Annotated in this window: 98 protein-coding genes, 1 tRNA gene and 1 pseudogene (2 of these 100 only partly in view); 42 read left to right on the top strand and 58 right to left on the bottom strand. The window is 43.5% G+C overall.

The window, feature by feature from the left end; all coding sequences use genetic code 11:
• Both F6K64_RS02400 and F6K64_RS02395 read left to right on the top strand, forming a co-directional pair.
• On the top strand, positions 1-188 hold the 3' portion of the coding sequence (locus tag F6K64_RS02400; RefSeq protein ID WP_008188904.1) for a hypothetical protein. The gene continues 553 nt to the left of window position 1, outside the view; 188 of the gene's 741 nt are visible here — the last part of the coding sequence; its start codon lies beyond the left edge, outside the window; the stop codon is at positions 186-188.
• Positions 181-1167, top strand: a complete 987-nt coding sequence (locus F6K64_RS02395) for a pentapeptide repeat-containing protein (RefSeq protein ID WP_008188905.1) — start codon at positions 181-183, stop codon at positions 1165-1167. The genes F6K64_RS02400 and F6K64_RS02395 overlap by 8 nt, the downstream gene beginning before the upstream one ends.
• Positions 1168-1484: 317 nt before the next feature.
• On the opposite strand, the gene F6K64_RS02390 is transcribed toward F6K64_RS02395, so the two are convergent.
• Both F6K64_RS02390 and F6K64_RS02385 read right to left on the bottom strand, forming a co-directional pair.
• Positions 1485-1955 carry a P-loop NTPase family protein gene (locus F6K64_RS02390; RefSeq protein ID WP_008188906.1) on the bottom strand — a complete coding sequence of 157 codons (471 nt, stop codon included), beginning with the start codon at positions 1953-1955 and terminating at the stop codon, positions 1485-1487.
• 128 nt (positions 1956-2083) lie between these two features.
• The gene (locus tag F6K64_RS02385) at positions 2084-4207 is read right to left on the bottom strand and encodes a serine/threonine protein kinase (protein WP_008188907.1); all 2124 of its coding nucleotides are present in this window, start codon (positions 4205-4207) and stop codon (positions 2084-2086) included.
• A gap of 266 nt (positions 4208-4473) precedes the next feature.
• On the opposite strand from F6K64_RS02385, the gene F6K64_RS02380 reads away from it, so the two are divergent.
• A complete protein-coding gene (locus tag F6K64_RS02380) occupies positions 4474-4797 on the top strand; it encodes a (2Fe-2S) ferredoxin domain-containing protein (RefSeq protein WP_083373839.1) in 324 nt (107 codons plus the stop codon).
• A gap of 97 nt (positions 4798-4894) precedes the next feature.
• Here F6K64_RS02380 and F6K64_RS02375 read toward each other — a convergent pair whose 3' ends face one another.
• Positions 4895-5569: a response regulator transcription factor gene (locus tag F6K64_RS02375; protein WP_008188917.1), complete on the bottom strand. Its 675-nt coding sequence runs from the start codon at positions 5567-5569 to the stop codon at positions 4895-4897.
• 141 nt (positions 5570-5710) lie between these two features.
• On the opposite strand from F6K64_RS02375, the gene F6K64_RS02370 reads away from it, so the two are divergent.
• The 4 genes from F6K64_RS02370 to F6K64_RS02355 all read left to right on the top strand — a co-directional run bounded on the left by F6K64_RS02370 (position 5711) and on the right by F6K64_RS02355 (position 8740).
• The gene (locus F6K64_RS02370) at positions 5711-6553 is read left to right on the top strand and encodes a M48 family metallopeptidase (RefSeq protein WP_287264748.1); all 843 of its coding nucleotides are present in this window, start codon (positions 5711-5713) and stop codon (positions 6551-6553) included.
• Positions 6554-6637: 84 nt separating this feature from the next.
• On the top strand, positions 6638-7525 hold the full coding sequence (locus tag F6K64_RS02365) for a class I SAM-dependent methyltransferase (RefSeq protein ID WP_008188920.1): 888 nt from the start codon (positions 6638-6640) through the stop codon (positions 7523-7525).
• Between the two features lie 340 nt (positions 7526-7865).
• Positions 7866-8591: an HAD family hydrolase gene (locus F6K64_RS02360; RefSeq protein ID WP_287264747.1), complete on the top strand. Its 726-nt coding sequence runs from the start codon at positions 7866-7868 to the stop codon at positions 8589-8591.
• 76 nt (positions 8592-8667) lie between these two features.
• Positions 8668-8740: transfer RNA gene (locus F6K64_RS02355), tRNA-Ala, on the top strand.
• A 192-nt stretch (positions 8741-8932) separates the two neighbouring features.
• Here the strand turns inward: F6K64_RS02355 and F6K64_RS02350 are convergent.
• The 3 genes from F6K64_RS02350 to F6K64_RS02340 form a co-directional block, all read right to left on the bottom strand.
• Positions 8933-9937 (bottom strand): DUF4351 domain-containing protein, encoded by a 1005-nt coding sequence (locus F6K64_RS02350; RefSeq protein WP_287264745.1) that lies wholly within the window; start codon positions 9935-9937, stop codon positions 8933-8935.
• A 188-nt stretch (positions 9938-10125) separates the two neighbouring features.
• Positions 10126-11121, bottom strand: coding sequence for an AraC family transcriptional regulator (locus F6K64_RS02345; protein WP_202799268.1), 996 nt, complete (start codon positions 11119-11121; stop codon positions 10126-10128).
• Between the two features lie 264 nt (positions 11122-11385).
• Positions 11386-11514, bottom strand: a complete 129-nt coding sequence (locus F6K64_RS02340; RefSeq protein ID WP_287249646.1) for a hypothetical protein — start codon at positions 11512-11514, stop codon at positions 11386-11388.
• A 190-nt stretch (positions 11515-11704) separates the two neighbouring features.
• On the opposite strand from F6K64_RS02340, the gene F6K64_RS02335 reads away from it, so the two are divergent.
• Positions 11705-12196 (top strand): cupin domain-containing protein, encoded by a 492-nt coding sequence (locus F6K64_RS02335; protein WP_202799269.1) that lies wholly within the window; start codon positions 11705-11707, stop codon positions 12194-12196.
• A 277-nt stretch (positions 12197-12473) separates the two neighbouring features.
• Positions 12474-13355 carry a MarC family protein gene (locus F6K64_RS02330; RefSeq protein WP_287264742.1) on the top strand — a complete coding sequence of 294 codons (882 nt, stop codon included), beginning with the start codon at positions 12474-12476 and terminating at the stop codon, positions 13353-13355.
• Between the two features lie 267 nt (positions 13356-13622).
• Here the strand turns inward: F6K64_RS02330 and F6K64_RS02325 are convergent, their stop codons facing one another.
• Positions 13623-14654, bottom strand: a complete 1032-nt coding sequence (locus tag F6K64_RS02325) for a pentapeptide repeat-containing protein (protein WP_287264740.1) — start codon at positions 14652-14654, stop codon at positions 13623-13625.
• A gap of 30 nt (positions 14655-14684) precedes the next feature.
• Positions 14685-14891 (bottom strand): hypothetical protein, encoded by a 207-nt coding sequence (locus F6K64_RS02320; RefSeq protein ID WP_131827127.1) that lies wholly within the window; start codon positions 14889-14891, stop codon positions 14685-14687.
• An 851-nt stretch (positions 14892-15742) separates the two neighbouring features.
• Between F6K64_RS02320 and F6K64_RS02315 the strand changes: the two genes are divergently transcribed.
• On the top strand, positions 15743-17002 hold the full coding sequence (locus F6K64_RS02315; protein ID WP_071105440.1) for a serine/threonine protein kinase: 1260 nt from the start codon (positions 15743-15745) through the stop codon (positions 17000-17002).
• Between the two features lie 16 nt (positions 17003-17018).
• Here the strand turns inward: F6K64_RS02315 and F6K64_RS02310 are convergent, their stop codons facing one another.
• Together F6K64_RS02310 and F6K64_RS02305 are read right to left on the bottom strand one after the other, a co-directional pair.
• On the bottom strand, positions 17019-17414 hold the full coding sequence (locus F6K64_RS02310) for a hypothetical protein (protein WP_287249644.1): 396 nt from the start codon (positions 17412-17414) through the stop codon (positions 17019-17021).
• Between the two features lie 366 nt (positions 17415-17780).
• Positions 17781-18167 carry a hypothetical protein gene (locus F6K64_RS02305; RefSeq protein WP_008188938.1) on the bottom strand — a complete coding sequence of 129 codons (387 nt, stop codon included), beginning with the start codon at positions 18165-18167 and terminating at the stop codon, positions 17781-17783.
• 167 nt (positions 18168-18334) lie between these two features.
• Between F6K64_RS02305 and F6K64_RS02300 the strand changes: the two genes are divergently transcribed.
• On the top strand, positions 18335-18553 hold the full coding sequence (locus tag F6K64_RS02300) for a helix-turn-helix domain-containing protein (RefSeq protein ID WP_143727636.1): 219 nt from the start codon (positions 18335-18337) through the stop codon (positions 18551-18553).
• Positions 18554-18635: 82 nt separating this feature from the next.
• On the opposite strand, the gene F6K64_RS02295 is transcribed toward F6K64_RS02300, so the two are convergent.
• The 5 genes from F6K64_RS02295 to F6K64_RS02275 all read right to left on the bottom strand — a co-directional run bounded on the left by F6K64_RS02295 (position 18636) and on the right by F6K64_RS02275 (position 24874).
• Complete coding sequence (locus tag F6K64_RS02295; RefSeq protein WP_008188940.1) at positions 18636-19598, bottom strand: hypothetical protein; 963 nt, start codon at positions 19596-19598, stop codon at positions 18636-18638.
• Positions 19599-20384: 786 nt separating this feature from the next.
• The gene (locus tag F6K64_RS02290) at positions 20385-21518 is read right to left on the bottom strand and encodes a pentapeptide repeat-containing protein (protein WP_008188941.1); all 1134 of its coding nucleotides are present in this window, start codon (positions 21516-21518) and stop codon (positions 20385-20387) included.
• Positions 21519-22395: 877 nt separating this feature from the next.
• A complete protein-coding gene (locus F6K64_RS02285) occupies positions 22396-22650 on the bottom strand; it encodes a hypothetical protein (RefSeq protein WP_008185466.1) in 255 nt (84 codons plus the stop codon).
• Positions 22651-22888: 238 nt separating this feature from the next.
• Entirely contained in the window at positions 22889-23554 is a 666-nt protein-coding gene (locus tag F6K64_RS02280; RefSeq protein WP_008185468.1) for a class I SAM-dependent methyltransferase, read from the bottom strand.
• A 342-nt stretch (positions 23555-23896) separates the two neighbouring features.
• Complete coding sequence (locus tag F6K64_RS02275; RefSeq protein WP_287264739.1) at positions 23897-24874, bottom strand: NAD-dependent epimerase/dehydratase family protein; 978 nt, start codon at positions 24872-24874, stop codon at positions 23897-23899.
• Between the two features lie 626 nt (positions 24875-25500).
• Here F6K64_RS02275 and F6K64_RS02270 point away from each other — a divergent pair.
• Positions 25501-25782, top strand: a complete 282-nt coding sequence (locus tag F6K64_RS02270) for a tellurite resistance TerB family protein (RefSeq protein WP_008185472.1) — start codon at positions 25501-25503, stop codon at positions 25780-25782.
• 156 nt (positions 25783-25938) lie between these two features.
• On the opposite strand, the gene F6K64_RS02265 is transcribed toward F6K64_RS02270, so the two are convergent.
• Positions 25939-26133 carry a hypothetical protein gene (locus F6K64_RS02265; RefSeq protein ID WP_131827240.1) on the bottom strand — a complete coding sequence of 65 codons (195 nt, stop codon included), beginning with the start codon at positions 26131-26133 and terminating at the stop codon, positions 25939-25941.
• A gap of 141 nt (positions 26134-26274) precedes the next feature.
• Here F6K64_RS02265 and F6K64_RS02260 point away from each other — a divergent pair, with 141 nt between their 5' ends.
• From F6K64_RS02260 to F6K64_RS02250, 3 genes are all read left to right on the top strand, one after another.
• Positions 26275-27426: a linear amide C-N hydrolase gene (locus F6K64_RS02260; RefSeq protein WP_081431945.1), complete on the top strand. Its 1152-nt coding sequence runs from the start codon at positions 26275-26277 to the stop codon at positions 27424-27426.
• A gap of 110 nt (positions 27427-27536) precedes the next feature.
• Positions 27537-27767: a hypothetical protein gene (locus F6K64_RS02255; RefSeq protein ID WP_131827239.1), complete on the top strand. Its 231-nt coding sequence runs from the start codon at positions 27537-27539 to the stop codon at positions 27765-27767.
• Between the two features lie 345 nt (positions 27768-28112).
• The gene (locus F6K64_RS02250) at positions 28113-28379 is read left to right on the top strand and encodes a hypothetical protein (protein ID WP_008185476.1); all 267 of its coding nucleotides are present in this window, start codon (positions 28113-28115) and stop codon (positions 28377-28379) included.
• 30 nt (positions 28380-28409) lie between these two features.
• Here the strand turns inward: F6K64_RS02250 and F6K64_RS02245 are convergent, their stop codons facing one another.
• The 4 genes from F6K64_RS02245 to F6K64_RS02230 all read right to left on the bottom strand — a co-directional run bounded on the left by F6K64_RS02245 (position 28410) and on the right by F6K64_RS02230 (position 31490).
• Positions 28410-28817, bottom strand: coding sequence for a DNA adenine methylase (locus F6K64_RS02245; RefSeq protein ID WP_008185477.1), 408 nt, complete (start codon positions 28815-28817; stop codon positions 28410-28412).
• Between the two features lie 271 nt (positions 28818-29088).
• Positions 29089-29982 carry a metal ABC transporter permease gene (locus F6K64_RS02240; RefSeq protein ID WP_008185479.1) on the bottom strand — a complete coding sequence of 298 codons (894 nt, stop codon included), beginning with the start codon at positions 29980-29982 and terminating at the stop codon, positions 29089-29091.
• 132 nt (positions 29983-30114) lie between these two features.
• The gene (locus F6K64_RS02235) at positions 30115-30597 is read right to left on the bottom strand and encodes a DUF2656 domain-containing protein (protein ID WP_008185480.1); all 483 of its coding nucleotides are present in this window, start codon (positions 30595-30597) and stop codon (positions 30115-30117) included.
• 173 nt (positions 30598-30770) lie between these two features.
• Complete coding sequence (locus tag F6K64_RS02230; protein ID WP_008185482.1) at positions 30771-31490, bottom strand: metal ABC transporter ATP-binding protein; 720 nt, start codon at positions 31488-31490, stop codon at positions 30771-30773.
• Positions 31491-31614: 124 nt separating this feature from the next.
• Between F6K64_RS02230 and F6K64_RS02225 the strand changes: the two genes are divergently transcribed.
• Positions 31615-32697 carry a metal ABC transporter solute-binding protein, Zn/Mn family gene (locus F6K64_RS02225; protein ID WP_008185484.1) on the top strand — a complete coding sequence of 361 codons (1083 nt, stop codon included), beginning with the start codon at positions 31615-31617 and terminating at the stop codon, positions 32695-32697.
• A 250-nt stretch (positions 32698-32947) separates the two neighbouring features.
• Here the strand turns inward: F6K64_RS02225 and F6K64_RS02220 are convergent, their stop codons facing one another.
• From F6K64_RS02220 to F6K64_RS02190, 7 genes are all read right to left on the bottom strand, one after another.
• Positions 32948-33481: a hypothetical protein gene (locus F6K64_RS02220; RefSeq protein WP_008185486.1), complete on the bottom strand. Its 534-nt coding sequence runs from the start codon at positions 33479-33481 to the stop codon at positions 32948-32950.
• Between the two features lie 8 nt (positions 33482-33489).
• Positions 33490-34254: an MBL fold metallo-hydrolase gene (locus tag F6K64_RS02215; RefSeq protein WP_008185488.1), complete on the bottom strand. Its 765-nt coding sequence runs from the start codon at positions 34252-34254 to the stop codon at positions 33490-33492.
• Positions 34238-35173, bottom strand: coding sequence for a hypothetical protein (locus tag F6K64_RS02210; RefSeq protein WP_008185491.1), 936 nt, complete (start codon positions 35171-35173; stop codon positions 34238-34240). The genes F6K64_RS02215 and F6K64_RS02210 overlap by 17 nt, the downstream gene beginning before the upstream one ends.
• Before the next feature lie 377 nt (positions 35174-35550).
• On the bottom strand, positions 35551-36327 hold the full coding sequence (locus tag F6K64_RS02205; protein WP_008185493.1) for a hypothetical protein: 777 nt from the start codon (positions 36325-36327) through the stop codon (positions 35551-35553).
• Between the two features lie 591 nt (positions 36328-36918).
• Positions 36919-37629 (bottom strand): PHP domain-containing protein, encoded by a 711-nt coding sequence (locus tag F6K64_RS02200; RefSeq protein WP_008185495.1) that lies wholly within the window; start codon positions 37627-37629, stop codon positions 36919-36921.
• 382 nt (positions 37630-38011) lie between these two features.
• The gene (locus F6K64_RS02195; RefSeq protein WP_008185497.1) at positions 38012-39220 is read right to left on the bottom strand and encodes a HetZ-related protein; all 1209 of its coding nucleotides are present in this window, start codon (positions 39218-39220) and stop codon (positions 38012-38014) included.
• Positions 39221-39720: 500 nt separating this feature from the next.
• On the bottom strand, positions 39721-40362 hold the full coding sequence (locus F6K64_RS02190; protein WP_008185499.1) for an L-threonylcarbamoyladenylate synthase: 642 nt from the start codon (positions 40360-40362) through the stop codon (positions 39721-39723).
• Between the two features lie 282 nt (positions 40363-40644).
• Here F6K64_RS02190 and larC point away from each other — a divergent pair, with 282 nt between their 5' ends.
• On the top strand, positions 40645-42084 hold the full coding sequence (gene larC, locus F6K64_RS02185; RefSeq protein ID WP_008185500.1) for a nickel pincer cofactor biosynthesis protein LarC: 1440 nt from the start codon (positions 40645-40647) through the stop codon (positions 42082-42084).
• Here larC and F6K64_RS02180 read toward each other — a convergent pair.
• Positions 42025-42210 carry a hypothetical protein gene (locus F6K64_RS02180; RefSeq protein WP_131827238.1) on the bottom strand — a complete coding sequence of 62 codons (186 nt, stop codon included), beginning with the start codon at positions 42208-42210 and terminating at the stop codon, positions 42025-42027. The two genes, larC and F6K64_RS02180, sit on opposite strands and share 60 nt — an antisense overlap.
• Entirely contained in the window at positions 42210-43184 is a 975-nt protein-coding gene (locus F6K64_RS02175) for a M48 family metallopeptidase (protein ID WP_008185504.1), read from the bottom strand. The genes F6K64_RS02180 and F6K64_RS02175 overlap by 1 nt, the downstream gene beginning before the upstream one ends.
• A 210-nt stretch (positions 43185-43394) precedes the next feature.
• Here F6K64_RS02175 and F6K64_RS02170 point away from each other — a divergent pair, with 210 nt between their 5' ends.
• Entirely contained in the window at positions 43395-43850 is a 456-nt protein-coding gene (locus F6K64_RS02170; protein ID WP_008185506.1) for a helix-turn-helix domain-containing protein, read from the top strand.
• A 97-nt stretch (positions 43851-43947) separates the two neighbouring features.
• Positions 43948-45690 (top strand): serine/threonine protein kinase, encoded by a 1743-nt coding sequence (locus F6K64_RS02165; RefSeq protein WP_008185508.1) that lies wholly within the window; start codon positions 43948-43950, stop codon positions 45688-45690.
• On the opposite strand, the gene F6K64_RS02160 is transcribed toward F6K64_RS02165, so the two are convergent.
• Positions 45687-45845 (bottom strand): hypothetical protein, encoded by a 159-nt coding sequence (locus F6K64_RS02160; protein ID WP_154659822.1) that lies wholly within the window; start codon positions 45843-45845, stop codon positions 45687-45689. The two genes, F6K64_RS02165 and F6K64_RS02160, sit on opposite strands and share 4 nt — an antisense overlap.
• A 180-nt stretch (positions 45846-46025) precedes the next feature.
• Between F6K64_RS02160 and F6K64_RS02155 the strand changes: the two genes are divergently transcribed.
• Complete coding sequence (locus tag F6K64_RS02155; protein WP_008185511.1) at positions 46026-46616, top strand: DUF2808 domain-containing protein; 591 nt, start codon at positions 46026-46028, stop codon at positions 46614-46616.
• A 297-nt stretch (positions 46617-46913) separates the two neighbouring features.
• On the opposite strand, the gene F6K64_RS02150 is transcribed toward F6K64_RS02155, so the two are convergent.
• Complete coding sequence (locus F6K64_RS02150; RefSeq protein ID WP_154659823.1) at positions 46914-47060, bottom strand: hypothetical protein; 147 nt, start codon at positions 47058-47060, stop codon at positions 46914-46916.
• 309 nt (positions 47061-47369) lie between these two features.
• Here F6K64_RS02150 and F6K64_RS02145 point away from each other — a divergent pair, with 309 nt between their 5' ends.
• Both F6K64_RS02145 and F6K64_RS02140 read left to right on the top strand, forming a co-directional pair.
• The gene (locus tag F6K64_RS02145) at positions 47370-48365 is read left to right on the top strand and encodes an RpnC/YadD family protein (RefSeq protein ID WP_008185513.1); all 996 of its coding nucleotides are present in this window, start codon (positions 47370-47372) and stop codon (positions 48363-48365) included.
• A gap of 254 nt (positions 48366-48619) precedes the next feature.
• On the top strand, positions 48620-48985 hold the full coding sequence (locus tag F6K64_RS02140) for a hypothetical protein (RefSeq protein WP_008185514.1): 366 nt from the start codon (positions 48620-48622) through the stop codon (positions 48983-48985).
• Here F6K64_RS02140 and F6K64_RS02135 read toward each other — a convergent pair.
• Positions 48967-53565 (bottom strand): HEAT repeat domain-containing protein, encoded by a 4599-nt coding sequence (locus tag F6K64_RS02135; protein WP_502708021.1) that lies wholly within the window; start codon positions 53563-53565, stop codon positions 48967-48969. The two genes, F6K64_RS02140 and F6K64_RS02135, sit on opposite strands and share 19 nt — an antisense overlap.
• A gap of 568 nt (positions 53566-54133) precedes the next feature.
• Between F6K64_RS02135 and F6K64_RS02130 the strand changes: the two genes are divergently transcribed.
• Both F6K64_RS02130 and F6K64_RS02125 read left to right on the top strand, forming a co-directional pair.
• Positions 54134-55309 (top strand): clostripain-related cysteine peptidase, encoded by a 1176-nt coding sequence (locus F6K64_RS02130; RefSeq protein WP_044493524.1) that lies wholly within the window; start codon positions 54134-54136, stop codon positions 55307-55309.
• A gap of 183 nt (positions 55310-55492) precedes the next feature.
• Positions 55493-55618 (top strand): hypothetical protein, encoded by a 126-nt coding sequence (locus tag F6K64_RS02125; protein ID WP_267872047.1) that lies wholly within the window; start codon positions 55493-55495, stop codon positions 55616-55618.
• Between the two features lie 103 nt (positions 55619-55721).
• Here the strand turns inward: F6K64_RS02125 and F6K64_RS02120 are convergent, their stop codons facing one another.
• From F6K64_RS02120 to F6K64_RS02095, 6 genes are all read right to left on the bottom strand, one after another.
• Positions 55722-56480 carry a phosphoadenylyl-sulfate reductase gene (locus F6K64_RS02120; protein ID WP_131827442.1) on the bottom strand — a complete coding sequence of 253 codons (759 nt, stop codon included), beginning with the start codon at positions 56478-56480 and terminating at the stop codon, positions 55722-55724.
• 174 nt (positions 56481-56654) lie between these two features.
• A complete protein-coding gene (locus F6K64_RS02115; protein ID WP_154659824.1) occupies positions 56655-56819 on the bottom strand; it encodes a hypothetical protein in 165 nt (54 codons plus the stop codon).
• Positions 56788-56982, bottom strand: coding sequence for a hypothetical protein (locus F6K64_RS02110; RefSeq protein ID WP_008185522.1), 195 nt, complete (start codon positions 56980-56982; stop codon positions 56788-56790). The genes F6K64_RS02115 and F6K64_RS02110 overlap by 32 nt, the downstream gene beginning before the upstream one ends.
• Positions 56983-57110: 128 nt before the next feature.
• Positions 57111-57356, bottom strand: coding sequence for a hypothetical protein (locus F6K64_RS02105; RefSeq protein ID WP_287252167.1), 246 nt, complete (start codon positions 57354-57356; stop codon positions 57111-57113).
• A 308-nt stretch (positions 57357-57664) separates the two neighbouring features.
• Entirely contained in the window at positions 57665-58144 is a 480-nt protein-coding gene (locus F6K64_RS02100) for a cupin domain-containing protein (protein WP_131827237.1), read from the bottom strand.
• A 632-nt stretch (positions 58145-58776) separates the two neighbouring features.
• Positions 58777-61047: a zinc metalloprotease HtpX gene (locus F6K64_RS02095; protein WP_008185526.1), complete on the bottom strand. Its 2271-nt coding sequence runs from the start codon at positions 61045-61047 to the stop codon at positions 58777-58779.
• An 851-nt stretch (positions 61048-61898) separates the two neighbouring features.
• Between F6K64_RS02095 and F6K64_RS02090 the strand changes: the two genes are divergently transcribed.
• From F6K64_RS02090 to F6K64_RS02080, 3 genes are all read left to right on the top strand, one after another.
• Entirely contained in the window at positions 61899-62996 is a 1098-nt protein-coding gene (locus tag F6K64_RS02090) for a hypothetical protein (RefSeq protein WP_008185528.1), read from the top strand.
• A 532-nt stretch (positions 62997-63528) separates the two neighbouring features.
• Positions 63529-63813 carry a hypothetical protein gene (locus F6K64_RS02085; protein ID WP_008185529.1) on the top strand — a complete coding sequence of 95 codons (285 nt, stop codon included), beginning with the start codon at positions 63529-63531 and terminating at the stop codon, positions 63811-63813.
• 42 nt (positions 63814-63855) lie between these two features.
• Complete coding sequence (locus tag F6K64_RS02080; RefSeq protein ID WP_008185531.1) at positions 63856-66006, top strand: ABC transporter substrate-binding protein; 2151 nt, start codon at positions 63856-63858, stop codon at positions 66004-66006.
• A gap of 11 nt (positions 66007-66017) precedes the next feature.
• On the opposite strand, the gene F6K64_RS02075 is transcribed toward F6K64_RS02080, so the two are convergent.
• The 4 genes from F6K64_RS02075 to F6K64_RS02060 all read right to left on the bottom strand — a co-directional run bounded on the left by F6K64_RS02075 (position 66018) and on the right by F6K64_RS02060 (position 69178).
• Positions 66018-66167, bottom strand: a complete 150-nt coding sequence (locus F6K64_RS02075) for a hypothetical protein (RefSeq protein WP_154659825.1) — start codon at positions 66165-66167, stop codon at positions 66018-66020.
• Positions 66168-66844: 677 nt separating this feature from the next.
• Positions 66845-67102, bottom strand: coding sequence for a pentapeptide repeat-containing protein (locus F6K64_RS02070; protein WP_287264735.1), 258 nt, complete (start codon positions 67100-67102; stop codon positions 66845-66847).
• Positions 67103-67216: 114 nt separating this feature from the next.
• Positions 67217-68215 carry a 7,8-didemethyl-8-hydroxy-5-deazariboflavin synthase subunit CofG gene (gene cofG / locus F6K64_RS02065; protein WP_008185535.1) on the bottom strand — a complete coding sequence of 333 codons (999 nt, stop codon included), beginning with the start codon at positions 68213-68215 and terminating at the stop codon, positions 67217-67219.
• A 285-nt stretch (positions 68216-68500) separates the two neighbouring features.
• Positions 68501-69178 carry a helix-turn-helix transcriptional regulator gene (locus F6K64_RS02060; RefSeq protein WP_008185536.1) on the bottom strand — a complete coding sequence of 226 codons (678 nt, stop codon included), beginning with the start codon at positions 69176-69178 and terminating at the stop codon, positions 68501-68503.
• A 1098-nt stretch (positions 69179-70276) separates the two neighbouring features.
• On the opposite strand from F6K64_RS02060, the gene psbA reads away from it, so the two are divergent.
• From psbA to F6K64_RS02045, 3 genes are all read left to right on the top strand, one after another.
• Positions 70277-71356: a photosystem II q(b) protein gene (gene psbA / locus F6K64_RS02055; RefSeq protein WP_008185538.1), complete on the top strand. Its 1080-nt coding sequence runs from the start codon at positions 70277-70279 to the stop codon at positions 71354-71356.
• Positions 71357-71705: 349 nt separating this feature from the next.
• Complete coding sequence (locus F6K64_RS02050) at positions 71706-71891, top strand: hypothetical protein (protein ID WP_008185541.1); 186 nt, start codon at positions 71706-71708, stop codon at positions 71889-71891.
• Between the two features lie 2 nt (positions 71892-71893).
• Positions 71894-72154, top strand: a complete 261-nt coding sequence (locus F6K64_RS02045; protein ID WP_287264734.1) for a hypothetical protein — start codon at positions 71894-71896, stop codon at positions 72152-72154.
• Positions 72155-72307: 153 nt separating this feature from the next.
• Here the strand turns inward: F6K64_RS02045 and F6K64_RS02040 are convergent, their stop codons facing one another.
• From F6K64_RS02040 to F6K64_RS02015, 6 genes are read right to left on the bottom strand one after another with little or no spacing between them, the layout of a single operon-like run.
• Positions 72308-72445, bottom strand: coding sequence for a hypothetical protein (locus F6K64_RS02040; protein ID WP_287264733.1), 138 nt, complete (start codon positions 72443-72445; stop codon positions 72308-72310).
• Entirely contained in the window at positions 72442-73377 is a 936-nt protein-coding gene (locus tag F6K64_RS02035; protein WP_287264732.1) for a formylglycine-generating enzyme family protein, read from the bottom strand. Before F6K64_RS02035 ends, F6K64_RS02040 begins: the two co-directional genes overlap by 4 nt.
• A 27-nt stretch (positions 73378-73404) precedes the next feature.
• A complete protein-coding gene (locus F6K64_RS02030; RefSeq protein WP_287264730.1) occupies positions 73405-76077 on the bottom strand; it encodes a formylglycine-generating enzyme family protein in 2673 nt (890 codons plus the stop codon).
• Positions 76078-76089: 12 nt separating this feature from the next.
• Positions 76090-77187 carry an AAA family ATPase gene (locus F6K64_RS02025; protein ID WP_287254783.1) on the bottom strand — a complete coding sequence of 366 codons (1098 nt, stop codon included), beginning with the start codon at positions 77185-77187 and terminating at the stop codon, positions 76090-76092.
• A 1-nt stretch (position 77188) separates the two neighbouring features.
• A complete protein-coding gene (locus tag F6K64_RS02020; RefSeq protein ID WP_287254785.1) occupies positions 77189-79123 on the bottom strand; it encodes a VMAP-C domain-containing protein in 1935 nt (644 codons plus the stop codon).
• 9 nt (positions 79124-79132) lie between these two features.
• On the bottom strand, positions 79133-79990 hold the full coding sequence (locus F6K64_RS02015; protein WP_287264728.1) for an alpha/beta hydrolase family protein: 858 nt from the start codon (positions 79988-79990) through the stop codon (positions 79133-79135).
• Positions 79991-80876: 886 nt separating this feature from the next.
• Here F6K64_RS02015 and F6K64_RS02010 point away from each other — a divergent pair.
• Complete coding sequence (locus F6K64_RS02010) at positions 80877-83786, top strand: glycerol-3-phosphate acyltransferase (protein WP_008185559.1); 2910 nt, start codon at positions 80877-80879, stop codon at positions 83784-83786.
• Positions 83787-83890: 104 nt separating this feature from the next.
• On the opposite strand, the gene recG is transcribed toward F6K64_RS02010, so the two are convergent.
• A complete protein-coding gene (gene recG / locus F6K64_RS02005) occupies positions 83891-86377 on the bottom strand; it encodes an ATP-dependent DNA helicase RecG (RefSeq protein ID WP_287264726.1) in 2487 nt (828 codons plus the stop codon).
• Between the two features lie 65 nt (positions 86378-86442).
• Positions 86443-87318 carry a hypothetical protein gene (locus tag F6K64_RS02000; protein ID WP_008185564.1) on the bottom strand — a complete coding sequence of 292 codons (876 nt, stop codon included), beginning with the start codon at positions 87316-87318 and terminating at the stop codon, positions 86443-86445.
• A 1627-nt stretch (positions 87319-88945) separates the two neighbouring features.
• On the opposite strand from F6K64_RS02000, the gene F6K64_RS01995 reads away from it, so the two are divergent.
• From F6K64_RS01995 to F6K64_RS01985, 3 genes are all read left to right on the top strand, one after another.
• Entirely contained in the window at positions 88946-90424 is a 1479-nt protein-coding gene (locus F6K64_RS01995; RefSeq protein WP_131827441.1) for an ammonium transporter, read from the top strand.
• 134 nt (positions 90425-90558) lie between these two features.
• Positions 90559-91428, top strand: a complete 870-nt coding sequence (locus F6K64_RS01990; RefSeq protein ID WP_287251195.1) for a GDSL-type esterase/lipase family protein — start codon at positions 90559-90561, stop codon at positions 91426-91428.
• Positions 91429-91596: 168 nt separating this feature from the next.
• The gene (locus F6K64_RS01985; protein ID WP_287251194.1) at positions 91597-92805 is read left to right on the top strand and encodes a 4-hydroxy-3-methylbut-2-enyl diphosphate reductase; all 1209 of its coding nucleotides are present in this window, start codon (positions 91597-91599) and stop codon (positions 92803-92805) included.
• A gap of 219 nt (positions 92806-93024) precedes the next feature.
• On the opposite strand, the gene F6K64_RS01980 is transcribed toward F6K64_RS01985, so the two are convergent.
• Complete coding sequence (locus F6K64_RS01980; protein ID WP_353813511.1) at positions 93025-94200, bottom strand: LptF/LptG family permease; 1176 nt, start codon at positions 94198-94200, stop codon at positions 93025-93027.
• Positions 94201-94745: 545 nt separating this feature from the next.
• Positions 94746-94958, bottom strand: coding sequence for a helix-turn-helix domain-containing protein (locus tag F6K64_RS01975; RefSeq protein WP_008185577.1), 213 nt, complete (start codon positions 94956-94958; stop codon positions 94746-94748).
• Between the two features lie 132 nt (positions 94959-95090).
• Between F6K64_RS01975 and F6K64_RS01970 the strand changes: the two genes are divergently transcribed.
• The gene (locus F6K64_RS01970; protein WP_008185579.1) at positions 95091-95285 is read left to right on the top strand and encodes a hypothetical protein; all 195 of its coding nucleotides are present in this window, start codon (positions 95091-95093) and stop codon (positions 95283-95285) included.
• Between the two features lie 312 nt (positions 95286-95597).
• Here F6K64_RS01970 and F6K64_RS01965 read toward each other — a convergent pair whose 3' ends face one another.
• Positions 95598-95726, bottom strand: a complete 129-nt coding sequence (locus F6K64_RS01965) for a hypothetical protein (RefSeq protein WP_267872040.1) — start codon at positions 95724-95726, stop codon at positions 95598-95600.
• 26 nt (positions 95727-95752) lie between these two features.
• Here F6K64_RS01965 and F6K64_RS01960 point away from each other — a divergent pair, with 26 nt between their 5' ends.
• Entirely contained in the window at positions 95753-97027 is a 1275-nt protein-coding gene (locus F6K64_RS01960) for a GmrSD restriction endonuclease domain-containing protein (protein WP_008184870.1), read from the top strand.
• A gap of 520 nt (positions 97028-97547) precedes the next feature.
• Here F6K64_RS01960 and F6K64_RS01955 read toward each other — a convergent pair.
• Positions 97548-98078: pseudogene (locus F6K64_RS01955) on the bottom strand (DUF790 family protein); the annotation flags it as partial.
• A gap of 84 nt (positions 98079-98162) precedes the next feature.
• A complete protein-coding gene (locus F6K64_RS01950) occupies positions 98163-100061 on the bottom strand; it encodes an aldose epimerase family protein (RefSeq protein ID WP_071986888.1) in 1899 nt (632 codons plus the stop codon).
• 669 nt (positions 100062-100730) lie between these two features.
• Here F6K64_RS01950 and F6K64_RS01945 point away from each other — a divergent pair.
• Positions 100731-102227 (top strand): TldD/PmbA family protein, encoded by a 1497-nt coding sequence (locus F6K64_RS01945; RefSeq protein WP_008184862.1) that lies wholly within the window; start codon positions 100731-100733, stop codon positions 102225-102227.
• A 555-nt stretch (positions 102228-102782) separates the two neighbouring features.
• Here F6K64_RS01945 and F6K64_RS01940 read toward each other — a convergent pair.
• Positions 102783-104423, bottom strand: a complete 1641-nt coding sequence (locus F6K64_RS01940) for an SWIM zinc finger family protein (RefSeq protein ID WP_008184860.1) — start codon at positions 104421-104423, stop codon at positions 102783-102785.
• Positions 104424-104540: 117 nt separating this feature from the next.
• Here F6K64_RS01940 and F6K64_RS01935 point away from each other — a divergent pair, with 117 nt between their 5' ends.
• The gene (locus F6K64_RS01935) at positions 104541-104708 is read left to right on the top strand and encodes a hypothetical protein (protein ID WP_154659804.1); all 168 of its coding nucleotides are present in this window, start codon (positions 104541-104543) and stop codon (positions 104706-104708) included.
• A gap of 7 nt (positions 104709-104715) precedes the next feature.
• Here the strand turns inward: F6K64_RS01935 and F6K64_RS01930 are convergent, their stop codons facing one another.
• Entirely contained in the window at positions 104716-107898 is a 3183-nt protein-coding gene (locus F6K64_RS01930; protein ID WP_008184858.1) for a WGR domain-containing protein, read from the bottom strand.
• 360 nt (positions 107899-108258) lie between these two features.
• Between F6K64_RS01930 and F6K64_RS01925 the strand changes: the two genes are divergently transcribed.
• From F6K64_RS01925 to F6K64_RS01915, 3 genes are all read left to right on the top strand, one after another.
• The gene (locus F6K64_RS01925) at positions 108259-110055 is read left to right on the top strand and encodes a serine/threonine protein kinase (RefSeq protein ID WP_008184856.1); all 1797 of its coding nucleotides are present in this window, start codon (positions 108259-108261) and stop codon (positions 110053-110055) included.
• Between the two features lie 615 nt (positions 110056-110670).
• Positions 110671-111657, top strand: coding sequence for a homoserine kinase (gene thrB, locus F6K64_RS01920; protein ID WP_008184855.1), 987 nt, complete (start codon positions 110671-110673; stop codon positions 111655-111657).
• Positions 111658-112044: 387 nt separating this feature from the next.
• The gene (locus F6K64_RS01915) at positions 112045-113658 is read left to right on the top strand and encodes an NAD(P)H-quinone oxidoreductase subunit 4 (protein WP_287264725.1); all 1614 of its coding nucleotides are present in this window, start codon (positions 112045-112047) and stop codon (positions 113656-113658) included.
• A gap of 305 nt (positions 113659-113963) precedes the next feature.
• Here F6K64_RS01915 and F6K64_RS01910 read toward each other — a convergent pair whose 3' ends face one another.
• Positions 113964-114716, bottom strand: coding sequence for a PAP/fibrillin family protein (locus F6K64_RS01910; protein WP_008184849.1), 753 nt, complete (start codon positions 114714-114716; stop codon positions 113964-113966).
• Between the two features lie 136 nt (positions 114717-114852).
• On the opposite strand from F6K64_RS01910, the gene F6K64_RS01905 reads away from it, so the two are divergent.
• Positions 114853-115343: the start of an aromatic ring-hydroxylating dioxygenase subunit alpha gene (locus F6K64_RS01905; RefSeq protein WP_287264723.1), read on the top strand. 946 nt of this gene lie beyond the right edge of the window; only the first 491 of its 1437 coding nucleotides appear in the window; it begins with the start codon at positions 114853-114855; the stop codon falls past the right edge of the window.

Here is a 115343-nt window from a genome sequence, read left to right as displayed (position 1 = left end):
AGCCGTGCTACATAGAAGCTACCTTTGAAGTTTTTAAACCAGATGTTCATGTGACTGGAGCTGAAGGGTTGTGGTCTCCCGAAATTAGTCGGGAAGAACGTGTAGTCTTAGATAGAAAGATTGCCTTACTGATTCTAGAGCACCAATTAAAACCTTATTTAAGTAAAGTGGTACTAAAGTATGACTAACGAACAATCTAAACCGGTGACTAACGAAAAATTCAACCAGGAGTTGGAAGAATTCATCAGAAGTGTTGAAGGCGCTAACACTACTAATTTTTCTCAACTGGCGGAGATAGCTGAACTAAATCTTTATGAAGACTTGGCTAGAGTTGACTTAAGCGGGGTTAACTTAGAAAACGTTAATCTGAATAATGCTGATTTAAGGGGAACGAATTTTAGGAATGCCAATCTAACTGGTGCTGATTTTAGGAATGCCAATCTAACCGGTGCTGACTTTAATGATGCTATTTTAGACAACGCTCAATTTGGTAATAATTCAGGGCTTACTGAGGATATTATATCTGCTCTCAAGGCTCAAGGGGCAATTTTTTTTGATGATTCTGAAGAATTCTTGCTTCCTACAGAAAAATTACATAATGTAGAAGCGCTCTGGAAGCAGGGTATCAAAAAAACTATTTTGATGATAGAGGAATTGAGTGATAAGGATGTAGAATGGATGATTGCTACAGGCAGCAAGAAAGAAATTATTGCTGATACTACGCTTATCGAAGAAGGGAAAGAGATTGATGCACTGTATATAGTGTTGGACGGACAGTTTACAGTTTCAGTTGGGGGCAGAGATATTGCTGAATTATCGGGAGGTGAAGTAGTAGGGGAAATGTCTTTTCTAAAACGAAGTTTACCTGCCGCTACTGTTACCGCTATAAATGACTCAGTAGTTTGGTCAATTTGTCGGCATAAGTTGCAGGAAAAGCTACAGCAAGATAAAGATTTTGCATCCCGTTTCTATAAAGCTACTTCTATTATTTTAGCTGATAGGTTACTCGGCCAATCTTATCAAAATCAATATTCCCAAATTCAGCCATTACCTAACTACTATTGCAGCCCTAAAAATCTTAATAATCAGGCTTATTTGAATCGTTATGATGCACAACAAAAATTATATTCTCTAATCAAAGGGATGTCGGACAAGTGCTTTAGTTAAACCCAACTATTTAGCACTTATCACATTTCTAAATTCGGTGAGGTACTTTTGTCCTAGGTGGCGCAGAAGTAGGGAGTAGGGAGTAGGGAGTAGGGAGTAGGGAGTAGGGATGGAGCGCTCCCCAGAAATTCTGGATTCTTATGATGACTTCAGCAATTCTGTCTACTGTCTACTCCTGAAAATAATTAGTTAAGACATAATTCGAGGGAGTGATAAAATCCTAAAAAGGGTGTTAGACAATCCTAGCATTAGAGAATGGGATTCGGCGTTCGCGCAGCGTGGCCTACGGCCACAGCCGAGGCTACGCGAACCCATGATTAATTTATTTCTATTTTATTGCCGCTAAAACTTTTGAATAGTCTATCATGGCAGCTAAAGGAATATTCATCATCACGTGAATAGTAGTCTTTAATCCAGGTTTGTAAAAATTCAAAATTCGCTTCTTGTTCTTTGGGAGTCTTATACTTATGGGGCTCCCATGGTCTGAGTCGATTGTTTTCTAGGCATTTTTTAACTCCAGGATTCAAAAATATCATCTCGGATGAATAGTTGGCGGCTGTTTCAATTAAACTACCGTAGCATCCTTCAATTATCCATCCAGGATTTTTTTGAATAAAGTCGATTAATAATCTCTCGCTTTCGGCATCTTCCCGTCTTACTCCTGGTAGATCGGGTATCCAAGTAATAGTATCTAGATCTAATATGGGTAAGCTTAACTCAACCTGCAATTTTAAGGCTAAGGTAGTTTTTCCCGCTCCAGAGTTGCCGAATATTAGTATCTTTCTCATGATAAATGAAATAGACAAAAGGTAAGCATATGCGCTACGGGCACGCTAAGGGAACAACCCTTAGCTATCAGCTATCAGGCGGGGAGCCTTGAGCACTAGAGTCTTGCTCAGGTAATTAGGATTGCTTTTTACTTTAAATCCGCTTCCCAAACACCAATGTAAATGCGATCGCTACCGTCTCGTTCAATCACACCCTGCAAGCGGTTATTATTACCACTGGAAAATTTATAGGTCTTAGACTCGCGCTGATATACATCTTTCAGCCCCTGTTTAATGTCAGTGGAGATGTTGTTACTGAGCAGCTTGTCTAAGGTCTGTGACATGATTTCTAGGTCAACGGATTGCGAAAAAGTAACTTCCGTTTGGCGCAGACGCCCAGAACTTCGATCAAACAAGTATCCTAGATCTACTTGATTGGGCACAACGTTTTTATAAAGGAAAGCGCGAGTCTTCCACATGCCGTTTGATTTTTTTGTGGGCTTGCCTAAAGCATATTCCACTGCTCTGCGCTGAGTTCCTGGGGGAAATTTGGGAATAGCCTTGAGCTGAGCAAGATTTTGGTTATTGGTATTGTTTTCTACGATGGGTGAAGGTTCGGTGATAGGTTTCCGTGTTGTTACTGGAACTGGTTTTACAGTAGTGTCTGGTTTGGATGGGGATGTTGGTGTTACCGGATCGGTTACCTTAGTTTCTGGTTTTGATATCGAGGGAGTAGTTACCGGATCAGTTACCTTAGTGTCTGGTTGTGATGGGTTTGATGGTGTGACCGGATCAGTTACGGCAGTTTCTGGTTGTGATGGGGATGATGGTGTGACCGGATCGGTTACGGTAGTCTCTGGTTGTGATGGGTTTGATGGTGTGACCGGATCGGTTACGGTAGTCTCTGGTTGTGATGGGTTTGATGGTGTGACCGGATCAGTTACGGTAGTCTCTGGTGTAGTTACTGGTGATGGATTATTGGTCTGGGACTGTGATGGGTATGATGGTGTTTCTGGTTTAGTTACTGGTGATTTGTCCTTGGTCTGGGACTGTGATGAAGATGAAATAGTCTCTGGTGATGGGTCTTTTGATGATACTTTTTTATCTTGCGATTCTTGAGAACTTGGCTTGTCTGGGTATGATGTTGATTTAGATTGATCATAGGATGGGACGGTCGTAGAGGGATTCAAGAACTTGTTGAATCCCGAACCAAATGCCACCACAATCAGTAATATACCGCCTCCGATTAAACCTCCCTTTAAAACTGCCTTGTAACTATCGTTTTGTTTTACAGTGACTGGTAATGGGCCTTTAATAGTGGACACTGAACCTTTATTGGCTGGTGGTGAGTCACCCGGGGAAATGGGGACTGTGGCTACCGTACCCTTGTTGGCTGTTGATGGGGCACCAGGAGAAATGGGGACTGTGGCTTCCGTAGGTGATGCAGGGTCAGATTGGAGAGCATCAAGCATTTGTCTGGCACTAATAAAGCGATCGCGTGGATGGAATCGAATCGCTTTGTCGAGCACTATTCCTAGGTTTGAATAAAGGGGTGGGGCATCTTGACGCCATAAAATCTCACCAGTCCTCTCATCTGTGTGGAATAGCTGTGGTATTTTACCCGTGAGCAACAAAATTGCTGTCAGCCCCAAACTGTATAGATCACTGCTATAGGTTGGGTGTCCTGCTGACTGTTCCGAAGACATATAGCCAGGAGTGCCAATTATAATTGATGCTGGGTGGGGGGTGCCAGAGTTGGTGACTACGGTACTCATTGCTTCTTTGACTGCACCAAAATCAATCAGAACTGGTACCCCATCTCGTTGGCGGATAATGATGTTATCTGGCTTAATGTCCCGATGAATGATACGGCGAGAGTGGACATACTCTAGAACCCTTAACAAACTAATTAGGAGTTCCCTAACTTCAATCTCAGTAAATTTTTTTCCCTGTCTAACCTGTGTTGTAAAGGTATTGCCTCGAATCCACTCTTGAACCAGGTAAAACTTTTCGGCTTCAGAGAAATAGGCATAAAGTCTCGGAATCTGGTCATGTCCTTCCCCTAAGGCTTCTAAAACAGCTGCTTCTCGTTGGAATCGCTCTTGGACGAGCTTGTAAGCTTTGGGATTATGGGCCAATGCCTTAAGTTGCTTAATCACACACCGCCGTCTTGAAGGCATATGGATATCTTCGGCGAGAAAGGTGTCACCGAACCCACCCGAACCTAGAGTCTCAAGGACACGGTAGCGATTGTTTAAGAGTTTTGGATTCATGACGGATTCAGGGACAATTCGGTTCGAAGTGTGGTCTTCATTCTAATGTTAAGCTGGTGTCCTATTCAATTGGATGGTTGAGCAATGAGTTATTGGTAATTATTCATTGCTCATTTGTCCATAACAGGAGACTGTGCTTCCTCAAAACCGACTCAGGACTGAAAACAGTTATTTGGCATTTTAGGGGGTGATTATATTAATCTATGCATAAAAGTCAATGATTATGATGAAATTAGTAATAATTCTTAATATTAACTGAACCCAACGTGGAAACAGATTTTACTCAACACAGTGCCAATACAGAAAAGCCTTGTGTTTTAGTGTGCCAACATAAGTCTTGTTTAGCAGCCGGTTCAGCTGAGGTGCTGGCTGCGTTCGAAGAAGCTGATCTTTCTGACTTTAGCGTGATTGGTACAACTTGCCAGGGACAGTGTAGTTCTGGTCCAACGGTGCGGATTGTTCCGGAGGAGACTTGGTATTGCCGAGTCAAACCACAAGATGTGCCGGTAATTGTGGAACAACATCTGCAAGGGGGTAAGTTAGTAAGGGCAAAACTTCATCCCCGCATCCATATGAGTTTTGGGTATTAGCTATTAGGTATAGCAGTTTTCAAGGGTTTTAGGGAGTCGGGAGTCGGGAGTCGGGAGTCGGGATGGACTGGCGCACTCAGGACTGATTCACTCAGGACTAATCTCGCAATACGTAGCCAACACCGCGCACGGTTTGGACTAGACGGCTTTCGTTGTTGGCTTCTAGCTTCAGGCGCAAGTAGCGAATGTAAACTTCTATGATATTAGAGTCACCCATAAAGTCATAACCCCAGACTCTTTCGAGGATTTGCTCTCGGGTAAGGACTTGTCGGGGATGGGCAAGGAGATATTCGAGTAGATCAAATTCTTTGACAGTCAGTTCAATTAATCGCTGACCTCGATAGACCTCACGGGTGCTATGGTTTAAACTTAAGTCGGCAAATTGCAGGATGTTGGGGTCTTCGGTTTGATTGCGTCGCAGATGAGCTCGGACCCTGGCTAATAATTCCTCTACGCTGAAGGGTTTGACTACGTAGTCATCAGCACCAGCATCTAAACCACTAACGCGATCGCTTACTTCATCTTTAGCGGTTAATAAGATAATCGGCACCTGATTACCAGTAGTGCGCAGGCGTCGGCAAATTTCTGGTCCTGATATGCCCGGTAGCATCCAGTCGAGTATTACTAAATCTGGATTAGATTCCCGCGCTGCTCCCAAACCAGCTAAGCCATCGTAGGCAACACTAACCTCATAACCTTCGTACTTCAGTTCCAGTTCAATGAACTGGGCTAGTTTGGTTTCATCTTCGACAACTAAAATATGGTGGGTCATAATAGCTTGATGGTGTCTAGGCCAAACAACTGTAAGTTTTCAGGACTAATACAGAAATAATAACGGCTCTAACAATTCATGATATCTTCCACAACAATAGTTTTATAGTATTTTGCTATGGATAAATTTGGGAGATAATCGGTGCGTAGACTAATCCTTCGTTTAGGAATTGCATTCATAGTAGGCTTGTTTGGGTTAATCAGCTACTTTACCAGTGTCTCTGAAAATCCAGTAACTGGGGAAAAGCAGCGCATCCAACTTTCCCCCCGTCAGGAAGTGGTGATTGGGTTACAAGCACGGGGACAAATGGCGGCTCAACACGGTGGTCTTTACCCAGATCAAGCCCTTCAAGGATATATTTCTCAGGTGGGAGAGGGGATTGTCAAAAAGTCGGCAGCCTCTGGTTCACCTTATCCCTTTGAGTTCTATTTGTTGAGTGACCCCCGCACTGTGAATGCCTTTGCTTTACCAGGGGGACAAATTTTTCTGACTCTAGCCATGCTCAGGCGACTCAATACAGAAGCGCAGCTGGCGGGGGTGTTGGGCCATGAGATTGGTCACGTAGTGGGACGACATGGTGCAGAACATCTGGCTAAGCAGAAACTTGGGGTAGCATTGGTTAATGCTGTTGGTATTGCTGCCAGTGATGATGCCCAAAGTGGTAGGCAAGCAGCACTACTTGCCCAAGCCATTAATCAAATGGTTAGCCTTAAGTATGGACGCGAGGATGAATTAGAAAGCGATCGCCTGGGTTTTCGGTTTATGACACAAGCGGGCTATAACCCTAGGGGAATCGTTGAACTGATGCAAGTCCTTAACTCAATTCGACAGGGTGGGCAACCACCGGAGTTTTTTAGTACTCACCCTAACCCTAGTAATCGGATTGAACAACTCCAGAGTCTGATTGCTAAAACTTACCCTAATGGTATTCCTCTTAATCTGCAAGAGGGTCGGGAGCGGTTTGCTCGGAATGTTAAGCGGTAACGGTAAGGAGTGTGGTGCTAGATTAAGCACCCTCAAGCTATACTGCTTTAGCAGTCGGTTTGACATCTCCTTAACTAAATTTTTATGGCAGTTAATCAAGACACACTTTGGGAGCGTTTCTTATCCCCGATCATCTTTAGCTTGATTGATCAAGAAAAGCTGCTACAGTTTAACGAAACTATGGATTGGGAAGCTGAGTGCGATCGCTTCCGTAACCCTGAGCTAATCTATCCTGACTATTACAGCACTCAGAATTTCCATGGTATTGAAGGGGGCTACTTGAATGGAAGTGCAGCCACAAGCTACGACCCAATTACCCAATATGCGTTGCCCCCTAATGAAACCTGGGTGCGTCAGGGGTTGATTGATAGTATAGTAGGGAAGCCACGACGAATTCTGGATTTGGGCTGCGGCACCGGTTCCACAACCTTGATGTTAAAGCAGAGGTTTCCTGATGCCCAGGTGATTGGTCTGGACTTGTCACCTTATATGCTGGTCATGGCTGACTACAAAGCTAACAAGGCTAATGTGGATATTCAGTGGCTTCATGGTATGGCTGAACAGACGGGTTTAGCTGATCAGTCTTTTGATCTAGTTACAGCATCACTGTTGTTTCACGAAACTCCACCTCAGGTAACTCAGTCGATTTTGCATGAATCCTTCCGACTGCTCCAAGGGGGAGGACAAGTTTTGATTCTAGACGGCAATCAGACTACGATCCGGGAGGCGAATTGGCTAACGGAAGTTTTTGAAGAACCCTATATCAAGGCTTACGCTAATGGTAGCGTTGATGCTTGGATGGGTGCAGCTAGTTTTGAAGCAGTGCGCACTACGCAATGGTGGTGGCTCCATCAAATAACTCAGGGTCTAAAACCTTTGCCAGTAGGTAAATCAGCTGTTTGGGAATCTCAATCTCAGGAGAGTTTTCCAGATGAAATTGCTTCACAAGGGGTGCCGGTTCCAGCGGTATAGTGCCTTTCTCAAGTAGTAAGCATTCACCGGTCAGCGCTCAGCGCTCAGCAGACTTAACTCAGATAAATTAATGGTTACCTGTTTTATTCAAAAGTCAAGTAGCGTCGCACAGGCTAGAAGCCTGTGAGGTAACGCATAAGCTGATAGCTGATACGCGACACGCTGATAGCTGACCTCAAGTAAGCACTTGGACACAATTAACGTTGACTGTTAAGATTAGTAAAGTTGACTGTTAATATCAGGGAATAGGCAAGGGGGAACGGGGAACAAAAAAGGGTTTATTAACGTTATTTTATTTATGTTTATCAACAAGATAAACATAATTTATCTCTAGGTACTTATGAGTTTGAAAGCAGTTCTGTTTGATTTTAACGGAGTAATAATCAATGATGAGCCGATTCACGAAAAACTAATTGAGGAAATTATTATTGGGGAAAATTTGCGTCCGGATTCCGAAGAGTTTCGACAGGTTTGTACAGGCAGAGGCGATCGCTCTTGTCTGCGAGAGTTACTTAAGCGTCGCGGTCGGGTGGTTACGGAGGATTACTTAAACCAGCTAATCACCCGCAAAGCTGCTGCCTATCAACGTCAGCTAGAAAGTATGGAAACCTTGCCCATTTATCCTGGTGTGGAGGATTTAATGGTTCAGATCCAGGGTGCTCAGATACCGATGGCTCTGGTGACTGGAGCACTGCGGAATGAGGCAGAAGTGGTGCTCCATCGCGCTGGTTTAGCTAACTATTTTAGTTTGATTGTTGCTGGTGATGATATTACTACTAGTAAACCAGAACCGGATGGCTATCTGCTAGCGGTAGAGCGGCTCAATCAAGCCTATGGTAACCTCAACTTGAAACCTGCAGAATGTCTAGTGATAGAAGATTCTTTGGCTGGAATTGAGGCGGCGAAGAGAGCTGGCATGCCAGTGGTAGGAGTGGCTAGTACCTATCCCCTTCATATGCTACAGCGTCACGCTAACTGGACTGTGGATTATTTGAATCAGCTGGAATTAGAACGAGTGCAGCAGGTCTCTTCTGGGGTATCACCTCAGCCAGTAGCAGAAATCTAGACCATACAAGGGCACAGGGATATTAGTCCCGGTGCTAGAATAAACATATAAATAAAAGTAATAAACCAAAGTACTAGGGGAATTGGCTCAGTTGGTAGAGCGCTGCGATCGCACCGCAGAGGTCAGGGGTTCGAATCCCCTATTCTCCATAGATAGCAGGTAAGCTATCAGCTATCAGTTTTCAGCCGTCAGCCGTCAGCCGTCAGCTTGGTGGCACAGGCTTAATGTTTGTGGCACAGGCTTTGACGCTGTGACATAACTCAGCATTATTCGAATGCTGACCTGTTTGATTCAAAAGCTGATAGCTGATCGCTGATAGCTGATAGCTGATAGCTTACATATTACCTATCCCTGAACTGGTTCAACCAATTGGTCAAATCCACTTCGGTTTCAAAATCCAACAAGGCTTCCCCTAAATCCTCAAACTGGGAAAAGGATAATTGCTCAATTTGATGCTGTAATTGGGGATTGAGCTGACCTAGGCGACGGTTAAGTAGACGGATAATTAAATTAAGCTCATTGCGCTTTCCTTGTTCTAATCCTTGTTCTAATCCTTGTTCTAATCCTTGTTCTAATCCTTGTTCTAATCCTTGTTCTAATCCTTGTTCTAATCCTTGTTCTAATCCTTGTTCTAATCCTTGTTTTAATCCTTGTTTTAATCCTTGTTCTAATCCTTGTTCTAATCCTTGTTCTAATCCTTGTTTTAATCCTTGACTAATAATGCGTTGATAAACCACCGACTCTTGCATCATATCCTCCCGAAAATAAGCTTGAATTAACTGCTCATCAAATTTCACCCCAGCCAACAGTTGCACGCAAGCAGACAGGTTACGCTGCTGTTGTCTATCTTCAATCATATCGATTTTGGCTGCTACCTGGGAGAGTAATGTTTCTGGGACTTCAGCTTGTGCTAACACTGCCAAGGGTAGTAACCCTGGCGTTGTCAGTAACGGTTGTGGATCACATTCCCAAATCCGAATCACTCGGTAGTGGAAGGATAGGTTCGGTTCGGTAAATTGATTCACAAATACTCCCGCTAATCGGGTTGGTTTCAGAAAAATTATTACCTGGTCAATCTTACAGCGATACTGGCGATACAACCTCACCCAATAATCCAGCATCCGCAGGGGTAAGGGAGGTTCAGATTGGGGTAGGGTTTGAAATTCTAGATGCAAAATCGCATCAGCAACCCGCACAAAAAACAAGGCATCTGCCCGAATTGGTTCTGTACTTAATTCGGTGTTGAGAATTTCTATATCTTCTGGTGGTTCCTGGTTCCACAACCAACGGGTAAAGGATTGGGGATATTGTTCCACCAAATATTTCAGGGTACTGTCATAACTCATAACACATAATAAAAACCGGAAGTTACAGGTTACAGGTTAGTTTAGATTACAGGTTAGTTTAGATTTAATTTCATGAAGGGTCAATTGGCTATAATAGTAGATTATGCTCGTCTATAGTAATCTTGCTCACTTAGGCAAGTGCGATCGCATAAGCCTCTGAGCCTCGTAAATATCTAAATCTAAAATACTTATCCAACATTCCGCCGGAACTCGGCAGGGGTGTGCCCGGTCCAACGCTTGAAGGCTCTGCGGAATGCACGATCTTCTGAGTAACCCAGCAAACAAGATATGGCTTCGATACTGAGTCTGGGGTCACTGAGGAACTGTTGTGCGTTTGCTTGACGAGTTTCGTCTAACAATTGCCGAACGGTGATACCATGGTCTTGGGTCAAGCGTTGTAAAGCACGAAGACTCATGTTCATCTTTCGTGCTAGAGCCTCTGCACCATATTCAGAACGTTCAGCATTGTGAGCGATCGCATCACGGACTCTAGATAGTTCCGGAGAATCACTAGAACCTGCTAACCGTTCTCGCACCAGGTCTAGATGGCTCTGGATATAACGAAATAGATCCGGATCAGGCTGTTTGGTGGGTAGGTCTAGGGCCCCTTGACGAAAGACAAAGGCATTGTGGGATTGTTGAAAGCATACTGGGGTACCAAAGAACTCCTCATAAACCTGGATTGGTCCGAAGGGCAGGTGATTAAAGTCCACGCGCACAAGGAGATCATCCGCTCCCAGAATTTCCCGCATATAGCGCAACCCCAAAGCTAGTCCCACTTCAGCCGCGCAACCCCCATCCTCGGCATCCATCGGATGATGCATTTGTAAAATTCCCTCTGAGGAGGACTCAATCAGGGCGATGTGCAGTTGATCCGATAGCACAGACCGATAGCGCACTAAGTTCTGCAACGCTTGTCTGAGATTTTCAGCATATCTAGCTCCATAGGCTAGTGTTCCAAAGTATGAGAAGGGAGTAGCACTGGCCATGTGGAGTGCGATCGCTTCTCCTGGGTAAGCCTTGGTCAGTAAGCGCCATACCGTTGGTACCAGGTGTTGAGACAGGTGGGCATCGGGATCGAGCAGATCGGTACGGGTTAGTCCTGTGGCGGCAGTGATCTGTTCCATGTCCACTCCCCGTGCCACTGCATAAGCTACGGTACTCGCCACCACGCTAGCTAGCATTTCGGGTTTGTGCAATCTGTCGCGAAATGTCCGTTTTGGTGCGCCCATTGTCCTTATCACACCTCTGTTAAAGATGGCAATTTGGTTATAGAAAGCTCTTAAGCATTCAGCTCTCAGCTCTCAGCCGTCAGCTTAAAACAAGCTATTCGACTGATCAGTTCAACGGACTCAAAGCCAAAGACTATAAATTCCTAGCTTGGGCGTTCCCGTAGCGTAGCCGAAAGGCCAGGGAACTGAGATTAAACGAATGCTTAGCTCTTTCATTCAAAAGCTGATAGTAGCACAGGCTTCGACGCTGGGAGTTAGCCCATTAGCTGTTCGCGTAGCGTGCGCGTAGCGCTTAAGCTGAATGCTTACTATTTCAAAACCATTATAGTGCCCCATGAGCTGCATTATTGGTTTGCCATTTTTAAGGCATTTGATGACAGGGTTGCACCTTTAAATTTAGTCAAGAAATTTTTCAGCAAAGCAAGATTAAAGGAGTAGAACAATGAGTGAATACAATGTAAACGATCGATTTGATGCCCAGGATCTCCTTAAGAAACCTGGTGAAGGAGAAAGGACAGCCACCGACATGATTATCATGGCCCGATCCAGAGACATGGGTGGTGATTTCTCAGTGATGCAGGGTGTGATCAATCCCGGTCACTTGCTGTCACCCCACAGCCATAAGTTTTGCGATCAACTGGTCTACGTGATCTCCAGTGAACTTGTGTTCGAGATTGGCGGTGCAGATGGACTAAGGTTCACAGCTCCTGCGGGAAGCTACGTCCAAAAACCACGAGGCATCGTCCATGCTTTCTGGAACTCCACGGATACACCGGCTCATTACATCGAGCTGTCAGGTCAGGAAACCTTTGAGGGGTTTGTTGACTCCTTGAAGGGGGGCGATCGCAAGGGTCTCGCGAACGCAGAGCGGGACTGGGGCATGGTTTTTGCTCTCGACGAAATTCCAAGGCTGATCAAGGATAACAACCTCACGGGCCTTGCTATGTCCGAGACTCCCGACTTACCCCATCTACCTAATCTTCCCGAACCAGTGGCAAAGCTGTTTAGCAATATGAAGTTGCGCTAGAAAATCTTGTAGGGTGGGCAAAAACTGTTTGGTTCTTTTCAGTTTTGTAGATAAAAGAACGTTGCCCACCCTACTTTAATGGCGTTGCTGAATCAAGGAATGAATACGCGATCATCTGGTTTTGGTCAAGCCCCCTAAATCCCCCAAGCGAGGGATTGCTCGCTTGGGGGACTTTGAAAGTCTTATTCCCCCCAAAATTGGGGGGCTAGGGGGGCAAAACCATACCCAGAATCAGCAACGCCATTTTTTTTACTTGTAAGAGTAGGGAGATAGGGAGATGGGTAGGTTGTTGAGAATTCTAGGGATAGCGATCGCATCGGCTTATTTTGCTTCGATGTTAGCACTTAACAGTGCCACAGCAACCATCCCTACACCGCCATCTCCCTCCCTTGCAACGGATTTTACTGGGCAAACAGCGATAATCTCAGCCCAAGCTATGGAATCATCAAGGGTTCAACCTGCTATACCGGTCAAGGCTGAGATTGATGCTAAAACTGAAGTGTTGTTTGAGCAACTTTTTGAGGGATTTGGGGCATTCAATATCCTGATTATCTTTTTACTTACCGTCGGTCCGCTCAAACTAATTGTACCCTTTGTCAAGCTGACAGCTAATGCTGATCCGGCCTTGCGTCGCCAGCTTGCTTTACGGGGGTTTGGCATATCCACCTTAGTTATTTTTGCGGTAGCACTACTTTGCCAAAATGTTCTGAAAGCCTGGCAAATCGATCTCTCAGCAATGCTAATCGCAACAGGTATTATCCTTTTTTTAGTGGCTCTGCGAACAGTATTATCCCAGTATAATCACCACCAAAATAACGAGCACTCGCCTGTAAATCCTTCTCTGAAATTAACGATTAATCCTTTAGTTTTTCCCAGTATTTTAACTCCCTATGGCATTGCTGTTGTGGTGACCATTAGCGCCATGTTCGGACGGATGGCAATTGCTCCCGGTTCTATGTTTTTGCTATTATTTGTGGTAATGGTACTAAACTTAGGAGTGATGTTGGTCGCCCATCCCCTTTTGAATCTCATCAAACCCGTCACTCTAAGAGTGCTTGGTTTTGTGTTTGGGGTGATGCAGGTGGCTCTGGGACTAGATATGATTTTGACGGGAGTGAAACTGGAAGCGATCGCACTGAAATTTCTTCTAGGGTTGTAACATAATCGGCGTTGCTGATTCTGAGTATGGTTTCGCCCCCCTAGCCCCCCAATTCTGGGGGGAAAAAAACTCTAAAAGTCCCTTCCGGTGCGCGCCTCCTAGGGCGAGTAAATCGCCCTTGGGTCGCACCGCAAAGTTGGGGGACCCACGGGGGCTTTAAGAAAACCAGATGATCGCGGATTCATTCCTTAATTCAGCAACCCCACATAATCGACCCATAATTACCCGATCTCACCACATACTTCCCATAAATTTCCCTATTCCCGATCACAGACCAAGCTGTTGTCGCAACGCATCGGGCATATTCTCGGCTTTGTCCAAACCTGTAGCATTTTTCCACTTCGTCTGTCGATTCCAAGAGATGCCTTCAAGGTTAGCACTAGTTAGATCTGCACCAGTCAAGTCCATACCATTAAGGTTTGCATCTGTGAGATCTGCACCACTGAGGTCCGCATGTTTGAGGTTTGTACCATTGAGCTTTGCATATCTGAAATCTGAACCAGTCAGGTTCGCACTAGTGAGGTCTGCACCAGTGAGATCCGCACCCATGAAGTTGGCACCACTGAGATCAGCATTCCTGAGATCAGCATTCCTGAGCTCAGTAATACTCAGGTTGGTTTTACTGAGGTTCGCTCTAATTAGCAATGCTTTACTAAGCTTGGCTGTATTAAGGTTAGCTCTCGCAAGATTGGCTTTAGTTAGATCAGCTCCCGTAAGATTAGCTCCAGTAAGTTCAGCGTCATTGAGACTAGCTTGATGGAGTATAGCATTCGCCAAGTCAATGTCAATCAAATCGGCATTTGGGGCATCCAGCCCCCTCATGGAAACACCATAGTTGTTCAAAACCTCAAGGGCTTTTACTCTGGCATGACTAGTAGCTACTCCTGCTCCTGCGGCATTATCGACAATTTGCCATGCCTCATAGATTATCCTTTTTCTGCGCTCTAGACCTTCAAGCATGTAAAGAGACGCTCCAAATAAAAGAGCGAAACCTTCAAGATTTTGCACTTTAGAGACGAACAATAGTTGCTTTACCAAACAAAACCCGTCTGAATCTTGAGGTGAGCAAACTTGTTCGGTTTCAGTTGTCTTTGGCTCCAATGACGTTTCAGTTGTTTTTGGTTCGAATAACGTTTTAGTTATTTTTTGCTCCAATACACTTAATCCCACTAGAAAGAAGTAAGCAATAATGAAGGAAAGCACTACACGAAGCCAGATATTGCTTAGATACTTTTCGCTTTTGGGAACCACTACACGAAGCCAGACATTCCTTAGACGCTTGTTTAATAAGCCAATCACCTGTATCCTTATTTACTAAAAGTCCTGATCTTATTTGCAGTATATAGCAGGTCTTAATTGAGAGAGGTAATTTCGTCCTAGGTTGCGCGGGAGTAGGGAGTAGGGAGTAGGTAACTTCGGAATAGCTATACAGCTTTGGCAAAAGGCATTGCCACCATGAGCAACTGCCGTGGTTTCCCATGAGCAACTTCCCGTTGAGATTGGTTTTAGCACTTTTGGCTTATTTGAATTGGTCAATACATGAGTGCGTATTGTTATAATATGCTATAAGCAAAATAGTATCCCCCCCTGCGCCCGCGCCCCATAATTTGGTGAAAGGGTATTGCAGCTGTTACCCCCTTATAGATTGGGGGATGGGTACCTTGGGTGGAATTTTGCAGGTGGCGCTCTAGCCATCAGAATGCCTGGGAATTTGTCCTGCTTAACAAGGGATAGCTCCTGAAGGGCATCGGGAGCAGGTCAAAGTTGGCTAAAAAATCAACTATATATAGAGTTTTTCGTTCTTATGAGGGACAATCAGTGTCTTGATGCAGTCGGCCAAAGGGTGAAACCCTCAGCATAGGGCTGCATCCCTACTCTGTGTTACGAAGTCTCTGCTCCGATTAACCCACCACAAAAGCACCTCAACCAATTGAGAAATGCTATAAGTGACATACTCCCAAGGCACCTGATGATTTAGAGATGATTTCAAGTTAACTTATTTTGTCCTAAGCTAAGCTGATCTAGCTGGAGCAGTATCTTAGACCCTAGGGTAATACCGAACAGCCACAAAAGATGGTTGTTATGGTCTAACTATTTATGTATTTCACTCAGGGCAAACGCATCTAAAATTATAGAAGCCTTACTCAGAAGCAATGCAGCGCTTTAATCAGGGGGTTTCCACCAGTCGCTACTGCATCAAGACAAAAATTTCAAAATTAATCAGCAAAAATTAATCAGCAAAACTACCTATCCTATGAATCTCATATCCAGTAGGCATTTCAAAATAAGATGCGTCTACCCTGCGTCCTACCCTAAAGTTAAAAAACGCTAATCATCCACCAAGCTATAAAATTAGCTAAAGCAATTAATTCAATTAAAATAACCCAATGATAAGCTTAGAACCAGGAGATTCTATTAAAGACGGCGACTATACCATCCAACGTGAATTAGGAAAGGGAGGCTTTGGAACGACTTACCAAGCTACTCGTCACTTACCCGATGGTCAGGAAGAGATTGTTGCCATAAAAATTGGAAGAGAAGAACTACCCGATAATCAACGAAGCGAAAGAGAAAAAAAATTTAAAGATGAAGCGCAGCGACTCAACCAATTTAACCATAACCATATTGTTAAATTCATAGAGTACTTCTATGAACCAACAATATATCGTCCTTGCATCGTGATGGACTATATCGAAGGAGAGAACCTACACAGACTCACTCAACCAGGGAATGGAATTCCAGAGGAACAAGCCATCAAATATATTCAGCAAGTTGCCGATGCCTTGACAGCAATGCATAAGGTTAAGTTGATTCATAGAGATGTCAAGCCTAGTAATATTATGGTAAGACATGGAACTGAAGAAGCAATACTGATTGATTTTGGGATCTCCCGGGAATTTGTTCCTGACCGGACAATAGAGCTAACGCGACAATGGTCGGAACGTTATGCTCCACCCGAGCAACAACTACGCCGCTTTAAAGCAGGCCCACCACTTGATATCTATGCCTTATCCGCCACCTTCTATTTCTTGTTAACCGGACGCCAACCAGTTAGTAGCAGAGACCGGGAACATGAATTAAAAAGATATAGAAAAGACCCTCAAAAACAAGATGTGGAAAACTTCGTCACCAACAAAAAATTGAGAATAGCAATTCTCAGAGGTATGGAACTAGATCAACAGCGAAGACCTCAGTCAATCTCAGATTGGCTAAAATTACTAGAGTCTCCAGCAATAATAAGTCTAACTGATAGGTTTAGACCTATTGTTGGATATATATTTAGTTTTAGTATTGAAGCTCAAGTTAAAGTTTTATTGACAATTTATAAACTTATAAAAGACAGAGATTTATACAGCTTAGAAAAAGCTATCAATCTATTTGAGCAAAATCAAAACAACTATCAAGGAAACAAAGAATTTGAAGAACTCTTTAGTGAAATAACTCGTAGATATGCTCAAGACGTATTAGCTCTAAGCGGAGAGCCAGGAGTTCGTAAGGGAATTGAAAAGTTGGAAGAAATTCAGCAAAGACTGGAGAATAACTTCGACATTGAAAACCTGCCGGAAGATGATATCATCGCTCAGGAATATAAAGATGTTAGTGCTCTTCTAGAGCAGATGATAAATTCCCGTAACGGTAACAATTAGGATTTTCATGTATTTTTTAAATAACAGCCAAAGCAATTATCCCCAATAAAGCCAAAGCTGATAAAATTGTAGAAACCCCTTTCTTATCCCTAGATAAATCTTCCTGTTCTTCAATAGGTTCCGTGATTGTTTCCCAGCACGCCTCTCTAATGGTCGCACTCCACTCACTGCCCATTTCTGAAAACCAAAACACATTAGGATCACCAATAAATGGGTGACGGTTAATGGTTTGCTCTTCACGGTTGACGGAAATTGGGTGACGGTTAATGGTTGAGCCTTGACGGTTAATGGTTGGCCTTTGATGATTGGTTAATGGGTGACGGTTATGGTAGTATTCGGACTGATATCGGTAAGTATCAACAATAATTGGTTTGGCCTGATCACCAGTAACGGTATTGTTTTTCTGTGACATTGATTAACACCCGATTCTAAAGGTTAACAAGGTAAGGATTCAGCTAAGGCACTACCTGCTGAATGCTGAGTGCTAATAGCTGATTTCTAAGTATCTATAGACTTATCGGGGTAATCACCAATAGTTATGCAGAAAATTTTCAAGACCAGTAAGCTGTCAGCTGTCAGTGGTCAGCGGTCAGCGGTCAGCGGTCAGTGGTCAGCTTATTTTATTCAAAAGCAGCTCAAGTAGGGTGGCACAGGCTTCCAGCCTGTGACCTAACCCATAAGCTAATAGCTGATCGCTATTAGCTTAGCTGAGAGCTGACAGCTGATAGCTGATAGCTGTTCGCGTAGCGTGCGCGTAGCGCATACGCTTACCCTAAACCTATCGCCTCAAATTAACATAGCGAGTCAGAATCCGAATGATCTCACCCTCGACAGGGGAAGGAATCGGCGGGGTCCACGCTATGACTTCGGCAAAGCGAAGCACGTGCAATTGGTTAATCACACTCTCAACACCTTTGGGTACACCACAGGCGAGGAGGCGGACTGGGGTTTTGCCCTGAGGGACATCATAGATCGGAGCTTTGATGAGCTCTGGAAGCGATGCAGCGCGGTCTTGGGGGTTTCCCCCATGAGCGACTGCATCAAGACAGGAACGTGGGTTTACCATGTATATATCACCTTGTTTCTTTGGTGGTGGAATAGCGATCGCACAGAGGTTGTCGAGCCATAGAGTGCGATCGCTTTGTGCTGGCGAGGGAATTGCCAATCACTGTAACTGCGTACTTTTATAGTATATCCTATCTTTGCCAGTTTGTCAACACTTTGAGTTTAAAAAAAAATTAGAGAAGTATTATTTTCAACAATTCATGCTGCGAGCGGTTACAATCAAACGTAACGAACGTTTAGTATGGTAAGAGGTTAAACACTGAAGTGGTGATTCACTGGAAATTGGCAGTAGTCATGGCTGAGCGCAACATCAGCAATAAAGACCTAGCTGAGATAATTGGAAAGCATCCTAACTCCGTTTCCAGGCTCAAACGGCATCGCCGTCTACCTAGAATTGACGAAGATATACTCAACTCTCTGTGCAAAGCACTCAAGTGCCAACCAGGGGACTTGATAGTCTATCAAGAGGATGAACAAGACCCCTAAAACGGGAAATTTACCGGTAATCGGAAATCGCAAATCGCAAATCGGTAACCGGTAATCGGTAATTTTCCCTGAGCCTTAGCCATCAGCGCGTTATGGATGGGCCCAAAATATAGGAGCCCCTAGCTGTCTGGTGAATCGTCTCTGCAATTTTTTTAGCCACCTTTTCACTAGTCCAGTAGCTGTCGTGAGCACTGCCACCATTGATTAATGCTAAAAATGTCGATTGTATCGGTTTAGCGACATTTTCTAATAATCCAGAACCGTAGGTAAGTACATCTTCAAGTTTGATCACTTTGTCATACTCATCTACTAATTTGGGTAACACTCCTTCTAGGGGCCAAGCAATGGGATCCCCCGGATGTACAAAGTTTTGCCAGGGTAACGCCACTCCTTGTTGAGTCAGACTTCCCAGTAATTCCTTTAGTTTGGAACTAATATCATGGGTACTCCCCTCTCTGGTGTTGCCAACAATATGGATCAGAGTAAATAGGGCAATCGGTGAACCCATGGTATGAACACTAGCCAGAGGAATAGCACTGTCTTGCTCCGATTCGATGCCCAAAATGCTTTTGCGAATCTCCTGAATACTCTGATGACCAGGTATACTTGGGTCATCCCATCGACTAGCAAACAACACATCAAATAGGATAATCGTTCCCCAACTGTGAGTAACTAGGTGCAAACGATCCTGATCTTGGTATCCTTCCAATCCCTGATAGGCTTGTTTACTCATCTGCTCAATAGCCAGAGAGCTAACATGTCTGCTGAGGTAGAGAGCCCCGTCTCCAACGAATTGTAAGATTTGCTTTTCACGGAAGTCTCTGAACCAGAATTCATTCCACACCTTCGATGCATTCAATGCTGCTACTAGTTCCTTCTCCTGCTCAATTACCACATTCCCCCAGTACAGAGGGATCTTTTTGAGTTGAACGGATGACTCAACATTATTTTGAATCAGATCGAAAAGCTTGTCAGCGTATTGGGGTGTTTCTCGATCTTGGCGAGTATTGACACCATGTATAAACAAAATGTAGTCAGTAGCCACGGATCACCCTCTCTTTTATGGAATTTTATAGATGATTCCATCAGTTTATGCGATCGCGTACCCTACCCGACCGCGATCATGGATTCCTGGTAGGGAGTAGAGAGTAGGGAGTAGAGAGTAGGGAGTAGAGAGTAGGGAGTAGGGAATATGGCATCAAAAATTCTCACAATTCGTAAGCATTCAGCTATCAGCGTGTCGCGTATCAGCTATCAGCTAATGCGCTACAGATGGTGCTACTTGAGGTGCTATCAGCCAAACGCGAGTGCGTGGCCATAGGCCAAGGCTTATGGCACCTCAAGTAGCGTGGCCATAGGCCAACGGCTGACAGCTAAATGCTTACCTTTCAATTCTGATTAATCTCGAACTATTAGGTGCGACCCGTGGCGAATTTAATTCTTAATGGGTCAAGGGCACCTTTAAATTCTTCTGTTCGCGTAGCGTGGCCATAGGGCAAAGAGGTTTATTTTAATTAAGCTGAACGCTGTTCGCGTAGCCCATATGCTTCCCCTCAGACTCATAATGGTAGTTCAATGGTAGTTTTCAACTTTTACTCTAATTATTTATTAGACCTCTTGCAAAAGTCTTTTTATGATAGTGTTTACGTCAATTATTGTCCACTATTCCCAGATCCGCTGTTCCTTCCGACTTCTGCCGCGAAGTCTATTTAGGCTGTGCTTATCTAAATGGAATTATTGTTCGATTATGTTTTTACAAATATAAGATGCACCAGATCTAATTTATGTCTTCTGTATCCTATAAAAAAAACGCAAATTTATTAGAATAATATTAAGCCCTAATCAGGTAGTATGGTAAAATAGTTTCGCTATCTATTTGTGCCAATTCAATCTGCTTTTTGGTCAGATTTTTAGCTCCTTGGAGGTTAGCCCCTCTTAAATCTGTACCGTGGAGATTAGCTCCTTCTAAATTTGCCTCTTGCAAGTTAGCTTGAATCAACGATGCCCGCTGTAAATTAGCATTCCAGAGGATTGCCTGTTCTAGCTTAGCGCTCCTGAGAAATGCCCCTTCTAGGTTAGCATCAGATAAGCAAGCGTCTGTCAAGTTAGCTTTGATCAAGTATGCTCCTTGGAGGTTAGCTTGATTACAGTCTGCCCCTTCTAGATTGGCTCCGATCACATATGTTCCTTTTAGATTAGCCTGATTAAGATCAGCTCCTTGTAGTTTGGATCCATTAAGGTATGCCTCTTGCAGGTTTGCTTCTGTTAAGTTTGCCCCGATCAGTGTGGCGTGACGTAAATCAATTTTATCATCTTCGAGCTCTTTTGAGCTGTCGCGCCTGCCAATAACCGTCAGGGCACCTTGAATATCAATAGGAAGTTTTTGGTCTTCTGTAATTGGAAGAGGACTGCATGAGTCATTGATTTGCTTTTGCATCTCTACATGAATCTTCCCAGGGGACTGATATCGCACAAATGTCGATAAAATTTCCATGATTTTCCAGTGGTCTTGGGCAGAAACCTTAGCAATTCGTTCTAGGGCATAAATTCCACCTAGCCGCAGGGCAATCTGATCAGAACTCAGCCACTCAAGGGCATTATTCAAGCATTGAATCATTTGCCTGTCTTCTGAACAGATAGCCTTTTTGTCACTTATACCAGTCTTTTCTAAATCGAATGAACGCTTGCTTAAGTAGTAAATTTTCAGCAAAATTACTAGTCCTATAGCCATTATTAAAACAGCTATATAAAAAACAATTCGGTCTTTTTCATCTACTTGATTCAGTAAAAAAAATAGTTTATTGAGTTGGGATTCTTCAAGAAATCCATCAAGGAAATTTATGGGAAATACCACAAACCAATATAACGAAGCAATCCCTAAGTATACTAATCCACTATAAATCAAAAAAACAACCATTTTGAACCGTAACGGGTGATTTTTTGCCTGGTTTACCTTGAGTTTCATGCCTTGTATTATCCTTAACTCAACTGGTAGACTTTATTAAATCACCATCTTGTGAATATTATGTGAATAAATCAAAAAATCTAACTAACGAGCTATTTCTATATACAGCGGATCTGGGAATCGGGAGTCGGGAGCGGTGCGACCCAAGGGCGATTTACTCGCCCTAGGAGGCGCGCACCGAGGGAATCGGGAGCGGTGCGACCCAAGGGCGATTTACTCGCCCTAGGAGGCGCGCACCGAGGGAATCGGTAAAAGCGGGAAATGGGGAGAATTATCCCGGGAATTATTGTGTATTTTGATACATATGGGTAGATTTTTTTCGGACATACTTATGTATTTTGATACATATTTTGATTAATTTATACGTAATAAACGTACCTACTCGCCCCTTTTTAAAAAACCTACCCTTGTAAGCATCTCCCCAGGGAGCAGGTCTTGCGTTGCTGAAACATTAGTACTATTTCCGTAAGCATTCAGCTATCAGCTATCAGCTATCAGCTATCAGCTATCAGCTATCAGCTATCAGCTATCAGCTATCAGCTATCAGCTATCAGCTATCAGCTATCAGCTATCAGCTATCATTTTTCAGCTATCAGCTATCATTTTTCAGCTATCAGCTATCATTTTTCAGCTATCAGCTATCATTTTTCAGCTATCAGCTATCAGCTATCAGCTATCAGCTATCAGCTATCAGCTATCAGCTATCAGCTATCAGCTATCAGCTATCAGCTATCAGCTATCAGCTATCAGCTATCAGCTATCAGCTATCAGCTATTGATAGAATAAGGGTAACATTTGCAACAGATAGGTCTTATTGACAATTTGAGACCTATCTTTTTCTATCACAGATCGTTACACTCTTGACGTATCAATCGTTTCAAGCCATATCGTCGCCCCCCCAGCCTAACTTACTATTAGGTAAAATATCTAACCATGGAAAAATAAGCCATAACATCATGATGGGTTGAATCAGTAAACGAAAATTGTTTAACACATTCTTCCATCCACCTTCATAATTCCATTGTTGATGATTAATCACCTGGATATCATCAGTATCTGTCACCTCATTGGCCACTTCTGCCGATTGATTTAAAGATAAAAAAGCTGGATAATTTAAACTAATCTCTGACAATATTCATCTATTATTGATACTGTTGCCTGGGTATCCCTGGCTAAATGTTTTAGGATTTGTTCCTCTACATCTATTGCTGTGCTTACCTTGTAGAGTTTCTTTTTTTTCTTTTTCTACTTATTATAACCGGAGAGTGACAGAAAAGGGTTAATCCTTGATTCTCAGGACTATCGCACTGTTTTATCAATATTGTTGATAATAATGCCTCCTGATTTATTCTTGCCCTTACCCTGGTTCTCTAAGGACGTTTCAGCGCTAGGGTTAAGCCGTCAGCGATCGGTACCAGACTAATAGTTACTCTTTGATCTTGTTGGATTTTCTGATTAAGAGCACGAATAGACTCGGTTCTATTATCTGTTATTTCCGGATCGGCTACCTTACCTAACCAGAGCACATTATCTATCAAAATTAGTCCACCTGGGCGAACTAATTCAATGCAACGCTCATAGTAGCTATCATAGTTAGCTTTATCAGCATCAATGAAGGCAAAATCAAATGTACCACCTTGAAAGTCTGCTAGTAAACGGTCTAGAGTTTCCAATGCTGGTGCAATGTGGAGATCAATTTTTTCAGCCACTCCTGCCATTTGCCAGTAGCGACGAGCGATCGCAGTATACTCTTCACTAGTATCGCAAGCAACTACTTTACCATCTGGTGGTAATGCTAATGCTACTACTAGAGAACTATACCCTGTAAATACTCCTATATCCAGAGTTTTCTTTGCCTCCATTAGCTGTATCAGTAGTGCCATAAACTGCCCCTGTTCTGGGGCAATCTGCATTACACCCATAGGATGTTGTGCGGTTTCTTGTCTGAGTTGAGTCAAAATTTCCGCTTCTCGTAAAGAAACTGAGTGAAAGTACTCATAAAGCTTACCGTGGAGTCCAAATGTTGTACTAGACATCAGGGATTACTCTCAAATTTTTCATACACTGCTTTAATTATTATTGTTGACATAAATTGGTCAGTTAGGAAATTTGGGAACCTAAGAATACACGTTTAAGTGTGTTGAGTCGCTTCAGGGGCGACATCAGCTCTCAAAATCTGACTATATAAAGCTTTGATGCCAATGAGCTCATACTCGATACAGTCGCCAATTGACCCTCCTTTCATTGTCATGAAGATCCGGACCCTTATAACTACGTCCAAGGTCTGCCCAAAACAGCATGTATTTTTTTATACCTTATGGGCTGAAATTATTAGCCAGTATCGATGTCAGATTGCATGTCGCCCCCCCAGCAAGGATTTACTCTTGACCATACTCATCTCTAATCATTATTAACCCATCTTTTAAAGAAATTTTAGGCTCCCATCCTAACACCTGTTTCATCTTATTATTACTAGCGCACTGATTGACAATCTCTGAATAGTTTACTCCTCCTTTAACCTCCACATATTTCACTCCTGGTTGGAAAATACTAATAATAATATCTATGATATCTCTTATCCTATACTCCTTACCACTACTAATATTAAAAATTTCACCGATAATATTGGAATTTGACTCTAATGAAGCTTTGGCTACCATGATAATACCTTCAATAGCATCTGATATATGAATAAAATCCCGTGTATATTCCTGACCATTATTGGTTAAACGTAATTCAGGAGGTAGACCGTTTTGCAATCTTTGTATAGTACGTGGTACTAGACGTGAACTCTTCCTATCTAACCCTCCATAAAGATTAGCAAAACGTAAAATATTTAACGGTACTTTATAAGTAAAGTAAAACGATTGCGCTAACAAATCTGCACAGACTTTAGAGGTTTCATAGATACTTTTTGCTAACAAAGGCTCGTCTTCAAAATAGGAGTTTATTTGAGTTGCATCTCGTCCATAAACCTTATCTGTTGTACTCAAAATTAGATGACATGGATAAATACTTTTTCGTATAGCTTCTAAGAGAATATAGACTGCACGTATGTTGTATTCACAGGTTACCAGAGGATTTTTAAAGCACCATCCTTCAACGGCAACACCTGCTAGATGGATTACTAAATCAATTTTGCTTGTTAATATTTTATGAACTACTGTATTCTCAAAATTTTCCAAAGAGCCGATGATAAAATCATCATAGAAATTGTGGCTGGGAGTGTTTACATCTGTTGCTATAAAATAAATAGAAGGATACTCTGTTTTAATTTTTTTACATAATTCCCCACCTACATATCCACTCGCTCCAGTTACGAGCCATACTTTATTGCTTAAGATATCTTTTAGCATTTATAAATATAGATCAACAACAACACAGATTAAAAACGTAATTGTTCAAGAATAATCTTCTGTGATGAGCTAAGAAAGCTGTAAGGGCTAGGAGTCAAACAAAGCTAAAAGCTTTTCAAAAGCGAAGGAATTTTGTAAATACCTCCAAGGATAGAAATAATTTTAAGTGATAATGATCATAAAAAACAGCAATAATTAAATATTGTCATTATCATTATATTATAGGACGCTCCTATTTGCCTCCGGCTTGAATATTGTTTTACTCTCTGGAGCAGACAGGGATGGGAGTTATTCACACCGAAGCATAAACCAAAGTCGAAAAAACAAGCGAGACCACGCTAAAAAGACTCAAGAGCCCATGGTCGAAGATGAAGTGAGCCTCCTTGGGAGGAGCTTAGCTAATGCTTCTGAGTTAGAAGCATCTTATATTAATCTCCCGTTTTGAGGTTTTTTTTGGGCTTAAGTATCCGAAACATTGAGGGATGATAATGATTGAGTCTGAGACGTGAGTCCGCCATCTATCGGAATCAGCGCTCCAGTCATAAATGATGCACCATCTTGGGAAAGAAAATAAACAACACTAGCTATGTCTTTCTGCCTGTTACCATAGCAATACCGAGTATGACATGGCAAAAGATTACCCGGCAGATGATGATCTACTTGAGGTTCTTGCCCAGGCCCCCACTCTAGACAAAAACGGTCGTCGTGCGATTATTTATGCGGCCATTAAGGCTTGTGCTGCTGATGCAGAATATCATCCGGATGAACAGGCATCAGTCCACAAAATGGCCCAATATCTTGGCATTGAAGAAGATGTCGTTAATCAGATTGAGGAAATTTGCATGTCCGAAGCTGAGATGCGAAAAAAACGGATTGCTGTAATGTTCCCTGAAGGCATCCCTTATTAGACTTGTTATTGTTAGTGGCTGCTCGCAGGATTGGCGATCGCAATCAAGCTTTGGGGATTAGGAGTACCTCAATTGAGAGTAATTATGTTGTTGAATTAGTTACATTTCAACAACATAATCGCCCTTATAGAATTAAGGAATTCCCAACCCCTTACCCTAGCGAATGGGTAGGGGAAAGGATCGCTTTTTCTCCAAAGCTAGTCTCGCGCTGCTGCCCTCAAAGCCGTTAGGCATCCCAGGTCGTAGGTACCGTTTGTCACTGGGAGTCAGAGCGGGGCGATCGCCCCGCTCTGACTCCCAGTCGCCAAGGTCACAGATGCTGATTATGGTAGCGCTTGCTCGTGAGTCCAAGTCCTTTGAGTTGCGAGGTTCTCAAGGCTGGGTTGGGATGGTGGCGCGATCACTAGTGGCGAGGTCTAGAGAAATTTGGCAGGATCTGATACATTTTATTACTGGTGCAATCTACATGCATAAACACAGGAGGAATAAGTTATGCACTTCATTGTGCGAACTCTCAAAGCATTATTGATCTGTGGGTTAATCATAAATCTGGTTTTTTTGAGTGATGCTCAAGCATGTTCACGGGTCCTTCATGCGTCTTATACAAAAGACGTCACACCGACCTATGCTGTCACTGGCCGCAGTATGGATTGGTATGAAGACATTAAATCCAATCTATGGATGTTTCCGGCTGGAATGGAGCGAGATGGGGTAGTAGGTAAGAATTCTGTTGAGTGGAAGTCAAAATATGGAAGTGTGATCGCTGCTGGCTTCGATACAGCTACTGCTGATGGGTTGAATGAAAAAGGCTTGATGGCAAATATGCTGTATCTTGGCGAAGCAGATTTCGGCGAGCGTGACACCTCCCGTGAGGGAATATCATGGTCAGCATATACTCAGTATATTTTGGACAATTTTGCAACGGTTCAGGAAGCGGTAAGTGCATTGGAGAACGATGAGTTACAAGTCGTTGCCTCACCGCTTCCTAGCGACAGCGGTCTCGCCCATCCCCCTACACTCCATTTTTCTCTTTCAGATCCACTGGGTGACTCGGCTATCTTTGAACACCTCGAAGGCAAGCTGGTTATTCACCATGGAAAGGAATTTGCGGTGATGACCAACTCTCCTATCTACGACGAGCAAATAGCACTCAATGGTTATTGGGAATCAGTAGGTGGCGATGCTATGCTACCTGGAACACGCCGAGCAGCTGACAGGTATGTACGAGCGAGCTATTACCTAAAGAATCTACCTACTCCTCAGTCCGACAGACAAACACTGGCCAATGTAATGTCGGTCATGCGCAATGTATCAGTTCCATTCGGAGCAAGTGATCCAGAACAACCCAATATTTCCACTACCATTTGGCGAACAGCAGCAAATCACCTTAGCAAAGTTTATTACTTTGAATCCACTTTATCCCCCAATATTATTTGGGTCGAGCTGACAGCAGATGACTTGAAAGAAGGAGCACCAGTCAAGAAGTTGGAACTCTCAGGAAACTATGATCTAGTCGGTAATGTTACTGGTGATTTTATTGAAGCAGAGGCATTCAAGTTTACTGGCCCCTGCGATGAGGGAATTCCAATTGAAGACCTTCCAGATTTCTGCCTTGTCCGGTATAGCAGTCGATGTAAAGCTTAAGACATATTTCTGCTTCCTGCTCCCTACTCCCTACTCCCTTTCAACCAAAATACTCTGTCCTAAACTATACTTCGGTTGCTATAAGCTCAGTAGTCCCATCCTAGGCTAGCTTGAGGTACGAAACCCAGCTAAGACAAGCCTTGGCGTGGCTAATTAACCTTCCCGAAGGAGTCGCCCCAGAGCATCGGCTACCCTTCGGGAAGGCTACGCCAACATCGTTTGGGTCAGGCTATCCCAGGCAAAAGCCAATCATGAGTTACCCTGTGTATATGGTGCAGTTACAAGAGGTGCGACCCGTGGCGAATTTAATTCGCCAACGGAAAGCGCACCTAAGGAGATAAATCGAGGTTCCTTAAGCTTGAGAAAAATGTCGCTTATATCAATAATGATAACTATTACATCAGTGATATTAGTAAAATTATTGGGATTATAGTGAAAATGCTTAAAGGAGAAGGGTAAGCATTTAGCAGTCAGCAGTCAGCAGTCAGCTTAAAATCAACCTCGTTCCCGGGTGTAGTAATTAGTAAGTCCAGTAGGATGGGTTAGTGATAGCGTAACCCATCATTAATTGACGGTTAGTCTGGTAAGCACAAAAGTGCTGGAGTTCTTGAGCTTGCTTGGTTTCCTAAGCATTTATCACAGCAAATGCTCTGGGGGGTGGAGGCGATTGCTCTTCGTGAAGATAGATGGAAAAAACCAATACCATGTTATTCCCCGTACTCGACCCAGCCAATAGTGATTGGGATTTCGCTGAAGTTTGGATTGACCCCATGCTATCCCCTCCCTACATCCTGCTGTTACTGGGTAATTCATCAGGTAGTTGTTGTGTGTACGATCCTGCTGAGAATTACAAGGTTGTGTTTAGTGGAGCAACCTATGATGAAACCCAAACTTGGCTGTTAGAAGATGAATACGAGCCAATGGAAGGGCGACTTTCAGCATCGGAGTTATAAAGATTCCTGGTCATTCCAAATTCGCGGGTTTCACGATTCGAGCTTGGATCGTAAGCCCCTCGTCAAGCTCACAATAGCTTGCTTAGCACTCTGTGGAGTTAGATGAAAGTTGACAATAGTTTCAGCTAGCCATTCGGCACCACCACCTAAAATCACCTGCCACACAGCAGCAACCCCTTCATCTTTTTCTACCATAGTCACTCTACCTACTAAATTCTCGAAAGCAGCAGTAAGACTGACTATACCTCCACCAGCAAAAGGTTCAAAAAGTTCCTTGTCTGTACCACCTTTATTATACAACCATTGGCGAATTTGGGGTATTAGCCAAGTTTTACCACCAGCATAGCGAAATGGGCTACGTTGGGGGACACTGGCTACATTGATGACTTTTTTAGGACTGGTGAGAGAGGCAGTATTAAATAGCTCAAGTTGAGTCATTGGCTTATCCTTTATTGCGCTGACCCTGGTAATCCGAAGACCTCTGCAAGAGGATTGTTGGAGATATAAATCTACTCATAGTACTTATGCAAGTCTAAGACTACCGCAAGAAGGTCAAGATATTGATTGAAGTTCTACTGCGAAGGGTGACACTAGATGATTGGCAATATAGTCAGCAGCAATCAGCCGTCAGCTGTCAACTGATTGCTGATTGCTGATTGCTGATTGCTGATTGCTGATTGCTGATTGCTGATTGCTGATTGCTGATAGCTTACCCTCGATTCGATCTCAATAATTCTTTCAGCAAAGTCAATAACTTAGCCGGGCGACCTGCTATCGCTGGCTCCGTTAGAATACCTTGGGTTGGGCTAAACAAAAATGCCAGGAAAAATAAGCTAAAGATTACCATTACAATTGCTGGACCTGATGGCCAATTAAAATAATAGCTTATATACATGCCACTGACACTGGAAATAATTCCAATCATTGAGCCTAAACCCATCATATGATGTAATTCTTTGACTAATAAATAAGCGGTAGTCGCGGGTCCGATTAACAGAGAAATAACCAGCAACACCCCTACCGTCTGCATACTGGCGACAATGGTGAGAGTAATCGCCAAGATTAACCCGAAATAAATTAGTTTTACCGGTAAACCGCTAGCTTGGGCTCCCAAGGGATCAAAGGTATAGAATAATAGCTCTTTATAGAACAACTTGGTTAATACTAAAATTACTCCTGTAATCACCAGGGTTTGCCAGACATCTGCTGGTCTCACCCCTAAGATGTCACCAAAAAGAATATCTTCTAAGTCAAGTTGGTTAGTTTTCAGAACCGTAATTAGGATGACTCCTAAGCCTAAAAAACTGCTGAGGGTCAACGCCATTGCTGCATCGACTTTGACTCGGGTACGCTTAGGAATCACCGCTACAACTAAAGCGCTAATGATACCTACAATCAATGCACCAATAGAGATATTTATTCCTAAAAAAAATGCGATTGAGAGACCAGGTAAAACCGAATGGGCAATCACACTACTAATCAGGCTCATTTGTTGTACTATTAAGTAGCTGCCTACCACTGCGCCTAATATCCCCAACAGCACAGCCGTTGCGATCGCATTCCGCATAAATTCAAAACCTAGGGGCTCAATCAGCCAATTCATAGTAAATAAAAGGGAGTAGGGAGTCGGGAGTCGGGAGTCGGGAGTCGGGAGTCGGGAACTTGGGATCAAAAATTATCACAATTGATTTAGGAAACCTATAATTATAACCAACTAATGATAATTGATTTAAATTTAGGATGAAGTATTATTTATTTTTTCAATCTTGAAAACATTGTCAATGGTTTTACCAGCTGTTTTATCCTCCCATCCTAGGGCTGTTAAAAATTGCTCTGCTGAGGTCGTTTCTACAACATCAACTCCCCATTCTCCGGTTTGGAGAGTATCAGGAGAATTACTTAAGGGTGGAGTTTTCTTTAAACCTCCTAATATTAAGATATCTGGCAAAAAATCCCCCTTTTTTTGACTAATCCGCTTCTCTACTAGAGCTTGAGCACACAATTCTCCAACTTTAGGTGCAGTAAACTCTTGAGTAGGGAATAAAATTTCAACCATCCAATGGGGATGATCTAATTTACGACACTTTAAGGATGGATAGTTACTTAATCCTTCAGCAAATACCTGAGTGAATTCTTCCCGGTTTAGTTCAGGAAAACTATCTTCTGATAGTTCAAAGTTATGGGAAAGCAACATCCGACCAGTTTGAGAGTCAGTCATAAGTCCTGTGATATCCTGTTTGATCAATTTTCCAGCCCAGCAAGAATCAGTATATATTAGGTTGGGTTCATTGCTGAACAGTGAACCCTATCTAACATGTATTACTCTCCTACTCTGGGACTGACAGACTTAGCAGGCTCTGCACTCAGAACTAAGCACTCAACACTCAGCCCTCAAGCTGCGGCCAAACTCATCACCTTACCATAAGCCTTGCTCAGGTTTTCCGGTGTCAGCACTTGGGCCCTTGAACCCACAGCAATCAGTTGCTTATTCAATAAAAGGAGTTGATCATAATGAGCTAAGGTTTCTCCTAAGTCATGGCTGATCACTAGTAAGGTTTTGTCTTGGGATTTAAGTTCACTAAAAACCTCAAAAATAATGTCTTCCGTCTTTTTGTCGATGCCCACAAATGGCTCATCAAAAAATAATAACTCCGCTTGTTGAGCTAGAGCCCGCGCTAAAAATACCCGCTGCTGCTGTCCACCAGAGAGTTCGCCAATTTGACGGTGGCGATACTCGAACATACCCACCCGTTCTAACGCATTCTTAACAATTTCCTTAGATTGGCGACTAGGAGACCTAAACCAACCGGTGTGGACTGTACGACCCATCATCACTACATTCCATACCGTAATCGGATAGTCCCAATCAATTTGCGATCGCTGAGGAACATAAGCGACTCGTTTTAATTGACTCCGGAGGGGACGGGCTGCCAATTTCACTACCCCATTCACTGCTGGAATCAGTCCCAGCATCGCCTTCACCATAGTACTTTTGCCAGCACCATTGGGCCCCAGTAAACCAGTTAATTGTCCTGGCTGGAGGGAGAAGGATATATCACAAATAGCCCAAGTGTCTCGGTAACAGACTCCTAGGTTATGGACTTCTAACATTAGGTTTTGTGAGAACGACTACCGATATCATAGTTTAACGTGCCTGCAACTGATTGTCGTTCTCAGCTAAGCCTTGTAAAATGATTCTTGTTCTTGATCCCTACTAATTTAAACGGGTTGATCTATGCTGAAACCCTTACCAGTTAAACTTCCTAGCATCTTAGCTAGTGCTGCTGTCGCCCTTGGGGTAGCACTAGGTGGTTGTAGTCAAAGCAGTGAAACCTCATCAAGGGAGAAGCCACTAGTGGTAGCATCCTACAGTGTGCTTTGTGACTTAACAACAGAAATTGCCCAAGATACCATTGATATGGCCTGTCTGATTGAACCAGGTCAAGACCCTCATACCTACAAAGCTACCACCTTAGCTCGCCAATCCCTAGAGCAAGCCCAACTAGTTCTATACGGTGGCTACGACTTTGAACCAGAAGTTATTAAATTAGTTCAAGCCACTAATACACCAGCTCCTAAAATAGCGGTGCATGATCAAGCTGTGCCTAGTCCAATTATGGCGGAAGCACATCACCACGATGATCATGAGCAAGAAAAGGATGACCATAAGGATCACCATAAGGATCACCATGATGATCACCATGACCATGAGGAAGAAAAGACAGGATCCGCTCACAGTGATGAGGAACTAGAGCCCGACCCCCATATTTGGCATGATGTCCAAAATGGTATCAAGATGGCAGAAGTAATTCGTAGCCAACTGGCAGCACTTAACCCAGATGATCAGGAATTGTATGCCAAGAATGCCAAACAGCTAACCACTGAACTGGAACAGTTGGATGCTTGGGTCAAAGCACAAGTTGCTACCATACCCAAAGGGCAACGCCAACTAATTACTACCCATGATGCCCTAGGGTACTACATTAACGCTTACGGTTTTTCTGATTCTGATGCGTTGCAAGGGCTTAGCGCAGAAGAAGCACCGACAGCAGCACGGGTGAAAGAACTGGTACAGAAGATTAAGAAAAGTAAGGTACCAACAATTTTCGCCGAAGTAACAACAAATGATAAGGTTATTGGCACTGTCGCCAGAGAAGCAAAGGTTAAACTCTCAGACCAAAAGTTATTTGCAGATGGTCTAGGAGAAAAAGGGAGTGATACTGGAACTTATATTGGCATGATTACTAGCAATACCTGTGCCATTGTAGATGGTTTGGGGGGAAATTGTTCTTCTTTTGCTGCCAAAGCTGCTAAATGATTGCTGATATATAGCGTTAATTGCATGTATGAGGTACAATTATTAACCTCAAAGTCCCCCTTTTTAAGGGGGATTTAGGGGGATCCATTTGTAAGTCATGAGTCCTATAAACGCTATAATTTTCCTCGAATACCGTTGCCACTAAATCCGCCAGTTTTGTAGAGGCGATCGCCCAACACAGGAAACATCTCTATCGGCTTATATCATCAGCTGACGGTTGGTGTAATAACGATTTAATTTTCAGGAACGCCTAAGCATTATATTTCTTTTCCCACTCTTTTACGGCCATAGCATAATTTCCTTGAGCACTAATTAAGCTCCAAAATCTTCCAAAATCTTCCTGAGCATTGTCTAGGTTAAATTCCATTTTATGACTTTTGTTTTTGAGAAACAATTCAATATTAGCATTGACGGTGTTACAGTAATCAATACAAATATCAAGTCGTTCGTAATTAAACTGTTTAGGAAGGATTATTGATTCTGAGTAACCTTTAATTATAGGACTATCTAGGCGTTTTGCATAACTTTTAGCCGTTGACATGATATCCCGCTTTAAATGTACATAAAAAGCACAATCTCCATATTTTTTTTCCAAGGAACCGAGAAACCACGACAACCTATTATCTACTTCAATATGATTTTGAGAATATTGAAGGCGCTGATCTCCTATCAAAGATATTCTAGATTCGTGAGATACTGTATAGTTTTGAATATGCTGACAGGCTTTAGCAAATGTTGTAGAGCCACATCTTCCGGTACATAAAACAAAAACATTTGAAAACATAAGTTATCTCAACTCCGGATAACCAGACCATCGTAAGCCATAACGATATTGTGATGAAAATCCTTTATATATGTAAACAGCAACTCTTTGGTTTTAAGATCTGGATACTGTCGAGCCCCAAAATGAGTTATGATCGCCTTCTCAGCATGGGTAGCAGTTAGCACTGTCTTAAGTTGTTCTATGTCAAGATGAAATCCATTTGTTTTCTTTCCTCCAACCGGGCAAGATTCAGCAATGAGAATATCACAATCCTTAGTTATACTCAAGAGAGAATCGCATAAAATGGTATCAACACAATAACAAATAGATGTGTTGTCTAAGTGTAATTGAGCGCCGATGACTGGAGTATTATGTTTTAATGCTTGAGTCTTTATGGTAAAATTATCGAAATTCAAGGTTGTATCTTTAGCAACTCTAATCTCAATAGGAAATCCTAGTTTATCCCTCGGTTTCACAAACGGAAAAGAAAACAAAGTCTCCAAGTAACTCTTTAGACTTTCATGGATGACAATTGTCAGGGAAGCAGGCTGGAACATCGGTAAAATATGTAGCCCATAACAGTGGTCTAAATGTAGGTGTGAAAGCATAACAGTAACATTTTTACCACGAACGCTTTCTCTGTCTATTTTTCTAACCCCAGTGCCTAAGTCAAATAAAACAATATCTCTCTCATTTACAAATACCCCTACACAATTGGTAGCACCTGATGTGCTGTCAAACCAACCAGAAGTTCCATAAAAGACGATTTCCAAGGCTTTAGTCTCCTCTTTCATCAAAGTATCTCTTGATTTTTACAGCATACTCGTTGTTTTCGTTACGCCATTGCCATGCTCCATATTCATTAATTGTAAGATAATCAGCGATCGCAAAATTATCATCCTGAATTAATTTGTGGCGATCAGAATAGCGACGATTTTTATAATCTCCCTGAACAATATGATAAATCGTATTTTCTAGGTAAGAAACTCCTCCTTTAATGGTATGAAAAACTTTGTCTCCCCAAGAATGATATAGATTATAAAACGTATGATTAAAAAAAAGCGTCTTTAGAAGAGTCGAATGATATCCCATAGCAGAGGCCAATAAAACCTTGTCGCCACCCCCCAAAATCATAAAGTCGGGGAAGCCTATCTCTGTTATGGTGGCTGCCTTTGCCGCCCATCCAAAGCCCGGATTACATCCAAGACTTAAGCTGATGCCACTTTTACTGAAATAATCTTTAACTGTAATATCACGATTGAAACTCGTGACCACGGATTTGCGGCTAAGTCCAGTTAGGGAAAAATGGCCATTCTCAAGCTTTACATCTTCGACTCGATTGAAGATCTGAACCAGTCGGTAGTTTTCCAGTTTATCTTTTAATTGCTCTTCCCAACCCTTGTTAGTAAAAACGAGATCTGCATCAGCCCAAACAACATATTTATGCTTTTCATTCAAATGGGATAACGCTACGTTATAGAATCTTTCTTTTTGCCAAATTACGGAAGCCGAGGGAATCTTGATGATTTTAAGATTCTCCGAGGAAACAATACTGTCAGTATCTAAGCCATAACAAACCAGGATTATATCAACTTTTTGGTTCCTTAAGCAAGCTAGTGATTTGACAAGAGCAATATACCTGGATTCACTATTTGAAAAATTAAAATAAGCTAGAATAACGACCGTATCCATAACTGCAGTGATCCTTTTCATTGGTACTACTATACAATGGAAAGGCTCTCCCCATAAAAAATATATAGGAACCCTAAATCATTTTACAACTTCTACACGGATTCCTATATAGGCACTGATTGCATTATTGTTCAAGAAGCAAATGGCTTATTAATGTCGTCCCTAATGCTTTTGGGGTTGTTTGCTTTCACGTAGTGTCTCTATCATGAGAATCGAGGTGTTCGGCACACAGCCCCGTGGAACCACGCCAGTGAGGTCTTGGGGGTTACTCCCAAGACCTTACTACATCGCTGTTCCCTGATCGGAAGTTCCCTGATCGGAAGTTCCCTACTCCCTAAAACCTACTCCCTAAAACCTACTCCCTAAAACGAAAGTACCTCACCCACTTGATAGCTATATTATCGGTAGTAAAATTCAAAATCTTTTAATGCTGCTACTCTGGCTCGATTAAAATTATAGTGATAGCCCAGTTTGCGTTTCAAGGAAGCCCAAAACGTTTTCTGTTTTTTCTCATGAGAAGCATCTAGATGTTTTTTGACTTCATTAATCCTGTCCCAGCTAGAACTTCTGCTAATAGTGAATCCTGCTTTAGCAGCAGCCAGTCCTAAGGTAATACCTGAGCCACCATGAATACCTTGTAACTCAAAATAGCGCCCGATCATACCCCATTGTTTAATAAATTCTTTTTCTTTGCCACCATCTCTAGAAACAAAAAATAAAGATTCTCCTATATAAATTGCTTTGTCTAAGCAGATATCTAACTTAGAGGCTATCTGTTTAAGGGGCTTTAATCTTTCTGGATTATAGTTTTGTATATGCTCGATAATATTTCCTTGATGTCCTGCTGTAATTCCAGGCAGTACTTCAATAGTTTCAGGTAAGCTACCTATAATCCTGGTGTCAGCATCAATTTGTATGGCGACAGGAAACTTTGACAAAGCCTTCTCAATCTCAAAGCGTTTGTCATGATAACAATGAAGAATTCCTGTTTGCTGGTGTTTAAACGCTAAAACGTTCTTACAGTTATCAAAATCCTTGACATCATCGGTGGCAACTATTAATAATTTTCCTGGAGCATACTTTTCTAAATCTCCTGCTAGTTCTTTGGCAAGAAAGCGATACTTACTACGGAGAGCTAAAGTACAGAAGCAAAAATCTTTTTCTGGCTTAATCATAGTCTTCTCCAAAAACGGTTTTTTCCTTCCTATCTCTTGGTGCGCGTTCCCTTGGCGACAGAACATCGCGCCTGTCGCACCACTTTCTCAATTCAGAGTTTGAGCTGAAACTTATCCAGCTGATTTTCCGACTGCCAATCACCATGTAATGGCTTAAACGGTCGTGGCTGGAGCTATAGTCTCAAGCCCTAGCTACCTGAGCTATCTCAGGCTTAGTTATATAATTCCCAGAAATATAAAGCTAGTCACAGTATGGATGCGAAAAGTACCATCAATAGGAAATATCAGTCAATTAATAGACGTTGAGAAATTAACTATTATATGTATCGAATAGATGAGCGGAAAGTTTTTATGCTTTATTCTGCTGCTTTTGCGTTCCCGTAGCGGCTCTTTTGGAGCATCCCATTTCCCCCACGGCTTAAGATAGCCCAGCCTTCATAACAACCCAGCCGTAACCAGTCAACCTCTGAGATGAGAATTAGATCTCAAATGACACTTGTAAATGTATCGCTAAATGTATACCAGTTTACGGCTGAAGTTGTTGTTTAGTGATACCAACTACAACCACAGAAGTCTAATTAGATTTCCCTTTCAAATACGCTTGAGCAAGCTTAACCCATGAGTATCAGTGCCACAGGTATTAAATAGATTGTAGGTAGCACTCAACTGCAACACAAGCTTAGTTTGTTTTGGACTAGGTTGCCAGGGTTCAGGATTAGTGTAGGCATAGTAAGTTTCAACACCATCAATGCCTAAGTGGGCTATAGCAGTAATTAACTCATCTGCTGACTTGCGGTAACGGGCTGGATGAGCCAACACTGCTAAACCACCGGCCTGATGGATAGCATCAATCACTGCACCAGCCTTAGCATCATTACCGGTCGGTGCGGTTCCAGTGAAATAGCGCTTTAAACTAGGATGTTCTGGCTCAAAAGCATAGCCAAGGATATGAACGTCATCATTAAGGAGTTTGGCGGTAATTTCGACACCAGTCCAGAAGTGGGGTAATGAATCACAGAAAGATGACTCCTGCTGCCATTTTTCTATGCAAGCTTGAGCAACTTGATAACCAGCAACGGAGTGGTGATCGGTTATGGCAAGTCCCTTAAGACCAATGGTAATTGCCTGCTTAATCAACTCTTCCGGTTTGAGCCGACCATCAGAGTAAATGGTGTGCATATGAAAATTGTAGCGATAGGGACAGCTATCAGGCTCAATCGTTTCCCACACTTGCCGGAGAGCTTGTTGATTTTTTGCTGCTATCTTAGGTGAAGCAGACCCTTGAGCAATATTGACTACCATAGATACTTACTGTAATGACTATAGGTTGATTGACCAGATTGGATCTGCAGCCGCGAAATACTTTTAAGGGTCTAGGCCAATGGTTGAATCGCTCTAGGTTAAATCGCTCTAGGTTAAATCGCTCTAGGTTAAATCGCTCTATGCTTCTGACAAGCGTATGAAGCGCCCCGACTTGAGCACGAAAGCTCTCAACTGCCCCTGGTGTACCTAATCCCGAACTCCATTAGCCTAAAACCTAGAATAAAAATAAATAGAAATACGCGGTACGAGTTTTCAATTGTTAACATAACCATAGCAAACTTAATACTTTGTCGGTGTTGGCTTAACTACTTAAGCTTTACCTAACTCTCCTCCTTACTTGGTTGCAGAAGGAGATTTAAGTCTAATTACCATGGCCAATTTCTGAGTTACGAGTCTTCCAAGCTAGTTCCAAAACCTTAGTCCAGCGCTTTTGCACTTGTTTTTGGGTACACTTGAGAGCTTTGGCAATTTCTTTATCACTCTTTTGCGCCTGTTTCAGGGGCAGTAACGCTAGCTGTTGGCTATCGAGTTGGGCCACAAAGATATCCCACTGCTTCGATGACATCCCTAGTTTTTGATCCAGGTCTGCTCCTAGCCATTGGTGTACCAGTTTCCACTGAGCTGAACGAGAGAACTTTTCTACATGGTATTTAAAGCGCTGTTGTAGATAATCCCGCTGACGGGGTGTCAGACCCATGATTTCGTCAATCTCTGGTGCAGCCAGGTCTTGTAGCTTTAGCACTAGATAATCAGCACAGTCATTATGACCGTTAGACTCTAGGTATTTGATCAACTCAGAGATAATGCGATCGCGTAAAACAGCATCGCTGGGGTCAATGGTTTTCTCAATCAGGTTTGAACGTACCTGTTGTGCAGTAGCTGAACGGTTGTGCTCTTGGGCTTCTTCATCCCTACCATACTCCACAGCCTGTTCAATATCCACAGGGGTTTCATTAGGCTGACGTCGGGAAAAGCTTTGTGCTCTGAGTACAATCAACTGCTGGCTACCGCGACCACGTAGGGTAATGCGTCGCTTAGCATATTGCTCACTAAAGCCCATGTACTCTGCTAGTTCTAGCTGGGTACGGGGAGTGTAGTCAGAATCGACAGGATTTTCCCGGCGGAAGGCTTTGAGGCACTCAGCGTAAAAGTCCTGTAAAAAGTCCTCAATCAAATTGTATCGAGCAGAAAAGTTTAACTGAGATTGGGACGGTGCCACATGGCGATAAACCATGGTACTCAGGTTACTATGGAGTTCCACACGACCCTGCCGAGAACCTAGTTTGTAGTATGACAGACATTTGTGCAGTCGATGACGTGCTAGATTCAACTTCCAAGTATCAATTTCACCGGAATTCTGGATGCGATCGCTCTTAGTACAAATCCGTTCTACCTCCAAGGTGATCCGGTGGGCAACCGCTTGAATACTCCTGGATTTAGTTCCAATTTCCGACTGGAGTTCCTCCACTAAGACCTGGGTCAAGTTTTGGTTTTGATTATCTAGAGTAATTTCCGGAGCCTGATTGTTAGTGGCGGAATTTTGATTATTAGTAACCGTTTTAACTTGCATGGTATTGCCCCCAAAAATAGATTCACAGAATTGCCATTAAACAAGCAACAGAGGAAATGTGTGTGAATGTGATCTACAAACCTTGGAGTGGTCCGCTGTCCTTTGTCCTTGTCCACCCTAAATGTAGACTCGTGAGTCTAGCCCTGGTTCGGTGAGTGTGTGACTACTCTAAGCTGACTAGTTGTGACCCCCAGCACTCCTGTAGTTTCCGTAGGATTACATAACGCTGAAATGCTTACTATATATAGCGTTCAATACTTTCAACCATCAAGATGATTCAGGATGACCAAAACCTGAGGAGTGGTCAATCCAGAAACTGACTGAACTAGTGATGACTTTTCCGTAAACGACTAAGGTTTTGTTGTAGTCAAGTAGTGCTTGATGCTCTCATTACCCAACCTGAGCTGACTAGTTAATCACTAGCTAAAGCACTAGCTAAATCCAAGCGATCGCTTCCTCCCAACCTGAGCTGACTAGTTAATCACTAGCTAAAGCACTAGCTAAATCCAAGCGATCGCTTCATCCCATCCCAAACCCTGCCGCACCATCATCGGTTCTGAACTAGTCAGGTCGAGGATAGTTGAGACTTGAAATCCCGGTTCTAAGTCATTGTCCACAATGATGTCTACTAGACCATCGAGAGCATCAAATAGTTTAGCCCGTTCCAATCCCACCGTTGGAGTGTCACCATCCTGATTCGGTAGATGAGCTGAGGTAGAAATAATTGGATGACCTAGAGCTGAAAGCAACGCCTGACAAACGTTATGATCTGGGACTCGGATACCAGTAGTTTTACGATTGGGACTCATCACCAGCTTAGGTACTAACTTGGTTGCTGGTAACAAGAACGTATAGGGTCCCGGAATCAAATGCTTCATAATCCGGTAAGCTGGATCACTTACCCGAGCATATTTAGCAATATTGGACAGAGACGAACACAAAAACGTCAGGGGTTTATCATTGGATAGTTGCTTCAAACGCCTAACTCGTTGCACTGCGGACTTCACATGTACATCACAACCAATGGCATAGACAGTGTCAGTGGGATAGAGCATCACTGCACCATCTTCCAGAGACTCTCTTATTTTCTCTATTCGACGTATTTGAGGTGTTTCCGGATGGATAGTATAAATAGTAGCCATAAATATTGTTGAATTCGTCAATATTGAATTGCTAAAGCCTAGCCTTGGGAAAATTCACCAAGGCCAGACATAGACACGGTTCTGCCAAAGGATTAAAAACTACTCCGACCTAAGTGTGTTGCCAGTTTGGCTTTTTCTGACTCAGATGTCAGTATAGTTAGCAAGATCTGGCCATAATTCCCTGATATAGACCTGTAGGGTTTGTGGGGGATGAATTGCTCCAAATCCTTTTGTCTTAATTAATTTGTTTTAATTAATTTGTCTTAATCAAGAAGATCTAGAATGACAAAGCTAGCTTACTTAGATTGTCCCACTGGAATTGCTGGTGATATGTGCCTAGGAGCACTAGTTTCTGCGGGTGTACCGTGGGAATATTTAGTGGACAAGCTAGCAGGACTCGGAATTGAGCAAGAGTATCACTTAAGACTTAGCCAAGTACACCACAATGGTCAGTTGGCAACCAAAGTTGATGTAGATTTACCAGATCAAAACTATAAGCATGATCACCATCAACAGGAACACGGCCATGAACACCACCATGAACACGGCCATGAACACCATCATCAACACAGGTCAGGCATAACAGAGATCAGTACACCTGAGCAGAATCATAATCATCATCCCACACGACACTTACCAGACATAGAAAAATTAATTACAGCAGGAAAATTACCCTCAAGAGTATCCCAGTGGACTCTTGCTATCTTCCGGAAACTAGCAGAAGCCGAAGGAGCCGTTCATGGTATTTCCCCAGACAAGGTTCACTTCCATGAAGTAGGCGCTACTGATGCCATTATCGATATAGTTGGTACTTGCTTAGGCTTAGATTGGCTAGGAATTGACCAAATCTATTGTTCCCCACTCCCCACTGGTGGCGGTACAGTATGGGCAGCTCATGGTCGGCTACCGGTGCCAGTACCAGCAGTACTGAAATTGTGGGAATCCCGTCAGGTGCCAGTTTACAGTAATGGGATTGAGCGGGAATTAGTAACACCAACAGGAGCAGCGATTGCCGTTACCTTAGCCACTAGCTTTGGTTCACCACCAGCAATGACTATCCAAAAAATAGGTAATGGTGCCGGTTCTCGACAATTACCCATTCCCAATATGTTGCGATTGTGGATTGGTGAGTCCTCAGAAGCTGTTAATGTTGGCAAGTTCAAGGTTAAACCGTCAAACTTACCCCCACAAACCCTACACCAGTCACCCCTTTCTGCTAACTCTTCTTCTGCTAACTCTTCCCTAGAAACTATCTCAGTCCTAGAGACTCAAATTGATGATCTCAATCCTCAAGCCATTGGCTATGTATTCCAAGAGTTATTTAACGCTGGTGCTGTGGATGTGTTCACTCAAGCTATTGGCATGAAGAAATCTCGACCCGGTATCCTCCTGAGTGTGATCTGTCATCCTCAAGATCTAGAGGCCTGTCAGGCAGTATTATTCCGAGAAACCACTACCTTAGGAGTGCGACGTCTGACTCAGCAAAGAGCGATCTTACCTCGGGAAATCCAGCAGGTACAGACTAAGTATGGCCAAATTAGTGTGAAAGTGGCTTGGAGCGATCGCTCACCTCACAAAACGATTATGAATGTCCACCCAGAATACCAAGATTGCGCTAAGTTAGCCAAGGAAAATAACTGCTCTTGGTTAGAAGTACATCACTTAGCACTCTCTACTTGGTATTCTCAACATCAAGCAAAGGGAGCAGGGAGTAGGGAGTAGGGAGTAGGGAGTGGGGAATCGGGAGTCGGGAGTCGGGAATCGGGAGTCCGGAGTTGGGAGTCGGGTTTCCAGGTAAGCTGACAGCTGACGGCTGACAGCTGACGGCTGACAGCTGACAGCTGACATTATTTCTTCTTGATGCGATTAATTTCCCGTTGCAATTCCTGGATTTGACGCTGCAACTGTTCCGCTTCATTCACTGAGTTGTTCGATGGTGGATTCGAGTCAACGTCAACTGCTCCCTCTTTGGTAACACGTTGATAATTGCCCTGACGAATTTGGCGATATTCCTCGGAATTTGCCCACTTTCGCAGGTAGTGTATGCGTTCAACTGGAAAGGGATGGCTCAGAAATTGACGATTAATACCACCATTATAGAGTAAAAACTTATAGATTTGATTGAGACTGTCTTGGTCTAGTTCTTGATAATTTTCTGATTGACGGATAAATTCATCAAGACTGCATTCCTGTAGATGCTTAGCACTCCCACCAGACACTTTCATCATCGTTTGCATCACAGTCTTCAGGTCATCTATCACTAGTAAGGCAGCACGGTCAGCGGATAATTCAGCTTTGCGACGCCATTCATAAAAAGCGAAAAGTAAGCCAGTGCTGACGATATTCCCTAAGCCAAAGGTCATTTCACTTAAAATAGAGGCAGCATTCATTGCCCAAATACCCATCTGAATTAAGATGGTGTGACCGCACTTGATATGTCCTAATTCGTGAGCCAGGATAGTACGAATTTCTGCTTCATTGAGTAAGTCTAATAAGCCAGTGTTTACAACGATGTAAGGATTGTCTTGACCTAAAGCATAGCTATTAACCTGAGAGTTTTGACTAACAAATAGGGCTGGTTCGGGATTTACATCTAAATCCCGAACACATTCTCGAAATAAGTGATAAATATTGGCATACTGGCGCGGTCCGACTTTGATACTGTTCCCCATCAGATAGACAAACTGGGGACGCTCGTAAAGAAATTCCACAAACTTACGAGAAACTAAGTCAAAACCAGGGACACTGCGTAACGCTTGCTCTGCTTGTTGGTCAAGGGGGTGTTTGAAGGCTTCGCTGGAAATTCCGGGATAGGTGGCCATAGTAGTCCAGTACTTTAGTGGTCTAGTTCTTTAGGCATTAGGCATTAGACATTAGACATTAGGTACTAGGTATTAAGTACTAAACCCAAAACCCAGAACCTAACACCTAAAACCTAACACCTAAATTTGGCTTGTGTCCTTGCCAATTCTTTGATGATTAGTTATAATACTGATATCGGAATAGTAATCTAAGTGAGAGGAAAATAACAAATGAACAAGTGTGTTGGTACTACTGAAGCAGCATCTCTGTTGGGTATAACTCCTCGACGATTACGGCAACTGCTTGAGTCCGGTAGAGTAAGGGGTGCTTATAAAAGCGGTAAATTCTGGATTATTCCCCTGTTCAACTATTTGCCGCAAATCACCAAGAAGAACCGGGGACCGAAAGGAACTTGGCGTAAAAGTCGTCCTCCGGCTTTAGCCAAAATTAATGTCAATCGTAATCGAATTGGCTCCAATAACCACAAAAGCCCTGAAGAGCGGCTACCAGTGATTTCGGTAAAACGAAGTGGCCACAATAACTATGGCAACCAGGTAGAAATCCTCGGTCCGTGTCGGATTGTGTATCAGCCGGATAACCCTCTTGATTGTGGAGCTCGTCTGTGGATCGAAACCTTCAGTGATATTCACTTTATCGGTGGCAGTTTTCCCGCCAGTGGTGCTTAGGAGAAAGTTAAAGGTCGTTTGATCAAAATTTCAATTAACTAATCAGAAAATTCCTAAGTTCGATAAAATCAAATCACAATGTCTCTTGAGCTGTATTGTGCATCCATTTGTTGCTGAATCAATTCATTGCATTAATCCCAATTGCCCAGCACCCTACCCTCAGCCAAGGGATAACAACTTTTGCAATGGTTGTGGAGCAAAGTTAAAGCTCAAGAATCGCTACTTTCCTCTCCAGCTTTTGGGTTCAGGAGGATTTGCCAACATATACACCGTTTGGGATTTGCAGTCGAAGACAGAAAAGGTGCTGAAGGTTCTGCTGGATACTAAACCGAAGGTATTGCAGCTATTTCAGCAAGAGGCAGATGTTTTGCAAGGTTTGGATCATCCAGGCATTCCCAAAGTTGAGCAAGATAGCTATTTTGTCGTTGATCTAGGTGTTGAGGCACAGCCAGACCTGCACTGTTTGGTTATGGAAAAAATCAACGGTTCAACCTTGGAGCAAATGCTCAGGGATCATCCTCAGGGATGTCCAGAGATATTAGTGCGAGACTGGCTCTACCAGGCAGCAGAAATTTTACAGGTGTTGCACAATTGTGGAGTGATTCACCGTGACATCAAACCCTCAAATTTAATGCTACGGGAAACCACCGGAGAGCTAGTGGTGATTGATTTTGGGGGAGCTAAACAATTGAGTATGGGTTCTGAGTTTTCTCAGAATGATTCGACTCGGTTGATTACTCCAGGTTACTCTCCACCGGAACAGATAACTGGTGCAGCCATTGGACCGGCTGCTGATTTCTATGCCCTGAGTCGAACCATGATTCATTTACTGACTGGTCAAGAGTTGAAGGATTTACAAGACCCAGTAACTGGTCAATTTCGGTGGCGAGAGCAGGCAGTGGTAAGTCATGACTTGGCGGACTTGCTAGATGAAATGCTCAGCGTAGTACCCCAACAACGACCAACAACTACCATTGAGATTCATCTGCGTCTAGGTATGACTCCTAGCCCTAGTTACCAGCCTATCCCAGCACCAGTCTATTCGTTTCAAGGAAATCAGGTAGCTGCTCTGGGGTTATCTAGCCCTAAACTAACACAATCTGTGACAGGGTTGACTCATTCGATCACATCCCTAAAACATTTCCTATTAGCAGTAGTGATCAGCATCGCACTAGCTTGTCTCGATAGTGTTTGGGAGATGTTCCTCGGAGCTTTTGGGGGAGTTTTTTGTGCAACGGTTGGGTTTATGGTATTGAATTGGACAAGTCTTGGGGAGAAAGTGACAAATTGGCTCTCTGACCAACTGTATATGATCTTGCCTTCGCTGCAAATAACGATGTGGCAAGAAATGCTGTTGTTTGGGGCGGCTGGCTTAGGTACAGCTTGGGGGTTGACCGCTGCAGGAGGCTTTGGTCAGCAGCGGCGTTTTTTAGTGGCAGGGATAATGGGTATTTTTGGTTATAGCCTGGGATGGTTGATGTGGCAGGCAACGGTACCTACGCTATTATTGGTGTCTTATGTACCTGACCAGGGGTTGCTGCCATGGATTACTGCGGTTACAGTAATGCTCCTGGTACTAGGATTAGGGCTACCCAGTCATAATCTTGTTCATGCCTTAGTGGTGGCAGCAGGAACTGGTGGCGTATTTGGGGGTCTAGTGTCATCTGATCTATTGCCAGCAGGATTTGTGGTTAATATGTTTTCCTTTTCTAGAACCGGTAAACTGGATTTCTATCAGCCTATGACTTTTTTTGCTATGTTGGCTATGCTAGAAGGATTTTGGCTAGGGGTGAGTTGTTACCTGCTAGTGCCAGTAATGCGTTGGTTTGGTTGGCGTTAAGGGAGTAGGGAGTAGGGAGTAGGGAGTAGGGAGTAGGGAGTAGGGAGTAGGGAGTAGGGAGTAGGGAGTAGGGAGTAGGGAGTAGGGAGTAGGGAGTAGGGAGTAGGGAAGTTGGAAGTGGTAAAAAATCCTGTGTATCTAATAGGTATGAGCAACGCTATACTCGATTTTATTATGGTTTTCTAAGGTAGATATCACGTAATTTTAACGGAAGAGTCTGATACTTAAGATTAAGTCCGGTAGAGTAGTTATCCTTGAAGGGTATTGGTTAATTAACAATTTTTCGTTAAACAGTCAATTTCTTTCGGGCGCTTTCTTGATTAGAGGTGATTGAGATGACTAATAATATAGCACGTTGGGGATTAACTAAGGCTCGTCTTCTAGGCTCTGGTGCATTTTTATTGGGTATATTGCTACCCACTACTCTTTATGGCTTACCTGCTAAGACGATTGAAATCGGTAATGGTAAGACTGTGTTTAACCGTGCTCCGCGTTTAGTTAGGGCAGCTACGAGCTTTACTAGAGTAAGGGTTCCATCAACGTACCAATTCACCCTCAGATTACCTGAAGATGCTGGAGAGTCTTTGCAAGCTGTAACGATTACCCAGAATAAAACTAATATCGAGAAAGTCAAATTTGATCCGAGAAAGAGTCGTGGGTTTGTGGGCGATACTTTTGCTGGTGGCTCATCCCTGACCTTGGCGAATATTGGCGGGAATGAATCGTCTAACTCGGATCAAGTAACTGTTGTGTTTGATCCACCGGTCACTCCTGGTCAAACGATTACAGTTTCGGTTAGAGCTAAGGAAAATCCTGAGTTTAGTGGTTCTTATTTATTTGGAGTCACGGCTTTTTCTACTGGAGAGAATAGCCCTGGTTTATTCTTAGGTAGCCGTAGGTTGTTTTTTGATGAGTTTGGAGACTAACCGGCAAGTGGGTTAGTCCTAGTGTAAGCATTCAGCTATCAGCATTAAGCTATCAGCATTAAGCTATCAGCATTCAGTGGGAAGTTTATGTAGGGTGGGCAGTACATCAGACAGATAAGATCAGCTGGGAAAGCCCGTTAGTAGGCACTGCCCACGATCGGATTAATTACTTGTAGCCAGTGTATTTAGCAAATGATGGCTTGACCGGAATAGCTGATGTTATGTAGGGTGGGCAGTGGATTAGACAGATAAGATCAGCTGGAGGGCGTTGGTACCCACTGCCCACCATCGGATTAATTACTTGTAGCCAGTGTATTTAGCAAATGATAGCTTTACCGGAATAGTAAGAAATGGAGCTGAAGCTTGATCACAAAGAACGACAGTATAGAAAAGCGATCGCGTAGCGTGACCATTCGCGTAGCGTGGCCTAAAGGCCAAGGTCAATCGCTTTTCTAATACCAGTCAGCTGATGGGAATAATGAAACACAGGAAACTTTAGAAGATGGGGAGTCATATCAGCAACTGGCTCCCCTTTTTACTGGCTGCATCCCTATTCCATAAAATTACTAAATTGTCGATTTCACTTATTTTATAAATCCTAGAGATTGCTTTCAGTAATTTTAGTATTAATCTCGCCATAATCTGCTATTTAACTATACAATGTACTACACTGAATACCATGACAGTAATGAGAGCATTTATCTCTTTTTGATGAGATGGTTTTTAGGATTAGTCTAGAATTAAAAAATAGAAATGAACGAACCCATAGCTGACTATGACAATCCTTGGAAAGAAGCATTACAAGCGTATTTTGAGTCATTTTTGCAGTTTTGTTTTCCCCAAGTACACACTCTGATTGATTGGAATCAGACACCCCAAGCCCTTGATACAGAGCTACAGCAGATAGTTGGTGCTGCTGAATCAGGAAAACGAATCGCTGATAAATTATTCCAGGTGTGGCTCTGTGGTGGAAATGAAACTTGGGTCTTGATTCATGTAGAGGTACAAAGCCAAAAAGAATCAACCTTTGCTAAGCGAATGTACCAATATCATTACAGGGCATTTGACCTGTACGAAAAACCTGTGATTAGCTTAGCGGTATTGGGAGATGAAAATGCGTCTTGGTCTCCATCGTCCTATGAATATGGCTTGGGAGGTTGTCGCCTGAGTCTAGAATTTCCGATAGTTAAATTATTGAACTATCAGTCAATGTGGCAGGTGTTGGAATCGAGTACTAATCCCTTTGCAGTAGTGGTGATGGCTCATCTAAAGACCAAAGCTACCCATAAACAACCAATGGAGCGCAAGCGATGGAAGTGGTACCTAGTTCGGAGACTTTTTGAACGAGGTTATAGTAAAAACGATATAGTGAAGCTGTTCCAGTGTATTGACCAAATGATGGCTTTACCGGAAGAGTTAGAACTGGAGCTGAATCAACAACTTGAACGTTATCAGGAGGAAAGACAGATGCCTTTGATTAGTCGAGTCGAAGAAAGGGCAATGAAGAGGGGTCTGGAACAAGGACTTCAACAAGGACTTCAACAAGGACTTCAACAGGGACTTCAAGAGACAGTGGTTAAAATTTTACAAAATCGGTTTGAATCGGTATCACCGGAATTGGTGGGAGCGATTAATAGCATAGAGGATATCTCTGTGTTGAAACAGTTGATTGATCACTCTCTTAAAAGTAAATCCCTTGAGGAATTTGAGCAGCTCTTGGCACAACATCAGCTTAGTCAGGAGAATTGAAGAGTAAGGACACGGGCAAGATGCCCGTTCCACCAAAATGCCCGTTCCACACCTGATGCCCATTCCACCAATTTGATGTAGGGTGGGCAGTGCATCAAACAGATAAAATCAGCTGCGGCATTGGGTGTTCCTAGGCACTGCCCACCACCGAATTAATCACTTGCAGCCAGTGTATTGACTAGATCATCGCTTGACCGGAATAGTTACAAAAAGAGCTGAATCAAGAACTTGAACGTTATCAGGAGGAAAGACAGATGCCTTTGATTAGTCGAGTCGAAGAAAGGGCAATGAAGAGAGGTTTTGAAAAAGGATTTCAACAAGGATTTCAACAAGGACTTCAACAAGGACTTCAAGAATGTCGGAAAGGCTTACAAGAGACAGTAGTTAAAATTTTACAAAATCACTTTGAATCGGTATCACCGGAATTGGTGGTAGCGATTAATGCCATAGAAGATATCTCTGTGTTGAAACAGTTGATTGATCACTCTCTTAAGAGTAACTCCCTTGAGGAATTTGAGCAGCTCTTGGCACAACATCACTCCCTCGGTGCGCTTTCCGTAGGCGAATTAAATTCGCCACGGGTCGCACCGCTCCCTACTCCCTACAACTCAATGGAATAAGAATCCAAACCACTTTGTCCTGGACCCTGAGTCCACCGTGAATCAGGTTTCCAAGCACCATTTTCTTCTTCCCGGCGGCGAGTGCGGACAGTGAGCTGATTACCGTTAATTTTCAGTAGATTATATTGCCAGGGATAACCGGTTACTAGTTCTCTGGTCGGTGCGCCAAAGGTGCCAGCACAAATTCTATCGAGTTTGCGCCCATCTTGGCTGAGGTCGTAACGGAAAAGACTGGTTTCAGCTTTGTGGATGTGTCCATGGAGGAATAAGCGGAATCCAGCTTGGGCGAGTTGTTCCATGAATCCTTGGTCAGTAATGCGATCGCTTCCGTTACTATTCAGGGGATGGTGCCAAACCGCTATTTTCAGGCACTTGCCGTAGTCTTGATTAAGGCGAATCTTGGTCAGGGCGTTAGCCAGAGCAACTGGGTGAATGCTAGCACGGTCTTTGAAGTGGTGATCCAGTTGCCAAGCGGAGTTTAGTCCTAGAATCAGCAGGTTTTGGTCTGGGAGATGGTAGATCATCCCTTGCTGGTGATAGTCCAGGGGATAGGGTTGAGCTTTGATGGCTTGATAGAATTGACTGAAGTGGGCAAAGCGTTGTTGGTATTTGGTGTCATCTCGGACTCGAATCACCTGATCAGTGACTTTGATGTAGTCACCGTCTTGGAGTTTATCGTGGTCTTTTGTGCGTTCGCGTAGCGGCTCTGAAAGAGCATCGCATAACTCATAAGCCTCTTTTGCGAGGTCCCAGTTGAGGTCATGGTTACCGGGAACTAGAACAATTTGCTTCGGGTCTAGGGGGAAGTCTTGGCGGAGGTTGTGGAGAAACTGTTGTGCAGCCTGGTATTCTTGTTGCGTGGAATAATTGGCGATATCACCGGAGAGGATAAGAGCATCAAGGTGAGGGATTTGAAGGTCTTGCTTGAGGTCTTGGGCGAGTTGGTTTGACCAATTCTTAGCTTGGTCAAGGGTGGTGATGTGGAGGTCCGAGAGGTGGAGGATGTATATGGTTTGAGTGGCAATAAATTTGGGAGAATCGTCTTTGGGAGTAGGTTTGGGACGATAGGTTGGGTTGTAGACTTGGCAGCGCTCTTGAATGGCGTTAATGATATTTATAGTTTTCTTAAAAATATCGTTATAATTAGTTGCTGCCAATTCTTCGTTGTTGAGGCGATTAATTAGTTTAGGAATAGTGGCTTCTGTCCCGATTTTTCCCAGAGCTTCTGCCGCACGAATACGCACAAAAACGTTGTCATCATCCAGACATTTAATTAAGGGGTCTATGGTGGCTTCTGTTCCGATTTTTCCCAGAGCTTCTGCCGCGCGAATACGCACAAAAACGTCGTCATCATCCAGACATTTAATTAAGGGGTCTATAGTGGCTTCTGTCCCGATTTTTCCCAGAGCTTCTGCCGCACTTATACGCACAAATGAGTTGGGATCATCTAGCAATTTAATTAAGGGGTCGATGGTGGCTTCTATCCCGATTTTTTCCAGAGCTTCTGCCGCACTACTACGCACAAATGAGTTGGGATCATCCAGCAATTTAATTAAGGGGTCGATGGTGGCTTCTATCCCGATGTTTCCCAAAGCCTCTGCCGCACTTATACGCACCTCATAGTTATCATCATCCAGGAATTTAATTAAGGGGTCGATGGTGGCTTCTGTCCCGATGTTTCCCAAAGCCTCTGCCGCACTTATACGCACATAATAGTTATCATCATCCAGAAATTTAATTAAGGGGTCTATGGTGGCTTCTGTCCCGATTTTTCCCAGAGCTTTTGCGGCACTTATACGCACATCATAGTGGGAATTATCCAGCAATTTAATTAACGGGTCTATCGTAGATTCTGTACCGATTGCTCCCAGAGCAGATGCCGCAATAATAAGCACATCATAGTGGGAATTATCCAGCAATTTAATTAACGGGTCTATCGTAGATTCTGTACCGATTGCTCCCAGAGCAAATGCCGCACTACTACGCACAAATGAGTTGGGATCATCCAGCAATTTAATTAAGGGGTTTATAGCGGCTTCTGTCCCGATTTTTCCCAGAGCAAATGCCGCACTCCTACGCACAAATGAGTTGGGATCATCCAGACATTTAATTAAGGGGTCTATCGTAGATTCTGTCCCGATTTTTTCCAGAGCAGATGCCACACTTATACACACAGAATAGTGGTCATCATCTAGCAATTTAATTAAGGGGTCTATCGTAGATTCTGTCCCGATTTTTCCCAGAGCAGATGCCGCACTACTACGCACAGAATCTTGGGGATCATCCAGCAATTTAATTAAGGGGTCTATGGTGGCTTCTGTCCCGATTTTTCCCAGAGCTTTTGCGGCACTAATACGTACAGATGAGTAGTGATCATCCAGCAATTTAATTAAGGGGTCTATGGTGGCTTCTGTCCCGATTTCTCCCAGAGCAGATGCCGCACTAGTACGCACAGATGAGTAGTGATCATCCAGCAATTTAATTAAGGGGTCTATGGTGGCTTCTGTCCCGATTTTTCCCAGAGCAGATGCCGCACTAGTACGCACAAATGAGTTGGGATCATCCAGCAATTTAATTAAGGGGTTTATAGCGGCTTCTGTCCCGATTTCTCCCAGAGCAGATGCCGCACTAGTACGCACAGATGAGTCGTCATCATCCAGGCATTTAATTAAGGGGTCAATCGCCACTTCTGTCCCGATTTTTTCCAGAGATTTTGCCACACTAGTACGCACAGATGAGTCGTCATCATCCAGGCATTTACTTAGTTCAGGTATCGCTCTGTCTGATTTAGTTATTTCCAACAGCTCAACCTTAAAAGACTTCGGAACCTCTAACCTAGCCACCAACTCGACAGTATCTTCCTGAAACTTGGGTTTTACTGCTCCTGCTAACCTGGCTCCCAGTTGCCAATCCACATCTAACCCTAACCTTACCACCCGCTGTGCTTGGGCTTGATCATCTACCAATTGCAGCATCAGCACCAGAGTTTCTGTCCATTTCAAATAATTGAGATAGTTTTGTTGTAACTCCTGATCCCTAAGGTTTGGTAATTGCTTCAATAAATATTCTGCTGTATAGTATTCTTGGATCAGTTGGTGTCGAAACTCAATCAATTCTCCTGATGCTTGAATCAAGTGATGGTTGAGTAAGTCATCAAGCCAAGTCTTGGCGCAAACATTAGGATTAACAACAGCCTTATTAAGTAGATAGTTAGTTAAAATTTCCTCAGCTTTTGTTTTAGCAATAGCAACGCTGATCTCCTCGGGTTTATCAGGATTATCCCCTGTTGTCATCACAAACCCTAACTGTTGCAGCAGCTCAGGCCAAAATTTTCTTGATTGATTATCGGAAACCTTAACATCTTGCTTGATTTGCTTAGAATAAGACTGGGTAAATAACCGAAACACTAAACCGAGATTTGACGGTATCTTACCTATAGACTTAAATAGGTCACATAGCATCATCAATAGTAGGGGGGTTTGCCCAAACTCCCGTAAGCGATCGCCCAACTGCTTAAGCATCTGCTCCCCCTGTTGTGGCAAATACTTGCGGACAAACTCCGACATTTGGGCTGCACTCAAGGGTTGCATTTCCAACTTCTTTTCAATCCCCAGGTCACCACCCACTCCTAAATCCCTAGTGGTCAAAATCATGGAAGTAGTCTTCTGGTAATCCTGCCGAAACTGAGTCAAATGTAGGCGTGCTTCCTCTGAGGGTAGCTCGTTCACGCCATCGATAAGTAGCAAGAATTGTCCCTGAAACAATAGTCTTTCGATTTCGGTAGAGTCGAGGAGTACACCATGGCGTTTCAGAAAATTCCGCACTAACTCCAACACCGATGTCTGGTAATATCGCAGTTCCACCAGCACCGGAATTTTCCCTTGTATCCCTTCATTTGCCAACAATTGGACTAAGGCGGTGGATTTGCCTGAACCCGGACGTCCCACCAGTAATACATGGTCATTAGCATACTTGAGCAATCCTTCTAGAACAGGCAAGCGTTCAGTTTCTTCCCGATTCTGGTTTCTTTGTGGCTGCTCCGACTTGATGGTTTCGACCATTAGGTCAAAGTTGAACAGCATCGGGGTCTGTTGCTGCTGCTTGCGCTTGCGGTCTTCGACATCGCTTAGGGTATAAACTTGCCACGATTGGGCGTAGGTGTCACGGATTGATGCTAGATAGGGATCCCAAGTGACCATCTTAAGGTTTAATCGGGTTGAAGGTTTAAGGTTGTTCGCGTAGCGTGGCCAAAGGCCAAGGTTAGTTGGTTGTTCGCGTAGCGTGGCCAAAGGCCAAGGTTGTTCGCGTAGCGTGGCCAAGGTTAGTTGGTTGTTCGCGTAGCGTGGCCAAAGGCCAAGGTTATGACGATTGAACCAGTATGCGTTCGCGTAGCGTGGCCATAGGCCAATCGCATAAGCGCGGAAGCGAAGCTTCCGGAGCGTAGCGTGGCCATAGGCCAATCGCATGATTGTAGAGGCACTATCGGAATAGTATGCGTTCGCGTAGCGTGGCCATAGGCCAATCGCATAAGCGCGGAAGCGAAGCTTCCGGAGCGTAGCGTGGCCATAGGCCAATCGCATTATTTCTAGACTGTAGCAAACTGGCTTGATGCTTGTTCCACGTATTCTTGTAGAGGCATTATCGGAATAGTAAGCGTTCGCGTAGCGTGGCCATAGGCCAATCGCATTATTTTTAGGCTACAGTTCGCCTTGGGTGCATCTCATTAAAAATATTGCGTAGGGTGCGTTAGGGGGCGGGGGATTTTCTCAGTAGCCATGGTTAGGTTGCTGCCCGTAACGCACCACCGGGTCAAACAGCTTTTAGGAGATGCATCCGGAGCATACCCATAAGCTGATAGCTTATAGCTGATAGCTTACGGTTTAAAGTTAAATACTATGTTAAAGGGCACGATTATTATTATAATATAAATTGATTATTTATACTCAAAGACCTATTGAAAAATATTACTTTATTTAAACTTGTTACAAATGGTTAATATCTAAAATTTTTTTGTATACTAAGTATAGTAATTAATTGTGTTGCTTAAGCTCTCGCTGATGGCGGTAGCCGAAATATTATCTGTTGGTATTAAGGTTAAGTTATTATCAATATAGCTACAAAGCTTGAATTTACATTTCTGTCGTGATCATGAAACGAAGAAAGTTCTGTCGTTATGTTGCGTTAAGTTCAGCTTGCTTTGCTGGAGTCGTAAGTAGGAATTCTTCTTCTGCCGTGGGTTCCCAGTCTTTCCAAACTAAATCACGTCATCAATGGGTGGTCTTGTATTGGATGCCATACGATAACGACCTTGTACGTTTTGGTGAGCCAATCGTTGAAATGTTAACCCGTGGTACGAAAAACTCTGAAATTGCTGTAGTCGTTCAATCAGACTACTGGGGCGAGCCAAAAATGCGTCGTCGTCAGCTTGTTAATGGGATTACCAATGAGATTGATGTAGCAGGGGAAAACAGTAGTGACGTATCAGCTTTTTCAGCGTATCTTGATTGGGCAAATCAAACCTTTGAAGCAGAGTCTTGGGCGGTTATTGTTGTTGGTCACGGTGGAAAAATTAACGAAATTAGTCCTGATGATCACAAGACAACTGGTCAAACCCGGACTTGGATGAGAGTTGACCAGTTTGCCAATGCGGTTAGTAAATTTAACCAAGCTACTAATGGACGAGTTGAGCTACTTTTCTTTCAGAATTGCAACAAAGCTACGCTGGAAGTTGTATACGAAGTCAGGAATTGTGCTCGATATACCCTTGCCTCTCAGCTGACTCTTGGTGCCCCGAATTACTATTACGAGAGCTTTCTCAATCACCTTAAAAAGCCATCGGTTGGTGGACGTGAAGCAGCCATAGCTATCATGGATTCTGAGAGGGCTGATATGTATCACACCCTGACACTGGTAGACAACCAAGCCGTTGAGGGTATTCCAGATAAACTCTCACGGTTACTTCAGCCGATTCTCAACAGCCGTTTGCCAGCAATTAGAGACTCAGAACTCCCAACCTATCACTATTTTGGTGAACAGCATTGTGATGCACTTGTTTTACTTGGTCATCTGTTCAGGAGCAGCAGTCAAAGACAAAATGAGTTTACTGAATTTGCTGATTTTCTGCGTTCATCAGTTATTACCTCCTACAAAACAGGAGGAGAATTTTTTGGTGGCCGTCCTCCTAGCAATACCAATTCAAAGGAATTATGTGGTCTAAGTTTATATCTTCCAGAAACTGAACAGGCTACTTCTCGCTACAGTTCACTGGCTTTATATCAAGAAGTTGATTTAGTAAGCTTATACAGATTAATAGTTACCAGTTGATTACTGGGTGAAGTGTATTGGTAACAAGTTAAGGTTGTGTGCAATTTGTCAAAAAAATAGTTACAAAATTGAAGCAGTATGCGATCGCATGATTGTAGAGGCACTATTAAACTAGTATGCGATCGCGTAGCGTGGCCGTAGGCCAATCACATTATTTGTAGACTACTGTAGCAAACTGGCAAGATGCCAGTTCTACCAATTATTTGTAGAGCCACTATCGGAACAGTAAGCGTAGGCATCTGTGATAGTAGTAGCAAACTGGCAAGATGCCAGTTCTACTCATTATTTCTAGAGGCACTATCGGAATAGTAAGCTTACACATCTGTGATAGTAGCAAACTGGCAAGATGCCAGTTCTACCAAGATGCCCGCGTACGCATTCCAATTCCCTACTCCCTACTCCCTGTTCCCTATTACAGAGAGCTAGAATCAAGACTTGCAGCTTCACCAGGAGTTTCAGGCAAGTGTATACCACACTCTTGCTTAAGGCCATGAAAACGGGTATCCCGTTCATCCTGATCATCAAAGGATAAAGGTCGGCTGGAATGCCAATCACCGACGGTTGTATAACCCTCATCAAACATGGGATGATAGGGTAAGTCATGAGCGGTGAGATACTTATAGATATCCCTAGAGTGCCAGTTAAGAATTGGCAAAATCTTATACTGCTCCCCCTGCTTGTTAACCCAGCCCATACTCTTGCGGTGGTCAGTCTGTTGCTTGCGCAATCCTGCTAACCATCCCGTTGCGTTTAGTTCCCGCAAAGCGCGCTGCATCGGTTCCACCTTGCGGATCTGGTCGTAGCGGTTGAGGGATTCTACATCCTGCTTTTCCCAGAGTCTGTCATACAAGGCTTCCATCCGTGCTGGACTCATGGCAGACTGGTATACTTTAACATTCAAGTTGAGTCGTTCGATCAACTCCTCGGCAAATCGATAGGTTTTCACCGGTAGGTAGCCCGTATCTATCCAAATTACCGGTATATCTGGAACGACACTAGTGACCAAGTGCAGCATGACCGCTGACTGGATCCCAAAGCTGCTACTCATCACTAAGCCATCACCAAAGGTTTCAGCTGCCCATTCTACGATTTTGGTAGCGCTAGTGTCAGTCAGTTGCTGATTTACTGCTTCCAAATCCAGCTCAATTGGGTTTGATGTCACCCCGGTCATGGGGTCTAACTGCTGAGATTGGAGCTGGTTTGTTTTCCCATTCCCATCGAGGTGATCAGGGCTTTCGATAGGTGCAGCCTGTTGATTTCCAGAAGCTTGATCAGAAACGATCAGATTCAGTCGCGGCATGGTGGTAGTGTCTTGTTTTTACTCTGGATATATTGTTATGGTAATTTATTTGTGAATAATCTCTTTGGCAAGAGGCAAGAGGCAAGAGGCAAGAGGCAAGAGGCAAAAGGCAAGAGGGAACGCTGATCTGACTCCCGATTCCCGACTCCCTACTCCCGACTCCCGACTCCCGATAATCCTAAGAGTCTTCTTCAGTGATCGGCTCGCCAATATCAAATATAATCACAAATTGAGCATCGGGCATTAGCCGTTTCAGAGCCTGCATATGACCCTCCGCATCCGAACGTTTGCGGAACCGAGCAACAATCACTCGTTGCATCTGTGGTAATAAGCGCACCACCACCCATGGATGTAGGCGTTCAGCATAGGACATAATTTAATGTATCTCCTGTTATAAGGGGTCCTAGAGCCAGCCTTCAGCCTGGAATATCTTCAGGCTGGCTCTTCCCGTTTAACGTTTCGTTTAACGTCTGGGGCAATTTTATTATAACATAAATAATCTTACATTATAACAGATTTTGAAAATATTTGTAACAAAGTTGTGAGGGACTCGGGAATCGGGAATCGGGAATCGGGAGTCGGGAATCGGGAGTCGGGAATCGGGAATCGGGAATAGAGACTCAATTGAGAACTGCTATATAAAAAAACCAGCCATTGAGAGGGGCTGGTGATACTTGCTGTGTTGGGAGGAGAAAACCTAGGGCCAATACGCTTACAGTGTGCCTTTATCCTTGGCTGTGAGGTCAAGGTTTCAAGGACGTAGTGATCCTTGGGTAATCAGTTATGTAAACAAATGTAACGAATATTTAGGAATAACGCAACATTTCTTAATGTTTTTTTCGGGAGTCGGGAATCGGGAGTGTGGGGAGTGTGGGAAGTGTGGGGCGCGGGCGCGGGGAGATCGGGAGATGGGGGAGATTTTTATTAAGGGTAATTGTCATAAAATGATATTAGCTTTCTATGACCGAAGAGTGTTTTTGCATCCATTGAAATGCACCCTAGAAACTGACGGCTGACCGCTGACCGCTTACCGCTTACCGCTTACATTTTATTCTTCACTTTTCCGGTTCAATTAAAATAGTTTTTGGTTGCTCAACATCAAATAGGGAAGCGGACAGAAGAATAACTGGTTTGTTTGTTTTGTTTTCACCATAGTGAACCATTCCGCTCGATTCAACTAGAGAATCTCCAACCGTTAGTTGTGTAGTTTGCCCTGCTTGCAGAATTAATTCTTTGCCATTAGCTTTCCTTACTTTAGCCTCTCCTTTCACAACAGTAAACGTTAACGTGCCAGCCTCTACTAGTGCAATTTGCATGCCGGTATGAGTATGAGTAGGCAGTTTTGTTCTGGGTTTGATGGTATGGCGAATAAGTTCCAGAATTTCCTTTTTTTCTTGAGTCGGATAACCACTGCCTAAAACGTCACTTGTAACCGATTGAGTGTAACTATTGGGTGAGGAGGTTTCTTGACTGTTAACAACTACACATCCAAAAGCTAGGATGGCTAATGGTAAAATTATAGACAGTTTTTTCATACTATAGTGTTTGGATTTTGGTTGTGAATACATGAACTAGAAACATGGTCTAGCAACTATCATCCCAGTGATTGATCCGTTCTGCGACCCTGCCGACCCTACATCTATATCAACCCCATCCGATGGTGGGCAGTGTCTAGAAACTATCATCCCAGTAATTGATCCGGTCTGTTCACTCCCTACATCAACCCCATCCGATGGTGGGCTGCTCTACTATTCCGATGATGGGCAGTGTTTAACCCAGCACCTTACGCAACTATGGTGGGCAGTGTATAGCAACTATCCTCGCAGTGATTAATCGAGTCTGATACACTGCCCACCCTACATCAACTATTCCGATGCTGGGCTGCTCTACTATTCCGATGGTGGGCAGTGTTTAACCCAGTGGTGCGTTACGGGGGGGACTTTCCCAAGGCTGGCTACGAGGTTGAAAATGACGGCGAGCCCCCCTAACGCACCCTACGCAACTATGGTGGGCAGTGTATAGCAACTATCCTCGCAGTGATTAATCGAGTCTGATACACTGCCCACCCTACATCTACTATTCCGATTCCCGATTCCCGATTCCCGATTCCCGTTCCCCTCCTGGGAGGGGTTAGGGGTGGGTTCCGATTCCCAATTCCCTAGTAATTTCAGGCTCCCACTTGGGAAATCAGATAAGCGCCGGATAGGGCTGCTACTGTGGCGAGGATGGTAATCCAAATGGGATAGTAGCTGCGAATTGGTTTATCTCCTTCGATACTGATGGTTTCAATATCAATCCAGGGATTAACACCCCGGCGAAACCAACCGGTGACGATTACGGTCTGGTTAACTAAATTACTAACACGGGTGGGTTGAGGTAGGATATTACCTAGTGGTCCGAGATAGGAACAGTAGTTTAGTCTGACTAAACCTGTCGAGGTTTGTAATATTAAATCTTGTCCGAGCCAATTGCGTAATCCCGAACGTCCTAATAGTTTTCCGCTTAAGAGAACAGGACGACTATCGGGAGGTAGAGTAGCGTTAGTGGCGAAATAATCTCCTAAGTCGGGGTCAGTACCGATATTGGTAGGTTTGAGGTCGGGAAAGTAATTATTAATCCAGAGAAAGACACTGATACTAAAGGCAATTAAGATACAAGCATCGATAAAGGAATTGGCGTTATGTAGCCAAATTAACTGCCAAATGTCGAACATGTCAGACAGTTTACCAATCATCCAAAGTATCCCTCTTAATGCTGCGCCCATAATTACGCCAAAAATTAGGGTACTTTGTAGCAGGGGTAAGGCTTTGTAACTGTTGCTGAGTTTAGAGAAAAATTCAGCTCGATTGCGACTGGCAGGAATTAAAGCTGGTAAATCTAGTTCGGCATGAAGCTTGAGAAAGTGGGCGTAGCGCTTAGGTAAATGTAAACGTTCTCCGAGTAGGGGATGGGCAGAGTTGATGATTAACCAGTAGCGGTAGGGATTAGTACAGTCCCATTTCAAGATGTCTTCAAAGGGGGTGGTGGGGGAAAAACTGCCGATAACCATGGCTTGCTGATAACCGACGGGGAGTAAGACATCAAAGCTTTCTAATAGCCCACTGGTTTGGCCGGAAATTTGGATGTCTTCGCTTATCCCTAGGGCAATTTTTAGTAAGGCGCGGGTCAAGCCATTGGGATTACCTGTGGTTGAGATGGCGATGCGATCGCTATAGTAAACCCTAGCTCTAGATAACCATAGCAGGGGTAAGCTCAATACCCAATAAATGCTGTAACTGAGGGAAGCAACAGTACCAGTAATTCCTAAAAGGATTGCGCTTAACCATCCCCTAGCACCAGGTAATTTAACTAGCAGTAATTCCTTTAGCTTCTCTGCCCACTGAGGGATTTGCCAATAGATAGTGTAAGGGATTTGAATAATTAGTACCCCTAGGGACATCAAGATGAAATCCCGATTGATAATATGTCCTAGCTGACCGGCGTAGATGTTGGCAATTTCATCATCTTTGAGCTGGTCTAATAATCCCTGACTAACTACAATCCGAGCAGTGCGAGGTAAGTTACCATAGGTCAGGGCTACGGTGGCGTCTGTGGGTAAGACTTTTAAGCTCGGTAAGGGCAGACGACGTTTGCGGCAAACCTTTTGTATAACTTTAGCGGATTCTGGATGGCGGGAAGCTAGTTGGGTCAAGGATAGGGCTTCAAGACCATGAAACTGCTTTAGCAATCCATCCATTAACCAGGGCGATAGGATAAATAGGATGGCTAAGGTAATTTCTAGGGCTACGGTTGGGTCACGGTATAACAATTGGAAGGGTTGGAACCAGGGTAACTCTACCAAGATGGAATTGATGGTTTCCATGGCGAATTCCACTAGAACCCGCAGTAGCCAGAAAAATGCGATCGCAACCGTGATTGCGACTAACCACAACCGTTCCATCTTGGCAGATTTCAGGGGATGCCAATGCTGTGCTCGTCCACAGTTGCGCCATCGAGGACGAGGAGTGTAGAGGGTGGGAATATCCGGGGGAGAGTAGGGAACTGGTAATAGGGAAGAAGATGAAGCAGTCTGGTTTGGTTTACGGCTCAGTTTCAGTGGGCTAGAAGCCTGATCCTCTAGGGGGGTAAACCCTGTGGCATCAGTAGGGGATTTAGCAGCAACCGGATACTTGGTAATTAACTCAGCCTCAGTTTTAGCTGCCCATTCCTGTATCTGGGGGTCAGGGTGTTCCCTCAGGTGTTGGCAAAGTGCGATCGCTTTTTCTGGCTGACCATGCTTAGGATAAGCCTCGACTAGGGATTGAGAGGCTTCCGTCACAATGGAGTCATCCAACTCCATCTCACAGACACCTTCTAAGTGTGCGATCGCATCCTGGTAATTGCCCTGTTTGAGAGCTGCTAGACCAGCTGCCAGAGTTGGATTAGGAATAGATGCCATGAGGTTAAGAGTGTTTGTCCCTATCTTCCTTTAAGATAACCTTGGGCTACGGATTTGATCGCGCCTCAGTTCGATGTAATGATTTCACAGGTGTTGAGCAGTAGGCACGATCCAGACTTCAGTAATAATATAGCTTTTATGAATAGGTCATAAAAACTTAGGCTCATTTAGCCTACATCAAAAAATCCTCGAATATCTTTCCTAGTCTTAGCTGGTCTTTGATCCGAATTTTTATTGCTCCATCATCTTTTGTTTACATTTCATTTAAAAACCATAATAGCCCCATTGATTAGGGTGTATGCTAATATTTTTTGCTGCTGAAATTAAGGATTAATGATTGAAAGCATCAGCCTCTACATCAGCCTCTACATTCACAACGTATGGGTGAATTTTAGATTTTTTTTCAAAAAAAAGTGGGGTTATAGGATAGCTTAATTATACCATAATTAAGCTACGCATGATAATGATATGTTGCTATAAACAACGCTTTTTCAGGGTGGAAAAATAATCTTTAAGCTGTTATTTTGTTACAAAAACGTTATTCCTTCGTAAATTAAGGAGTATATCTAGCGTTTATCGCCGTTATGAGGTACAGTATTCTTTGACGTTGATTCCCTGTTTTGATGCAGCGCATTCCTATTCCCTGTTCCCAGATCCGCTGTTCCCTAAAATCCCGAAATTTTGTACCTCATAGCTAGGATAATTGCTAGGAGGTACCTTTATTGATCCAATTCAGTGTGATATACTCATTTGAAAGTTGTGATCAAGGGAATGCATAATGTTAAATTACTAATCCAAGGGCTAGATAAATTACCCCGATTTATCCCATTTAATATTAAGGACATCATGCCATGACTTCACAAAATCCAATCCCGCCACAGTTAGGTGAGATGCCAAACCCAGAAATTCAGTCCACGGATAAAAATCCGTCTACTGAAGCACTAATAGAAGAAGGTGTTAACCGCATCGTCACCGAGATTGTTGATTCAGCGCTAGCACGGATTAGGGACCAGCAAGAGCGGCAACTAGTGCGCGATGGTATTGCTGATATCCTCGGTAACACACTCCAGGAATTGGTTGAGGAAAAACTGAATCAGCAGCAATCTCAGATATCCATGGTTGGAGGCATGGCTATCGGTGATGCTGTTAATACCGGTATTAATGCCGCCAAGCAAGTACAAGACCTAGGCTTTGTGGAGTTTACTGCTGGCTTAATTAACGGTACTTTCGATGCTATTATCGCTGCGACAATCAGACAGATCGAAGCCTATGCTGAGCTGGTTGCTAACCTAGCCAAAACCCTCAAGCAGTTTGAGGCTGAGAACGTCTCTGATGCGGAGATTAAGGCACACCTTAATGAAAACTACCCGGATGGAAATGGCGGCACTCTTGTACGGGCGAACTATATATTTCCAAACACACCTACAGACCAAAACACCGGCAATCCTGGCAAGGCTGGTGTTACTAAATTAAAGGAGGTAGCAAGAGCATTAGAAGCAGAAACGGTCAACCTGGAACAACCCCTTAAACTCACTATCACACCAGAGCAGAAGAATTCTTTCACAGTTCCTCAAGTCCAAGTAATTCGTCGCAAACTCTCTGAGTCACTGGCACAGAGCTTGATTGATCATCTCCGGGAGATGGCACGGCAGGGTATGGCACGGATTGTGATCACCGATGGTGAAATCCTTTCTAAACTTACCTTTAACGTTACTGCTACCGAAACAGAAACTAGACGAAAAAGCGAGTACGACCGTTTACAAGCTGGCGCTTCTATCCGAGCCAGTGCTAGGTGGGGATGGGGTCGTGCTTCTGTTGGAGCAAACTTCAACAAACTAAAAGTCAAAGCAACTAATGAAAGTTCATTTGATAACGTCACCATGAGTACTGAAATCATTGGTCAGGTTAAAATTCGCTTCCGCACCGAGACCTTCCCAATAGTAGAATAAAACGGATAAATTGATTACCTAATCACTTAAGTATTACAGCGGGATGATTGTTGCGATAGGTTAGCGCCTAGGGAATAGGAAAAGAGAGAGGAGTTTGGGGAGATTTGTTCCCTACTCCCTGCTCCCTGCTTCCTTATTAAGTAACTTCAATCATCCCCTATCTATCATTAGAGCACTACGCATTAAGAGGATATCTGAAAAGTTTTTTGATACTGAATTTTGCCCCCCTAGCCCCCCAATTCTGGGGGGAACAAGAATCCATTTGTTGGTAAAAGTCCCCCAAAATTGGGGGATTTAGGGGGCTTGAATGTAGCAAATGAGACTTCTCAGACAACCTCTAAGGTGTTTGACATTGTCTTGATGCAGTCGCTCATGGGGGGAACCCCCAAAACCGCTTAGGTGCGCTTTCCGCATTAAGAATTAAATTCGCCACGGGTCGCACCTCTGCATCGCTCCTAAACTCCGAAACTTAGTCATAACTTACTTCTAACTTCTGACTTCTAACTTCTGACTTGCGCGTAGCGCTATACCTATGGCTGACATCACACTAGGCAACTTGATTGCCCTGATCCTTGAAGAAGTATCTGACACCCTCGACCAGACAAATTCTGACAGCACTACAGAAACGAATTTAGAGGTTACAGATGTTTATTTTGATATTCCAGCCCATTTATACCTAAAAACCGATGGGCAATTTTTAAGTCAAGAGAAAACAAAATCACGAGTAATGATTAGTTTACCTTCAACTATAGAAACTCCCCCTGTCGGTAAACTAGGTCGCATCCGCATGACTATCGCTCCTGAAAAATCACGATAAGACTACTATTCCGAAGTTAAACACTTTTGCTAGTAAACTACTATGACTAATGAGGAATCATTAACAGCCAGCAACGGCAATACAAAAGGTAATACAAAAAACAATACAAACAGCAATACAGAGGAAAACACGGAATGGCAGCTAGCGGAGATGGTTGATGCGATCGCTGCTGAAATTGACCGTGCTGAAGATACTCTTTCTTTGAAATCTTATGCCCGTGGCAAGTCTATGGCGATTAAACAGCTTCAACTCGATATAGAAGTTAAGCTGCGCCGTACCTCTGACGGTAAAATCTTATTTCGGACTACAGACCCTGGGGAAAATAGCGCTACTGTTATCAAACTGGATTTTGCCCAAGTCCTAGAAAGCCAGTTACAAGGAGTGCGTAAGCAACTTGATCAACCGATCAGCACTAGGCCCCTGGCTACTCTACCTGGTATTACCGAGGCTGAGATCAAACAATTAAATGGCATTGGGATTTACTCAGTTAATGACCTTGAAGGCTACAGCCAAACAGCGGCAATGGTAGCTGAACTCAGCCGCAAAACTGGAATTGCTGATTCACGGATTCGGATATGGCGACAGCTACCGTTCTTGAGTGAGGTGAAACCAGCAAAAGGACTACCCGGAAGCCAGGTTGTGATTGAGGGAGGTAATTTTGGCGATCGCGACCCTAATGCCGCAGTTTTCTTCCAAGGTCAAGCAGTACAGATTCTTGAGTGGAGCAAGTCCCGTTTAATTGTTACCATGCCCGAAGTAACAGGCTCTGGTGTCTTGTTTGTAGTTATCGATGGTCAAAGCACCAATCTGCTGTCTTGGGAAGCAATCACCGTTGATTTACGAGTGCGAAATATTACTATCACACCAGATCAACCATTAGCAGGAGACCTGATTACCATTGAAGCGGATCTAATCAATCAAGGGAATAGTTCTTCTGATACCTTCGAGGTACAGTGGACAGTGGATAACAAGCCGCAGCCAATCCAATCCCACGGTCCGTTGCAGCCCAATCAGCGATCGCAAGACAGCAGTATCCGTCGCCAGCTCAGACTCGACCCTGGTTCCCACACCATCCGCTTCACTGCTGATCCACACCAGAAAAATTTAGACCTAAACCGAGCTAACAGCACCTTTACCAGAGAGATTGAGGTTAAAGGTCTAAACCAACTAACCATTGCTGATTTTCGTGATATCAATACCCTTGACCCACTACTCAATATTAACTACCCTTCAGCGAATATGAACTACGGTCCAGGGGATGTGTTGAGCCTAGTCTTCCGTGGTTTGGGTCGTCTTGATCCAAAAACAGGAGCTTTCGTAACCGATATTGCTACTCGTTGGTGGTGGATTGAAAATAAGGAAAATAATACTCGAATAATTTATTTCCAGCTTTCTGAAGAAGTGAGTTTCCATGACGGAAAACAGCTTACTGTAGCTGATGTAGAGTTTACCTATCAGGTATATAAAAAACTTAACTCAAGCCCAAATAAGCGGGTGATAAACATAATCAGAGATATCAATGTCGTTAATGATCGGATAATCAGCTTTGAAGTACTGTGGCCTTTTCTCAAAGAAGAGGAACGCAAAGACGATAATTCTGATCAAGTTGATATTGACAAAGATGATACCATTACGCCCATTGACCGGGAGCAGATTCAGTCTATCGAGAGCATTGATCAGATTGAGTCTATCGAAATCGTTGACCAACCACGCCCCCGCCCCATCGACATTGCTGAGTCTCCACTACCACGCTACATTGCCTCTGTGATGACTATCGGTATAGTACCGCGCCACGCTTACAATCAAAAAAGTTTTCAGCTGAAGCCCATTGGCAGTGGACCTTTCCAGGTTGAGAGATTTGACTCAGGCCAAGAAATTGTACTGAATGCTTTTCCCAAGTATGTAAAAGGTGCGCCACGATTGGATCGTATTGTTATTTCTGTCCTAGGGCAGCTTGATGCAGTCACAGAGGTAGTAAGTAGTAACAAGTATAATGCTGCGGTGCTACCATATACTGAGAAACTCTATAGCCAGTTCAATAACAGAAAAGATTGGACTGTAATCCCAACTCCCCTCAACAAACCGGAGCTACTTCACCTACAATCTTCTAGTCTTCAGGAGCGATTACCCAACGATTTCGATACTAATTGGAATGCCCATCTTTGGTACTTTTATAGGGAAATCGTATTATAGTGGTTATGCTATTATGAAGGTTGGCGACGGGTTTTTAGTGCGTAGGGTGCGTTAGGGGCGGACTTGCCCTTATTTTTATCCTCGTAGGGTGCGTTAGGGACGGGCTTGCCCTCATTTTCTGCCTCGTAGCCAGTGTTGGGATAGCCCGTCCCGTAACGCACCGTCAAAGTTGGGATAGTCCGCCCCGTAACGCACCACCAAAAGTGTAAAAAAAATCCCAATTAAAGTAGGGTGGGCAAATTGATATTATCTAGAATACTCACCCATAACCAAAATGTTTTTTTTTGCCCACCCTACAACCTACAAGTCAGTAGGGTGGGCAAATTGATATTATCTAGAATACTCACCCATAACCAAAATGTTTTTTTTTGCCCACCCTACAACCTACAAGTCAGTAGGGTGGGCAAATTGATATTATCTAGAATACTCACCCATAACCAAAATATTTTTGCCCACCTAATGTCAAAAAAAATCCCAATTAAAGTAGGGTGGGCAAATTGATATTATCTAGAATACTCACCCATAACCAAAATATTTTTGCCCACCCTACAACCTACAAGTCAGTAGGGTGGGCAAATTGATATTATCTAGAATACTCACCCATAACCAAAATGTTTTTGCCCACCCTACAACTCTGAAGAATAGGGGATTCTGATTCCAGAAATTTCAGGGAAATATGACCAGTTCGACAGAAAATGTGACTTGATAATACTGAGAGGTTGTCTGAGAAGTTTCATTTGTTACATCCAAGCCCCCGTTGGTCCCCCAATTTTGGGGGACTTTTAGAAGCAAATTGACTCTTGTTCCCCCCAAAGTTGGGGGGCTAGGGGGGCAAAATTCAGTATAAAAAAACTTGGGAGATATCCTCTGAGAGAAGTAATGAAAATCCCAGTAAAATAATTACCCAGTAATACTGTAATCCACTCCTAGCATGGCTAAAGGTCGCTCCTTTCAAAAGAGCATTGGTGAAGTCTACACCTCGAAGGTCAGCGTGGTTAAAGTTTGCTCCTGTAAGGTTTTGACCCTTAAAGGAGCGACCTTGGAGATTTTGGCCAGAGAAGTCGGATAACATAGTTGCTACGTACTTGTTGAGCACACTTCCTGTTTGACATCAGGCTTGTCGGTCAATCGTTTCACCTCTGACGAGACGAAATTATCGGAATCTTGGTTCCAGTGCTGTTCAACACCTCTACCAATTACCCATAACCAATTACCTATCACCAATTCGCCATCTCTCAACCACCCGTTGCAATCTCGCAGGTAACCAACTGTCATACTTAGGATAAACTGGCAAACGCGCTACTAACTTCCATCCAGCTGGTTCAATCACTTCGCGCAATCGATAACTATGGGGATGAGGATAATCGGGATTCACCTCATCCTTGGGACTAATTCCTCCTAAATCCCGTGCGCCAGCCTCCAAACACGCTAATAGAGCAGAAGACCGTTGAGGCAAGTTCCCAACAGTATCAACTAAATTGGGAGGAATTTGGATAGTAATATCCAAGGGCAAAATCTGACGCGCCTTCCGAATCACTTTTACCAGGTGATTAAGACCGAAAGACTGACTATGAAAGATTTCTGTAGTGCCCTCACTGTAAGGTTGCAGGATGACCTCTTGGATATGACCATACTCACCATGAATTTGTGCGATCGCATTTAAACTTTCCCACCAATCCTGCTCAGTTTCACCAATGCCAAACAACAAACCGGTCGTAAAGGGAATCCCCAATTCTCCCGCCCATTGCAACTGTTGTAGTCGCACCTCTGGTATCTTACTGGGAGCATAGCAGTGAACGGTTTTGAGCAACTCCGGTGTTAATTGTTCCAACATCAACCCCATAGACACATTCACCTGCTTGAGTCGCGCCATCTCCTCCCAACTCAACGGTCCAACATTAGTATGGGGCAAAAATCCCAGAGACAAAGCCAGGTCACACAAATCATAAATTAGTTGAAACCAAGCCTTGCGCCGTGAAGACCTAGGATGAACCTCACCACTAAGAATCAGAATTTCACAAACACCCTGACACTGAAGCAACCTTAACTGATTTTCCGCATCCTCCACACTCAACCAAGGACTGCTCCCCGCTTCCGCCCGAAAATTGCAGTAGCTACAGCGATTAAAGCATTCGTAAGTCGGAACCAAAGTGTAGGCAGGGCTGTAGGTAATGATGTGGGAATCAGATTGGGAATCAGAAACGTCCATAGCAACAAACACCCGTCAAAAGAGTCCTATGATAATTGTTAATTATCAAGTAACACTTTAAGCATTCAGCGGTCAGCGGTCAGCGGTCAGCGGTGAGCTAAAAGCTCACGCTACTTGAGGTGCGGTCAGTTGGCCTTGGGCTGATAGCACCTCAAGTAGCACCATCTGTAGCGCATAAGCACCTCAAGTAGCGTGCGCATTAGCTGATAGCTGATAGCTGATAGCTGAATGCTTTCTTCCCGACTCCCGATTCCCGACTCCCGATTCCCTACTCCCTACTCCCTATTAGCTACTAACTAATGCCTGTTGTTTAGCATAAATATTTTTCAGATGCTTCTTAACAGTATTGGTAGTAATATAAAGCCGAGCTGCAATTTCTTTGTAAGACATTTTAGCTTTCTTAAGCAACCAAACTTCAGCTTCTCGGTTAGTCAATCCATATTTTTTAGCATCAGTAATAGCAGCATTATAGTAAGAATGATGGCGATTTTCTAGAGTTACTAACAGATATGGTTCTGCTTGATTATCCAAAAATAACCATCTGACCCTAACTCGAAATGTTACTGAATTATCCATTTTGATTTCCGACTCAAGAATCATTTTCTGCCCAGAAAACCAATCGCGACTATCAATTAACCCTTCGCACACTCGCCAAATTGACTCAGGGATAGAACTCATCTGTGACTTATCTTGACAGAGTTGACGACAAATGCTAAGCCCACGTTCATTAGCATGAACCCACTTTCCTTGAGACGTCAGAATCAAGACACCGTCAACAAACCCTTCAAGAATAGCTTGTAGGAGGAATTGAGAGTTATTCGATGGTAAACTAGCAATTTTAGACTTATTTTCCGAATGACTGAGCTGATTGGCCTTCGGCCACACTACGCGATTGGCCTTCGGCCACGCTACGCGATCGAAACCTTTGACTTGGTAGTTAATCTGGGACTCTAAGCTATACATGTTGAATCTCCTTCAATACCCATAACTCTCCGAATTACCCAAGAACTCTATACAGAGATGGCTGAATTGAGTAACTCGTTCTGGCTTACTGATACAGTCATTTTTATAGGCGAACTCCTGTAGCTACAATGAGCAAGCTACAGATTTCCCAAATTCGTTGCATTTGTTTGCAATCAAGGGTAGCCGGGTGAAGGGACCGGAAGGAAGGTGAAGTTGGGTGCATCTCAGTTTTGAAAATTTTGCTAGTGGTGCTATAGGGGGGGCTTCATTTTTCGCCTCTTAGTCAGGGTTATGTTGCTGCCCGTAACGCACCACCGTGTCAAACAGCAAAAATGAGATGCACCCGGTGAAGTTTTTCGACAGTTATTGGTTTTTTATTTGTTTTGTGGCTTAAAAATCCGAAATTCTACTGTTTAGGGGTGTTGCTCTATATATATCTCTCTATAAATACCATTAGATCACGGCAATGTGTAGAAATAGTGAATGGGCTAGCTAAGCCAAGTCATGAAATGTAAGCATTCAGCCCTCAGTAGTCGGTCTAACTGCCCACCCTAGGATTAATCCTAGTGATTAATCCTAAATCTGGTCACGAAAGCGATCGCACTTTTTTTATTAAGTAATGTTAAGTATTAGGTGGGCAGTGCATCACACAGATAATCAAGCTTGAAAAGCCCTTTGCTAGGCACTGCCCAACCTACGATTCATCTAGGATTAATCCCTAGGATTAATCAAAATTGTCCCAGATATCAGTAAATATTGACAAAAGCAATCACTACTATCTTTGTTAAGCAATGTTAAGCTAATATAGCAGTGGTTCAAACGGATTAACCAAGCTGGCCATAACCTGGCTAAGCCATGCCTAGCCTAGGATTCATCCCTCTGATTCATCCCTCTGATTCATCACCATTGTGGGAGCTATCAGTCATCTTTCAAGAAAGCGATCGCCATTTTTTTATTAAGCAAAGTTAAGTAGTTTTAAATAAAGTTAAGATTAAACCTGTAAAATGTATTTATCTTCAGCATTGTATTAGGATAAATACAGACAGGCGAAACAAGCCTGCTGAACCTAGATAATCAAATAAACGCAATCATCCGAACATGACTACCACATTAAACCAGCGTAACGCTAACGTGTGGGATCGGTTCTGCGATTGGATCACTTCCACCAACAACCGCCTATATGTAGGCTGGTTCGGTGTACTGATGATCCCTACATTGCTAACCGCTACCATCTGCTTCATTATCGCCTTCATCGCTGCTCCCCCTGTGGACATTGATGGAATTCGCGAGCCTGTTGCTGGCTCTTTGATTTATGGCAACAACATCATCTCTGGTGCTGTTGTTCCTTCTTCTAACGCCATTGGCTTGCACTTCTACCCAATCTGGGAAGCAGCTTCCTTAGATGAGTGGCTCTACAATGGTGGTCCTTACCAGCTAATCGTCTTCCACTTCCTTGTTGGTATCTTCACCTACATGGGTCGTCAGTGGGAGCTGAGCTACCGTCTAGGCATGCGTCCTTGGATCTGCGTTGCTTACAGCGCTCCCTTGGCTGCTGCTACCTCCGTGTTCCTAATCTACCCCATTGGACAAGGTTCCTTCTCCGATGGTATGCCTTTGGGAATCAGCGGTACCTTCAACTTCATGTTCGTGTTCCAAGCTGAGCACAACATTCTTATGCACCCCTTCCACATGCTGGGTGTAGCTGGCGTATTCGGCGGTTCGCTGTTTAGTGCTATGCACGGTTCTTTGGTGACCTCCTCCTTAGTGCGTGAGACCACCGAAACCGAGTCTCAGAACTATGGTTACAAGTTCGGACAAGAGGAAGAAACTTACAACATCGTTGCAGCTCACGGCTACTTCGGTCGTTTGATCTTCCAATATGCGTCCTTCAACAACAGCCGTGCCTTGCACTTCTTCTTGGGTGCTTGGCCTGTAGTAGGCATCTGGTTTACCGCTTTGGGCATTAGCACCATGGCGTTCAACCTGAATGGCTTCAACTTCAACCAGAGCATCATCGACTCACAAGGTCATGTAATCAGCACCTGGGCTGATGTTCTTAACCGGGCTAACCTAGGTTTCGAGGTAATGCACGAGCGTAACGCTCACAACTTCCCTCTAGACCTAGCTGCTGGTGAAGCTACTCCTGTTGCTTTAACTGCTCCAGTTATCAACGGCTAATCTAAACTGGGCTTAATTGGCTAAGTTTGAAAGAAGCGCTCTCCGTTTGGGGGGCGCTTTTTTGTTTTTATATAACGGGAATCGGGAATCGGGAATCGGGAATCGGGAATCGGGAACAGGGAGTTGCGTAGGGTGCGTTAGGGGCGGGCTTGCCCTAATTTTAAGCCTCTTCGCGCCTGGTTGAAATAGCCCGCCCCGTAACGCACCAGCAGGTCAAACCGCAAAAATGAGATCTACCGATTCATTCACCCTACAAGATAAAAAGTATGGGTAGGTAAAATATAAAGGTGGTGAAGACACCATCCCGATAAGATACTGGTGTAAGTCTGTGGGTGCATCTATAAACTTTATGGGAAAGAAAAACCACAAAAAGGCAATTCGTAGCTTGAATCAGCGCATTGCTGAACACCAAGAAAAGATTAAACTAGAGTATGAAAAGGACTTTCCCGATCAAGGTTTAATAAGGCATTGGGAAACTGAGATTCGTGCCTTTGAGAAGGGCATTCAGCAAGCACTAAAACGATTGGGGAAATAATTATGCAGATTCGCGATCGCTCCCTTCCTATTAATAGCAATACTCTGAAAACATTAATTACAGAGTTAGGAGCAGAATGCCAAACAGTTACCGCTTTAATTAATCAGCTTCAGTCACCTCACCTTAGTTCTAGACAGCAAGCGGAAATTTTGGCAGAATTGCTGGCTGCTGCAATTCATTTGAATGTTCATTGTGGCGAGGAATTTCAGACGCTAATTGCTCAGGAGATGGAAAAATTGCCAGATGATGATGAACAGGAGTAAATCAGAAACTGTTACCAGATTCGCTGTTCCCAGATCTGCGTTTTAGGGAGCAGAGAGCAGGGAGCAGCAAAGAGGCAAGATGAAAAAAATAATGTGTACCTCATAGCTATGATAAACGCTATAAGTATTTTATTCACTTTAAATCATCTGACTTCAAACTTGGCCTTTGGCCACGCTACGCGAACAAACTTCAAACTTCTGACTTCTGACTTCAAACTTCTGACTTGATGAAAACTTCTGACTTCTGACTTGGCCTTTGGCCACGCTACGCGAACAAACTTCTGACTTCATCCAGCGCACACTACACGCACACCATAATTGACGTAGCGGTAGTCGCGCCTATTGATGCTGTGGCGAATCGCAGAACGGCAGTTATAAGGATGGTCGTACCAGGAGCCGCCCCGCAGCACTGAATATGAGCTTTTATCCTGATTATTGGCTAAATATGACTGATTTTCAGAATTGACATTTTCCGCTTCATTACCATCAATCCAAGCACTGCCGTCATTGGGCGCACCTTCATAGTTAGAATGCCAATCATCAGCGCACCATTCCCAAACGTTCCCGTGCATATCACTGAGTCCAAAAAAGTTGACGACTTCAAAATATCCTACTAGTGTTGTTTCCTGACGGTATTCTCCTTTTGGCTCTCTACCATAAGATCCTGACCATTCAGAGTCTTTATCATCGGTCCCGCGATAATTAGCCAAATCTGTTGTGATGGTTTCTCCGAAGTGGAATGGGGGATAGGATGCTCCAGCTTCCAGGTTAAGGGGTTCTTTTACCCCTCTACAGGCATATTCCCATTGGGCTTCAGAAGGTAGTCTATAATTCCTTCCTGTTAGCTTAGAAAGCCGGTTACAGAACTCTACTGCTTCATACCAATTGACTCGTTCAACAGGTCTTCGCCATCTATCTATCCCTTGATAGGGCTGTTTAAAATAAGAGGGGTCTGGATCTAAATCTTGATTGACCTTAAGGTCAGATCGAGATGCGATCGCTTTCCATTGATCTTGAGTAATCGGGTAACGTCCCATTAAAAACGAGGAAATAGTTACATCATGTTGGGGTCTTTCATTATCACGACTCCCTTCTTCACTCTCCGGTGCGCCCATGGTGAAGGTTCCATCAGGGATTAAGACCATTTCGAGAGGGATACCGTCTATGTATTCTCTGTAGCCTCGAAAGGTTTGTTTTGGGCGTTTTATTGCCAATTTTGGCATAATTCTTCAAACTTCTGACTTCTGACTTCATCCAGTTCTCCCGGATACGCACACTAAACGAAAACCAAAATAGTTGATGCGGTCGACGCGCCTAATGACGGAGTTGCGAAACGCAGAACGGCAGAAAGTAGGATATATAGCCCAGTAGCCGCCCCGAAGAGGTGAATTTGGATTATTTTCGTCATTTGTGGCTGAATTTGGATTATTTTTAGCATTGACATTTTCCGGTTCATTATTATCAATCCAAGCACTGCCATCTGTGGGCGGATCTTCGTAGTTATCATGCCAATCATCAGCGCACCATTCCCAAACATTCCCGTGCATATCATATAACCCAAAGGGATTCGGAGGAAATTCACCCACAGGGGTGGTTCCCTCGCTTCTTTCTCCTGGTTCTTCATCGGCATAAGTGGATGAGGCGTCGTAATTGGCTAACTGTCCGGTAATCGTCTCTCCAAAGTAGAATGGGGGATAGGATTCTCCACTGTCAAGCTTGAGAGGTTCTGTAACCCCTCGACAGGCATATTCCCATTGCGCTTCGGAAGGCAGTCTATACTCCCTTCCTGTTAGCTTAGAAAGCCGTTGACAGAACTCTACTGCTTGATACCAATTGACTTTTTCAACGGGTCTTTGCCATCTATCTATCCCTTGATATGGTTCTTTAAAATAAGAGGGGTCTGGATCTAAATCTTGATTGACCTTAAGGTCTGTAATTGATGCGATCGCTTTCCATTGGGCTTGGGTGACAGGGTATTTCCCCATAAAGAAGGGTTGGAGTGTGACATTATGTTGGGGACGTTCACGACTACGGCTATCTTTTTCGCTTTCAGGGGAACCCATGGTAAACGTTCCTCCAGGGATAGCCACCATTTCCAGTTCGACATTATCGGTTAGGGTTTCAGTGAAGTAAGAGGCAGTGTAGGTTGTGGTTTTAATGATTTCCCCGTGATGGTTAACAGTAGGGGTTTCAAATGTCCACTCTTGTAATTTCTCTTCATCCTCCTCTGGCTCCTCTTCAAAAAGAATGGTGGGGACTTCCGCAACAAAATCAAAAGGTTCTAAGTTGTCAGTGAGATCAACTTTCTCCAGTTTCCGTTTCGCTACTTCTGCCCTGAGTTCCTGTGCTAAATTGGCGTATTCTCCTCCCCAAGTGGTAAAAACTGCTGCTTTGACTTCAGCAAAATAGAGCTCTCGATCCCCAGCAACACCTGGAACAGACCCGCTTGGGTTGGGAATCAGTGCTGGAAAATCCCGCAGACTACCATAACGGTGCTCTATGAAATCTCCAATTTCCCGCCAAATCTCAGTGGTGCGTTGAACTGGACTATTTCCTAGCAGTAACTTCCGAATTCCCGGACGAAATTCATACCAAGTTTCGGGAACAGTTGCCTGGTCTGGCCCCAAGGAAGACTTTTGGATAAGACCACTAAAAAAAACTTCTGCCAGATGCCAGTGTTCGCTATCGGGTAAAAACCACTGTTGTGCCAAGCGCATCACTGGAGGAATCAGGGGAACAGCAGCCAGAACTTCCGCAAGTTCTCGGGCTTTGGGGCTAGCATTAGCCAAGAATCCTCTCAGTAACTGTTCGGGAGTTTCCGCCACTGATTCAGTAGGATTCGTTTTCGCTGTTTCGGAGCTATCCTGTCTAATATCCTGTCTAATTAAAACTCCTTGAATCGAATTGCTGCCACTGCCGGTGGTAAAATTCGCCCAAGTGCTCAAGTGGTTAACAGATAAATTGAAAATTGGAAATTGATATAACCTAGCAGTTGTACGAAGCCTAGCTCCTACTTCTAACATGGAGTTAGGGGACTCTGGCTGACGAGCAATTAATGGTCGTTGAATTGCCTGATCTAGAGCTGTGCGCTGCCATAGGGTTTGAGGAAAAACATGGGCAATACTAACAGGATGCTGTTCTCCTAATTCTGCTAAAACCTCAAAGGCTTGACTGGAATACCAAGCTTTTCCCAAAGTATCCGTTAAGGCAATAAAGAGTCGATGTCCTCCTGGTGCAATCAGGCTACGAACATCCCGTTCAATCCGGTCAACACCTGAAAACAATTGGGGCGTAGGTTCTCTTGTATCGAAGTGCCAAATCCGGACATCCCGGAAAAACCCTTGCCAGCGAAAAAGGGTTGCCACCCCTTCTGCTAAATCTCCCCAAAATGCCATGGAAGGGGAGCAATCAATCAATAAATGTACCTCAAACCATCGCTCTAGGGGAGAACGAAATGCCAGCATTGGCAATCCATCAGCTTCCGCTGTTTGTTCAACGGTTGCCTCAATATCCAGTTCATTGGCTAGCAGTCCAGGAACACGTTTAGATAAAGGCAACAGTGCTTTACTGATTTCCCTAGGTTTCGGTAAGGGAAAGGGGTCAGGAACACGAATAGGAGAGCTGTAATTACTGGACGATGATTCGGGTTTTTGAGGGGAAGTCGGGGCATGGTCGGACGGTTTAGGATAAGTCCTAATCGGTATCTTTTGTTCTGCTTTTTCTGTTACTGAGGGAGGAGTCTTTGGATAATTGTCTGAGGGATTTTCAGTGGATGATTCCTGATACAAATAGTCTAAATCCTCTGGTGGTTTGATGTCTTGAGACAATGGAGGAGCAACAATACGATCTACGTGAGCCAAGCACCAGATCAGCTCTGCCACTTCTGTATCATCTTCCCACCATTGATTTTTTTCACTCACCATTTACCCCTGACCTCACAGTGATTTGAAGATAGTATTCAATACATCTTTCCGTTTTTCTTCAGTCAGGTCATCTCCTTGTAGTAATAAATAGATAGCATTCAACAATTGATCCGTCGCTAACGTTGTGTCTCTTGCCTTAATCCGTGTCAAAAATTCCTTGATTAATTTCCGAGCTGGCTGATCCAGTTGCTTTAAATCGGTGGCATCAAAGCGGTTTTCTAAAATTTGATAAAAACCCTCTTCGGTATCAGGTTGCTTGAGAGATAACCGTAGACATCGGCGTAGAAAGGCTGGTGGAAACTCCCGTGCTTCATTACTGGTCATCAAGACTAAGGGAAACTCTTGACATTGAATTAATCCTTTGTCAACCGAAACTTTTTCATCACTATCATTGCTGTGACTGCGGTAAGGAAGTACCTTTTGGGAGTCCGTGTTTAAGCGAGAAAGTTCTGGAATCTCAAAAAATCCTTCCTCAAATATATGTAAGAGATCATTGGGCATATCAATATCACTCTTATCAATTTCGTCAATTAACAGCACTGCCGGTCTACGGGGTTGAGATTGATGAAATGCCATACCCATTGGTCTTAATCTTAAATAGTTACCAATGTCAGGTTCTTCAATTTTCTCTGTGTTACCAACTTGTTGCCTCAGTAAAGACACTTCTTGTAGTCGCCCAATGGCATCGTAGGCATAGAGACCATCTTTCAAAGTAGTGCGAGAAACAATTGACCAGCGGTAAGGCCCCGGTAGTCCCAATTCAGCTGCTACCGCATAGGCTAAGGATGTTTTGCCAGTACCGGGATTTCCTTCAATCAGTAAAGGGCGACGTAAACACAATGCAGCATTCACCAATTCTACCGCTTGCTTGGTCGGAACAAACCCCAATGCCCTTGGATTAATCTTTCTTACGATGTCTTGGGTATTTTTTGATTCTGCTTTTTCACGCCATTGCTCAACTGACAGACCAAAGGTGCGCCAAGGCGGGGGCGGTGGCATACGACTCAGATGTTGTTGTTGCTCTTCTGGAGTTGGTAAACTTTCCGCACTAAGGGTTAAGCCCCGGTAGATGCGAAGATCCTGCTGGTCAGATGTTGGGTCTTTTGGCATTTTAGTCCACTACGTCGGTATTCAAGGGTCTAGAGCTTCGGGAAGGCTTCGGATATAAATCATCCCAGAGAAGGGTTACTTCTAAGTCTTTGTATTTTTTGTCTTGGCGTAATTTGAGTATTTTGTTAGGCCAATTTTGCCATTCTGAGAGGTTTAGATGCTCTCCTTCAATCAGAGGTTGGTTCACGTTCCGACTCCAGACCGCAATGGGTAAAGCCTCTTCAATTCTTTCTAGATCGGAATCTGATGGGTCTGTACCCATATAATAGATATCATCCCCTTCAAATTCCCCAGGGACACTGGGTTCAGTTACTGGATTATTTACATCATTCCATAACCCTTGCTTCTTGACTTCAATCTCATCACGAATCTCAAGAAAATCTTGATCAAAATATCGTTCAAAGGAGTTGATAAAAATTGGATACTCCTCACCCAGGGGTGTTAGGTTTCTCCCTCGCTTAAACCTAATATTATCCAATTGTGTTTTGAAATAGTTGAAGGGAAGAAAATACTCAATTGTTAAATTAACTCGTGCAGGTAAACTATAACGAGCCTTGCGAATTAAGTTGGGCAAAATTTTTTCAAGATTAGTGTATAAACTCTCATTCTCTTGCTCAGGGAAACTCTCTTCACTTTCCCGAGGTTCTAAGCGTATCTTCTCTGCAAACCGACCAAGTGGTAAATCCTGACTTTCCAGCCAAAGACTCATACTCAAAAATAATGCACCAGAGGCTTGTCCTGTACCATTATCATTATCAACCTCTGGTTCAATTTCAACTTGAAGTCGCGGTTTTTCTTTCTTAATCAGTTCTTGAAATTTTAAATCAGCTTTTTTAACAGATTCTTGGATTGTAGAGAGGTTTGCCTCTTCTCTATATTTTATAACTTCCTGTTGCCAATTTTTAATAGTATTAGCAAGTAGCCTCAATGATATATTATTCTGTTTATAAAATCTTTGGCGACACCATTCTGCACAAGCCACTAGAGGGCATATTCCTCTTGAAACTGGTTTTTCTCCTAATTCAGTCAGTCTTTTTTTGATTTCTGTACAATCCAGAATAAATTCATCGTATAAGACAAGATTTTCAATATTTTTAGAGCTTAAAATAAAGGAGTTAAGCTGAAGTAAGCTATCTTCTGGGTGTTTCTTTAATTCAGCAAAAAGTTTGCTAATCAGTTCATCTTGCTTTTCTTCCCATGTTTGTCTAGTCTTAGGCAGAATGGGAAAGAAAATAGCAGATATCTCAGAGCCAGAAGCTGAGTAGGAAGCACGTTGATTTGAGCAAATAATCTGATTAATTTGGTCAACTAGATAATCTAGAGGAATATATAAATTATCGTAGTTTTTTAAATCGTTAATAACTTGCTCCAAAGCGCTAGAAAATACATCTTCTTTTGCTGTATCTTTGGCACGACAAGCCGCAATCCCATGAACTGCGATACCTGCTCCTTTTACCGGTTGGTATTTCTGAACAACTTGTGTAGTAAATTTAGAGACATCACTTATTCCGACCCCAGAATAACAAGTATCAATAATATACAGGATTTGTTTGATCTTAACTCCTTCATTGTTCAAAGGACGAACTAACTCTTCCGTTGGTAATGATGTCTGAGGAAGTTGATTTAGAACCGTATCTTCCATTAAAAGATAATGTCTATCTCCTTGGCAATATTCACCATGACCGGAATAGTAAAAGATTACGCGATCGCTCTCACATCGTTCTTGCTGAAGCCAATTTGAAAATTCTTTGATTAACTCATCTTTCTTCGGATTTAAACGAAGATTTGTCAATGCTTCTTCATATCCAAATTGCTGAGTGAATAAATCAACCACTCTCTGTAAGTCTGTCGGCACACTATCCAATTTATCTACATCCTGATCGTTGTAATTACTTGTGCCACAAGCGATTAAATAATACCTGGATTTTTCCGCCATATACCTCGTCTACTCATCCATCAAGCCTAACTTAATAGCTTCTCCTGTTTCAGATGCTGTAAAATAGTTACTAGCATTGTGAGCATCAGACCCATTATAAATAAGTTTATCTTCCACTAACCCATCAAATAAAGGATTTAATTCTTTTTCTAAAGCAACAATATCTCCTGCATCCGCAATATTGATCCACTGTTTGACACTTCCCGGCCAAGACCCCAAATTAGAGACCGGTGAGGGTTCCAGGCGATCAAAAATCAGCCCTTTTATCCCCAATGGGGAACCTAGAGTCACAAAAACCTCCACTGACCATTCTGGGTGTTGGCATAGGGCTTCGTAACAGACAACTGACCCGAGGGAATGACCAACCAATACACGGGTATCTTGGTCAATCGCTTCCACAATGCGTCCGCGAATTTGCTGTCTTAACTCTGGATTATGGAAGTAACCCCCAACTTGCTTGAGAAAAGAAATCACGATCTTTTCAGCAACACCACCAAAAAACCTGGAACCAGTTAAGGCATTTAAAGCTTTTTGAACACGTCTCGGTGTTGCCTTTTCTCTTGATAGATCGGCTGGGCCTTTAATATCATCTTCTACTTTTGCTGCTTCTTTCCACCATTCCAGGAGGAGTTCCTTCTCCCAATCCGAGTCAATATCACTGGCGTCATAGTTAGGTATCCCTATTGCTGATTTCGAGCGGCCTCTGAACAGGTCTCCATAAAAGGCACAGCGGAATTCATGATCAGAATCTAATCTAGCTCCAACACGCTCCAAACCATCCTTGAGGGCTGGTAGCCACTGAGCATAAATTGTATTACTACCTCTAAATTCTTGATTAATACCATGAACACCCACAATCTTAGCCATACCATTACCTACCTATCTGTGTAAGGATTGGTTCAAATACTAGAATCTCAAAGAGCTTCCGCAGCCACAGGTGCTGTAGCAAAGCTAGCAACTCCTCCAGCAACTTTAGAAACTTTGTTGTTATCGAGAAAGTTCTGAAAACTTACCCTTATACAGAACTTACGTGGTTAAGTTGATTTCGCCCCCCTAGCCTCCCAATTTTGGGTGGGAAATAAACCTAACCGCGTAACTCCTGTTTATATTATCAATTTACAGCAGTCGCCAGGGCAGTTAGGACATCGACATTAGTCTCACACCCTTTGTAAGCGCAAGAGTTTGACTTCTGACTTCTGACTTCTGACTTCTGACTTCTGACTTCTGACTTCTGCTATACATGATCAATCGTTAAATAAAAAAAAAGAAAAGACTTTTACCATACCAAATATCGTACACTAATCCAAAAGTGCAACTACTGGGGGCAGGATAGGGTTTGACTGGCTGCTGGCATAGGAATCCAATTCACTATGGAAAATGCAGTTGATAATCCCTGTTTAAAAGCTGCGGTAATCAAAACAACTTAGGGACTAAATCAGGTTAAAATCTGGAATATAAACTATAATTATAACAGGTAATAATTATCTACCAGATGATATAAATACTTTACTCATAGTTTAGTTAAACCAAGCCATTTTATTAGACAGTTTGGCTTGATTTTGGTTTAGATAATTTTACAAACTAAACTTGTGATTACTAGTTGTGATTACTAGTTGTGATTACTAGACATTTTTCGATACCAGTAAGTTCAAGTAGTTCTTATATCCTTCTTATATACTGCTTATATACTTCTGATCAAGTAGTAGTTATTATAAAGTCCTCTCTATCTCACTAAGTGATTTCCATTAGTCCCATGACACTAAACCAGGTTTTAGGGTTTTTGCTCATTGTTACCGTCTGTCCTATCTTAGGCGGACTACCTCTGATTGCCTGGATTACCTATGTACTGACAAGGCGTAACCTAGCCCAGGTCGGTACTGGTAATATATCAGTTTCAGCCGCCTTTTACCACGGAGGAAATCTGGTTGGTGTCTTGGCAGTGCTCTCAGAGGCAGGAAAAGGAATTGCAGCAGTCTTACTAGCTCGCCACTTCTTTCCCAGTGAATCAGCCTGGGAATTGATCGCTCTAATCATGCTGGTCTTAGGTCGTTACTGGATAGGCAAAGGTGCAGGGACGACCAATGTAACTTGGGGAGTATTATGCCATGACCCCATTCTCGCATTGCTGGTATTTTTGATTGGAGGGATTAGCTTTACCATTTTCCGCAATCCCAAACATGGCAAACGGGTGATTTTAGTCTTGTTCCCAGTGATTCTGGCTTTATTGCATCCCCAGGATGTCTCCAGAATTGTAATTGCCACCAGCTTGAGTCTATTATTAGCTTGGATTTATCAAAAAATTCCCGATGACTTAGACCTTCCGAGTGGAGAAACTCAAGCAGAATCTAAGAAAGTGTTTCATTTTTTCCAAGGCGATAGTGCCGTAATTTCTCTGGACACCAAACTAGACCCTAAAAAAGTTGGGCAAAAAGCTGCCACCCTATCCCAGCTGAAGCGTTCTGGTTACTCCGTACCTGTGGGCTGGGTACTCCCTCCAGGGGATGATCCAGAACCTTTGCTCAAATACCTACCCGTTTCTGAATCTGAACCCCTGGTAGTGCGTTCTTCCGCAGTGGGAGAAGATTCAGCCCAGGCTTCAGCCGCAGGGCAGTATCAAAGCATCTTGCAGGTGACCAGCTCAGCGGCACTACTGGATGCCATTAATCGAGTCTTAGAGTCTTATCGTAATCCAGTAGCTGCACAATACCGTCGGGATCAGCAACTGCCAGATACAGCGATGGCTGTGCTCATTCAAAAACAAGTCAAAGGGGTTTTTTCTGGGGTTGCTTTCAGTCGTGACCCTATTTCCCAACAGGGAGAAGCTGTTGTGGTCGAAGCCCTACCTGGATATGCTACACAAGTTGTATCGGGTAAAGTAACACCAGAGCAGTACCAAGTTTATTTCCAGAAGTCAGGGCAGCAAGAGGATTCAGCAGAAAGTTTGCCCTCCTCACGGATTGAGGGGAGTGGTGATGTCCCCCCAGCCTTAATCAAACAAGTGGCGCTCTTGGCACGTCGGTTAGAAGACTATTACCAGGGTCTTCCCCAAGATCTTGAGTGGAGTTATGACGGTCAAACCCTTTGGTTACTGCAAGCACGACCTATCACTACTCTACAACCAACCTGGACTCGTAAAATTGCTGCGGAAGTGATTCCAGGAGTAATCCGACCCCTAACTTGGTCGATTAATCGTCCCCTCACCTGCGGTGTTTGGGGAGAGATTTTTACCATAGTGCTAGGGAAACGAGCTAAAGGAATGGATTTCACCGAAACCGCCACCCTGCACTATTCCCATGCTTACTTCAATGTTACTCTGTTGGGGGAAATTTTTCGGCGTATGGGTCTACCCCCAGAAAGTCTGGAATTTCTGACTAGGGGAGCTAAGTTTTCCAAACCACCGATAAATACCACTATAAAAAACGTACCTGGTTTACTACGATTGCTCGGTCGGGAATGGCGTTTAGACCAAGATTTTGAAGCGGATTACCAAACCCACTTTCTGCCCCTATTGAATCAGCTTTCAGCAAGAACCCAGTCGGAATTATCTCCAGTGCAACTCCTAGAACGCATCGACAGTATTCTGAAGGTGTTGAAACGAGCCACCTACTATAGTATTCTTGCTCCCCTTAGTATGTCCTTGCGGCAGGCACTACTCAAGATTGATGACAAAGAACTAGATAACAGCAAAACTCCAGAGGTCGATAGTATGCGAGCCTTAGCTAAGATAGCAGCAGATGCTCGCCATTTATTAAGCCACGAACAAATTATCTATGACAGTGGAGCCTCTCTGTTTGCCACCCTAGCAGAAATCCCAGATGGTTCCAGTATTTTAGAGCAGTTTGACCGCTTTCTTGAGGGCTATGGTTACCTTAGCGAAGTGGCAACCGATGTAGCAATTCCCCGCTGGCAAGAAGACCCCCGAGCTGTTAGAAAGTTGTTCGCTCAGTTTCTAGCTCATCCACTGCCCCAATCTCCAAAACCTATAGGGCAACACTGGAAAGCTGAAGTGGTACAAGCACGGCTGGATCTCAAAGGTCGAGTGACCCAAGTCTACTCTAAGCTGATGGCTCACCTACGTTGGAGCTTCTTGGCTTTAGAGGCACGCTGGCTGCTGTCAGGTTTACTATTGGAACCAGGGGACATTTTTTTCTTGGAGTTAGCCGAAATTCGCTCTCTAGTAGGTAGTGATAACCAGGAACTCAGACAACAGCTTCAAGAAATTGTGCAACAACGACGGACTAAATTTGAACAGGATGCTCAGCTGACTACGGTACCTTTCCTGGTTTATGGCAATAATCCTCCCTTACCCGCTGAACCCAAATCTTTAGCTGGGTCTGAGCAACGACTGCTACAAGGCATTGGTGCCAGTTCGGGACTTGTAGAGGGTTTGGTAAAAATAGTCAAAACCTTGCAAAGTGATATCACTATTGACCAGCAAACCATTGTGGTTGTACCCTACACCGATTCTGGTTGGGCAGCATTACTCGCTCGTGCTGGTGGCGTAATTTCTGAAGTAGGGGGACGTCTGTCCCACGGTGCCATTGTAGCCCGAGAGTATGGTATCCCAGCCGTAATGGATATTAATCATGCCACTGATATATTACGAGATGGTCAGCGGGTCAGGATTGATGGTCAGTTGGGGACAGTTGAGGTATTAGACTAGTATAGCGGGAGTAGGGAGTAGGGAGTAGGGAGTAGGGAGTAGGGAGCGGTGCGACCTACTCCCAGATCCGCTGTTCCCTACTTCTGAAACAAGTCTATGTTAAATTAAGTCATAATTGTTCCATCCATCAACTTCTGATACCGATACTCTAACTCGACTTTCATTAAAGGGTAATTATCCAATATTTCATCCTGAAGAATAATCTTTTCTGCTGCATCCCGCGCCAAATTTAATACCTCTTGGTCTTCTACCAAACTAGCTAGAGCAAAATCTGCTAACCCGGATTGGCGCTTACCTAAAACTTCCCCAGGACCACGAAAACGCATATCCATTTCTGAGATAAAAAAGCCATCCTGGGATTGTTCTAATACCCCCAAACGTTGTCTGGCTGTTTCAGTATTAGAACCACTGACTAAAAGACAATAAGATTTGTCAGAACCTCGACCCACACGACCCCGTAATTGGTGTAACTGAGATAACCCAAACCGTTCTGCATTTTCAATCATCATTACGGTCGCATTGGGTACATCTACACCCACTTCAATCACGGTAGTTGAAACAATAATTTGGCTCTTGTTATCCCGAAAAGCACTCAGTGCTTTATCTTTATCGGCTGAATTCATCCGACCATGAAGTAACCCAACCTTAAATTCTGGAAATATACTCTCAGACAGTCGTTTATGCTCCTCAATTACCGAGCGTAAATCTAATTTGTTCGATTCCTCAATCAAGGGCAATACCATATAGGCTTGCCGTCCTTGAGCCACTTCTCGACGAATCAAGTCATAGGCATGTTTTCTCTCTTTACCCCGTAGCACAGTTGTCTGAATCTTCTGACGACCAGGGGGCAATTCATCAATCTGACTCACATCCAAATCTCCGTGGAGGGTTAGCGCTAGGGTTCTGGGAATTGGTGTGGCGGTCAGAGTCAGCACATGGGGAGATTGACCTTTTTGCTGTAAACGAGCCCGTTGCTTTACCCCAAACCGATGCTGTTCATCAATCACCACTAAACCCAAATTGTTGAAGTTCACTGGGTCTTGAATCAAAGCATGGGTTCCTACCAACAAGGGAAGTTCTCCTGTTTCTAGCTGGGAATGAATTTTTCTACGCTTAGAAACTTTAGTGGAACCTGTTAGTAATTCAACGGGAAGGTGTAGTAAATTAAACCAATTTACTAACTTACGATAGTGCTGTTCAGCTAATACTTCAGTGGGAGCCATCAAAGCGGCTTGATAGCCCGATTGAATTGCGGCTATAATAGCATAAACTGCTACAATAGTTTTGCCGGAACCGACATCTCCCTGAACCAATCGATTCATGGGTGTCTCTGATTCCATATCCTTGAGAATCTCATTGATAACTCTTGTCTGAGCCCCGGTTAATTCAAAAGGAAGCAGTTGATTAAATTGGTCAAAGAGTTTACCAATCGGAGCCATGACCGCACTGCTTTGGGTTTTACGCTGAGCTTGGCGGCGCTGGAGAAATCCGAGCTGTAAGTATAAAAATTCATCAAAGACTAAGCGCCTTCTGGCATCAGCAAGGGTGTCTGCATTTTGGGGAAAATGAATGTTTGCGATCGCATCACAGACCCCCATCAACCCATATTCTTTACGAAAGGTTACTGTCAAGGGTTCCTTAATCAAAGAAGTGTAGGGAAGTGCAGCAATTATTGCCCGCCTGACCATGTCGGCTGGTACCCCTTCTGTTAGGGAATAAACGGGTACAACTCGACCTATTTTCATCGAGTCAATGGTACCCCCTGGATGCTCTAATACTTCCAGTTCCGGGTCTTCTAGGGTAATCCCATATTTATTTTTCTTTACCAAACCCGAAGCAGCTACCACTGCTCCCACTGGATACCGTCGCTTTTGTTGATACTGCCAGCTACGATTACTGTAACGAAAGCCAGCAAAAAAACGACTGAGCTTAATTTGACCAGTAGAGTCTTTTAAGACTATATCTAAAATAGTTAATTTTTTATTACGGGGGCTACTGAAGCAGTTACAGCGCTTCACCGTACCCATGATAGTGACTGTTTCACCAGGTACTAAGTCAGCCATATTGACCTGACGGGCATAGTTAATATGATCACGGGGATAGTAATAGAGCAAGTCACGCACTTTGTGCAGACCCAGACGTGCTAAATACTCACTGTTTTTACTACCCACTGCTGCCAACTTAGCCAGTGGTAGGTCAAGGTTTTTTTTACTACCAAGCTCTGAGGATGCCTGTTGTTTCTCCACCAAGGGCTTGGTTTTAGGCACTCTGACCATAGGATGTTCTGTTTGATATTTATCTTCAACTAAACGGCGTTGAGTGTTCTGCTTCAGGTCGTTGAGAAAGCGGCGAGTATCAGCTACCAGATGTTGCCTTTGCTGTAGCGTCATCTGAGAATAACGGGCAAACTGATTGCCGATGTCCTGCCAACGCCGTTTCTCAGTTGATGTTAGGACATTAGGAGTCTTACCAAAACTGAGGCAGAGGAATTCACTAAAGCGGTATTGATTCCCTTCCAAATCAGTAAAGCCAACTCTTGCTTCTACCGACAGGGCTTTTTGCAATCGCACCCAATCTGGTAATTCGGTCATTGGTCTTTGGTCATTGGTCTTTAGTCTTTGGTCTTTGGTTTTTAGTCATTGATCATTACCTCAGTTTAATCGTCAAACCAGCTGGCACGCCATGCTGCTTCGGCTTGAGCAACTGCCTTTTGCCGCTGTTTTTTGTAATACTCTCGCTTCAGTTGACTCATTTTAGCTAATAGATCTCTAATTTTCTTACGTCCAGGGGTCAAGTTAGGGTCTGCAAATTCTATCTCAGATAAGCGCAGCTTAATGGCAATAATACGGGTTAATCTGGATTCATCTGTTTCGCCATCACCTTTAGTTTCCATCATTATTTTGATAATATTGGGGGATTCAGCCGTTTCGATTGCAGATGCTTCGACTTTTGCCGCTGCTTCTAGGATTTCTTGGGGAAATTTGTCTGGTATAATTGAGGATTTATGCAAGATCCGATTGGTTTCCACAGAGACATCTTGAATAGTTTTGGTGATCCCACTCTCTAGGTGCTTGAGCCATTCCTCCAGTTTCTCTATGCTATTTCGTGGGTTACTCGTCAACTCAGCTGCTGGTGATGGCTCGGTTGGAGCATTAAGAAATGGAGAGTCTTCTGTAGATGAAGGTATTTCAGATGAAGGCATTTCAGAGTCATGATCAGAGTCATGATCAGAGCCATCAGTAGTAGCTGACCTTGACTCTTGCCACTGTTCTAGGAGTGATGGCAACTGTTGTTGAGTCTCTTGAGCCAGCTTTCGTAGGGATTGCTGTAACTGTTGCCGACTGTTAACCGACAAATTTAGAAAAGACTCAGGATACCCTTGAGTACAAATCCGATAGGCAGCCATAATCAGCTGCTGCCCGACGCATTGACCTAAAAAGGTCAAATAGTTAGAGTAGGTTGTTTGGAATTCTTTTGCCAAATGGGTGATGGCTTCCTCTAAGGCTGCCAATTCCTGGTCAATTCGATTCACTGCTGTTATTTATACAATTCCATAGCTAATCCCTTGAGCATATCAAATACATGCCTAGTCTACAGTATGCCCATTCTTATAGTTGTACCATGATCGGCTTCTACCCGTAGGAGTGTCAAATTCTCGTTCGCCCAATTAGCTCCCCAACTAGACGTTGCATCTGCCTAGTTTTAAGTACGATCATTTTTTGTGAAAAACAGTATATATTGATACAGAATTATAACAGAAAAAGATATTAGATCAAAACACCTCAAATACAAACCTATCAACTAGTCAATAACCTCACCTAATCCGAAAGGATGTAGATGGGTTACTAAAGAGGTAAGACTTTATTAGAGTTGACCAAAAATTTTGGGTTTCAAGCCTGGCCTTTGGCCACGCTACTTGAGGTGCCCTTCTAGGGCGACTTTTCCAGAGTTGATACATAATGAGGATGTAGCCTAGCACAGGCAGGATTCGTCGGTACTGCCAAGCTCCCCAACGACGTAAAGCGATGCTAGTACACGAGGCGCGAAAAACCTCATCGGTGCGCTTGACCCGTAATTAAATTCGCCACGGGTCGCACCGCCAAAACCCATGGATCAAGCGCGGATACCGAAGAACCAGTAAAGTCAACTTTCACCAATTAACGTACCGTGGGGCACAGGGGAACGTATTTAAACGCTTAGGGAGACAAGCCCACTGGGGTTAGTTAAATTAGGCTCGGTATTTGGTTCTTTAGAACGGATACTTGGCTTAAGTATTGCCTTTCGGATAGCTAATTTTAGCGATGCAGCGCGGTCTTGGGGGTTTCCCCCACTCGCTATTGCATCAAGACAAGGCGTGTCGTAGAACTAAGAATCTCCGCTCATAAGCGAGCAGGGAGTGTCAATAGACCACAAGCGTGTTTAGCTGGTAACCACTTCCTTTATATTTCCCCAGTTCGGATTATCAGCAAATTTTCGTGAGCATTAGTGCATGGTAGTTGAGAAATCGTGGCGTACGTGGTCGAGGGGAGTAATCACTTTTACACGAGAGGTTGATCAGCATATATCGTGTACCAGTTTTATCGAAATTGCTTAGTCAATTTTCTACCAAGAAAACATGCTTACTTGAACCTAGAACTGGATTAATTTCAAAACCATTAGTCTAAACCATTAGTTAGAGGTGCAGCATGTCGGTTGGGGCTAAGTACTTTCAAGGTGGCTTCCATCCCTTGAAAGCACCGTCAGCAAATAACTCTACCAGTGTAGGTGGGGTATCCTGCAGCAATTTTTAATGAAAAATTTCATTTAATGAAATATTTCATTAAATAATGCTTTAATTCCCTTGACTATAGTCCCAGTTATTTGTAAGGTTTTGTCTTAAGACAAGGCTTTAGCTGAAGAAACTCCCTGATTACTGGCCCAGACAGGGGTCTAGCATCTAGCAATCAGGTATGTAAAGGTAGCAGGGTGAGGTCATGATGAGTCCTTGAAAAATGATGGACTATTAGGTTTCGGTGGCTAATTTTACAATTTGTTTCCTGAAGTTTCTCAGTGTGAGGAAGTGTATCAAAAAGAGAGGTAAGTTAACGCTTATTATGTCAAGTTCAAAATCTCAGCGAACAATGAAAAACAAGGGTACCCTAGTAAAATCTAGGCGACCGATGGCTCACCAATCCTCCCGCTCATCGTGGGATTCTCCTTATCTAGAGCCATTGAAAGCGATCGCAAAATCGTTTTCCCCTTACTGGCTCGCCTGTATTCCTCTGACAGGGATAATTGTTCTAGTTTGGCATACAGCTGCTGTTGCCCAGGATAGTGCGGCACCTAGCCCAGCCGAAATTCAGGGAACTCTCAATGCTATCTGGATATTGGTAGCTGCCATCCTAGTTATCTTCATGAATGCCGGATTCGGAATGCTAGAAACCGGCTTCTGCCGCCAGAAGAATGCGGTAAACATTCTCTCGAAGAACCTAATCGTCTTTGCCTTGGCAACCATTGCGTTTTGGGCAATTGGTTTCTCCTTTATGTTCAGCAAAGGCAATGCATTTATTGGGATGTCGGGCTTTTTCCTAAGCAGTGAAGATCCCGCTACCTATGGGTTAGACCCATTTCCGGCAGGTCTACCGATATCGGTATTTTTCCTATTCCAAGCTGCTTTTGCTGGAACTGCCGCAACTATCGTGTCCGGTGCGGTTGCTGAACGGATTAAGTTCCTAGACTTCTTAATCTTCAGCATCCTGATTGTTGGTTTTTCCTACTCCATCACTGGACACTGGGTTTGGAGCAGTGATGGTTGGCTTGGTGCCATGGGATTCTCAGACTTTGCTGGCTCAACCGTGGTTCACTCCGTTGGTGGCTGGGCGGCTTTGATGGGAGCTGCCTTCCTCGGACCCCGTAGCGGTAAGTACGAAAACGGTGAACCTCGTGCTATCCCAGGTCACAACATGAGTATTGCAACTCTTGGTTGCTTGATTCTCTGGATCGGCTGGTTTGGCTTCAATCCCGGTTCTGAGCTAGCTGCTAGTGAGGCAGTTCCCTATATTGCGGTGACCACTAACCTAGCCGCAGCAGCTGGTGGGATTACCGCCACCTTGACGGCTTGGCTAAAAGATGGTAAGCCAGACCTGTCGATGATCATCAACGGGATTTTGGCTGGATTAGTAGCAATTACCGCTCCCTGTAACAATGTCAGCTATCTCTCAGCAGTGATTATTGGTGCGATTGGTGGCATCATTGTTGTATTCTCGGTTTCCTTCTTTGACAACATCAAAATTGATGACCCGGTAGGGGCAATTTCAGTCCACTTGGTCAATGGTATCTGGGGAACCCTAGCCGTTGGACTCTTCGCTAAAGATTCAGGTCTGTTTACCGCCGGTAGTGCCGGTCAACTTGGCACCCAAATCCTGGGTATTCTAGCGATTGGTGGCTTTACCGTGCTGTTTAGTGGTATCGTCTGGTTCGTGCTCAAACTTACCCTCGGTATCCGGGTGACACCAGAAGAAGAACTGGAAGGCTTGGATATTGCCGAACACGGTATGGAAGCTTACGCTGGATTTGTCAAGGAATCCAGTGTGATCCCTAGTTCTAGCATGGGTAACTTCAGTAGTAGTACAGACATGGCTAGTAGCTCTGAATTTTAGAGTTTTGCTAGCATGGTCTATTGCTTTTAACTAGCTTTTGTTAACAGTTGACAGTTAAGCGTTAACTGTCAACTGTCACCTGATGGTATTACCTTTTCCCTAACGGATGTTAGAACAGAAATAATGCCAATTTTTTGTTCATTGAGTTGAAGCGTTGTCCACCTTGGGCTTTAATATCCCTTGCTGCCAATGGGTTCATGATTCTGACTCTCAGCTGGGTACTACTGGGTGAGTATCAGCAGTCAACGTCAAATCCAGTTAGCCATCCTGTGGTAACTACCCGAATTTTAAATCCCACCCCTGAACCAGTAATTGAATTAGGACCACGACACCAGTTAAATTACCAACAATGGTTGGCACTGCTGGAGAGGGAAGCTAAGGTAGTGGCTAATCAACAACCGGAACAGTTAACCGTTCTGCTGGGAGATTCTCTAAGCCTATGGTTTCCCAATGCACTGCTACCCCCAAAACGCTACTGGCTTAATCAAGGACTGTCTGGGGAAACCTCAGCAGGGTTGCTCAAGCGCTTAGATATTTTGGATCAGACTAAGCCAGAAGCAATTTTTGTGATGATCGGCATCAATGACCTAATTCGGGGGGTCAAGGATGAAGCAATTCTAGAAAACCAACGGCTAACGATTCGCTACTTACGGCGAGCCCATACCGAAACTAAGATTGTCCTTCAATCGATTTTGCCCCATGGTGCTGAACAGGCAACCTGGGAAGGACGCGATCGCTTACTTACTATCCCCAACAGTCGCATCCAAAATCTGAACCAGCAGCTAAAAGCGATCGCTCACGCAGAAGGAGCGATTTATCTAAATCTCTATCCCCTCTTTGCTGATAATCAGGGCAACCTGCAACCTGAGCTTAGTACCGATGGCTTGCATCTGAGTCCCCAAGGTTACTTAGTCTGGCGCTATGGTTTACAAATCTTTGAGCAACTTATCCTCCAAGAAGGATTAGCTATTCCTATAGCAAAGGGGACAGGGAGCAGGGAGTAGGGAGTAGGGAGCGGTGCGACCCGTGGCGAATTTAATTCGCCTACGGAAAGCGCACCGAGGGAGTAGGGAACAAAAATTATCACAATTCCTAAACGGATTGCGTCAGGGTTGATTAAAAGTAAATTAATAATAGCAGTGATTAATAAGTAATTTGCTTCAGGTAGCTCCATGGATACAAAAGCTTTCAAGCGCTCACTCCAAAAATCAGATAACTACCACCGTAAAGGATTTGGTCACGAAGCCGAAGTTACCTCTCAGTTGGAATCGGAATATCAAAGCAGTCTGATTCAAGAGATTCGTGCCAATAACTATCGGCTGCAACAGGGAGATGTGACCATCCGGCTAGCAGAAGCATTTGGCTTTTGCTGGGGTGTAGAGCGAGCTGTAGCCATGGCTTATGAAACCCGCACCCACTTCCCCAATGAACAGATCTGGATTACCAATGAAATTATTCACAACCCCTCTGTTAACCAGCGTTTGCGGGAAATGTCAGTAGGATTTATTGCCGTTGAGGATGGCAAGAAAGACTTCTCTGTTGTTGGTGCTGGGGATGTGGTGATTTTACCAGCATTCGGTGCTAGTGTTCAGGAAATGCAGCTACTCCACGAGAAAGACTGCAAGATTGTAGATACTACCTGTCCCTGGGTGTCCAAAGTGTGGAACACGGTAGAGAAGCATAAGAAAAAAGAGTACACTTCGATTATTCACGGCAAATATAAACACGAGGAAACCGTAGCAACGAGTTCCTTTGCCGGAAAATATCTAGTGGTGCTGAATCTACAAGAAGCGGAGTACGTTGCCAACTACATTCTCAATGGTGGTAACCGGGAGGAATTTCTCGATAAATTTAAAAACGCTATCTCCGCTGGCTTTGACCCAGAGCGGGATTTAGAGCGGATTGGGATTGCCAACCAAACTACTATGCTCAAGACCGAGACCGAGCAGATGGGCAAACTTTTTGAGCGCACCATGATGAAGAAATATGGTACGTCTAATTTAAACGATCACTTCCAAAGCTTCAATACCATTTGTGATGCCACCCAAGAACGGCAGGATGCCATGTTGGAGCTAGTGGAAGAAAAGCTAGACTTGATGATTGTGATTGGTGGCTTTAATTCCTCCAATACCACTCACCTGCAAGAAATTGCGATTGAGCGACAACTACCATCCTATCACATTGACAGTGTCAACCGGATTATTTCTGCTGATGAAATCGAGCATAAACCCCTACATCAGGAGGTAGAAGTAGCACGAAATTGGCTTCCCTCTGGTTCGATAGTGGTAGGAGTAACCTCTGGAGCGTCTACTCCTGATAAGGTAGTAGAAGATGTAATCAATAAGATTTTTGAACTTAAAGCGACTGCTGTAGCAGTTTAGAACTAACTGGGATTAGTTAAAATTGAAAATTTTAACTGGTTAATAGCCATTAATAATTTTCAATTTTAACAATTTTAAATTAACATCCAAGGGTATAAATTTAATCTAGGCATTCAGCTGACAGCTGACAGCTAAGGGCTGAATGCTTAATAAGGTACAGTCAATTTGATTTCCTCTACTCCCTACTCCCTACTCCCTATTCCCTACTCCAAATTCCCATCAACCATTAGCCTCCAATCGCCACAATAACCATCCTCCTGCTCCGAAACCGAATAAATTAGGTAACCAGGCGGCTACAATAGGGGAGAGAATTCCCGCTATACCAAAACCTCCGATCACAAAGCTCAGTAAGTAGTAGCCAAAAATTACGATTAAACAGACCCCAAAGCTAGTCCCTTTGCTGATTCGTTTAGGTCGAATACTGATGCTTGCTCCCACTAAGCCAAAGATTATACAAATGAATGGAAAAGCAATTTTTTGTTGCATCCGCACTTGCAGCATCCGGAGTTTTTTGCGATCGCCAGCTCCCTGAAGCAACTGGATCATTTCTATGGCTTGAAGAATATTCATCTCATAGGGGTCACGGGCTTTAGTGACTAAATCAAGGGGCGCTCTAGGAAATGGAATTTCTTGATGATCAAAGGTTACTATTTTTTGGAAAGAGGTATTAGGACTAATAAAATAAATTGACCCATGGAAAAAATCCCAGGTATTTTGCGTAGAGTTCCAAAGAGCTGATTCCGATAGAATAATTTTGTTCAACTTACCCAGATTAGACCACTCCAAAACAGTCAAATCTTTCATGGTCTGACCATCAAATTCATTGGCGTAGAATAAGCGTTTGAGTGTCTGAGTAGTTGTGCCATTGGGTTGGGTAAAAGTCTGATACTCTGGATACAGAATACCGTTTTCATTGAAAGCGGGTTTTTCCTGATTAAGAGCTTTTTCTAATGTTATAGTTGCCTGGTAGTTAGCCGCTGGAACAATTAATTCATTGAACAGGAAAGTAATCCCGGTGACCACTAGGCTGAGAACCAGAGCAGGGGCAACCAGTCGGTATAAACTCACACCGCAGCTGCGCAGGGCAATTAACTCACTGTCATTACTCAAGCGAGAATATGCTATTAGTGTCGCGAGAAGTACTGATATGGGTAAGGCATAGGACATAAACTCAGGAAACTTCAACAGCACGACTTGGGCAGCAATTGTCCAGGATAGTCCTAACTCAGTGATTTTGACTACCATATCAAACAGGCTACCCACAGCCACACCAATAGATGAAAACCCGCCAACACCAAATAGAAACGGTGGGATGAGTTCAGCAGCGATGTAGCGATCCATCACTGATAAGCTAGGAAAAACGAATTTGAGGAAGTAAGGTTTGCCGAGTTTCAATCTTGTTAAGTGGTTAGAGTTTCAAAAAGCATAGAAAACAATTTCATGCCTTTTGTTGCTAAGTTTTCCCAATCCAGTAAACCTACCATGTTTGTTATGGGAGTATCTGCAAACTATCGCAATTCTGATCACAAGTGGTGTGGGGTGTGGGGTGTGGGGTGTTTTATAGCAGAAGTCAGAAGTCAGAAGTCAGAAGTCAGAAGTAAAACTCTTGCGCTTCTTGATGCAATAGCGAGTGGGGGAAACCCCCAAGACCGTAATGGTGCTTTTTCCGTTGGCGAATTAAATTCGCCACGGGTCGCACCTCTGCATCGCTTACAAAGGGTGTGAGACTAATGTCGATGTCCTAACTGCCCTGGCGACTGCTATACAAGGGTAGGTTTTTTACAAAGGGGCGAGTAGGTACTTTGGTTAGGTATAAATTATTCAAAATATGTATCAAAATACACAATAATTTCCGGGATAATTCTCCCCATTTCCCGCTTTTCCCGACTACCGACTACCTACTCCCGACTCCCTACTCCCGACTCCCGACTACCTACTCCCTACTCTTCGATAACCTCTACCAAATCTTCAACCATAACATCAAAAGCCCGGGCTAGCTTCAGAATTGCTGTAAAATCCGTCATACTCATGGCGTCACGTCGGGCATAACTAGCCACAGTGCTATAGGTTACTCCAGAACGGTCGGAAACTTCTTTCAACGTCCAACCCTTCTCCGCCGCTAATTCTCGAACTCGTAACCTAATTAATCCCATTTTGGACTTGACAAACTACGCAACTACATATTTAATAGTAAATAGAATATTCGGCGATCACCCAAGAGGCCGCAAAACTACTGGGCGATCGCCTTTCCTAAAACAACCCATAAAAATGGGGTATTTAACAATATGATATCAACTCGACAAACTTACCGAGACCGATTGAAACCCTGGTGTGTCATTCGGCACCTACCTAAGATGCAACGGATAACTGTAGCGCGATTTAATCGGCGCAGTGATGCGGAAGCGTATCAGCAAGCTCTTAAGCGTTTGCTGCCCAATTTCAACCATGTGGTGATATTTGAAACACCCTTGAAGGAATAATCCAGTCCGTAGGGTGCGTGATAAGACGGGCTCGCGCTGATTTTCCACCTGTTCGCCCTTGGAACAGCGCGTCCCGTAACGCACCACCTTCCAGATCCGCTGTTCCCTAAAATCCAGAAATTGTGTACCTCATAGCTATGAGAATTGCTATATAGGTCAAAAATCCTATTGTTTTCCTATCGCCATGGGGAGTATTTTGGTTTGCTACAGATAATCTTGTTAGTTTGGAATGTTAACAGGGAACTATGTTACAATCTTAACAGAAAACTATGTAACTATAAAGAATGATAGTAAGCCTTCAGCTATCAGCTATCAGCGGTCAGCGATTAGCGCTACAGATGGTGCTACTTGAGGTGCTTTTGAAGAAAATAAGCACCTCAAGCAGCGTGGCCAACGGCTGAAGGCTGACGGCTGAATGCTTACCGATGATCTAGAATCCATGATAGTAAAGATCAGAAGGAGATTGTATGTTTAAACCTTTAGTACAAGACACCACAAAATCTCAAAGCGAAAGCATAGAAACCATCTTGGCAAGGTTAGAAAATGGGCGTGTCTATGTTCCTGATTACCAGAGAGATGCTAATCAATGGAACCTTAGAAAAAAATCACTTTTTATTGAGTCTATTCTTAACAATCTTACTATTCCAGCTTTCTTCTTTTGTGAAGATGATAACCGAAAATGCGAAGTTGTTGATGGGCAACAGCGACTCAACACTATCAGAAGTTTTTGTAATAATGAATTTTCGATAAGTAATGATAAAACTATTGACTATATACTACCAGACTCTCATCTATATACCGGCAAAAAATACAGCGAATTGGAGGAAGACCTTAAATATATATTTAAAGATTATCCGCTGACTATAATTTATCTTCCTAAAAATATAGAGTTACAAACTAAGCTAGAAATATTTAGACGAATCAACGAAGGAGGAACTCCTCTTTCTGGTCAAGATATTCGTTTAGCTTATTACAGTCAATCTAAAAGTGTAACCTTTATTCGTTTAGTTGGAATTCATGATAATCCTGAGCAAACTAATGAAGAGGTTAGTGAAGATGAGGATTCCAACGATTCTAACTCTACTATAAAGCCTTCTCAACGAATGCTTGAGTTAGCGCAAAGACAAGGACTTTCTAATCCTTGGGATAAATTTCCTGACGCTAGAAAGCTTTGGTACCAATGGTGGGAGGGTAAAGAAAAAGCAAAAGGTCAAACACCATCATTGATGTTCTTGTGGTACTTAATCTGTCTTGAACGTAAAAAACTTGATGATTTATTGAAAAGACCGATTCATCTCAAAATGTCTTTTAACGGCTCAACTGATAACGCTTTAGATATTTACTGTAGTCAACTCCAGTATCAAGAAGATCCAAAAGAAGAAAGAAGTAAACAAATACTTTCAAATTTTGAAGTTATTTCGGAAGAATACTTTACCATATTTGTTGATTGGATGAAATCTATTTTATCAAAAAAACTTATTGGAGTTAGTGTCGATAAGTACAAGCAGCTTGCTTTGTTTATAGCCGGAGCTGCTGAGCTAAAAATATCTCCCGAACAGGTATCAGACACACAATGGAATCATGCGGGTGAATTCATTCGTAGCCCTCGAAATAAAGCCAGAGAGCTACTTGATGAAAACAATGGATACCCAGAACCAAAAGGTCGATGGAGTCAACAAAAAGGACAAAAGCAACAGTGCGATAAAGCTGTTGAAATTGTTAGAATTATTTTGAAGAAATAAACATAAAATTGGTTGATTTACCTGAAGGACTATCTCCCTGTAATCCTCGGCGAAGAACTTTTCCCTTAACTTGGCAAGAAGCTTACTTTAGGCAGAATTTTAATAGCCAGTTAAATGGGTATGTCTGTCCTCTGTGTAACAGGTTATTTCGAGGGACAAAAGGATTTAGAGAGCTTAAAGCTGATCATATAGCAGTCGCCAAGGCAGTTAGGACATGACAAAAGTCCTAACTGCCCTGGCGATTGCTATAAATCCAATTTTATTACCCCTGTCTTGATGCAGCGCGGTCTCACGCTGCATTGCTGTTTCCTGGTTTATGCTCCCTACTCCCTACTCCCTACTCCCTGCTCCGAAGTCCCTGCTCCCTCGGTGCGCTTGACCCGTAATTAAATTTGCCACGGGTCGCACCGCTCCCGACTCCCTCGGTGCGCTTGACCCGTAATTAAATTCGCCAGGGGTCGCACCGCTCCCGACTCCCGACTCCCTGCTATCACCCTCAACAACTTTGCCTTTTCCCAAACTATTCCAAAAGCTCCAACACAGCTTTCGGTGAAAGTTTATCCTTAAACCAAACAACTTGAGCTGGCAAATTCTTCACCGTCACCCCAGCTTTCTCCAAATTTAACCGTTCCGAAATCGCCAGAATCAAATTGTCACATTCGGCCTTGCGCACCTGAGCGAATTTCTTCTTTAAATATTCTGGACGCCAGTAACCAATAATTTCTAATAGGAAATTTCGCCCATCAGGATGAACAATCCGAAAGTCGGGCACCATCACACTACCAGGAATCGGAATTAAATCCACTTCTCGCTCTAAGACCCACTCAGTTTTCTGAGATTCCCAACGCTTAGCAAAGGAAGCCTCTAACATACTGTCGTAGGGTTTACCAGGGGGATAGTGAGTCACCAAGCCACAGCGGTCATTAAGGCTAAAATGCCCCGTCTTGATCGTACCGCTGTAAGGGTCACGGCTTTGTAACGTCGCCTTGAGACTCCATTTAGTAACGTGTAGTAAGGCTGGAATCAGTTTTGCGATCGCTCTACCCATCCTACAAATTCAGTATTATTAATCTGAATTATGAATTCTATACTCCTACTAAGTATCTGATTAATCCAGGAGAATTGCTATAACTTTCTAGGGCATCCCTTTAATTTTAAGACGAATACGGTAAAGACTGTTTCTTGCTGTAATGTAAAGGGTTTGGTAGTCACTGTCACCCCAGGCTAAATTAGCGGGAGCTTCTGGCACTTCAATAATGCCCAGTAGGTTGCCACTGGGATCAAAAATCCAAACTCCCCCAGGTCCAGTGCTGTAAACATTTCCTTGGATGTCTACCTTCATACCATCTGCTGCCCCCTCTTTACTAGGAGGTTTCAGTTCGGCAAAAAGTTTTCCATTCTCTAACATCCCGTCTGGCTTGACATCAAAAACCCGAATATGACCTCTTTCTGAATCATTCACATATAATTTAGTTTCATCTGGGGAAAAGACAATTCCATTAGGGCGGACAAAGTCATCAACAAGCAGGGTTAGTGTGCCATCTGGTGCTAGACGATAAACACCATAAAACCCTAATTCTTCTTGTTCGGATTTGATGCCATAGGGAGGATCAGTAAAATAGATGCTACCATCTGATTTGACTGCTAGATCGTTGGGACTATTCAGCCGCTTCCCTTGGTAGTGACTAGCTAGAGTTATGATTTTTCCATCTTTCTGTGTTAGGGATAGACGACGATTACTATGTTCGGCAGTAACTAAACGCCCTGAGCGGTCTAACGTATTACCATTAGCATTGCCAGAAGGTTGACGAAAAATCTCGGTTTTTTGATCTGGTTGCCATTTATAAATGGTATTAGCTGGGATGTCACTAAATAGCAGAAAGCCGTCGGGATGCCAAACAGGTCCTTCAGTAAACTTAAAACCTCCTGCTACTTTTTCAACTTGAGTATTGGGAGCAATAATTTCTCCTAGATTATTTTGTTTGGTGTAAAATTTATAAACCATTAGGTGTCGGTAAGTTTCACCTGGATGCAAGATAACCGAAGGAAAGTTAGGCTGATTGACTGAGTCAGGAAAATGTTGTGTCTCTAGGCACAAACCTTGATGATTTGTATAAACAACATCTCCTTTACCCACAGTTCTAAGCTTAGGAAGATTTCCCGAAAAAAACTGTATTCCTGGCTGATTACTGTGAAGCTCCATCACCCGACCAGATTTTGGTTCATATACAGTAGCTGCGAGTTTGATTTTTTCTGATTCTCCATTCAAGACATAATTGAGGTCGTAGCCTCCTGGATAGTTTTGCTTTAGGGTATTTCTAAGCTGATTAATTCCATCTCCAATCAACTGAGGCTGAGTAAAGTCGTAAGGTGTATCTTTAACTGATTTAATCTCTCCTGTAGGGATTCGCTGTTCGTTGGTAGGCGTATATCTATCGGCATTGATCGTTAAATATTGTCCTAGAATATTCCCAGAACCATGACCAGCCAAGTTCCAATAGGAATGATTCACCAAGTTGACAGGAGTAGGTTTGTTAGTGGTAGCAGTCATTTCCAGCTTTAACTGATTATCGTTAGTCAGAGTGTAAATGGCTGTAACTGTCAAATCACCTGGATATCCTTCTTCTCCATCAGGACTCAGATAAGTTAGTTTTAGTGCCTGTCCTTGGCTACTGTTAATCGGTTCAGCTTTCCAAACCACTTTGTCAAAACCCTTTTTACCACCATGTATGTGATGGGAACCGGCATTAGCAGCTAGCTCATACTTTTCACCATTGAGAGTAAACTGAGCATCTTTAATCCTATTAGCGACGCGACCAACAATTGCACCATAATATAGGTAGCGCTTAGCCGTAAAATAATCTTCTAGACTATCAAATCCCAGCACTACATCGTCTAGCTGACCGCTGTTATCAGGCAAGTGTAATTCAGTAAGAGTCGCACCATAGTTGGTTATCTTAGCTACTAAACCATTGGTATTGGTTAAAGTATAGAGATAAACTTTCTGATCATCTTTAGTCTGGCCAAATTCCATCTTGGTTACAGTTTTGTTTTCTTGGGTATGGTAGTTATTTGCTGTGGCGTAAGATTGCTCAGGGTTAAATCTCTTGTATAAATCTGATTTTACTAAAAGTACACTCATTCCCATTGCGGTAAAAATTGTGATTATTTTTGTTAACATTGAACCAGTAAGCATAGTTTTTTTTAAGTAATTGTAATCTGTATAAATTCTAATTTATATAATTTTTTTTAGGAAGATAATAGAGGGTAACTGGTTCCGCCTGCTGGGATGACAGGTCGCCATTGGTAACAAGTTAAATACGAATACCTTGTGGTCAACGCTAATGGGTAATGGATAATCGGGAGCCAATTAACTATTACCAGCTAACTAGATGTATAATTCCTGAAGCTATTTGAGATTAGCCGATAGTTTTGATATCAATAATCAAGGAAAACTCAGGCATTTGACCCAGGGGTGGGAGTACATGATTGATTGTGGACAACCAGAAAGACGCTGATTTATTATTGGTTCTTATTGCTTTTAGGATTAGGCTGAATGCTTACAACCAGCGACCTTGATTTTACTGACGTTTATTAAAATGAGGAGAGGGCTAGGTTAATCATAATCTAGCCAGTGCGATTATAGCAACTTTAATCCATATTAGGCATTGTTCTTAAACATTATTTACATACTTTACATACAATGATAAAAGCCTTAGCACCAATTACGACTACTGACTTGGCGAGAGACTTGGCGACACTAGGGATTGATTTAATTCGTAAAGCTGGTTGTGAGTATGGAGATATCCGTATTTGTACTTACCGTAATCAGAACTTAACTGCACGCGATCGCTCCCTTAGCCAACTCTGTGATAATGTTAGTTCTGGTTTTGGAGTAAGAGTGTTACTAAAGGGCGCTTGGGGCTTTGCGGCTAGTCCCTATAAAACTCCAGAGGAAGTGGAACGAATGGTGGCTTTAGCTGTGGAGATTGCTAAAGGTAGCCGCCTGTCTCAGCAAACACAGGTAAGATTAGCCCCAGTAGAAGCCTATCGCGATACCTATATTACTCCGATCGAAATTGACCCGTTTACTATACCAATTACTGAGAAAGCAGATTTACTATTGCGTATCAATAATCAATTGCTTAGCTATAGCGATCGCGGAATTAAAAAGGCTTACTCTTTCCTGCGTTTTACTCGTGAAGACAAGATTTTTGCGTCTACTGTTGATTCCCTAATTGAACAGACTATCTACCGCAGCTATCCAGGTATGGGTTGTACAGCAGTTGCTAATGGGGATGCTCAAAGCCGTAGCTATGAGCGTCCACCTTTAAATATCGGTTACGAGCATATTCAACCCCCAGACCTTTTGAATCAGGTAGAACGGGTAGCAGAAGAAGCAATAGAGAAGGTTCATGCTCCTAAAGGACCTTCTGGTATTCGCAGCACTCTGATTCTGAAGCCTAGTCATCTCCACCTAACGATTCATGAATCGGTGGGACACCCTACGGAACTAGATCGGGTGTATGGCTATGAGTCGAATTTTGCTGGTACTAGCTTTGCCACTACTGATAAATTGGGCAAGCTGCAATATGCTGCTCCTTGGGTGAATTTTAAATGCGATCGCACTCAATCGGGGGGACGTAGTACTTTAGGCTATGATGATGAGGGGGTACCTGCACAAGATTGGTATGTTGTCAAGGATGGCATTTTAGTAGACTACCTCACTGACCGGGAAACCGCTTATCGACTAGGTAATGCCAGTAGTAACGGTTGCGCTTACGCGGATAGTTGGTCAAGTGTACCGATGGTGCGGATTCCTAATTTAGGGTTGGAACCGGGAGCAGAGGGAGGAAGTCACTCTGCCACACTCGCAGAAATGATTGCTGAGACTGAGGAAGGGATTTTAATTGATGGTAGAGGTAGTTTCTCCATTGACCAGCAGCGACGTAATTTTCAGTTTGGTGGAGATGCTTTCTGGAAGGTGGAGAAAGGTAAAGTAGTGGGAATGCTCAAGGATGTTACCTATCATTCTATGAGTACTGATTTCTGGAATAGTGTTGATGCTATTGGAGTGGCTTCGGAACAGGAGCAGTTTGGTACCCATATGTGTGGTAAAGGCGAACCGATACAAATTGCTCAAATGACCCATGCTTGTGTGCCGGTGCGGGTGCGCAATATTCAGATTGGCGGAGCCTAAATCGTTAATTGTTAATGGTTTTTTTATGGTTAGTTGGGCAACTCGATTCATTAGTTTTAGGTAAAAGAGAATGTAATTCTACCATCAATTCTTCAACTCACTATCCAAGATGGAGCAAAAGTATCGGCATTGCTCAATCAAGCAATGCCCTTCTTATTTATTAGAGTCATTTCAATTTATATTGAGAAAACTATTTATTGCTCTAATTGGGTTTCATACGAAAAAGTGTTCCATTGTTATTTGAAATGACTATATTTCAAATCTCAAAAAATTACCTTTTCTGGTTAACCATTCCCAGATTAAGCAACACCAAAAAAACACGCCCAATCCGTTGGTTACCCCTTCGTAAACTCCCTCGGACTAGACTGCTCAACTCAAGCGGGCTCGGGTGCTATCGCTAATTAGTTTTAGGAAAACGAAACCGTAATAGCGATAGCACCCGATAGCCCGCACAGTCACGAGCAGGCTAGTGATGCGTGGTTGAACTTATCGCAGGGACGGCGATCCACCGCCCAGATTGCAAGGCTGTTTACCAACTGCTGGAATGGACGTGATTTATTGAGACTGACGAGCGTGCTGCATCCGCAACGCCAGAATGTGTTCACAAGGACCTTTGTACAGCTTATTTTGCTGATACCAATTACAGGTACACTCTGCCGCTATTATACGCTCATCGGGATCAATTGTCAAAGCGGGATTATAGGTTTTGCTTTTATCTCTGACATTTCCCTGTAGCTGGAGTGTACCTTGAGTGTCTTTTACTGAGGTTACTTGTACGGCATTGTTACTTAAGAAGCGGGTTGCTGTTTCTTCTCGCTGATTGGCAAACCGTAACCGTTCCATGGGTAAGGGCTCTCGAGATAGTTCCCGGACTCGATATACTTGCTTGTTTAAGTCGTAAATGGCTCGTCCGGCTTGGGTGTAAGCTCCTAAGGCACCTAGGACAGCAGTCGGGCTTAAGTCTAAGCGCTGGGCGAGACTGTGGGGACTTTCGACCCAGTTTTCTCTGAGTGCGTCAAAAATGAGTTGTTGAGTCCACTGGTCTACATCTGCACGGGGTGCCATTAAGTCAAAGTTACCCGCTTGTGCCCAATCGTTAGCTGTCCATCCTGATAAGCCGAGGGTAAAGGACATATCCCCTAGGTCAGCTACATAAAAGGATGGCATACCGGTTCCGAGTAGGTGAATGGTAAATTTGTTGGCAATGGGGATAAGACGTTCTAGGATGTGGAGGCGGCGGCGTCCCCAAACTCGGATGACCTGTTCTGATGAACCTTGATAGGGCGATCGCGAACAGACTACTTCGATGTTCCAAGGCTCAAATACTATTCGCACGGGTTCTCCTGGTTTGAGATGGTAACGCATTCCCCGTGGGCCAGTTTTTTCTTTGTGGCGACGCAACACAAAACAGATATTGTGAATATCCATGGGCTGCAAGTCAAAGGTGGTGGCGGGTAAGGCCATGGCGGAACTGACTTGTAGAAATCCTCTTACCCAACTGTCTGGTAGGTCAATTTTGACTTCTTTAAATGCTGCTTCATGGGTGGTTTTTACTTCAAAACCGGAGGGGTCAATTTCAAATTGGGTTGTCTTGTAACTGCGGATTTTTTGAAATTCGTTGTAAAGGGCGGCGGAGTAATCTATGTTTGTTGTACCGCAGGCGAATTCGTTGATAGTTTTAAAAACTTCGTAGCTGGCTCCTAGTCGCCCATAACTGGATTCATCTTGGCTGAAACATTCAAAGAAGACTTCATCGGGATGAACGGTAATTACTGGATCGAGGACAAACCAGGCATCACGGTCTTTCTGATAGAGGTAATTGTAGTACTGTTGTCTGGCTTTATAAAAGGTGGATAATCGTTGATATCGGTTCTGATTTAATTGAGTTAGTTCTGCTTGTAAGGGTTTAATTTTATTGGCGATGTCTTGGCGTTGTGCGGCTATGAGTTGCCAGTCTTGTTGGTCTTGGTTGGCACGCCATTGTTTATACTCGGTTCTGTCTTTGGGTTTGAAGCGTAAATCGGAAAATACTACGTCATGTAGGGCGCTGATGGCTTCTCGAAAGGCTACATTTTTCCCTAATTCACCAATGAAGTAAGTGGGAGGACGCTTGGTGTCTGGGGAGAAGGACATTTGGGTGCTGCTGCCGCGATCGCTAACTGCTGTACTATTTTTATAGGCGTAGTTAAATTCCATGGTTTTTAGGGTATTGAAGTATTTTTTTTATTGTTAAGAAGGGAATCGGGAATTTAGAATTTAGAATTTAGAATTTAGAATTTAGAATTTAGAATCGGGAAAATTATGAAATAGATAATGGAAATAGATAATAAGATTTTTTGGTGTTATCCTGAATCATTACTTTGTTTCATAAGCGATCAGGATATAGTTGAAAATGCTATAGGGTTTCTCGTACTATCGCTACTCCCTATTCCCGACTCCCTCGGTGTGCTTGACTCCCGACTCCCTACAATACACAACTGATAAATCCCTACACTCCTCTTAATTCGGATACTGGTTTAACCTGAATAGGAAGAGGAATAGTAGGATAGTTTTGGTGAATTTTAAGCATGAGCTGAATTGAACGGGCTTTATCACCAATAGCCATTGTGATGGATTGTCGTGTTAATATTTCTGCTACTATTTTAGCAGCTGCTTGGCTTTTTTGGGCTTCAGCTTCTAGAAATGCGAAGACGCGCTGTTTAGCAATTCGTCCGCGATTAACCCGAGACAAAATACTGATAAAGTAAGGGATTAAGTCTTGCAAACGGTCGGGATTATCTACGGCATACTGTTCTAGATAGTTAGTGGCAAATAGCTGCATGTCTTGGCTGGGATGTTCACTAAATTTAAGCAGATAATCTTGACCATAACTCTGCTGAAAGGTACGTAGGACTAAATTCCGCCCAAATTGACGAACATCATCCCGAGTACTGTCACAAATACTGACCATGACTTCAGGTGTCCAGTCTTGTTCGGTAATTTGTTGGCTAAAGAGTTTGGTAGCAAATTCTCGGGAATCCTGCCATTTTGCTTCTAGTAATCGCACTGCGGCTAACATGTCTTGAGAATTGCTACGGATACGGTTGAGCCTTTGCTCAATCATTGTCCAAGCGGCTTGACGGACGGATAGGATTTCATGATTGGCTAGTTTAACAATGTCAGGAATTTTTAATTCTAATCCCCAAGTGGTATAGTTAGCTTGGAGTACTAATCCTACTAATTCTTGAGCGGCTGATGATTTGGCTTGGAGAAGTTCCATCGCGTTGTCTTTGGTAATCATAGTCATCCAGCTGGGTAAGTCTTCTCGTAGCAGTTGGACTAAATCTTGGTGAACACCTTGATGTCTTTCTGGTAGCTGCAATAGGCTAATGATTTCTGTGGCTAGCTGAGTGACAAATTCTGGATATAATTTTCCTAAGCGCTGAATTACTGGACGAATACCTTGACGCAAGTGTGCTTGTTGATTGGTTGCGATCGCTAATACTAAGTCGTAGTCTTGTAGCAACCGTTGATCGGGAAGTTGACCGAAAATCTGAACCCCAATCCCTTGCACTGACTGATGGGAAGCGTTGAGGAGTGATTCAATTAATTTGGGTGGTAAGTCAGCGGCAGGAGTTTCGTGATTGAATAGGATTCTTGCTCCCAATTCCTGGATTTCTGGCATGGGGTGTTGGAGGAGATCTAGTACTACTCCCATACCCAATGTCCGGAGTTGGGGGGTAAAACCTAGAAGCAGGGTTTGAGCAGTGTCTTTGCCGATATCGGTTTGAGTTGGTTCTAGTGCGAGTACTGCTGCAATCATTCGCCCGATTAATACTTTGGCTGTTGCTTCACTTACTATTGATTGAGTCAGTAACTGACGGGCAAAGGTACGGGTATCGGAGTGTTGACTGATCACTAAAGGGATGATCAGCTGGCTGGCGGTAATCAAGTGAGTTGGTATTGCTTGTATCCACTGATGGGCTTGAGTACGAGCTGGTGGAAACTGGCAGTTGGCTAAGGCAAGTAATAAGTCTAGGTTAGGATTGTCGGGATTATCGGAATTATATTTTTGTGTTGCTAGTTCAAAGCCGAGTTGAGCGGTTACTGGGTAGGGTTTGTTAACTAGTCTGATTACAGTATCTGTATCGATTTGATTACAGAATGACTGACATACCCTCAAGGCTTTGGCGGCAAACTGATGAACTTGATGACAGTGGCTTTCTAATAATAACTGTAGCAGTGCGTCTGGATGTTGCTCCCAAAGTTTAGGAAAGGCTTCTTCTCGGACATCTGGCTCTGGATCACCGGGTTTGTAGTTGTCTCGACAACGCCATGCCTGGCTGTTGGGCATTAATACGTAACGGGGACTATTGGTATAGAGAATATGGTTAAAGGTTAAGTAACCGGCATAGCTGTCCCAGTTGCGAGTGTAGCTGGTGCGACGACCGTTGGAGTAGTTCCAGCGATAGAAGGTTGATGTTCTGGCGGGTACTGCATCAGAATCAGAATATTTCAGTAATACCTCTAGGGCTAGATTTATGTAATTGCGTTCGGCTCTGCCGTGCCAAAGGCGATCGCATTCTTCACCCAATTTCCTGAGAGTCCGCCATACCCGCCGCCGTAGATAGTCACGAGTTACGTTGCTGTAAGCCCGTTTAGCATCAGGACTACCGAGGTAATTGGAACGGGGAAGATATTTGCGACTATTTCTGTCCCAGTAATATCGATGCCAATAAGACTGACGAAACATTGGTGGCTCGGTGTCTAGGCGGTAGGCGATAATGCCAAATACTTCCGCATCTTGTCGATATTCGGCAATCTTGAATATGTGGCGAATGGCTTTGAAGTAGTTGGGGCGTAGGGGAGCAGTGCGTAATAGGTTTAGTAGTGCTGGACGCACTTGAGCATTATTAATTTGATATAGGGTATCGAGAACACCAAAACGAGTATAGTCGTTACTGTCTAGATAGGTAACTAGGGCATTAGAGAAGTCAGCAGGATTATCGCTTTCGATATGGGATTGCAATTCGGCAGGCAATTGCTCTATCTGTTGAGAGCGCAACCGTTCTTGAGTTGATGGATCACAGAGTTTCATCCAGGCTTCCCAAGCAATCCGCTTGACAAAGTCTGGAGTTGAAGGGGTTTCATACAAGCGTTGGAGATGAGGAATTACATGCTCATCACCACACCATCCTAAAGCCCAAGCAATGCAGTAGTCTTTTAAGGGTTGATCAGTGCCAATCAGAGGGATAATTAAGGGCGTAGCTTCACGAATTTTTAATTCTCCAGCCCGCCATATCGCTCGGGTTTGGGACCATTTACTAGAGCCTTTACTACTATCTGGATTTGCAATCGCGTTGAGAATGGCTTGATGGCGTGGGTCTTTGGTAACTAAGTTACTGCTAATTAAGTCATTAACCTCTTCTTGAGTCTGACTACTTGATGCTTCAGTTACATCTTGATAGCCTTTCTTGAGTTTTGAGCCAACTAACTGATCAAACACTTGTTGTGCTTTAGCTAAAGCTACCGGCTGAGCAGTTTTTGAACTTTCTTTCAAGGTCTTGCCACGGCGTCCATAGCGAAAGTTAACGATATACTGCTCGTTACCGAAATCACAGAGATCGACTTCGTAGATTTTATCTGAGTTACCAGCTTGATAATGGAGCGTAGTGCGTTTGATCAGTTTCATAGGAGATCAGGGAAAACCCAGTTAGAAGTAGAAACGCCTGTCATTACCACCATATTAAAAAAATTATCTAGTCGCTCCCGTTCCCCAATTAGCAAGCTATCGTAAATAGAAGCACGGTAAGCCCAGCCTAACTGAAAGGATTAAAAGTAACCATTCAGCTCTCAGTTCTCAGCTCTTAGCTCTCAGCTCTCAGCTCTCAACTTATGCGCTACGCGCACGCTACTTGAGTGGCCATTGGCCAACGGCTGACCACTGACTACTGACTACTGACTACTGACCACTGACGGCTGACGGCTGAATGCTTACGATTAAAACTTGCCCATTGCTGCGTAGCTTGACTCTGATGTACCCGATAGACTCATGAGCAATTTTCTAGACTTATCCAGTCATGATTTCAAAGTGATCAGGGAATTGGGTCATAATCGCGCTGGTGGGAGAGTGACCTACCTAGCCCGAAACCAGGTCAATCACCAATTGGTAGTGATCAAGCAGTTTCAGTTTGCTCAACGCAACAGTAACTGGTCAGACTATGAGACCATAGAAGGGGAAATTCAAGTTTTGCGGGGACTGAATCATCCCGGTATCCCCCGTTACTTAGGGTCATTCCAAACCACTAGGGGCTGTTGTTTGATACAAGAATACAAACATGCTCCTTCCTTGGCTGTACCTCGTAGTTTTGACCCGGAGGAGATTAAGCAAATCGCGGTTGGGTTACTCAACATTCTGGTTTACCTACAACATCGGATTCCTCCGATCATTCATCGAGATATCAAACCGGAAAATATCTTAGTAGATGAGACGATCAATGTTTTTTTGGTAGACTTCGGCTTGGCTCGGATTGGTGATAGTGAACTAGCGGTGAGTAGTGTAGCCAAAGGCACTATCGGGTTTATGGCTCCGGAACAGTTATTTGATAAAGCCCTAAGTAAAGCGTCAGACTTATATGGGTTAGGAGCGACCTTGATTTGTTTACTAACTGGTACTCCATCGACTACGATTAATACTTTAATTGATGAAGACTATTGTCTCAATTTTCAGCATCGTCTACCTCAAGTAAGTTTGAGTTGGCTGGAGTGGCTGAAAAGGATGGTAGAGCTGAAACATAAAGACCGTTTTCCTGATGCTGAAACGGCTTTAGAAGCCCTTAAGCCAATCTACGTCATCCGGATTCCAGAGGCAAAACTATCCCAACCTTATCTAGAGTTGAGGGCTAAAAAATTAGGGGAAAAACTGACAAAAACTATTACGATTTGTAACACAGTTCCAGACACAGCCTTAGAAAGCCGCTGGCAAATTGCTCCCCATGTCAGTGACCCACCCCATACTCCCTACTTCCATGACTGGATTCGATTGGACACAGCTGATGTTAATGGTAATCAAGGGTTGTGCCACATTACGATAGATACCAGTAAGCTGATGGCAGACCAAACCTATGAGCGCGAGGTATTAATTCACACTAATGCTGAACACTCAACTCAGGTTTTACCCCTGAAAATCCATACTGCTCCGGTACCAATTGCCACGAAAAAACTTCCCTATCTATCCCTAGCGCTATTGATTGGCTTAGCTACTACAGCTACGTGGGTAGAAACTACGGCTTGGGAGGGAATTGTGAGTAACAGTGGGACAATCGGGATTGCGATCGCAACTTTTGTTTCAGTCTTGGTGGCAATGCTGGGATTGACTGCGGCTGTGACATCTGGGATGGTCTCGAAACTGGTAGCAAAAGTCAGAGCCAGATTTAGTATTCCGTTAAAGGCTATGGATACCGTAGCAGCAGTGTTTTTTGCTGGAGTAGCAGCCCTGTTGGTAGCTGGATTTGGTGCCAAGTTTCGCGCTACGGATAGCGCGATTGCTACCTTTGCAGCAGTGGATGCGGTAGTGTTTATGGCAGCCTTTGAAGGGGAAGGAGTAGCTCAAAGCTGCCGAAAGCGTGGGTTTAGTAAAATCTTAGCCCTAGGAGTGCCTGTGTTATCGGTAGCCTTGGGGATTAGTTTAGGTATCGGTTTGAAACTAGGATTTTTAAATGTGTTGGTACTGATCGCCATTTTAGTGACAGCAGTTCCCTTAGGTGTGATGATTCTCTATCCACCATTAGAGCGTCTGCGGCAAGTCAAAACCTATCGGAAATTAGAGAGAAATTTGATCAAGCCTTAGAGGGTATTTATTTGCAGGAGCGATCGCGCTATTGCTTCCACTCAGTTTTTTGTGACCGCAACAAAATAATAGATCTTGACTCCCTTTTCTTTGTGGGACTATGCTTTATCTACAACGTTTAACAATGTTTAACAATGTTTAACAATGTTTAACAATTAACATTCAACCACGGAAACCGCTATTATATTTTATATTTAATTAGGTAATTTATTATGCCCTATTACCCATTATCAGAAAGCGCTCAGCTATTTTGCTTAGTGATTAACAAAACTTGGTATCTTATAAAATTTTGTAATTTTATAGGTGTTTAATAATTTGGCTTTGGAGTAACAGGTTTTATTAATGTAGAACTCCCCTAGCAGCTGATCGGCCTTTGATGATTTCAAACATGCTCTATCAGCACGCTCTCCACTCACGACTTATCGAATTTTTCACAGGCTGAGAATACACTGATTCAAGATTACCATAGATCATTAATCGTTCTCACTTCTGCCTTGGTGTCGTTTATTCAAAAAAAAATCACTTACGTGCAGCCAACTGTAAATAAATGTACCAAAGCAGGTAGACAGGAGAGCAATTTTTAGGGCAAGATTATTTAGTTCAGAATATTGTCAAATGTCTGTTGTTTCTACGGTCAGGGTTATTGTGCCCGGTACTACCGCTAATCTAGGACCAGGTTTCGATTGCATAGGCGCAGCGTTAACTGTATATAACCAGTTTAAAGTCACTCGCCTGGAGTCGGTAAATTCTGGATCAGTCAAGCTTAAGATTGATGTTACTGGTGTGGAAGCCAAGAAGGTGAGTAGAGATGAGAGTAATCTTGTCTATCGAGCCTTTGTGACCTTATATGAGCGTCTGGGAAAAACTCCGCCTCCGGTACACCTAGAGATTGATTTGGGGGTGCCTTTGGCACGAGGATTGGGCAGTTCGGCAACAGCGATTGTTGGAGGATTGATTGCTGCAAATCAGTTAGCGGGTAAACCTCTTTCTCAGCAGGAGGTAATGGAGTTAGCGATCGCAATTGAGGGGCATCCTGATAATGTGGTTCCAGCGCTTTTGGGGGGATGTCGTTTGACCGGTCGAGGTTTGGTGATGAAACCCCAAAGACCCCAAGAACCAGAAGCACAACAACAGGATTGGGTAGTTTGTGATGTTGCTTGGTCTTCTGATCTGGTGCCGGTGGTGGCAATTCCCGATTTCGAGCTTTCAACACAGGAGGCACGGCAGGTGTTGCCTGATAGCTATAGCCGTGCTGATGCAGTTTTGAATGTGGCCAGTTTGGGGTTGTTGTTGCGGGGTTTGGAGTCTGGTAAGGGGGATTGGTTACGGGTCGGTTTGCAAGACCGGATACATCAGCCTTATCGCCAAAAACTGATTCCTGGTTATGACGCTGTGGAGGCGGCAGCTTTGGATGCTGGAGCCTATGGCATGGTGATTAGTGGGGCAGGTCCTACTTTGTTGGCTTTGGTGAGTGAGTCCCAAGCACCAGCGGTTCAGGAGGCAATGGCGGTAGCTTGGACCGATGCCGGGATTCAGGCTCAAGTGCGATCGCTTTCTCTAGATTGCCAAGGCACCAAGATTGCTCTGGAATTAAGTAGCTAATACCACATCCCATGGTATGACCCCCTGCTGGTTATAGTTGGTAATTGCTTCTGATTACCCCAAACCTCTTATATCATCTCGGGATAATTACCCTTAATAAAAATCTCCCCCATCTGGCCATCTCCCCATCTCCCCACACGTCCCACCCTCCCCACACTTCCGACCCTCCCTCTAATTATGGGTATTCCACCTGACTTGATATGACCCTATACCATAAGGGTTCTGGGGGTGACCCACCTTAACCTAAAATTTTAACAATTCTTTACTTTTTCGGTAGCAATGGCTACTGAAAAAGTTTTTTTTTGGTTTTTTGGTAAAGAACCTTTGCAAAACTTTACTTTACTTAATATACTGAAATCATGTGGCAATAGGTATTTATTCTTAGCTATGGTCTCCGTGAATTTTCCTTGGATAACGACGATTATTCTGCTGCCCCTAGTGGCATCTTTGGTGATTCCGATCATTCCCAGCAAGTGGCTGAGGATGATTCGTTGGTATGCCCTAGGTGTAGCCGTTCTGGATTTTGTCCTAATCATCTATGGGTTTTGGCATCATTACAATTTCCAAAATTCCGAATTTCAGCTCAGGGAAAGTTATACGTGGATACCCCAGCTTGGCATTAGTTGGTCTGTAGCAGTCGATGGCTTATCGATGCCTCTGATTGTGTTAAGTGGCTTAGTCACTACCTTAGCTATTGTTGCGGCTTGGAAGATTAACCATAAACCGCGTCTGTTTTACTTCTTGATGCTGTTCATGTATAGCGCCCAGATCGGGGTGTTTGCAGCTCAAGATTTAGTGTTGTTTTTCCTAATGTGGGAATTAGAGTTGCTGCCAGTGTACTTGCTCATTTCTATATGGGGAGGAAAACAACGCTTCTACGCCGCAACCAAGTTTATTCTTTACACAGCAGCAGGTTCAGTTTTTATCCTGGTCGCCGCGCTAGTGATGGCGTTTGCTGGAGATACAGTGACCTTTGACATGCAAACCCTAGGGAATCGGCATTACCCGATAGCTTTGGAACTAGTAGCTTATGCGGGTTTCTTAATTGCCTATGGTGTCAAGTTGCCGATTTTTCCGCTACATACCTGGTTACCGGATGCACACAGCCAAGCTTCTGCTCCAGTGTCGATGATATTAGCTGGGGTCTTATTGAAAATGGGTGGGTATGGACTGATGCGCATGAATCTAGAAATGCTTCCTCATGCCCATACTTACTTCGCACCAGTGCTAGCAGTATTAGGTGTGGTCAATATTATCTACGGTGCTTTGCTTGCCTTTAGCCAAGACAATCTCAAACGACGACTAGCTTACTCGTCAATTTCCCACATGGGTTTTGTGTTGATTGGCATTGCTTCGTTCACTGAATTAGGAATGAATGGAGCTATCTTACAAATGCTTTCCCATGGGTTAATCGCTGCTGCCTTATTCTTCCTATCTGGTGTCACCTACGAACGTACTCATACGCTAGCGATGGCAAAAATGGGAGGAATGGCGCAAGAAATGCCCAAAGCATTTGCCCTTTTCACTGCTGGTTCCATGGCATCCCTAGCCTTACCAGGAATGAGTGGTTTTGTGGGTGAGTTGTCAGTCTTTCTTGGAGTCACCACTAGCAGTGTCTACAGCTCATCTTTCAAAGTAGTCATCGTTCTATTAGCAGCAGTGGGATTAATCCTAACTCCGATTTATCTGCTTTCACTGCTCAGACAGGTATTTTTCGGTAAAAATAACTCTGGCATAATTATTGAGAAATACCTAGGGGATGCCAAGCCTCGCGAAATTTTCGTTACCGCTTGTCTGTTAATCCCTATTATTGGGATCGGTCTTTATCCGAAGCTAGTCACTCAAACCTATGATGTAAAAACTGTAGCGGTTGCTGCTCAAATGCGCCAATCCTTACCACTCATTGTTCAAGAGGAATCACCTCTATACTCTGGTACCTTCACAGCGCCACAGTTAGCCAAAACCAAGGCTCAACCTATTCTTGGGGTTACCCAGTATTGATTAGTTCCTGTTTGCGATTAGCGGGAGTTAAACAAAAAGAACGCCCCAAACCAAGTAGGAGCATCTAACTTTGGAAGAAACATACCGCAAATAGCTATATCATGGTGATTCTACAGCAAAAATAAAACGATATATTTGCCAAAATGAGATGCTCCCAACAAATCGGGTGCATCTTACTTTTTTGAGGCAAAACGCGAGTCTGATAAACCCCATTTTCCATTGCTGTATGGCTTTTAAAATTAGTAGGTGCGCTTCACCCATTAAGAATTAAATTCGCGAGGGGTCGCACCTGTGGATTTCACAGACTAAATTTCACAGACTAAAACTGTACCCTTTTCCCCACGAGTTATTCTGAGTTCCTCATCCAGATAGAGAATTTGTAGACGACCTTTGGGCGATCGCTTCATGGTAAATGCTAATTCTCCAGTATCTGGGTTCATCTCTTGGGGGGGTACTAAACCGAACATCAACTTCAAAAAACCAGACATCAATTTTTCTGTCCAACTTTTCTGTGAAGATGGGCATTGATCACCAAAAATTGCTTGCCAATCTTTTAGATTTGTTGATGGATGGGGGGCTAAAATAGCTCCTGTAAATTGTACTTGTAACACCCAATCACTAACGGGATAACAAACGCCTTGGTTGCGTACAATTCCCTTGATTTGAGCCATAGACTCATCAACGGTCGTAAATTCCACAACGATATCATGACTACGCTGTTGACCATCTCCCAACAAAAATACAGGTTGGAGAACTCGGTCAATCACCAGTTTTAATCCTGTGGGTTGAAACATATTAAACGCAAGACGACCGAGAGTGTAAGCATACTGACCCTCTGCCAGTTGCTCTCCTCCGGGAAAATTAGGTGTGCTAATTAACAACCATTCATGATCCAGGAGTTCCCCATGACGTGTTGGTGCTGTTGTGGGATTGAGTTGAGATAAATGATTAATTGCAGCAATTACGGCTTCATGCTTAGTATTTCCACCACAAGCGGCAAGCACTTGACGCAAGGCTGTTTTAGCTGATGTACGTTTTTCTGAATCTACGACTACCATATCATTGAAAATTTTAGCTGTCCTGATGATGCTACTTTATATCATCCTATATTGTTAATTTTTTATTGACTATTTTTTTAAATTTTGTTACATTTATTCTGATTAATAATCCAATAATTTACAAAATAATCCTACTATGTCTAGCAGCGTTTTACAGTCCGTAACCTCTCAAAATAAGGCAGTGAAAAAACTGGGATTAGGTGGCTATAATTCAGATTTTTTTGACTGGGAAGAAGTTTGGTATCCTGTTTTTTACGTCGAAGATTTAGACAAATCCCAGCCCACTCGCTTCACTTTGTTAGAGCAGGATATTGTCCTCTGGTGGGACAAGCATGAACAGATGTGGCGAGCGTTTGTCGATCAATGTCCACACCGTTTGGCTCCACTGTCTGAAGGTAGAATTAATCAGGATGGACGGCTAGAATGTCCCTATCATGGCTGGGCTTTTTCCGGAACAGGCCAGTGTGAGGTCATTCCACAGCAAAAAGAAAGGGGAAAGGCTGAAATTTCCCAACGTGCCTGTGTCAATTCACTACCGACTAAAATTGCTCAAGGATTGTTATTTGTTTATCCTGGACAAGCTGAGAATGCGGCTCAAACTAAGGTTCCCATTGTTGATGCCTTAGA

This window comes from Moorena sp. SIO3A2, from assembly GCF_010672265.1.
Classification (GTDB): domain Bacteria; phylum Cyanobacteriota; class Cyanobacteriia; order Cyanobacteriales; family Coleofasciculaceae; genus Moorena; species Moorena producens.
Note: the sequence above shows the minus strand (reverse complement) of the source record. Positions and strands in the feature narration are given on the sequence as shown.

What these genes read in the sequence shown, in the direction of transcription:
- F6K64_RS02395 (WP_008188905.1), top strand. Translation starts at nt 181, where the DNA reads ATGACTAACGAACAATCTAAACCGGTGACTAACGAAAAATTCAACCAG.
- F6K64_RS02390 (WP_008188906.1), bottom strand. Translation starts at nt 1,955, where the DNA reads ATGAGAAAGATACTAATATTCGGCAACTCTGGAGCGGGAAAAACTACC.
- F6K64_RS02385 (WP_008188907.1), bottom strand. Translation starts at nt 4,207, where the DNA reads ATGAATCCAAAACTCTTAAACAATCGCTACCGTGTCCTTGAGACTCTA.
- F6K64_RS02375 (WP_008188917.1), bottom strand. Translation starts at nt 5,569, where the DNA reads ATGACCCACCATATTTTAGTTGTCGAAGATGAAACCAAACTAGCCCAG.
- F6K64_RS02365 (WP_008188920.1), top strand. Translation starts at nt 6,638, where the DNA reads ATGGCAGTTAATCAAGACACACTTTGGGAGCGTTTCTTATCCCCGATC.
- F6K64_RS02360 (WP_287264747.1), top strand. Translation starts at nt 7,866, where the DNA reads ATGAGTTTGAAAGCAGTTCTGTTTGATTTTAACGGAGTAATAATCAAT.
- F6K64_RS02350 (WP_287264745.1), bottom strand. Translation starts at nt 9,937, where the DNA reads ATGAGTTATGACAGTACCCTGAAATATTTGGTGGAACAATATCCCCAA.
- F6K64_RS02345 (WP_202799268.1), bottom strand. Translation starts at nt 11,121, where the DNA reads ATGCTAGCTAGCGTGGTGGCGAGTACCGTAGCTTATGCAGTGGCACGG.
- F6K64_RS02340 (WP_287249646.1), bottom strand. Translation starts at nt 11,514, where the DNA reads ATGCAGCTCATGGGGCACTATAATGGTTTTGAAATAGTAAGCATTCAG.
- F6K64_RS02335 (WP_202799269.1), top strand. Translation starts at nt 11,705, where the DNA reads ATGGCCCGATCCAGAGACATGGGTGGTGATTTCTCAGTGATGCAGGGT.
- F6K64_RS02330 (WP_287264742.1), top strand. Translation starts at nt 12,474, where the DNA reads ATGGGTAGGTTGTTGAGAATTCTAGGGATAGCGATCGCATCGGCTTAT.
- F6K64_RS02315 (WP_071105440.1), top strand. Translation starts at nt 15,743, where the DNA reads ATGATAAGCTTAGAACCAGGAGATTCTATTAAAGACGGCGACTATACC.
- F6K64_RS02310 (WP_287249644.1), bottom strand. Translation starts at nt 17,414, where the DNA reads ATGTCACAGAAAAACAATACCGTTACTGGTGATCAGGCCAAACCAATT.
- F6K64_RS02290 (WP_008188941.1), bottom strand. Translation starts at nt 21,518, where the DNA reads ATGAAACTCAAGGTAAACCAGGCAAAAAATCACCCGTTACGGTTCAAA.
- F6K64_RS02280 (WP_008185468.1), bottom strand. Translation starts at nt 23,554, where the DNA reads ATGTCTAGTACAACATTTGGACTCCACGGTAAGCTTTATGAGTACTTT.
- F6K64_RS02275 (WP_287264739.1), bottom strand. Translation starts at nt 24,874, where the DNA reads ATGCTAAAAGATATCTTAAGCAATAAAGTATGGCTCGTAACTGGAGCG.
- F6K64_RS02270 (WP_008185472.1), top strand. Translation starts at nt 25,501, where the DNA reads ATGGCAAAAGATTACCCGGCAGATGATGATCTACTTGAGGTTCTTGCC.
- F6K64_RS02260 (WP_081431945.1), top strand. Translation starts at nt 26,275, where the DNA reads ATGCACTTCATTGTGCGAACTCTCAAAGCATTATTGATCTGTGGGTTA.
- F6K64_RS02250 (WP_008185476.1), top strand. Translation starts at nt 28,113, where the DNA reads ATGGAAAAAACCAATACCATGTTATTCCCCGTACTCGACCCAGCCAAT.
- F6K64_RS02245 (WP_008185477.1), bottom strand. Translation starts at nt 28,817, where the DNA reads ATGACTCAACTTGAGCTATTTAATACTGCCTCTCTCACCAGTCCTAAA.
- F6K64_RS02240 (WP_008185479.1), bottom strand. Translation starts at nt 29,982, where the DNA reads ATGAATTGGCTGATTGAGCCCCTAGGTTTTGAATTTATGCGGAATGCG.
- F6K64_RS02235 (WP_008185480.1), bottom strand. Translation starts at nt 30,597, where the DNA reads ATGACTGACTCTCAAACTGGTCGGATGTTGCTTTCCCATAACTTTGAA.
- F6K64_RS02230 (WP_008185482.1), bottom strand. Translation starts at nt 31,490, where the DNA reads ATGTTAGAAGTCCATAACCTAGGAGTCTGTTACCGAGACACTTGGGCT.
- F6K64_RS02225 (WP_008185484.1), top strand. Translation starts at nt 31,615, where the DNA reads ATGCTGAAACCCTTACCAGTTAAACTTCCTAGCATCTTAGCTAGTGCT.
- F6K64_RS02220 (WP_008185486.1), bottom strand. Translation starts at nt 33,481, where the DNA reads ATGTTTTCAAATGTTTTTGTTTTATGTACCGGAAGATGTGGCTCTACA.
- F6K64_RS02215 (WP_008185488.1), bottom strand. Translation starts at nt 34,254, where the DNA reads ATGAAAGAGGAGACTAAAGCCTTGGAAATCGTCTTTTATGGAACTTCT.
- F6K64_RS02210 (WP_008185491.1), bottom strand. Translation starts at nt 35,173, where the DNA reads ATGAAAAGGATCACTGCAGTTATGGATACGGTCGTTATTCTAGCTTAT.
- F6K64_RS02205 (WP_008185493.1), bottom strand. Translation starts at nt 36,327, where the DNA reads ATGATTAAGCCAGAAAAAGATTTTTGCTTCTGTACTTTAGCTCTCCGT.
- F6K64_RS02200 (WP_008185495.1), bottom strand. Translation starts at nt 37,629, where the DNA reads ATGGTAGTCAATATTGCTCAAGGGTCTGCTTCACCTAAGATAGCAGCA.
- F6K64_RS02195 (WP_008185497.1), bottom strand. Translation starts at nt 39,220, where the DNA reads ATGCAAGTTAAAACGGTTACTAATAATCAAAATTCCGCCACTAACAAT.
- F6K64_RS02190 (WP_008185499.1), bottom strand. Translation starts at nt 40,362, where the DNA reads ATGGCTACTATTTATACTATCCATCCGGAAACACCTCAAATACGTCGA.
- larC (WP_008185500.1), top strand. Translation starts at nt 40,645, where the DNA reads ATGACAAAGCTAGCTTACTTAGATTGTCCCACTGGAATTGCTGGTGAT.
- F6K64_RS02180 (WP_131827238.1), bottom strand. Translation starts at nt 42,210, where the DNA reads ATGTCAGCTGTCAGCTGTCAGCCGTCAGCTGTCAGCCGTCAGCTGTCA.
- F6K64_RS02175 (WP_008185504.1), bottom strand. Translation starts at nt 43,184, where the DNA reads ATGGCCACCTATCCCGGAATTTCCAGCGAAGCCTTCAAACACCCCCTT.
- F6K64_RS02170 (WP_008185506.1), top strand. Translation starts at nt 43,395, where the DNA reads ATGAACAAGTGTGTTGGTACTACTGAAGCAGCATCTCTGTTGGGTATA.
- F6K64_RS02155 (WP_008185511.1), top strand. Translation starts at nt 46,026, where the DNA reads ATGACTAATAATATAGCACGTTGGGGATTAACTAAGGCTCGTCTTCTA.
- F6K64_RS02145 (WP_008185513.1), top strand. Translation starts at nt 47,370, where the DNA reads ATGAACGAACCCATAGCTGACTATGACAATCCTTGGAAAGAAGCATTA.
- F6K64_RS02140 (WP_008185514.1), top strand. Translation starts at nt 48,620, where the DNA reads ATGCCTTTGATTAGTCGAGTCGAAGAAAGGGCAATGAAGAGAGGTTTT.
- F6K64_RS02135 (WP_502708021.1), bottom strand. Translation starts at nt 53,565, where the DNA reads ATGCGATTGGCCTATGGCCACGCTACGCTCCGGAAGCTTCGCTTCCGC.
- F6K64_RS02130 (WP_044493524.1), top strand. Translation starts at nt 54,134, where the DNA reads ATGAAACGAAGAAAGTTCTGTCGTTATGTTGCGTTAAGTTCAGCTTGC.
- F6K64_RS02125 (WP_267872047.1), top strand. Translation starts at nt 55,493, where the DNA reads ATGCCAGTTCTACCAATTATTTGTAGAGCCACTATCGGAACAGTAAGC.
- F6K64_RS02120 (WP_131827442.1), bottom strand. Translation starts at nt 56,480, where the DNA reads ATGACCGGGGTGACATCAAACCCAATTGAGCTGGATTTGGAAGCAGTA.
- F6K64_RS02110 (WP_008185522.1), bottom strand. Translation starts at nt 56,982, where the DNA reads ATGTCCTATGCTGAACGCCTACATCCATGGGTGGTGGTGCGCTTATTA.
- F6K64_RS02100 (WP_131827237.1), bottom strand. Translation starts at nt 58,144, where the DNA reads ATGAAAAAACTGTCTATAATTTTACCATTAGCCATCCTAGCTTTTGGA.
- F6K64_RS02095 (WP_008185526.1), bottom strand. Translation starts at nt 61,047, where the DNA reads ATGGCATCTATTCCTAATCCAACTCTGGCAGCTGGTCTAGCAGCTCTC.
- F6K64_RS02090 (WP_008185528.1), top strand. Translation starts at nt 61,899, where the DNA reads ATGACTTCACAAAATCCAATCCCGCCACAGTTAGGTGAGATGCCAAAC.
- F6K64_RS02085 (WP_008185529.1), top strand. Translation starts at nt 63,529, where the DNA reads ATGGCTGACATCACACTAGGCAACTTGATTGCCCTGATCCTTGAAGAA.
- F6K64_RS02080 (WP_008185531.1), top strand. Translation starts at nt 63,856, where the DNA reads ATGACTAATGAGGAATCATTAACAGCCAGCAACGGCAATACAAAAGGT.
- cofG (WP_008185535.1), bottom strand. Translation starts at nt 68,215, where the DNA reads ATGGACGTTTCTGATTCCCAATCTGATTCCCACATCATTACCTACAGC.
- F6K64_RS02060 (WP_008185536.1), bottom strand. Translation starts at nt 69,178, where the DNA reads ATGTATAGCTTAGAGTCCCAGATTAACTACCAAGTCAAAGGTTTCGAT.
- psbA (WP_008185538.1), top strand. Translation starts at nt 70,277, where the DNA reads ATGACTACCACATTAAACCAGCGTAACGCTAACGTGTGGGATCGGTTC.
- F6K64_RS02050 (WP_008185541.1), top strand. Translation starts at nt 71,706, where the DNA reads ATGGGAAAGAAAAACCACAAAAAGGCAATTCGTAGCTTGAATCAGCGC.
- F6K64_RS02045 (WP_287264734.1), top strand. Translation starts at nt 71,894, where the DNA reads ATGCAGATTCGCGATCGCTCCCTTCCTATTAATAGCAATACTCTGAAA.
- F6K64_RS02040 (WP_287264733.1), bottom strand. Translation starts at nt 72,445, where the DNA reads ATGAAGTCAGAAGTTTGTTCGCGTAGCGTGGCCAAAGGCCAAGTCAGA.
- F6K64_RS02035 (WP_287264732.1), bottom strand. Translation starts at nt 73,377, where the DNA reads ATGCCAAAATTGGCAATAAAACGCCCAAAACAAACCTTTCGAGGCTAC.
- F6K64_RS02030 (WP_287264730.1), bottom strand. Translation starts at nt 76,077, where the DNA reads ATGGTGAGTGAAAAAAATCAATGGTGGGAAGATGATACAGAAGTGGCA.
- F6K64_RS02025 (WP_287254783.1), bottom strand. Translation starts at nt 77,187, where the DNA reads ATGCCAAAAGACCCAACATCTGACCAGCAGGATCTTCGCATCTACCGG.
- F6K64_RS02020 (WP_287254785.1), bottom strand. Translation starts at nt 79,123, where the DNA reads ATGGCGGAAAAATCCAGGTATTATTTAATCGCTTGTGGCACAAGTAAT.
- F6K64_RS02015 (WP_287264728.1), bottom strand. Translation starts at nt 79,990, where the DNA reads ATGGCTAAGATTGTGGGTGTTCATGGTATTAATCAAGAATTTAGAGGT.
- F6K64_RS02010 (WP_008185559.1), top strand. Translation starts at nt 80,877, where the DNA reads ATGACACTAAACCAGGTTTTAGGGTTTTTGCTCATTGTTACCGTCTGT.
- recG (WP_287264726.1), bottom strand. Translation starts at nt 86,377, where the DNA reads ATGACCGAATTACCAGATTGGGTGCGATTGCAAAAAGCCCTGTCGGTA.
- F6K64_RS01995 (WP_131827441.1), top strand. Translation starts at nt 88,946, where the DNA reads ATGGCTCACCAATCCTCCCGCTCATCGTGGGATTCTCCTTATCTAGAG.
- F6K64_RS01985 (WP_287251194.1), top strand. Translation starts at nt 91,597, where the DNA reads ATGGATACAAAAGCTTTCAAGCGCTCACTCCAAAAATCAGATAACTAC.
- F6K64_RS01975 (WP_008185577.1), bottom strand. Translation starts at nt 94,958, where the DNA reads ATGGGATTAATTAGGTTACGAGTTCGAGAATTAGCGGCGGAGAAGGGT.
- F6K64_RS01970 (WP_008185579.1), top strand. Translation starts at nt 95,091, where the DNA reads ATGATATCAACTCGACAAACTTACCGAGACCGATTGAAACCCTGGTGT.
- F6K64_RS01965 (WP_267872040.1), bottom strand. Translation starts at nt 95,726, where the DNA reads ATGGATTCTAGATCATCGGTAAGCATTCAGCCGTCAGCCTTCAGCCGT.
- F6K64_RS01960 (WP_008184870.1), top strand. Translation starts at nt 95,753, where the DNA reads ATGTTTAAACCTTTAGTACAAGACACCACAAAATCTCAAAGCGAAAGC.
- F6K64_RS01950 (WP_071986888.1), bottom strand. Translation starts at nt 100,061, where the DNA reads ATGGAATTTGGCCAGACTAAAGATGATCAGAAAGTTTATCTCTATACT.
- F6K64_RS01945 (WP_008184862.1), top strand. Translation starts at nt 100,731, where the DNA reads ATGATAAAAGCCTTAGCACCAATTACGACTACTGACTTGGCGAGAGAC.
- F6K64_RS01940 (WP_008184860.1), bottom strand. Translation starts at nt 104,423, where the DNA reads ATGGAATTTAACTACGCCTATAAAAATAGTACAGCAGTTAGCGATCGC.
- F6K64_RS01935 (WP_154659804.1), top strand. Translation starts at nt 104,541, where the DNA reads ATGGAAATAGATAATAAGATTTTTTGGTGTTATCCTGAATCATTACTT.
- F6K64_RS01930 (WP_008184858.1), bottom strand. Translation starts at nt 107,898, where the DNA reads ATGAAACTGATCAAACGCACTACGCTCCATTATCAAGCTGGTAACTCA.
- F6K64_RS01925 (WP_008184856.1), top strand. Translation starts at nt 108,259, where the DNA reads ATGAGCAATTTTCTAGACTTATCCAGTCATGATTTCAAAGTGATCAGG.
- thrB (WP_008184855.1), top strand. Translation starts at nt 110,671, where the DNA reads ATGTCTGTTGTTTCTACGGTCAGGGTTATTGTGCCCGGTACTACCGCT.
- F6K64_RS01915 (WP_287264725.1), top strand. Translation starts at nt 112,045, where the DNA reads ATGGTCTCCGTGAATTTTCCTTGGATAACGACGATTATTCTGCTGCCC.
- F6K64_RS01910 (WP_008184849.1), bottom strand. Translation starts at nt 114,716, where the DNA reads ATGGTAGTCGTAGATTCAGAAAAACGTACATCAGCTAAAACAGCCTTG.